This is a genomic window from Paraburkholderia sp. ZP32-5 (genome assembly GCF_021390495.1).
GTDB lineage: Bacteria > Pseudomonadota > Gammaproteobacteria > Burkholderiales > Burkholderiaceae > Paraburkholderia.
In genome coordinates, this window is record NZ_JAJEJP010000002.1 from 55,965 (window position 1) to 171,307 (window position 115,343).

The following is a 115,343-nucleotide window of genomic DNA, read 5'->3' on the forward strand; positions in this document are numbered from 1 at the left end:
GGGCTGGGGCTCGGCGGCGAACTGCCGGTGGCCGCGACCTATATCAACGAGATCAGCCGCGCGCATGGCCGTGGGCGTTTCGTGCTGTTGTACGAAATCGTCTTCCCGATCGGGCTGCTCGCGTCGAGCGCAATGGGTGCGTGGATCGTGCCGCGCTTCGGCTGGGAAGCGATGTACTTCATCGGCGGCGCGCCGTTGATCCTGTTCTTCACGCTGCGCAAGCTCGTGCCTGAATCGCCGCGCTGGCTCGCCGTGCGCGACCGGATGGCCGAAGCCGATTCCGCGGTGCTGGCGTTCGAACGCGCGGCGAAGGTGCCGTTGCCGCCGGTCGCGAACTCGGCTGAATTCGACGAACTGGTCAATCGCCATCCGAAGCGTCGTATTGCGGACCTGTTCGGCCGTGCGTATCTGAAGCGCACGATCGCCGTCGCAATGCTGTGGATTACCTGCGGCTTCATCCAGTACGGTCTGTCGACGTGGCTGCCGACGATCTACCGCACGATCTATCATGCGCCGCTGCAACTCGCGCTGAACCTCGCGGTGGCGGCTTCGGTGCTCGGCGTGGTCGGTTCGCTGGTCTGCGCGCTGCTGGTCGACGTGGTGGGCCGCAAGCCGATCATCAGCATCTCGTTCGTGTTGTGCGCGGCTTCGCTGGCGGCGGCCGGCGTGCTGCACGATTCGTCGGTCTATGTGGTCGCGACGTGCTGTGCGCTGGCGCTCGGCTTCCTCGCCAGCGGCTTCATCACCGCTTACGTGTACACGCCGGAGCTGTACCCGACCAGCATCCGCGCGATGGGTTGCGGGGTCGGCGGCGCGTGGCTGAAGGTGGCGGCGATCTTCGCACCGGCGATCGTGTCGAAGACGATGATCGGCGGCAACCTGGACGTGGCGTTCTATATCCTCGCGTCGGTGCCGTTGCTCGCGGCGGTGGCGGTGTTCCTGCTCGGTATCGAAACCAAGGGCAAGGTGCTGGAGCAACTGGAGGCTTAACGCCGGGTTGATGCTCGCATTGCGAGTGCCGGCGTAGTTAGACGAAAGGCGCACCTTTTACGAGGTGCGCCTTTCGTCATTTGTGGCTTCGGTTGTTGCTAACGCAAGGTACGTCACAACGCCTTGCGATAGACGACGAATCCGGACTTATCCGCGACCTTGTCGTAAAGCTTCATGGCGGTCTGATTGGTTTCGTGCGTTTGCCAGTACACGCGTTCGGCGCCATCGGCTTTCGCGCGTTCGTACACGGCTTCGATCAGCGCGCGCCCGACGCCTTTGCCGCGCTCGCTGTCGAGCGTGTACAGGTCCTGCAGATAGCAGATCGGGCCGGCCATCGTCGTGTGGCGGTGGTAGAGAAAATGCACGATACCGACCAGTTGCCCGCCGCGTTCGGCGACGAATGCGTGCATCGGTTCATAGCCGTCGAAGAAGCGGTTCCACGTGATGCGTGTGATTTCGCGCGGCAACGCGGTTTCTCCGGCGCGGCCGTAGAACGCGTTGTACGCGTCCCATAGCGGCAGCCATGCGTCGAAGTCTTCACGGGTGACGGCGCGAATCTGAAGCGGGGCGGGCATAGATACGGTTCCTTGTCGAATGAGCGGGCAATCGCATACCCGCCGAGAGCGGTCGAACCGTCAGCATAAAAAATTCGCGATGCGATTGTTAGCTCCACGATTCGCACAAAATCTGGAGCCACTGCGGGGATCGCGCGTGGGCGCGCGGTTTCGTCGGAGTAATCGTGCTGGAAGGCAAAGCGCGAGTTGGCGCCGGACCTATTGCATCAATAGGCAACGGCGCGCTCTAACTGTCGCACATGTTGCGCGGTGTGCAACATGTGCGGCGAGGACGGGCACGGTAATGCCGAGCATCCCCGCATGCGTCATCGGTCAATGCTTGCTTTGCGGATGGCGAAGCTGGTCACGTACCTTCTTCGCGGCGAATAGCGGCACGTAGTCGAGCACGCGCGCGCCGTGCCGGTAATCGGCGAGCGTATCGGCGTACATGCGCGATACCGTTTCCGTCGGTGTGTCGGTTTCTTCGGCGATGCTTTTCACTACTTCGTCGATGTTGGTCTCGGGCTGCGACATGGATCTCTCCGGATAGGGCGGCGGCGGGCTGGACGGACGGAACGTGAACGGCAGGAGTTCATTACAGGATGCGATCCGCGACCATGCCAATTGAATTGGTCTATCGCATGATCCGCTCCACAGAGATTTTTTTCTTGCGCTACGTCAAGTGTCCGCGCGACGGGCGCGCGCGGAAGTTCAATGGGTATGGCGGTGGTGAATGTCCGGGAAATGCGCATGCGTATGCGCGATCGGCGCATGGTGATGCGCGTGGGTGTGCGGCTCTTCACCGTCCCATGGAAAATCGTGTTCGTGCTGATGATGCGCGTCGTGCCGATGGCGATGCGTATGGTCGAGCGCTTCGTGCGTGTGCGGATGCTCGTGGCGTTCGCGGATATGCAGCCATACACCGAACGCCATCAGCGCGGCCGCGAGCCAGAATTGCCATGTCGGCGCCTCGGGCCACAGCAGCCACGCGAGCGTCACGCCGAATAGCGGCGCCACGGAGAAATACGCGCCGGTGCGCGCGGTGCCCAGATTACGCAATGCAACGACGAACAGCACGAGGCTGACGCCGTAACCCGCGAAGCCGGTCAGCAGCGCGAGCACGATATTCCCCACATGCGTGCCGTGCGGCCAGCCCGCACCGAAAGCGAGCGCGAGCACCACGTTGACGGAGCCCGCCACGAGCCCCTTCAGACAGGCGATGAGCGTGGCATCGTGCGTCGACACCTTGCGGGTCAGGTTGTTGTCGATGGCCCAGCACGCGCAGGCACCGGCGAGCAGCAGCGCGCCGGCCGGCAGGCCGCCTGCGGCGGCCGCGCCAGGTTGCCAGGACAGCACGGCGCCGCCCGCGACGATCGCGACCATGCCGAGAAATACCTGCGTGTCGACGTTCTCGCGAAACACGATCCACGCGATCAGTGCGGTGAACACGCCTTCGAGATTGAGCAGCAGCGATGCGGTGGCGGCCGGCGTGGTGCCGAGGCCGAGCATCAATAGCACGGGACCGGCGACGCCGCCCGCGGCGATTGCGCCGGCGAGCCACGGCAGGTCGCGCAGCGGCAGGCGCTGTGCTTTTCGTTGTGCCTCGCGCTGTGCTTCGCGCTGCGCTTCACTGTGTCCGGCCGGTCGAGCGGTGCCGCGTTGCCGGATGCGGCGCACCAGCATCACGACGGCGAGACCCGCGCCGCTGCCGAGATAAAACAACCCGGCGAGCAGGAACGGCGGCAGCGAGCCGAGCAAGGCCTTGGCAAGCGGCGTGGTGGCGCCGAACAGCGCGGCGGCGAGCAGGGCGGTGAAGGCGGCGCTATGGCGGGACGGCATGGAAGCGTTATTCGTAAGAGCAGCGAAGATGCGCACACGATAGCGCAGTTGGCACGGTGACGGGCAGGGCTGGCCTCACCTCACCGGAGCGCTGACCGCAGCGTCAGCTATGGTCAGCATGCCGTTACTTCCTGTCGATCCTCTCCGCTACATGCGCGATCCGGTCCCGCACGATCCCGATTGCCTGCTTCAATGCGTAAACATCCTGAAAGTAACGATACGGAATCCGGATCTGGCTCGCGTTCGCGTCGATGCTCTCGATGTCGTCATTCCATTGCGCAATCTGCGCGCGGGTTGGGTGCGGGGTCTTCCATACCTCGTCCTCGAGCGCCTTGATCTCGCGATACCAGACCACCAGCCGCTTCTTGATGCGCGCTTCGAGCGTACGCGGCAGCGCCTGCAGCACACCGATCAGCAGCGCCATGAACGGCAGCAGAATCAGGAACCGGCGTTCGATCAGACTCGCGAGCCAGAACGGCAGATACCGGTACAGGAACGGGCGCCCCGATTTGAAGTAACGGATGCTTTCATCGGAGATCGGGAATTCCTCGGTGCGCAGATTCGGAAACGTGCCGAGCGGCGTGAAGTAATCCTCGCCGCCGTGGACCGTGCGCGCCGCATCGAGCAGCAGATACGCGAGCGCCGGATGCAACGTATCCCGCGATACCAGCAGCGCCGTTGCGGCCAGCAGCGTGACGTCATGCGGCGGCAGATCGTCGGCGACGCTCGTCGATGCGCGCGGCAGCACGATCTTCGATAACGACGGGAATTTCTGCACGAGCGCATCGGCCTGCGCGAAGCTCATCAATTTCAGGTTGCTGGTGAGCAGCGTGCGCTGCATGTCGGCGTCAGGGCGGCCGATAAAGAACGCCGCATCGACGCGGCCGCTTTCGAGCCCCTGATACGCGGCGTTTGCATCCATTTGCAGCAGCGTCGAGTTCTGACTCGTGATGCCGCTATAGCCAAGCAACACCTGCGACACGTTGAGCAAGCCGCTGCCCGGCACCCCCAGCGAAATGCGCTTGCCGCGCAGTTGCGACAGCCGGTCGATCGTCGCGTCGCCGCGATAGAACACCCAGATCGGTTCGTACGACACCGCGGCGATCGTTTGCAGATTGTCGGTCTCTTGCGGATTGGTCGTGCCCGACTGGATGAAGCCGACTTCATATGCGCTGTTCGGATCGGTCAGCCGTTCGTAATTTTCGACCGAGCCCGAAGAGCTGCGAATGTCGAGCTTGATGCCCTCGCGCTTGAGCAGCGGCGCATAGCGATCGGCAAAGCCGCGATAGATGCCGTTGTCCGCGCCGGTCGTGATCACGATCGTGCGCTGGAACGCGGGCTGCAGCACCAGCGCGAGCATCCAGCCGAACGCGACGAGCAGCACGATCGCGGCGGCGATCAGAATACGCCGGCGCTTGCGCGACATGGGCGCGCGCTGGCTGCGATGAAGCGCGGGATTCTGTCTGGGCATCGTGACCCGTGTCGGTTGAGGGCTGGCCCCGGCGGATGGCCGTCGAACGCTACGATAGCAAATTGTTCTGTTTATAAAGAGGCTATAAAGCGGCCCGGCCGTTACACCAGCGCGCCTGCCTCGCTCGTCAGGTCCCGCGCAATAAACTCCACGAACGCGCGAATCCGATTCGACATCTGATGCCGCGGCGAATACACCGCGAAGATATCCGCGTTCGATGTGTCGTGATCGGGCAGCAGCTGAACCAGCGAGCCGTCCGCGAGGTACTGCCTGATGTCCCACTCGGCGCGCATCAGGATGCCGTGACCTTCGAGCGCCCACTTCACGGCGATCTCGCCGTCGTTGGTGGTCAACGTGCCCTTGATGCGCACCGCTTCCGTCTTGCGCGCGGCGCCGCGACCGGAGGTCAGACGCCACACGCCGTACGCTTCGTCGCCCTGACGGATGCCGATGCAGTTGTGGCGCGTCAGATCGTGCGGCGTCAGCGGCATGCCGTGCGCCACGATATACGACGGCGCCGCGCACAGCAGACGCCGGTTCGGCGCGAGCCGGCGCGCGACCACGCGCGTGTCCGGCGGCTCGCCGAAGCGGATGCAGACGTCGTAAGTGTCGTCGGTCAGCGGCGGGGGGGTGACCGACAACTGCAATTGCACCGATACCTGCGGATAGCGCGCGACAAAGCGCGAAATCGCCGGGCCGACATGGCTGCGGCCGAAACCGAGCGTCGCGTTCACGCGCAGCAAGCCCTTCGGCGTCTTCTTCGCCGAGCCGAGCAGTTCGGCCAGTTCGTCGATTTCATCCAGAATCCGCCGCGCGTGCGCGACGTATAGCTCGCCTTCGGGCGTCAGCATCATGCGGCGCGTGGTGCGGTTCACCAGCGCGACACCCGCGCGCTGCTCCATCTGCGTGAGGCGCTTGCTGACCGCCGCGGCCGTCAGCCCCAACTCGCGCGCGGCCGCGCTCAGGCTGCCGCTCGCGGCGAGCGTGGAGAAAAAGCCCAGATCCGCTGGCTGGACGGTCTCGCTCATCGCTTCGTCAGGGCCTCGTGATTTGTGAATTCAAGTTAAAGATGCTTTGAGTTTAGCACCGGTTTCTACCGCCGCGATCAGACTAAAGTTCACTCACACATTTCACAGAGGACGGAGACATGAAGACCTATCGCATCGCAACCATCCCCGGCGACGGCATCGGCAAGGAGGTCGTGCCCGCCGGCGCGCAGGTGCTCGAAGCGCTCGCGAAGACCACCCGCGCGTTCGCCTTCGAGTTCGAAAACTTCGACTGGGGCGGCGACTACTATCGCGCGCATGGCGTGATGATGCCGGCCGACGGCCTCGACGCGATCCGCAACAAGGACGCGATCCTGTTCGGCTCGGCCGGCGACAAGGACATTCCCGATCACATCACCTTGTGGGGCTTGCGGCTGAAGATCTGCCAGGGCTTCGATCAATACGCGAACGTGCGGCCGACGCGCATCCTGCCCGGCATCGACGCGCCGCTGAAATACTGCAAGCCCGAGGACCTGAACTGGGTCATCGTCCGCGAAAACTCGGAGGGCGAATATTCGGGCGTGGGCGGCCGCGTGCATCAGGGTCATCCGATCGAAGCGGCGACCGACGTGTCGATCCTGACGCGCGCCGGCGTCGAGCGCATCATGCGCTTCGCGTTCCGTCTCGCGCAGTCGCGTCCGCGCAAGCTGCTGACCGTCATCACGAAGAGCAACGCGCAGCGTCACGCGATGGTGATGTGGGATGAGATTGCGCTGCAAATCTCGAAGGAGTTTCCGGACGTCACGTGGGACAAGGAACTCGTCGATGCGGCGACCGCGCGCATGGTCAACCGTCCGGCGACGCTCGACACGATCGTCGCCACCAATCTGCACGCCGACATTCTTAGCGATCTCGCCGCCGCGCTCGCGGGCAGCCTCGGCATCGCGCCGACCGGCAACGTCGATCCGGAGCGCCGCTATCCGTCGATGTTCGAGCCGATCCACGGCTCCGCGTTCGACATCATGGGCAAGGGGCTCGCGAATCCGGTCGGCACGTTCTGGTCGGTCGTGATGTTGCTCGAACACCTTGGCGAATCCGACGCCGCGCGCCTCGTGATGCAGGCGATCGAAGCCGTGACCGCGAACCGGTCGCTGCATACGCGTGATCTCGGCGGCACTGCGACGACCGCGCAGGTGACGGCGGCCGTTTGCGCGTTCATCGGCGCGTTCATCGAGCAGGCGGCGGCGCCTGCAGCGAACGCGGCGTGAAACTTTGCCTGAATGTCGGCGGGAGTCCTGGCTGGCATTTAGCTGGAATTGACGTCACTCGGTATGAACCGAGCGTTATCCACGCATGTGGTTGCGCGGTTGGCCCAGGCATAGCCGGCGCGCGCAATCACCATTCGGCGAACGCGGCCCAACGTCGGCCGCGCGCCGCAGGAGGAGACAATGACTTCCGAACTCGAAAGCCGGGTGTCCCGCAAGCTGATGCTGCGAATCATCCCGTTCGTCATGCTGCTGTATTTCGTGAGCTTTCTCGACCGCGTGAATGTGGGTTTCGCGGCGTTGTCGATGAACAAGGCGATCGGTCTTTCGCCGACCGCATTCGGACTCGGCGGCGGACTGTTTTTCATCGGCTATTTTCTGTTCGAAGTGCCGTCGAACCTGATTCTCCACAAGGTCGGCGCGCGCCGCTGGATTGCGCGCGTGATGGTGTCGTGGGGGATCGTGTCGCTCGCATCCGCGTTCGTCGTCGGACCGAATAGCTTCTACGCGCTGCGCTTTATTCTCGGCGTCGCGGAAGCGGGCTTCTTTCCGGGGATCATCCTTTATCTGAGCCTGTGGTTTCCGTCGCGTCAGCGCGCGGTTGCCGCTGCGTGGTTCATGGCTGCGGCGCCGATTTCCACCGCGATCGGCTCGCCGATTTCCGGCGCGATCATGCAACTGCCGCCGATCGCCGGGCTCGCAGACTGGCAACTGCTCTACATACTCGAAGCATTGCCCGCGATCGTGCTCGGCTTTTGCGTACTGAAGTACCTGACCGATGCGCCCGCGCAAGCGCAATGGCTGCAGCCGGAAGAACGCGACTGGCTGATCGCGAAGCTGAAGCTCGAAGCGGACGCGCGCCATGCGCATGCGGGCCACACGGCCGGTGCGCTCAGTGCATTGCGCGATCCGCGTGTGCTGGCGCTTGCGTTGATTTACTTCGGCACGTCGGTGGGCTTGTACACGCTCGGTTTGTGGGCGCCGCTGATCATTCGCCAGTACGGCTTCGGCTCGTTCGAAACGGGGCTGCTGGCGGGCGTGCCGAGCGTGCTTGCGGTCATCGCGATGGTGCTGTGGGCGAAGCATTCGGATCGCACCGGCGAGCGTACGTGGCACGTCGTGATTCCTTGCGCGCTGGCATGCGTCGGCTTCCTGTTCGCGGGCAATGCGGCCACCGCGGTGATGATCGTGCTTGCGCTCGTCGTCGTGAACGTCGGGATCAGCGCGGCGAAGGCACCGTTGTGGGCAATGCCGAGCATGTTCCTGTCCGGTGCCGGCGCGGCCGCGGGGATTGCGATGATCAACTCGGTGGGTAACCTGGGCGGATTCGTTGGACCTTTTGCGATTGGGTGGCTCAAGAATGTGACCGGTGGATATGCCGCGGGCTTGTATGTGGTCGGTGCGACGTTGGCGGTGTCGGCGGTCGTGACGTTGATGTTGAGCCGGCAGACGAAGCGGGTGCCGGTGGCGGTGGGTGAGCGGCATGGGCATTGAACGAGACTGGTGAGTGCGACGCGAGGCGGCTCGGCTCGGCTGAAAAGTTGGTCGTAGTGGTTCTGCGAGAAATTCAATGAAGGCGGCTTGATGCCGCCTTTTTCAATTGCAGCGCGACAAGCCGTGTTCTATCGGAAAAATCCGATTTTGATGAAGCTGTTGTTATTCGATCTTGCTTGACACTTGTTGACCAATCCCGACCGTCATTCGAGATATTTTCCGGAGATTGAATAAACAGTACTCGCTACGCGAAATGAATAAGAAGATGTTCCGGCTGGTTTTCAGCCGGGTCCGGGGTATGCTCGTCGCCGTCGCGGAAACGGCTATCGCGCACGTTAGCGCAGGTCAGCGCGAAAAGCGCTCATCGACCGTGTTGCAATCGTTCACGATGTTTGCAATGCGTCACATGGCTTTTGCCGTGCTGGTGCTATGTGGATTTGCGCCAGTGCTTTCCAGCGCGCAGATTGCGCCATCGGGCGCGCACGCGCCGAGCGTACTCAATACCGCCAATGGTATTCCGCAGGTCAATATCAACAAACCGTCGAATGCGGGTGTTTCGCTCAATACCTATTCGCAATTCGACGTGCGGAAGAACGGCGCGATCCTGAATAACTCGCCCGTTATCACGAGTACTCAGCTCGCTGGGCAGATCAACGGTAATCCGAATTTCGCGGCGAGCGATGCCGCGAAGATTATCGTCAATCAGGTCAACAGCAATAACCCGTCGTTGCTGCGCGGCTACGTCGAGGTTGCGGGGCAGAAAGCGGCCGTGGTGATCGCGAATCCGTCGGGACTCGTGGTGGACGGCGGCGGCTTTATCAATACGTCACGCGGCATTCTGACGACCGGCAATCCGTTGATCGACGGTAGCGGCAATCTGACGGGCTTCAATGTGACCGGCGGGTTGATCACGATTCAGGGCGCGGGGCTGAATGCGTCGAATATCGATCAGGTGGATCTGATCGCGCGCGCGGTGCAGGCGAATGCGGCGATTTACGCCAATACGCTGAATGTGGTCACCGGCGCGAATCATGTCGATTACGCGAGCCTCGGTGCAACGGCTATTGCCGGTAGCGGCGCGGCTCCGGGCGTGTCGATCGATGTGGCGCAGCTCGGCGGTATGTACGCGAACCGGATCACGCTCGTTGGGACCGAGAATGGCGTGGGTGTGGCGAATGCTGGGACTATCGCGGCGCAGGCGGGTGATTTGACGCTGACCACGTCGGGGCAGCTTGTGCAGTCGGGGAAGATGAGCGCGAGCGGCAATGTGGGTATCGATGCGGCTAGTGTTAATAACAGCGGTACTGTCTATGCGCAGCAGAACATCACTATAGGCACGGGCGGTGCGTTGACGAACAGCGGTGCGATTGCGGCACAGCAGAATACGAACGTCACCGCGGGCAGCGTCGCCTCGACGGGCCTGCTCGGCGCGGGCGTCAATAGCGACGATAGCCTTGTGGGCAGTGGCAATCTGTCGGTGGCATCGGGCGGGCTGCTGTCCGCGACCGGTCAGAACATCGGGCCTGGCAGCGTAACGTTTAAAGGCGCGTCACTCGACCTGTCGAATTCGCAGACCTGGGCGGGCACCGGACTCGCGCTGACTGCCACCGGCGGTGACCTCAGCCTCGCGAATGCCAACACGGGCGCGGGCGCATCTGTCACGGCCAGCGCCGCGGGCACGCTGGACAACAGCGGCGGCACGCTCAACGCGCCACAGCTTGCGATCGAGGCCGGGAATCTGATCAATCGCAACGGCACCGTTACGCAGACGGGCACCGGAGCGATCAGCGTTGCGGTCAGCGGCACGCTGGACAACACCCGCGGTTCATTGCAGACGAACAGTGCCGATCTGACGCTGACGCCTGCCACGATCCTCAACGACAACGGCACGATCACCAACTCGGGCACCGGCGCGCTGTCCGTGCGAACGGGTTCGCTGTCGAACAACGGTGGCACGCTGGCCACTAACGGCGCGCTCGATGTGCAGGCCGGATCGGTATCGAACCGGGGCGGCACGCTGGCGGCGCAGTCCTCGGCGGCATTCGCGGTTGGCTCGCTGGACAACGATGCAGGCGGCCAAATCAGCGCCCGGAACGTATCGGTTGTAGATACAGGGATCTTCAGCAACGCGGGCGGCACCGTACAGGCCGACGATACGCTGGATATTGGCGCGCAGACGGTAGCGAACGACGCAGGCAGCATCTCCAACGCGGGTACGGGTACAACAACCGTTACCGCGTCCGGTGCGCTGACGAACACAGCGGGCGGCCTGATCGGCGGCAACGGCGATGTGTCGGTATCTGGCGGCAGCGTTGACAACGGCGGTGGGTCGCTCGTTGCCGGCGGCGCACTGACCGCGCAGTCAGCCGGCACGCTGAATAATGCCGCGGGCCTTATACAGTCCGATGGCAACGCCTCAGTGTCCGCACAGGACGCCCTGACGAACGTGGGTGGCCAGATCGGCACCAACGGCAGCACGGCCACGTTGAAGATTTCCGGCGCATCGCTCGACAATACTTCGGGCCGGATCGCCAATACCGGCACTGGCGTGACGACGGTGAGCGCCGGGTCAATCACGAATAGCAATGCGAGTGGTGTAGCGGGCGCGGGTGTCATCGGCGGGAATGGTGATGTCACGCTCGCGGGCGGGGCGCTGTCGAATACGCAAGGCGGTCAGGTCGTGGCGGGCCACGATCTGACGCTCGATGAATCGCAGTCCGTGGACAACTCGGGCGGTACATTATCGGGCGCGAGCAATCTGACGCTCAACGGCGCCGGCGCGGCGGTCAGCAACGTGAACGGCTCGATCCGCGGCAACGGCGCGGTCAGCCTCGATAGCGCATCACTAGACAACACCTCGGGCAAGATCGGTAACGACCAGGGCAGCGGCGGCAGTGTCGCCATCACAACCGGTTCCCTCGCGAATCAGAACGGCGCGATCGGCAGCGACCAGAACCTGACGCTGACGACGAACCAGCTCGCGGGCGACGGCACGATCGTCGCGGGTCTCGACGGCGCGGTGACAGTCAATGGCGACTACACGAACGATGCGGCTAACCAGATTCAGGCGAACCGCAATCTGAGCTTTACCGTCGCGGGTAACCTCATCAATCAGGGCACGCTGGGCGCCGTCAATGCGCTGACGGTCAGCGCCGCGAACGTCGACAACCGGGCAGGCGCAGACCTCAATTCGTCCAGCACGACGATCAACGCGGCGAACGCGATCAGCAACGAAGGCCGAATCGAGGGCGATACCGTTGCGACGAACAGCGCGACGTTGACCAATACCGCGACGATCATCGGCAACACGGTCACGCTCAATGGCAGCCAGTCGATCGTCAACACCGGTGCAGCAGCGATCATCGCGGCGGCATCGGAAGCGAACCTGTATTCGCCGGGCGATATTTCGAACACCGCCGGCGCGAATATCTTCAGCCTCGGCGACGTGAACCTTGCAGCGGATGGCACACGCGACACAAATGGCTTGCTCGCCAACCGCTCGAACTCGGTGACGAACGACCAGTCGGCGATCCAGGCACAGGGCAACCTCGAAATCGCCACGCAGACGCTGACCAATTCGCGGCCCGCGCCAACTGTTCAGACTGTGACGACCGATGTCGACACACTGCACCAGACCAAGCGCGACAAGTACGTGGCCTGCGCGACCGGCAACTCCGACAAGGGTTACTGCACGCAGGCGATGTGGGACAACGGCTATAGCGCACCGATCGACGCGACCTATTTGGTCTCGCAGATCGTTTCGCAAACCTCGGGCCCCAACGCGACTGACAAAGTTCTTGTCGTCAATGTGAACGGTACGCAGCAAACGATCTGGTACAACACGTTGACGACGAACGGCGACGGTTCGGTCACGGTCAACTACTGGGACGACTACAACCCCAACGTCAACTACCTGCCGTCCACCGAGTACGCGACGCGCAGCGACGGACACAACGGCTATCAGCGCGTCGAGATTGCGCGTGATACGACCACCACCACGCAGCAGGATCAGATAGCCGGTTCACAGGCGCAGCAGGGCCAACTGCTCGCGGGCGGCAACATGACGCTCGCGAATGTCGGCACGCTGAATAACCTGTCCAGCGCGATCGCGGCGGGAGGTGCGATCCAGATCGGCAGCGCCGCGCAGACTGGTACGCTCGACGCGGCAGGCAGCGGTAGCTATGGCGGGACGCGGGTCAACAACGTTGGCCAGACGCTGTACCAGTACCAGCGTGAGGACATCGTATCGACGTACGCATGGAACGAGAACATCACGCAGGACGTGGGCCAGGTGGTGGAACCTTCCGTTGTGCTCGCACCGGTGGCGATCGGCGGAACGGGCGGCACGATCATCGCGAACAAGGCGGTGGTCATCAGTGGCGCGGATATCAACAACACCAACGTCGCGGCGGCGAACTCGGCGACCGGTGCGACAGGCGGCACGCTCGGCGCCAACCAGGCGCTGTCGGGCCAGAAAGCGAACGCACCGCTGACGGTTGCGGATAGTTCGGGCTCGCTGCATATCACGCTGCCGACGAGCGGCCTGTATTCACTCCATGCTGCACCGAGCGCGTCCTACCTCGTCGAGACCGATCCGCGCTTTACCAGCTACACGAAGTTCATCAGCAGCGACTACATGCTTGGGGCATTGGGCCTGAATCCGCAGAGCGTGCAAAAGCGCCTCGGCGACGGGCTCTATGAGCAGCAACTGGTCCAAAACCAGATTACGCAGATCACAGGTCGCATCTACCTGCAAGGCTATAGCAGCAACCTGGACGAATACACGGCGCTGATGACGGCCGGCGTGAACGTTGCGCAGCAGTTCGGCCTCGAGGTGGGCGTCGCACTGACTGCGGCGCAAATGGACGCACTCACCAGCGATATCGTGTGGCTGGTCAACCAGACGGTCACGCTGCCAGATGGCACGACGCAATCGGTGCTGGTCCCGCAAGTCTATCTGGCGCAGACGCACGCTAATGATTTGCAGCCTGGCGGCGCGCTCATTGCCGCCGATGATGTCGAATTGCACGCAACGGGCAGCGTGAACAACAGCGGCACGCTTAAAGGCGGCACGCAGATGGTCGTCACCGGTACCAATATCGTGAACCGCGCGGGCACGATCGCGAGCAGCGACACGGACGGCACCACGGTCGTGTCGGCGACGAATGACGTAGTCAACGCATCGGGCCTGATCGCGGGCAATCGCGTGGCGGTGCTCGCGGGCAACAACATCAGCAACACGACACTGGTGGATGCCAATGGCGTCGGTTCGTCGGCGGCCGGCAGCAAGGCGAACACGACGCTACTCGGCGCGCAAGGGACGATTGCGTCGACCGGCGACATGGTGATTGCCGCAGGCAACGATCTGACGGTGCACGGCGCGAACATTAGCGCCGGAGGCGGTGCGCAGATCACCGCGGGCCACGACATCACGGTGGATGCGGTGCAGTCCGCCACGAGCCAGTCGCTTGCGCAGAACGATCAGCATCACTGGGAAGAAAGCAGCGTCACGAATCAGGGCAGCGCGATTTCCGCGGGTGGCGATCTCGGCATCCAGAGCGGCAACGACATGACGTTCGCCGGAGCGAAGGTGACGGCCGGCGGCGACCTCGCAGCGGTCGCGGGCGGCAACTTGGCAGCCGCGACTGTGACCAACACGTCGAAATACGACAACGTTGCCACCGACAGCAAAACGCGTCAGGAAGTCGATCACACCTACGACGAGCAGGCCATCGGCACCAGCTTCACCGCGGGCGGTAATGCGACGCTCGGAGCGGTCGGTAGCGATACGACGAAAGGCAACGTGACGCTGACCGGTTCGAGCCTGACCGCAGGCATGACGAACGGCGTAGATAACGGTAGCGGCACAGCGACGATCGCGGCAACCGGCAACGTGACACTCAACGAAGCACGCGAGGAACACGACAACTACCAGGCAGTCGAGTCGAAGCGCGGCAGTTTCGTGAGCGGTACCACGACCGACACGATGCAGAACACGCGGGCGAATGTCGGTGTCGGGAGCCTGGTGTCGGGCGACGCGGTAAACGTGCAGGCTGGCAGGGACCTGACGGTGAAGGGCAGCACCGTGGTCGGCACGAATGATGTGAGTCTTGCGGCGAAAGGCAACGTCGACATCACGACATCGCAGGATACGGTCGCGCAGGATAGCTCCTACCAGCAGACCCGTTCAGGCCTGATGACGAGCGGCCTGAGCGTGACCATCGGCAGCCAGTCGATGTCGGACCAGCAACAGGCCAGCCAGGTGACGAACAATGGCAGCACGGTGGGCTCCGTCAATGGCAACCTGAATGTCTCCGCGGGCAACGACCTTCACGTGACGGGCAGCGTTCTGCGCGCCGGACAGGACGTGAGTATGGCGGGCAAGACGGTCACGATTGACTCCGCTTACGACACGTCCTCGCAGGCCGGGCAGCAGGAATCGCATTCGGCGGGGTTGACGGTGGGCATCACCAATCCGGTGGTTTCCGCTGTTCAGACCGCGACGCAGGTGGCGAAGGCCGCGCAGCATGTCGATGGCGATCCTCGTTTGCTTGCGCTCGCGGGTGTGACGACCGGACTTGCGGCGAAAAATGCTTACGATGCGGTGGGCGGCGATCCCGTGAAAGCGGCGACCACCGTGGGCATCAACATCTCCGTCGGAGCGAGCAGCAGTCACAGCAGCAGCGACGCGCAGTCGAGTACGGTTGTTGGCAGTACCGTGGCGGCGGGCCATAACGTCACGATTGCAGCGGCGGGCGCGGGTGCCGACAGCAACATCGATGTGATCGGCAGCACGATTTCGGCGGGCAGTGATGCATTGCTGACGGCGCAGGGCAACGTGAACCTTCAGGCCGCACAGAACAGCAGCGGCCAGAGCAGTAGCAGCAGTGGCGCGAGTGTTGGCGTCGGCGTATCGGTTTCGGCGGGCTCGACAAGTGGCATTTCGTTCACGGCGAGCGCATCGGGTAGTCGTGGCAATGCCGATGGCGATTCGACGACCTGGACGAATACGCATGCGGTGGCCGGTGACACGCTGACGATCCGCTCGGGTGGTGATGCGAATCTGGTGGGTGCGGTAGCGTCGGGCAACCAGGTTGTGGCCGATGTGGGTGGCAATCTGAACATCCAGAGTCTTCAGGACACGGACAACTACCACTCGAAGGATCAGAACGCGGGCATCGGCGTCAACGTGTGTGTGCCGCCGCTATGCGCGGGTAGGTCGAGCGTGTCGGGCAGCATCGGCCAGACGAAGATGGATAGCGACTACGCAAGCGTGACGGAGCAGTCGGGTATCCGCGCGGGCGATGGTGGTTTCCAGATCAGCGTCGACGGAAACACGGGGCTGAAAGGCGGTGTGATTTCGAGCAGCGATGCGGCGGTTCAAGGCGGTGCGAATCGTTTGACGACCGGCACGTTGACGTATGGAGATATCGAGAATCACGCGTCGTATGACGCGTCGCAGGTTGCGGTGAGCGGTGGGTATGCGTTCGGCGGCGGCAGTGCATCGGCGGGTGCAGGCAAGGACGGTAGCGGTCAGGGAAGCAGTATCGGTAAGGACCAGCAGGGCAAGGCGGACAACGTGAACCCGGTGCCGGGGACAGCGTTGCCGCAGAGTAGCGGTGGTTTGTCGATGGCGCCGCCGATCGTTATGGGTGCGTCGGGCGATGCTGATTCGACCACGCGCAGTGCGATCAGCGGCGGGGCCGTGACGATTACCGACGGCGCGAAACAGCAGCAACTGACAGGGCAGACGGCGGAGGAAGCCGTCGCGAGCATCAGCCGCGATACGTCGGATACGCAGGGTTCGATTGCGCCGATTTTTGATAAGGACAAGATCGAAGCGGGCTTTGAGATTACGAGCCAGCTTATCAATCAGGTGGGCACGTTCGTGAACAACCGTGCCATGGAAGCGGACGCGGCGAAAGCGGCGGCCAATGATCCGAACCTGACGCCGGAGCAGCGGGCGGCGGCGCAGCAGCAGGCGGATCAGTTGAATGCCGAGTGGGGGCCTGGTGGGTCGTATCGTCAGGTGCTGACTGCGCTGACGGTTGCCGCAGGCGGCAACGTGACCGGAAGCGCCGGCCAGTTCGCGCAGAGCGCAACGGTTGCATATATCCAGCAACTCGGCGCGGCCGAAGTCAAGCAGATCGCGGACAGCGTGGACAGTGAGACGGCACGCGCGGCGCTGCATGCGATCGTCGGTTGCGCGGGGGCGGCGGCCAGCAGCCAGAGTTGCGGTGCGGGGGCCATGGGCGCGTCCGCGAGTTCGGTGATTGGTAGTCTGCTGGCTCCGACAGATGGGATGTCAGCGGAGGATCGTCAGGCACGCGAGAACCTTGTGACGAGCCTGGTTGCCGGGATCGCAACGATCTCGGGAACGAATGCGGCGACTGCGACTGGCGCTGGACAGATCGAGGGGGAGAACAATCAGGTGGCGATGCCAAGCTCGGCGCCACCGCCGCCGTGGTTGGCAGGGTTACTCAAGCTGCCAGGGTTCAAGGGCGCAAACGCCAGTAAGGACGATAGCGTGATTGCGGACCCGGCCACGGAGCTTGATCCGTCGATCAAGGCGGGGCCGCTCGTGACGCCGCTGCCCGGGCCAGGGTTCGTTAGCCAACTGATTACCGATGCGACGCCGGACTGGCTCCGAGATTTGGTAACCGACGCGGTTACTATGGCCGGATACACGCCGAATCAGGGCGCGGTTGGTAACATGAAGCAGTACTTCAATAGCCCCGGATTTGGCTCGGATTTGGGAGCCGCGACGCAAAAGACAAACTATCGAATTGATGGACAGAGTGTTTATAAGGTGACTTCGGTCGTTAGCGATGATATTAAAAAGGGTGATTATATCTACCTCGATGGTCAACATATGGACCATCTCGAAGTTTTTGATGGAAAAGGAAATTTTAAGGCGGTCGTGAATCTAGATGGGACTCTCAATGACAGCAAGACAAATGCTGCTTCGGGTCGTCGGATTAATCTTAAGTGAGAATCATGGAACTAGATCGAATCAAACTATTGTTGTGTGAATTGGCTCTGTCGCATGGACTAACAGATGCCGACCTGCGCAAGTACAACCAGGTGGATGACGACTTTGAGTGGCATATTGATTGGAGCCGCAATTTAACCGAAGAGTTCAGGCGAAGTATGCAGCTCCTTGAAGCAGCGCTCGATCTTTATGACTCAGCAATGTCACGTGGAGACAAACTCACTGCGAAAGCTGGATTAATTCGTGCAGGAATTCGTCTTCAGACTCTAGAGAATTTTTTTGCCAGTCTGACGCATGATGTCAAGAAAGCCTATAGTGAAACGAACTTCAATTGGCCCGATTTTCCCAGCGACTCATGGAAAATACCTGGCGAATACAATTTCAAAGACAGTTGATTCAATTGTGGATCCCTGATCTAGTTTAATTAGTCGTTGAGGATATTGGATCTGCGATAGATCATCGATAAGAATTACATCGTCGGTAGAGTGCGACTAGGACGAGATTGAGGCGGGTTTTGATATCACTAGCCAGCCCATCAATCAGATGGGTACGGTCGTGAACAACCGTGCCATAGAAGCGGGCGGCAGCGCGGGAGCAGGCGCCAACGTGACCGGAAGCGCCGGCCAGTTCGCGCAGAGCGCAACGGTTGCATATATCCAGCAACTCGGCGCGGCCGAAGTCAAGCAGATCGCGGACGGCCTGGGCAGTGAGACGGCACGCGCGGCGCTGCATGCGATCGTCGGTTGCGCTGGGGCGGCGGCTAGCAGCCAGAGCTGCGGTGCGGGGGCCATGGGCGCGTCCGCGAGCTCGGTGATTGGTAGTCTGCTGGCTCCGACAGATGGGATGTCGGCGGAGGATCGTCAGGCACGCGAGAACCTTGTGACGAGCCTGGTTGCCGGGATCGCAACGATCTCGGAAACGAATGCGGCGACTGCAGCCAGTGCTGGACAGATCGAGGGGGAGAATAATCAGCTCGGCATCCTTGCGCCGAAGAAAAATCCGCTGACGACTGATCTGGTGAAGACGTTCTGCGCGACAGGGACGTGTACGGATGAGCAGGTGAAGCAACTGGTTCAGGCGCAGAACCAGATCAATGAGGCAGGCGGGAAGAATGCGGAGCTTGTGGCCGGAGCGGCAGCGGTCATAGTGGCGGTGCCTGCGCTTGCAATGCTTGGGCCCGAGGCGTTGGCTCTGGCGTTGTCGAATCCTGCTGCAGCAGTGAACGCAGGCATCATCACGTTGGAAACTGCAGCAGCGATTGCGACGAATTCGATCACGCCGGGGTTGGCTATTGAAGGCGCAGGAGCAAAGGCAGGTACGGTGTGGGACTCTATTGTTGCGACTCAGCCCGCTTACCCAGGCTCGGTTCTTCCAAAATCGTTTGAGCTGACATTGGAGGGCGGTCAAAGTGTGTGGGTACATGGGAATGCGACTGAACATATTGCGGAATACGCCCAGATGATTGCCAAGAACAATCCACCGGAAGTTGTGCGACTCGCGACACAACAACAACTTGCGAGCTTGGAAGGTGCCGTGAACGCCGTTACCAAAGATGGTGTGCCTTACAATCAGCTAATCAATTCGAATGGTTGGGAGTTAAAGTTTGCTCCTCCACGGCAACCAGGGCAGCTTCCAGTGCTCATTCACGCGTTGCCTACAGGTAAGTGAGATTCGCATATGGAAATCAGAATTGAGAAGCCGTTTCAGTTGAGTCTCGATATGATCGAGACAGATGAGTATGTCCCGTCTATGCGAATGCAAGCATCCGCTGAGATGCAGCAGTTTGGGCAAGAAGTTAGCTACCACGGAAGTCTATGGTTTGCATGCTCGAGTTGGGATGATTTTATTTCGAGACTGAATGATCTCGATGCTGGAGAGGCAAATCTTGCCGACATGAATAACTGTTTCGTTTTGCGATTTCGCAAATCGGCTGAGACGCTGGAAATGTCTTGGGAAATCAAACGAAGGGCCTTGGATGGAGCGATCATGGCGTTGGCCTTTAGCTCACGAATCGATGAAGACACGATGGCGCATATAAAGAGTCAATTCACACAATTTCCGATGTGGTGGTAGGTGTTATATGTGGAAATAAAGCTGTCAAGATGGGTTTGGTTTACGCAACTAATGTGGCCGCAATAGAAATTTCCGCTGAAACAAAATTCTATGAGGGTGCTGTGCGCTGCCAAGGAGGACTTGTTGGTGGCGGCGGAGGGCGAAACGGCGCGAGCCGCGTTGCAGGCGATAGTAGGCTGCGCGGGAGCGGTGGCAAGCAATCAGGCGTGCGGTGCGGGAGCGATGGGGGCGGCGTCGAGCGCGGTGATTGGTTCGCTGCTGGATTCGGCTGAGGGGCTGTCCGCGGAAGAGCGGCAGGCGCGTGAAAATCTGTTTAGCAGTCTGGTCGGAGCGATTGCGACGGCGACCAGTGGCGGATCGGGTGCGGCGACTGCAGCCGGTGCTGGACAGATCGAGGTTGAGAACAACCAGGTGGCGATGCCAAGCTCGGCGCCACCGCCGTCGTGGTTGGCAGGGTTACTCAAGCTGCCAGGGTTCAAGGGCGCAAACGCCAGCAAGGACGATAGCGTAATTGTTGATCCTTCTACAGAACTTGATTCGACGATCAAGGCGGGTACGCCGATGGCGACGCCATCGGGATCGGACGTGATCGACGGCATCTTTAAAACGCCACCGGTTGTGGATGTGGCCAAGGGGTTGATTGACTATGTGATAACGTCGATGGGCGGGTCGGACTCGGGGTATGAGGCGGGTAATACGACACTCAATAGTGGGAACGAGGACGAAACCGTAGATAGCCCTATCTATAATCAGAAAGGTGCGGATCGGGCTACTGCAGATAGCTCGAACTGGTCAGATGCTTCGTTGGATCAAGCGGTTAACGAAATTGCAGGGCCGAATCCTCAGGTTAAATACACGCAATCCGGAAAGACTGTGTACACGAATCCGGTGATCGGCGAATCAGTGATCTATGATAACGCTGGGAATTACTTCAGAGTTGAGGGCGCGAATGGTCAGTATCTTGACAAGAGTGGCAATCAGATTCCGAACAACGTTCCGTTGATAAAGCCAAATAAGACGACTCAGACGGGTATGTCATCTGATATAAGAAATAGCTTGACCCATTTAAATAACGTCGATCCGGTGAAAAAGTGAGGATAATCGTGAAGCTGAAGGAATCGTCTGTGTCTATCGCCGGTGACGAGGATAATTCAAAAACGCTTCGATTATCGGGCGCGTTGTCTGAATGGTTATTTGCGACTGGCTTCTGGTCTGAGGTGAATGCAGTTTGCGGAACAATGTTCGATCAATATGAGGAGGACATGGCGGACTCTGGCGTTCTGAATGTTATTCAGCAAAAAATAGACCAAAGGGTGAGTGAACTCCGAAGCGCTGCTACATCGACAGTCGAGTTCGTGCACGGTTGGTCTGCTGATCGGACACCGCTAACTGCTACCGCCAAGACGCAAGATTTTGCGGATGAATTGATCAAACTTCAGCACTTTCTGCGGGAGGCTGTCTCGGAGGATTCGAGTGCTTACTTCTCTCTTTGACTCGATTCATTGGGGCATGGGGCGGGTAATACAACGCTGAACGGCGGTGACAATCAACAGTCGAGTGGTGGTTCTGATTCCACTCCTGGGCGCGTTCAGTCGCGTATTAACGTTACTAACGACGACATGGATCACATTGGCGACCGTCACCTCGATCCAACAGTGAACGCAAGCCAATTTACAATCAGTGAAAGTGATCTGCGAAATTTACTGCAAGATCCGAATACTGTCTCAACGCCGATTAGCAAGACTGTTCAAAGTGGTACTGATGTGAGCTATGTTCGCGAAGTGAATACGGGGCAAGTGATCGGAACAGGTAAGTTCAACAACAATCAACCGACTACCGTAATGACGGTACTGACTGACCGATACGGGAATCTTGTGAGAGCCTTTCCTGGGAAATTGAAATGAGTACAGGTAAAAAGGGGACATTGGAAGCTATTCGACACGACTTGCTTCAAAGCTCCGCCAGCTTGCTTGCCGGTAATGAAACAGATGCTCTAGGGATCGCTCTGCGCCACTTATTTCCAGGAATAGCATATGCGTTCGTGTTGCATTGGATACCGGAGCAAGCGGAGGATATTTACTGGGTACTTGTGAGCCCGACAGAGGTTGCGGAAATTGAAGTGCCACGAGATGGATACGTGGAAGGTAATACTCCGTTGCTAAAGGTACTAGACGCTGCCGCCTATCAGAAGCAGCGACATTCGCGCGATGTTCGACAAAGATTGGAGATTGGACTCGAACTGATTAAGAGCCGTTAAAGCTTCGCAAACGACAACCCCGGCCGCGGCCGGGGTTGTCGTTTGTGGCGCCGTTCAGTCCGGCGTGATGACGAGCCTGCCGTACTGGACCTCGATCTTCACGCGCTGGCCTGGCGGGGAAGCCGGCCTGCTCGAGCCACATGCCGGCGATGCGAAGCCAGGGGAAGAACGTAGGTGTACGCCAGTCCCTGCCGGGTTTGGGCGAGGGCCGCCAGCGCATGAGCTGCTGGACGGTAGCGCGGCGCTCGGGATGAGCGGGCAGTGCATTAAGATCGGCGTCAACGGCGCGTGCGTCGGATGCTGATGTTGGGGAGAACAACCAGTTCTCCATTTAGATGCCCGCGCAGAACTCGGCATTGCCGGGGTGGCTGGTGGCGCTTGGCAAGCTGCCGGGATTCAAGGGGGAAACGGCTGGTAAGGGTGATGGGGTGACCGCCGATCCGGCCACGGAACTTGATCCGACGATCAAGGCTGGTACGTCGATGACGACGCCTTCGGAATCGAGTGTGATCGACGACATCTTCAGGATGCCGCCGGTTGTGGATGTGGCCAAGGGGCTGGTTGACTATATCCGACGGCGGTTAAAGGCAGCGATGGGACGACGTGTGGAGCGGGTAACGCGACGCTGAACAGTGGGAACGGCGACGACGCAAACAGCGGCGACGGCGATAAGAGTACGTTCTGGTCTTCAACAAAGGACAGGACGTCAGTTGAAAATGCCTACGGCCATTCGACGAAACAAGGTGACGAGTTCCCTGAGTATCAAAACTCGGTGCAATACGTTCAGGCAGCGCAGGACTTCCTGAACAATTCACCCGATCGGACGCATACCAAGACACGACCCAACGGCGATACCTTGTATTACGATCAAGCGACGAACACGTTCGCATCAAAATCCAAAGACGGTGCGTCAAAGGCGATGTTCGAACCAGCGGCTGGAATGGGCTACTGGAATAAACAATGATGCAAGAGAAAGGAAGTCGCTTACCGTGCCCATGCTGTGAGAGCCTGACAATTGGTGTACGAGACGATTATGAAATCTGCTCTGTGTGCGGCTGGGAGGACGATCCAGTGCAATCAAGTGATCCCGCATTCGCAGGCGGTGCCAATCGAAGCAGCCTGAATGAGGCCCGTAAACATTGGCAGACGACGAAAACCAAGGTGCATTAAAAGCAAACCAAGCCTTCGAACCGGGTTTGTTGGGATGAAGGAGGCGACAACCGATCACTGTTGCACGTGGTGGATGGTGCACTCATCGGTGGTCTTTGTGGTGGCAGCACCTTTACTGCGTTGGGCAATGGTGACCTGCAAGCGTGACAGTTCTTAACAAAATCACAGCGCATTGCTGTCAGACTTACACCTTGACGCCAGAACCCTCGTCGAAGCAAAAGAGTGATGGCGTAAACGCGTGTCAGGCTCAAACCATTTGCGGGTGCCCGAACCGTCAAAGAAAATCCGCTTTTCCACTGCGGCTCGCAAGTCGACAGCATGCTTCTGGGCCAAAAACGAGAAGCATCGGGTTGCGTCGCATGTTGCACGCAATACGCTGATCGGTGTGCCTCATCGGTACCAATACCTTTATGGCCGCATTTCCCTTGCTCTCCAATTTTTTGCAATTTCGCTGATTGATCGTACGGCAAACCGCAGCAAAAAATTGCTGCGTATCAGGCCATTAAAAAAGCGACAAAAAAACCCGCAAGAGCTACAAAAAGCACAATGAAGAAAGCAGCAAACAAAGATGATTAAAAAGAAAAAGCTCTCACCCATACCCCTCGCGGTCCTCATCCCTCTCGCTGCCCACGCGCAGACCCCACCCGACATAGCAGCCCGCACCAACGCCGAACAACAACAGCAAGTCGAGCAACGGCGCGACGCGCAGCAGCGTGCGACAACGGTCGCGGCACCTGTCGTACGTTCAGCAGCTCCCACGCTCGGCGAATGGCCCGTACTGCCCACCGAGACGCCATGCTTTCCTATCGACTCATTCGATGTCGAAGTGCCGGACACACTGCCCAACGCGGCCCATGTAAAAGGCGCATCCGCGCTGCCAATGGACCCGTTCTCGTTCCTGCATGACTGGCTGCGCCATTACGAAGGCCAATGCATCGGCAAACAGGGCATCGACATACTGACGAAGGGTCTGCAAGCCGTCATCCTGAGCCGCGGCTACATCACGACGCGCGTTCTATTGCCTGCACAGGACCTATCGAAGGGCACGCTGAAATTTGCCCTCATACCGGGCGTTATCCGCGATCTCAAGTTTGCCGACGAGTCCACACGCGGCACATGGAGAACCGCCTTTCCCACACGTGATGGCAACACGCTCCAGCTACGAGATCTCGAACAGGGACTGGAGCAAATGAAGCGCGTCCCCAACCAGGACGCGACGATGCAGATCATTCCCGGCGATGCTCCCGGCGAAAGCGACGTGGTGATTTCCGTCAAGCGCTCGCAGCCATGGTCACTCGCCGTCTCTGCCGACAACTCAGGCACGAACGAAACCGGCCGCTACATCGGCAACGTGAAGCTAGGCCTCTACAACCCGCTCGGCCTGAACGACATTCTCTCCGCCGGCTTCAACCAGGATTTGCAGTTCGGCAATCACGACCTCGGCACACACGGCTGGAATGCCTCGTATTCGGTGCCGTGGGGTTACTGGACCGGCACGCTGTACGGCTACACAAATACGTACTACCAGCAGATTGCCGGGGTCAACACGGTGTTCAACGCGAGCGGCAATGCCCAGACGGCGGGTCTGAAACTCGAGCGCGTATTTCACCGCGGCCAGAACGACGTTAGCGGTATCGAATTCCAGCTTATCAAGCGCTTCGGTGCGAGCTTTATCGAAGATACCGAAATCAAACAGCAGCAGCGCGACAACACGTTCATCGAAGCAGGCCTGACTAATCGCCATTACTTCGGCGCGGCGCAGTTCGACGGAACATTGGCCTACCGTCAAGGTATCGGCGGGCTCGGCGCGCAGCCCGACACCCCGGGTGGCCCGACCTATCGCTTCCATATGGCGACGCTCGATGCGAACCTGTCGGTGCCATTCAAGGTTGCCGGGCAATCGTTGCGTTATGTCGCGACCGTACACGGCCAGTTCACCAACGACGAGCTGAACTACATCGACGACCTGACTATCGGCAGCCGCTACACGGTACGCGGCTTCAGCGGTCAGACGATGCTTGCGGCAGAGAAAGGCTTTTACTGGCGCAACGAGTTGCAGATGGCGCTCGGCGCAACGGGCCAGTCTATCTACGCAGGCGTAGACTATGGACGCCTGTGGGGACCGTCCACCGCAAATCTTGCGGGCACGCAACTCGCGGGTGCGGTACTCGGTTTGCGCGGAGGCGTGCCCGGCCGCTTCGGCGCATACAGCTACGACGTGTTCATCGGTACGCCGATTTACGCGCCATCGGCTTTTCCCGCGCCAAGTGTGACGCTGGGTTTTCAGGTAACCGCTCAGTTCTAGGTCTCAAAGAGATGTGCCGTGCGCGCTCGCGTATTGCCGCTTCCTGTTCGCGACCAATGCAATGACGCCACTGCGTCGATGATTGTGTTCGCACCCGTCGTCATCAGCGAACGAAACGATCAGCGCGGCGAAGACTTCAAGCATGAAGCCATCCGCCGCGCCAGCACTCCACTACCGGAACCCATAAATCAGAATCTTCTTCCCTTCAAAGCTCTCCTGCACTCCCTGTACGCAATTCGATGGACAGCTATAGCCGTCCGGAGTCGATGCGGCCGACGGGATACTCGCGCGATAGACAACGGATTTGACCAGCGTCCCGTCGTCGGTGACGACGATGTTCAGGTCGGTCTCGACGCCGGCCGGCACCGGACCTCCGGCGGTATAGACGATCGACATGGTGCCGGTGCAATCCGAGTTCACCGTATAGCTACCGCTCTGATACGGATTGAAGGTCGTTTGGCCGCCTTTCGGCACGCCGTTGATGCTGCCGAAATCGGTGCGCGTAAATTTGCCCCTGCCGTCGAACGTTACGAGCGCAACGTCATCGAGAATCGACTGGTTGGCGAACGGATGCAGCACGTTGTTCGAGTCCAGCAAGCCGAGAATCTCTCCGTGACCGATAAACCCATACGGGCCTCTTAGCGTTGCGTTCGAGCAAAGCCCGCCACCGCCGCCACCGCGACCACCACCATTGCCATCAGCCTGCGCGGCACCACTCAGCAACAGAAGCGCAACTGCGGTTGCGGACAAAACGCTTGAATGCGAGATCTTCATCGTCATCTCCTGGTTAGCAAACCAGGCGCCAGACATTGCGGCGTGCGGCGGCCGATCGGCCACCGGGATCGGGCGCCCGATTCAAACGAACGGAATGAATTGGAAATGGCCGCGGTGATACCTGGCTACTGCCGCGTCGAAGGACATGCGATGGGAGAACGAGGGGCCGCTGGCGCGGCCGGCTGTTCCCGGGTGCGAGGCGAGAAAGCCCAGGCGTGGGCCAAAGTTGTGAATGACGAAACGCTGTCACCGGGCAGCCGTTTTTCGCCCGGTGTTGGCGGACACATGCGGAGGGGGCACGAAATCCGCGCAATGGTGACTTCGTGAGTCAGCCATGCTTTAAGGTCGCATGGCTAGAACGAGTGTAGTTCACGCTCTTAGCCGTGACCTGATGAATATCGGACAAAAGCGAGGCACATTCAGATCGCGCGATGCGAATTGTCGCGCGCTATTACCGGGTTGCAGAGTGATTCGCGTGGCGGCCAATCACTACGTCAGATTCAAGCCGCCGTCCGAAAGCAGAATCTCGCCCGTCAGATAGTCCGACGCGACCAGCATGGCGACTGCTTGAGCGATATCTTCCGGACTCGCGGCCCGTCGCATCGGCGAGGGTTCCTTCCAGACTCGCTGCGCGTCGGTCCAGTCCGCCGTGAGCGGCGTGTCCACGAGGCCCGGCGCAACGGCATTCACGCGGATCTCCGGCGCGAGCGAAAGCGCGAGTAAACGCGTGACGTGATTCAGCGCCGCCTTGCTTGCTGCGTACGGAATCGATGCGCCCTTGGGCCGCACGCCTGCGTGCGAACTCACATTGACGACGCAGCCGGGTCTGCCGCGCGCGGCGGCTTCACGCAGTGCAGCCTGTGCTTCCGTTACCAAACGGAATGGCGCAATGACGTTGACCTCGTGGAGTTCCTGCCAGATCGCGGGCGTGGCTGCCTGCAGATCCGCGTGCGGGATCACGCGGCTGATACCCGCGTTGTTCACGAGCACGTCGAGCCGCCCCCATATCGCGATGGTCTCACGGATGAGCCTGACCCGATCGGCGTCGATCGCCAGATCCGCCTGCACGTATGCAGCGGAATCAAACTGCTTCGCTAGCGCGAGCCCCTGTTCTACCGAACTGCGCGAGTGCAGGACGATCGAAAATCCCTCTTTGGCGAGGCGCTGGGCAATCGCGTAGCCGATGCCGGAAGTCGAGCCCGTCACGAGCGCAACGGGTGCAGTGGTCGATGATGCGGTCATGAATTGAGCAAACGAATGGAGCCTGCGGAAAAAGACCTACAACCGCCCGGCGTTTCACTCCGCAGGCAAACGATAAGCGAACTCATACGAGTGCGTGCCATCGACTATTTGAATGCTGAACTCACCTTCGATACCGGTCAGCTCTCCCGTACCCGAGTCCGGCACCACAGTGACGGAAAGCGACGAAGCCCCGCGATTCATCACGCCGACGTGATGGAGCACGAACGTGCCCGCTTTGCCCGCGAGCGTGCCGCTGACCTGCTCGATTGCCACATAGGCCGCCGAGCCCTTGACGTTCGTCATCGCGCTCAGCATTTGCCCTTTCGTGGTCGCGGCGAGATCGCCGAATATCTGCTTGTCGATTGTCATGCGGCCGAGTTTCGCGTCGGCGTCCGCGTTTTCGAACGGCATCGGTTGAAGCGAAACGACGAAGGTGCCCTTGGCGGTGTGTGTCATCGGAATCTCTCCTTGAACGGGGCGGCGGCAAATCCACGGGATCGGCAACGCCGGTAGTCGAGCCGATATGGCTGCGCGTGTGAAACCTAGCACACGTTGCTGTCAGGAAGCAGCACGCGCGTTGCCGCTCGCGCCAAACGCATCGACAAAATCGCGACGCTGCGGCCATGCGGCCGCTATAACGCGATGCCCATCCCGATGACACCCCACACGCTTACGCAGCCTCGCCGCCAGCACGCGCCACTGCAGCCGGCTGCGACTGCGCAAGATGGCGCAACAGCTTCGTCACCATCACGACCACGACGAACGCGAGAATCACGAAGAACACCGCGAGCGGCGTCAGAATCTGCACCGACACGAAGCCGGCAAGGCCCATCATCGCCGACGACACCAGCAGCAGCGCGCAGCCGAGAATCGCGCTCGTCAGACCCGCGATGTGCGGGAACAGCGAATTGCCCTTGGCCATCAGCGTCGGATACATTGCGCCCGCGCAGAAGCCCATCACGAGCACCGGCGTGGCGAGCGTCCACACGCGCAGGCCGACGGTCAACGCGAGCACGAGCATCACGACCGATGTGGCCGCCATCACGCGCGCGCCGATGCGCAGGCGTTGCTCGGCGCCCGGCAAACGCCGCCCATGCCAGCGATTGGACAGGCCGCCGAGGAAGTACATCATGCCGATGCCGAGCGCGAGGTAGCCGAAGAAGGTCGGCGGCTTATGCAGTGTGGTCTGCACCATGAACGGCCCGATGATGTTGAACACCAGCAGGATGCTGTAGCACAGGCCCTGCGCGAGAAAGCAGCTCTGGAACACCGGGCTCGACAGCACCTTGCGTGCGTTCGCGATCAGCGTGCGCGGCTCCAGATGCACCCGCTGCCGCAACGTCTCGCGATAGCGCCACACGATGATCCACATCACCACCGAGTAAATCAGCAGGAATACGAGGCACGAGCGCCAGCCGAACAGTGTCTGCAGATGCGCGCCGATGACAGGCGCGACGATCGGCGCGATTCCCCACGCGATCGACATGTACGTGAACGCGTGCAACAGCGCGTGGCCGGCGAAGGTGTCGGTGATGATTGCCTTCGCAAGCAGGTTGGTGGTCGCGATGCCGAGGCCTTGCAGCGCGCGAGCGAAGAGGAATGTTTCGAGATTCGGCGCGGCCAGCGACAGCAGGCAGCCGATCGTAAAGACGACTAGGCCGAACGCGAGTACCGGCTTGCGGCCGTAGGCATCGGCGATCGGGCCGAAGATCAGCTGGCCGAACGCATAGGCGGCCATATAGCCGGTGACGCTCGTCTGGATCGCCTGCGGCGAGGTGGCGAAGTAACGCGCCATCGCCGGCAGCGCGGGCACGTAGATGTCGATGGCGAGTTGTCCGGCGGAAGCGAACAGGCAGATCATGAACAGCAGGAAGCGCGGCGAGTTCGGAGTGGCGGCGGACGGTGCGGCTTGATCGGCGGTGGCGTGGGTCATGACTGCATGTAAAGGGGATTCTGGCGGCGCCGCTTCGGCGTGTTCGGGTAGCGAACGGAAAAACGCGCGGGCGCCCGGCATTATCGCCGGGTTTCGTGTTCGGGGTATTGCGGGAGGCGGCATTTCCCTGCTGCGGGAATGGATTGCGGATATCCCGGTAGCGCGGCCGCCAGACCGCGGCCGGGCGTTTGATAGTCGCATTGAAAAACCAGCGCCGCCATCTTCCATCCGCGCGTAAGATTGGAAAAGTTGAGTTGACTGACCTGAAGATTCAGTTTTTCTGACCGACGATATCCGATGAGAGAAATCAGCCTCGATCGCCTGCGTACCCTCGTTGTCATCGCCGAACTGGGCTCGTTCGCCGAGGCCGCGCGTGTCCTGCACCTCGCTCCGCCAACGGTGAGTCTGCATATTGCCGATCTCGAGAGCCGTATCGGTGCTCCGCTGTTGTCGCGCAAGCGCGGGCAGGTGCGGCCATCGGCGATCGGCGAAACGCTGGTGGCTTATGCCCGTCAGTTGCTGACCAATGCCGAACAGGCGCTCGAAGACGTGCGGCGGCAGGCGGAGGGCCTGGGCGGACGCGTTCGGCTTGGGGCGTCCACCGCGGCGATCGCGAATCTGTTGCCGCAAGCGTTGGAGAAGCTGGCCGCGGAGCATCCCGGCATCGACGTGCAAATCGCCGTACTGACCTCGCAGGAAACGCTCGGCAAACTCGCGGACGAATCGCTCGACGTCGGCATCGTGGCGCTGCCTCAGGCGCCGATCAGCGGACTGTCGATCGAGCGCTGGCGGCGCGACCCGGTCGTCGCATTCCTGCCGGCGAACTGGCAGTGCCCGGCTCGTATCACGCCGCAATGGCTCGCGGCCAGGCCGCTGATCCTCAACGATTCGAGCACCCGGCTCGCGCGCTTGACGACCGAATGGTTCGTCGCCGCGGGCCAGCATCCGACGCCGCGTATCCAGCTCAACTATGCGGATGCGATCAGGAGTCTCGTGGCAGCGGGATACGGCGCCGCGCTGCTGCCGCAGGAGGGCGGCAGCGCGGTTCCCGACGCGCGCGTGCAGACGCGCCCGCTGCGTCCCGCGTTATGGCGGCAACTGGGGCTCGCATATCGCGCGGGGACGACGGAGCGTCCGACGCGGCATGTTCTCGACGTGCTGCGAAGCCTGCGGTTGAGCTAGCCGTCTTTCATTCAGTTTTCGACGCACCTTTCGCAATCGCATCAGCCGCAGCACGTTGCCCGCGAAACTGCGTCAAAGTTGTCGACGCGCAGATAATGAGCGCTCGAACTCCACGCGTGACTCCCTCTTCGCCCTCATCGCCATCCGACGGAACCGCCATGACCGCTCCAGTCTCTCCGATCCCCAACCGCTTCAAGGACACCGCCGCCCACTATCTGACGGGCCGCTCCGCCTACTCTCCGCAACTGATCCGGCGCGTCGCGCAGTCGTGTGAGCTGAGCGGCTCGCATCGGCTGCTCGATCTCGGTTGTGGGCCGGGGCAGTTGTCGCTGGCGTTTTCGTCGTGGGTCGGTGCCGGTCTCGCGCTCGATCCCGAAGAGGAAATGCTGCGCACCGCGGCCAGCCTGGGCGCGGGTCTTGCGCCGAATATCGAATATCGCCGCGGCGCTTCGTACGATCTGTCGCCCGCGCTCGGACAGTTCCGGCTCGTGGTGATCGGCCGCGCGTTTCACTGGATGGACCGGCTCGACACGCTCGCGCGTCTGGATGCGCTGATCGAGCCGCACGGCGCGCTGGCGTTGTTCTCAACGTCGCTCGTCGTCAATGCACCGATCGCGTGGCTCGCGCCTTATCGCGCGCTGCTGGAGGAATACGCGAGCGATGATGTCTCGCGAACGCAGCGCAAGGCCGAAGGCTGGGAGAGCCACGACGTGGTGCTCGCGAAGTCGGCGTTTTCAGCGCTCGAACGGATTTCGGTCATCGAGACGCGGCGGGTGTCGGCCGAAACGCTGCGCGCGCGGGCGTTGTCGATGTCGAGTCTGTCGCGTGAACGGCTCGGTGCGCGGCTCGATGAACTGCTCTCGCGTATCGATCAACTGGTCGAAGCTCACGTAAGCGCTGATGGCTGGCTCGACGAGCGCGTCGAATCGATCGCGTTGATCGCGCGGCGGCCGCTGGGAGCGTTGCCGGGCCATGCCGCACACGCGGTAGCCGAAATCAACTGAAACACGCGTTACATGCCGGAAGGAATAAACCCGCACACATGGGCGTTAGGCTGGTACAGGACGCGCAGTGATTCGCGCAGCGGGCTCGTTTAGGGGCTATGCCGCGCGGTCCACTTCACGCAAACGGATTTTCAAACACCTTTCGCGGCACTTATTGCCTTCGCAAACGGAACAACCATGAACACTCGTGCGGACACCCTTACCGATTCGACCGCTGCCGCGTCACCGCAGCGTTACACGCGCACCGCGATGGTGCTGCACTGGCTGATCGCGCTGCTGATCATCGTCAACGTCGCGCTGGCGCTCAGTGCGGATTCGCTGTCTGATGACTGGGCACGCCGCGTGATCGACACGCACAAGTCGATCGGCATCACGGTGCTCGGGCTCGCGCTGCTGCGCATTCTGTGGCGCGTGTCGCACAAGCCGCCGCCGTTGCCGCGCGAGTTTCCGTCGTGGGAGAAGATCGCCGCGCATATCGCGCATTTCGCGTTGTATCTGCTGATGATCGGGCTGCCGCTGTCCGGCTGGCTGCACGACTCCGCGTGGAAGGATGCGGCCACGCACCCGATGCACTGGTTCGGGCTGTTCCAGTGGCCGCGCATCGGCTACGTGATGAATCTCGATCCGACGTTGAAGGAAAGCCTGCACGACCGCTTCGGCGCGCTGCATACGTGGCTCGGCTATGCGCTGTATGCGTTGCTGGCGATGCATATCGGCGGCGCGCTCAAGCATGAATGGATCGACCGCAAGTCGGTGTTGAAGCGCATGAAGCCGTGAGCCGCGGCGCGGTTCCATTCATGTACTCACGCATCGAACGTCCTTGCTTTCCAACCGTAATTTCGACGAATCCGGCAATCGTTGTGAACAACACTCTTGAACAGGCATTGGCTCTCGCCTCGCCACGCATCCTGCCGCGTCGCTCGACATTGGCGAGCACGCTGATCCACTCCAGTGTCGTCGTGCTATGGCTGCTGCTCTTTGCACGCGCTTTCTTTCTGCGCGGTGCGCTCGCGTGGTCGACCGGCATTGCGTATGTCGTGTACGACACGCTGCTGCTGATCTTCGTCACGTGGAAGTCGTTGCCGCTGATGCGCCGCACGCAGCCGCTCGAAGCCGACTACGAGCAACGCGAATTGCCCAGCATGGGCGTGATCGTCGCGTCGCATAACGAGGCGGCGGTGCTGCCGGTGACGCTCGCGGCGCTGCTGCGGCAAACGCATGGCCCGGCGCAGATCGTCGTCGCCGATGACGGCTCCACTGACGCCACCGCTGAATTGCTCACTGCGCGCTTCGGTCTCACGCCAGCCGCCGACGGCGTGTTGAGCGCGCCTAGTTCGCTTTATCCGAATCTGTTCTGGCTGCGCGTGCCGCACGGCGGTAAGGCACGCGCGCTGAACGCCGCGATTGCCGTGATGACGACGGACACGGTGATGACCGTCGACGCCGACACGCTGCTCGACGACGACGCGACCTACGCGATGCGCGCGGCGTTCGCAGGTGAGCCGAAGCTGGTCGCGGCGGCCGGCATCCTCACGCCGGTCTGCGGCAAGTCGGTGTCGGGCCGGGTGTTCCAGTGGTTCCAGACCTACGAGTACATGCGCAATTTCATCGCGCGTTTCGCGTGGATGCGCGCGGACAGCCTGCTGCTGATCTCCGGCGCGTTCGCGTCGTTTCGGCGCGATGCGCTCGTCGTCGTCGGCGGCTTCGATCCGCAATGCCTCGTCGAAGACTACGAGCTGATTCACCGGCTGCGTCGCTACTCGGTCGATCACGGCCTCGGCTGGGATGTGCGTGTGGTCGGTGAAGCGCATGCGCGTACCGATGCGCCCGATAACCTTGCGAGTTTTCTGCGGCAGCGCCGCCGCTGGTTCGCGGGCTTCTTGCAGACGCAGTACTGGAATCGCGACATGACCGGCAATCCGCGCTACGGCACGCTCGGCAAGCTGATGCTGCCGATCAAGGCGTTCGACACGATGCAACCGATCTACGGCCTGACCGCGTTCGCGTTGCTGCTCGGCTTCCTGTTCGGCAGGCACGGCGCGATCGTCGTGTCGATCTTCAGCGTGATCGGCCTGAAAACGGCGCTCGACCTCGCGTTCTATCTGTGGAGTATTCATCTGTACCGGCGCTGGACGGGCGAGCGCAGCGGCAATAGCCTCGGCATGGCGATGCTCGCGGCCGTCGCCGAGCCGTTCTCGTTCCAGCTCGCGCGCCACCTCGGCGCCGCGCTCGGGTGGCTGCAGTTCTTGCGCGGCGGCAGCGTGTGGGGTGTGCAGCGTCGCACCGGTCTCGTCGCAAGCGATGAACAGTGAGCGCTGAGCGTCGGGCGCAGGTCATTTTTTCCGCGGCAACGTAAAGCGAAGGTAGCGCCTTCACGCGGGCACGCGCGTGAAGGCGCTACGGGCTGCAAGCAGACCCGGGCGGGGGCCGCTTCGAGTAGACTGGCGGGACGCTGCCGGCCTCGACATGCAGGGCGGCAACCTTCCATTCGCTGGTGCCCGGAGGTTTGACCTATGCATGCTGTTCCCCCGCTTGAACAAGACCTCGCCGACGCAGCCGACAACGCGGCGACGGCTGCTCAGGCGGCCTCACTGAATGCCTTTTCCTCTTCTTCCTCCTCCGCATCGCAAACCGGCGCGCCGGTGCGCGATCTGCGCCGCGTCGGCATTCATCCGGACTACTGGTATCCGCTCGCCTGGTCGCATGAGGTGAAGCGCGGCAAGACGCACGGCGTGACTTTCGCCGGCGAGCCGATCGTGCTTGCGCGCACTGAAAGCGGCAAGGTGTTCGCGCTCGAAGACCGCTGCGCGCATCGGCAGGTGCCGTTGCATCAGGGTGTCGTCGATGGCGAATCGATTCGCTGCGGTTATCACGGCTGGACCTACGACTGCTCGGGCAAATGCATCGATGTGCCGTATCTGGGCCGCGAGCGTTTGCCGAACGGCGTGCGTTCATATCCGTGTCAGGAAATCGAAGGGTTGATTTTCGTGTTTCCGGGCGATGCGGCGCTCGCCGAACAGCGGCCGTTGCCGAGTTTCGGTTCGGTGTCGGATCCGAAGTACAAGACGCGCCGCTTTGGCCGCCCGGTCGATTGCCACTATTCATTCATGCACGAGAACCTGATGGACATGAACCATCAGTTTCTGCATCGCCGGCAGATGGGCAAGATGCGCGCGCGTTCGGTCGGACGGCGGCGCGGCGAGGGCTGGGTCGAGGTCGACTACACGTTTGCGCGCATGGAGGGGCAGCAGCCGATCGGCGAGGCGATCGTGTTCGGCCAGAATCGCAAGACCGGCGGCAATAACGACAAGGACGTGATGACGATCCGCACCGAGTATCCGTACCAGACGCTGCGGATCCGCAATGCGGAGCAGACGCTCGTGATGGACCTGTGGATCGTCTACGTGCCGCTCGATCGCGAGCAGCGCAGCAACCGCACGTTTGGCCTGCTGTCGATCCGCAAGCCCGGCATCCCGGGCGTGATGAACCTGCTGTGGCCGCTGCTGGTGTGGTTCACCGAACGCATCTTCAAGGAGGATCGCGAGATCGTCGAGGCGGAGCAGCGCGCGCATGACTCGCAGGGCGCGGACTGGAATCACGAGGTGTTCCCGGTGATCAACGAACTGCGCGCGCTGCTGCGCGAATGCGGCGAGCAGGATCAGGTGGTCGGCAAGGGGATGGGCGATACGGCGGTGATCCGCTTCTGGGATTCGCGCCAGGGCAGTCCTTTGGCGAAGACCTGAGCGTTTGGCGCTGTCGAGGCCGGCGTTGCGCGCCGGCCGTACTTTCCCGTTCTGCCGGAATTAATCCATCTCCCCACCGTAGACAATTCGCCGCGCGCGAGCGGCGATAATGTCGCGACGCACCGGATTGCGCGCGAGTTTGCGCCAATCGACAGGCGTGTCACACGCACCCGTGTACCATTGCGCTTTTTCTCAACTTCAACAAACTTCCGTGACTACGCAACAAACCCCCGCCAACTCGCGTAAATCCCTCACTTTGCTGCAACTGCTTGGCCTGATCGGTGTCACCGCGCTGATCGCGTCGATTGCGCTGAATCTGCTGCTCCAGGCCCGCTAAGGCGTCGGTCTCGTCGATATTCCGATTGCCATGTACAAGAAGGGCGTAGCCGTAGAAATCCAGTTTTCCCCCGAGCGACTCAACGACGGCGCGGGCGATCCGTACTGGATCGATCTGACGCACGATGAGGCGCGGCGCCTGCTCGAAAGCCTGCAGGCGCGGCTCGCCGGGACCGGCAGCGGCACGGTCGCGCCGCTCGTCGTCAGTCTCGACGCGACGCCGCGGACTGCCGCGCCGCACGCGGAAGAAGCCGAACATGCGGAAGCAGCGCTGGCGGCATCCGCCAGCAACGCCGCCTCCGACGATTTCAAGCAATGGGTCTGCGTGATCTGCGGCTGGATCTACGACGAAGCCGCTGGTTTGCCCGAGGAAGGGATCGCGGCGGGCACGCGCTGGGCCGATGTGCCGGCCGACTGGCGCTGCCCGTTGTGCGACGTGGGCAAGGACGAATTCGCGTTGGTGGAGTTCTGACGCGAGCTGGCGGAGTTCGAAGCGCCGGCCTTCACATTGCTACGGCGACCGGCCGGCTTGCGGTTACGATCGCGGGCGAAAGGCTCCACGCTGCCGCGAAGCCTAACGCCTAAGCCCCTGCCTTAGAAGCTGTCCTTACGCTCCGCCTTGCGGAAAATCCGCGCCCTCGGTGGTCGACTTCCACGTGTCGAAGTCTTTGCGCATGAAATCGAGCTTCTTATAGGCGAGGTCCAGCGCGGCCTTGCCGAGCAGCAGACGCAGCGGCGGCTGGTCCGACAGCGCGGCATCGATGATCGCCTGCGCGGCGCGCACCGGATCGCCCGCCTGATTGCCGCTGCGCGCTTCGGTCTGCTTGCGGCGCTCGCCGGCCGTCGACGCATAGGCGTCGATCACCGTGGCCGACTGCTTGATCGACGGACCGGCCCAGTTGGTGCGGAACGGTCCCGGCTCGACGATCAGCACGTCGATGCCGGGCGGCTTCACCTCGATCGCGAGCGATTCCGACAGTCCTTCGACCGCGTATTTCGTGCCGTGGTAGTAGCCGGTCGCCGCGAAACTCGTAATGCCGCCGATCGACGACACATTGACGATCAGGCCGCTGCGCTGCTCGCGCATGACCGGCAGCACCGCCTTGGTGATATCGATCAGACCGAATACGTTGGTCTCGAACATCGCGCGGACTTCGCTGTCCTCGCCTTCCTCGATCGCCGCCAGATAGCCGTAGCCCGCGTTGTTGACCAGCACGTCGACGCGGCCGAAGTGGCGCTTCGCCTGCTCGACCACCGTGTCGATCTGCGCGCGGTTCGTCACGTCGAGCGGCAGCACCAGCGCGCGCTCGCCGTGTCCTTCGGCGATGTCTTTCACTTTCGATGCATCGCGCGCGGTGACGACCGCGCGCCAGCCGCGTTCGAGCACGAGCTTCGCAAGCTCGCGGCCGAAGCCGGTCGAACAACCTGTAATCAGCCAGACGGGATTGTCTCGATTCATCATTTGGGAGGCTCCTGTTGATGGTCTACGACGTTTGACGACGCCGATACGGCGCGAACGCGCAGCGTGCGCAAAGCGCGTCGGTGATCGGTGTACGGGTGGTGATGCAGCGTGAAGCGTGCCCGGGCTGCGTGACGGACGGCATCGGCATTGGCGGCGGCTGGCGTGCACGCATTGCGTGCATGCGATGCATTGGCCGCTATGACTGCAGAAACCGCTAGGTTCGTCGCGTTCCGGAATGGCGTTTCAATTGTAGTCGCAGCGCCGCGGCTTCGCTCTGGAGCGCGCCGACGAACGCGGCGGCGAGCGGATGCGCGGGCCGATGCTCGGGATGAATCACGCTGACGCGAAACGGCAACGACAGCGCGAGCGGCCGGATATGCAGATTGCGGCCCGCGAGATCGACGGCCGTCAGCGGATTGACGATCGCGATGCCGAGACCCTGGCGCACGCAACTGCACACGGAGGCTGCGCTCGGCGTTTCGATCAGCAGGCGGCGCGCGATGCCGGCTCGCGCGAACGCCGCGTCGATCTGAAGCCGGTAGGGATCGTTGGCGGAGAGGCTGATAAACGGCTGGTCCGCGAAATCCTTCAAGGCGATTACGCGTTTGGCGAGCAGTGGATGGCCGTCGGGCAGCACGCACACTTCATCGACTGCGAGCAGCGGCGTCAAACGCGTCGCAGGAGGCGGCGCGCCGTGTTCGCTCACGCCGAGGTCGTAACGCTGCGCGGTCAACCATTCTTCGAGAAACGGCGACTCCTGCGTCGCGATCGACACACTGGCGCCCGGCTGCGTCGCGTGAAAGCGCTTGATCGCAGCCGGCAGGATCGATTGCGAAAACACCGGCAATGCGATCACCGAAAGCTGGCCGCCCTTGAACTCGCGCAGCGCGGCTGCCGTCGATGCGACCCGTTCGAGCCCGACGTACGCGCGCTCGATTTCGTCGAATAGCGTCAGTGCCGATTGCGTCGGGCGCAGCCGTCCTTGCACGCGTTCGAACAGCGCGAAGCCGATGCTTTGCTCCATGCGCGCGAGTTCACGGCTGACGGTGGGCTGCGACGTGAACAGCATGCCGGCCGCCTTGGTTACGCTGCCGGCGGTCATCAGTGCGCGAAAGACTTCGATATGCCGGTGCGTAAGCGCCATGAGCGGGCCTATATCAGTAATGAATAGATAAGAGAGAAATTGGTATTTTACTGAATGGAGTCTGCACCGCATCATGTCGGCATATCGCAATGCAATGCCTGGTCACCAGGCTTCGACAGGGAACTCGCCGTGACGCCGTTCAACCCTCATCAACTTGCCGATCTCGCGCGCCAGCATGGCACACCGCTATGGGTCTATGACGCCGACACGATCCGTCGACGCATCGCGGAACTGCGCGGCTTCGACACAATCCGCTATGCGCAGAAGGCGTGTTCGAACGTGCATATCCTGAAGCTGATGCGCGACGAGGGCGTGGTGGTCGATGCGGTTTCTCTCGGCGAAATCGAGCGCAGTTTCGCCGCGGGCTTCAAGGCTGGCTTTACTGCTGACGCCGAGGTACATACCGCGGAAGGCGTCGTGTTCACCGCCGACGTGATCGATCGCGCGACGCTCGCCACCGTGCTCGAACAGCGAATTACCGTCAACGCCGGCTCGCTTGACATGCTCGAACGGCTCGGCCGGCATGCGAGCGAAGGTCACCGCGTGTGGCTGCGCATCAACCCCGGCTTCGGCCACGGCCACAGCAACAAGACCAATACCGGCGGCGAGCACAGCAAGCACGGCATCTGGCGCGACGACGTAGCGCGTGCGCTCGATCTGATCCGCCGCTATCGGCTGAAGCTCGTCGGTCTGCACATGCATATCGGCTCGGGCGTCGACTACACGCATCTCGCGAGCGTGTGCGATGCGATGGTCGATGCGGTGACCGGTCTCGATCATGATATCGACGCGATTTCAGCGGGTGGTGGGCTATCGGTGCCGTATCGCGATGGCGAACCGAGCGTCGACACCGCGCATTACTTCAGGCTGTGGGACGACGCGCGCCGGCGTATCGAAGCGCATGTCGGGCATCGCGTGCGGCTCGAAATCGAACCGGGGCGTTTTCTGGTCGCGCAGGCGGGCGTGCTGGTCGCCGAAGTGCAGGCGCTGAGCTCGCGGCCGTCGCGGCAATTCGCGCTGGTCGACGCGGGCTTCAACGATCTGGTGCGGCCGTCGTTTTACGGCAGCCATCACGAGATCAGCGTGCTGAAGCCCGACGGCACGCCGAGCGACGCGCTCACCGGCTCGTTCAGCGTGGCCGGTCCGCTGTGCGAGGCCGGCGATGTGTTCACGCAGCGCGAAGGCGGCGTGGTGACGAGCCGCGCGATGCCCGCGCCGGAAGTGGGCGACCTGATCGTGTTTCATCACGCGGGCGCGTACGGCGCGTCGATGTCATCGAACTACAACAGCCGGCCGCTCGTGCCGGAAGTCTTGATCGAGAATGGCAGCGCGCGGTTGATCCGGCGCCGGCAGCGCATCGACGAATTGATTGCGCTCGAAACATCAGCCTGATTGCGGCATCGGCATCGGCATCGGCACTCAACGCGCGCGCACCGTGCGCGTGTACGACACGATCATCGTCGCGAACTCCTGCGCGGCCGGCGTCAGCGGAATCGCCGCGCGTTGCAGCAGGCAGACGTTCTGTTCGATGCCGCGCTCGCGCACCGGGATCGTCGTCAGCACGTCCGCGAATGGCCCGCGCCTCGTCAGCACCGACGATTCGAACGACAGGCAATCGGTCGCGCTGACCAGATGCAGCGTTTCATACAGGCCCTCGACGGTCGCGACGATCTTCGGCGCCGGCAGCCCGTGTGTTTCGAACAGCTGGCTCAACCGGTTGACGTGCGGCTCGTCGGTCCGATTCGGCGAGCGTGTCGTCACCCAGGTGCAATCGGTAAGTTCGGCGAGCGACTTCGCGCGCGCCTTCGGGTGCCCTTTGCGGCACACGATTACCGGATCGGACGGATACAGCGGCGTGACCGACAGATCGGCGGTATCGGTCTGCTTCGACACCAGCGCGGCCGCGAAATCGAGCGTGCCTTCGCGGATCCACGAAATCATCATGCGCGACGTGCCGGTGCGCAGATGCACGGCGACGCGCTCGAAGCGCGCGCGAAACTCCATCAGCACCGGCGCGAATGCGTCGACGAGCGGCTCGGTCGTCATGCCGAACGTGACCTCGCCCGCATAGTCGCCGCGCAATTGGCGCACGTCCTGCTCGGCGCGCTCGCATTCGCCGAGGATCGCACCGGCTCGTTGCAACAGCCGCTGGCCGAGCGCGGTCAGCGCGATGCCGCGATTCGTGCGCGTGAACAGCGTCGCGCCGAGCATCGATTCGAGGTTCTGCAACTGCTGCGTGATGCCGCTTTGCGCAATGCCGAGCGCGCGCGACGCCGCGCGGATGCTGCCGTGCTCGGCGACCGCCGTGAACACGCGCAACTGGGAAATCGTCAACGCCATGACGTGAGCGCCCGTGATCAGTAAAAGTGATCATGATATTCCGAACGGGGCTTCTTCGAGGCACTGCGACGGCATAGGATTGCGCTGTCCCAATCCGCGTCCGTCCCCGGCTTACATGAAAATTTCGCTGACGATTCTCTGCGCCGCGCTGGCCTTCAGCAGCGCCGCGTTTGCCGCCGAGTCCGGCACCTTGCGGCTCGGCATCGACCCGACCTATCCGCCGATGGACTCGAAGGCGCCCGACGGCAGCCTCAAAGGCTTCGACGTCGATCTCGGCAACGAGATCTGCCGGCGTATCCACGCGCATTGCCAGTGGGTCGAACTCGAGTTTTCGGGGATGATTCCGGCGCTGCAGGCGCGCAAGATCGACGCGGTGCTGTCGTCGATGGCGATCACCGATAAGCGCGAACAGCAGATCCTGTTCTCGTCGAAGCTGTTTCAGTTCAAATCGCGGCTGATCGCGCGGCAAGGCTCGTCGCTCGCGCCCACTGCCGCCGGACTCGCCGGCAAGCAGATCGGCGTGCAGTCGGGCACGCAGTTCGAGGGCTACGCGCTGAAGAACTGGACGCCGCTCGGCGCGAACGTGGTCGCTTACAAGAGCCAGGACGAAGTGTTCACCGACTTGCAGAATGGTCGTCTCGACGGCGCGTTGCTCGGCACCGTCGAGGCGGACTACGGCTTTCTGCGCACGCCGGCGGGCAAGGGCTTCGCGTTCGTCGGCGAGCCGCTATCGATGGGCGATCGCGGAGTCGGCATTGGCCTGCGCAAGGACGAGACGGCGGTGCAGGCGTCGATCAACGCGGCGATTGCATCGATGCTGAAAGACGGCACCTATGCGCAGATCGCGAAGAAGTACTTCGACTTCGACCCGTACGGCAATTGACCCCAACGCTCCATTTCCCTATTGCGACTTTCCTTTCATGAACAGGCAATCGATTCCGCTTCTGTCGCCGGCCATCGGCACGCACCGCGAACTGGTGTCGTTTCATTTCGGCCCGACAGCCGGCACCCATAGCGGGCAAAAGATCTATATCCAGGCGTCGCTGCATGCGGACGAAACGCCGGCGATGCTGACGACCGTGCTGCTCAAGCGCCGTCTGCTCGAACTGGAAAAAGCCGGTGCACTGAACGCGGAAATCGTGCTCGTGCCGGTCTCGAATCCGGTCGGGCTCAGTCAGTACGTGCTCGGTCAGTTTGTCGGCCGCTTCGATCTGGCGAGCGGCAAGAACTTCAATCGCCATTTCGTGCAGTTCACGAAACTGGTTGCGAATGCAAAGGAGGCGCTCGGTTCCGACGCCACGGAAAACGTGCGCATCGTGCGCGAACTGCTCGCGGCCGAACTCGCACAACAGAAAGCGCTGACCGAATTCGACTCGCTGCAACTGGCGCTTCTGAAGCTGTCGCACGACGCGGACGTGATCATCGATCTGCATTGCTCGCTCGAAGCGGCGATGCATCTGTACACGAGCGAGGCGGCGTGGTCGCAGTTCGAACCGTTGTCGCGCTACCTCGGCGCGCAGGCATCGCTGCTCGCGACGGACTCGGGCGGCGGCGCGTTCGATGAAACACATAGCCTGCTGTGGTGGACGTTGCAGCAGCAGATGCCGGCCAGCAAGCCGGTGCCGACCGGATCGATCGCGGTGACGGTGGAATGCCGCGGCCAGCGCGACGTGTCGTACGAAGTCGCGCAGCAGGACGCGGATGCGATCGTCGATTACCTGCTGTGGCGCGGCGCAATTCGCGGCGAAGCGAAACCGTTGCCGCCGCTGCTATCGGAGGCGACGCCGCTCGCTGGCAGCGAGCAGTTCTATGCGCCGGTAAGCGGGATTCTGGTGCATCGCGCGAAGATCGGCGACACGATCCGCGTCGGCCAGCCGCTGTTCGATATCGTCGATCCGCTGACCGACGAGACGACCACGATCGCGAGCCAGACCGAAGGGGTGCTGTATATGCGGCGAGCGATCCGCTTCGTGACGGCCGGCGCGCCGCTCGGCCGCGTGACGGGTACGCGGCCGATCAGAACCGGCGTGCTGCTCGGCGCCTGATCGCTTCAAATGGGGCGCGCCGGCTTGCACGGTGCGCCTGTCTTTCACACGTCCGTTTTTCTGCCGACCAGATAGCTGACGCCGTTCGGCCCGTAACGCTCCGCATGTGCCTTGTTCGCCGGCAGATGAAACACGTCGCCGACGCGATACAGGCGTTCTTCTTCGCCGACGCGGATGTGCAATTCCCCATCGACGATCAATGCCTTCGCCTCGAACGGATGGGTGTGCACGTCCATCGCGATGTTCGGCTCGCGTGTCACCAGCACGGCATCGGGAAAGCCTTCTTTCAATAGCATTTCAGTAAAAGCCGCGCGATCCATCGCATTTCCCTCGTCACGAAACAGTGCCATCGACTCTAGCGCGATCGGCTGATTTTTGCAGCGCGGACGGTGCGCCGCTTGGGCGGATTTCGCGGCGAGCCGACACGCGCGAAGCACCGGATATTGGCTGCGCGTTGTGCCGGACTCGGCATCGCAGCTTGCTGTAACCACGGCGACGCCGCGTGGCTACAAGCCGGTTCCGCCGCGATTCGCACCCGGATGCAGCCGCTATTGGCCAGTTTTTCGGCCTGGCAGTTGTGCAGATTTAATCTCTTTCGATTACGAAAAAGCCCAAGCGTGCAAAAACAGAAAGATCGATACTGGCTGCCGCATATCAACGAGTGTCGGCGCGGCCGGCTTTTTGAAGGAGATGGACACAATGAGCAAGGCTATCCAATGGAGCGGTGTGTTCCCCGCCGTCAGCACCCAGTTCAAACCTGACTTTTCGCTCGATATCGACGCGACGCATCGCGTGGTCAGCAATCTCGTCAGGGATGGCGTGTCGGGCCTCGTGGTTTGCGGCACGGTTGGCGAAAACACCTCGCTGAGCACCTCGGAAAAGCTGCAGGTGATCGAAGCCGCGCGCGATGCCGCCGGCGGCAAGATCCCGGTGATCGCGGGCGTGGCCGAGTTCACGACCGAGTTCGCGCGCCAGACCGTGCGTGAAGCCGCGCGCGTCGGCGTGGATGGCGTGATGGTGATGCCGGCGCTCGTCTATTCCGCGAAGCCGCACGAAACCGCCGCGCATTTCCGTTCGGTCGCGACCAGCACCGATCTGCCGGTGATGATCTACAACAACCCCCCGATCTACAAGAACGACGTGACGCCGGACGTGCTGATCGCGTTGCAGGATTGCGAGAACATCGTCTGCTTCAAGGATTCGTCGGGCGATACGCGCCGTTTCATCGATCTGCGCAATGCAGTGGGCGATCGTTTCGTGCTGTTCGCGGGCCTTGACGACGTGGTGGTCGAAAGCATCGCGGTTGGCGCGCAAGGCTGGGTGTCGGGCATGTCGAACGCGTTTCCGAAGGAAGGCGAGACGCTGTTCCGCCTCGCCAAACAGAAGCGTTACGACGAAGCGCTGTCGCTGTATAGCTGGTTCATGCCGTTGCTGCACCTCGACGCGCGTCCGGACCTCGTGCAGTGCATCAAGCTGTGCGAGGAACTGCTCGGCCGCGGTAGCGCGGTTACGCGTCCGCCGCGTCTCGCGTTGCAGGGCGACACGCTCGCCGAAGTGAAGGAGATCGTCGCCAAGGCGGTCGCCACGCGTCCGACGCTGCCGGACGTCGGCCTCTGAAGCACGAAGGAGCCTGTATGACCGCTGATTCGACGGATGTCGTGCTCACGCTCGACGAAGTCCACGATCTGTCGTTTCGCGTGCTGACGCGGCATGGCATGTCGGATGCGCATGCCGACGCGATCGCGCGTGTGATTACGCAGGGCCAGCGCGACGAATGCCATTCGCACGGTATCTATCGGCTGCTCGTGTGCACGCGCTCGCTGCGTATCGGCAAGGTGAATCCGCGTGCCGAGCCGACGTTGCGCGAGGTGTCGGCGAGTATCGTCGCGGTCGATGCGCACTACGGCTATTCGCTGCTTGCCTTCGAGACCGGCTTGCCGGTGCTGGTCGAGAAGGCTCGGCGCCAGGGCATCGCGGCAATGGCGATCAACCACTGCTTTCACTTCTCGGCGCTGTGGCCCGAAGTGGAAGCGATCGCGCGCGAAGGGCTCGTCGGTATCGCGATGAATCCGAGCCATAGCTGGGTCGCGCCGGCCGGCGGCACGCAGCCGGTGTTCGGCACGAATCCGCTGGCATTCGCATGGCCGCGTCCAGGGCGTGAGCCGTTCGCGTTCGACTTCGCGACGAGCGCGATCGCGCGTGGCGATATCGAACTGCACGCGCGCCAGGGCAAGGCGATTCCGTCGCATTGGGCGATCGACAGCGAAGGCCAGCCGACCACCGATGCAAAGGCCGCGCTGCAAGGCGCGATGCAAACGTTCGGCGGTCACAAGGGCTCGGCGCTGGCGGCGATGATCGAATTGCTCGCCGGCGCGTTGATCGGCGATCTGACGAGTATGGAGTCGCAGGTGTTCGACGAAGGCGTCGGCGCGACGCCGTGTCATGGCGAGTTGCTGATCGCGCTGGATCCGAAGGTATTTCTCGGCGATGGCTACGAAGCTGGCCTTGCGCGCGCCGAAAAGCTGTTCGACGCGGTGACGGAGCAGGGGGCGCGGTTGCCTTCGCAACGACGTTTCGATGCGCGCGAACGCAGCATTCGCGACGGCGTGAAGATTCCGCGTGCGCTTTACGACGACGTGCTTGCTCTGCTCGACTAAAGCGAAGCCAATAGCAGCATTAGTGTGAATTGGCGTGAAATGAAATCGGCATCCAGTTCGCCTTGTGGGCGAAACAGGATGCCGAATCATTTTTGCCAAGGCGAAGAGCCGGAGACGGTAGCGCCTACTTCACACCCCATCCCCGCGCTTTCAAACGAATCAACCGCTAGCGCGAACCTCAGCTCACGAGCAGCACCGGCGCGACCGCCGCCGGATCGCTGATGCTCGGACGGCCGTTTTCGACGTGACCGGCAATGCGACGCGAGAAGCTTGCATCGTCGCTGCTGGTCACCGTCAGGTCGTACCAGTGATGGCTCGACGCGAGCACCCAGGCTTCCTCGATCGGCAAGCCAGCCGGCACGAGCACCGGGCGCGCGTGCGCGCCGTACGCGTTGTCGATCACGTTCAGACGCGCAATGCCGCCGCCGCTGTTGGTGAACTTCAGGAACACGTTGCCGTTCGCGACGTCGTATTGCACCGTCACTTCGGGCTGCGCCGGCTTATTGAGGATGCCACCGAGGATGCCGCCGAGCAGACCGCCGCCGTGCGGGTTCTGCGCATGCACCTGAGCGTTGCCCGCGAACTTGCGCACGAAGCCGTTCGGGCCGAACACTTCGAACGAGTACACGCCGTTGGTCGACGTCAGATCGAACGTTTCGCTGAGCGATTTGCCCGCTTCGACCGTATAGCGCCACGGACCGTCGGTGCGATTCGATGCGTACACATAGAAGTGCGCGCCCTGCTCGCCGGTGTTGCCGAACGTGATCTCGAACGTGTTCTTGCTCGCGTTCGCCGAGCCGTTCACGTGCAGTTCGTACGGCAACGCACGCGCGAAACGGATGCCCGGTTCCTGCGCATCGACCGCGCCCAGCGTCGTCGGCACGGTCGGCTTCGGCTGCGTCGCGCACTGGTTGTCGGCCATGCTCATGTAGTTGCTCGTGTCCGGCAGCGACGGCATCTTCGAATCCGGCGTGCGGAAATCGAATGCGGTGGTCAGGTCGCCGCACACCGCGCGACGCCATGCGGTGATGTTCGGCTCCTGTACGCCGAAACGCGCTTCGATGAAGCGGATCACCGACGTGTGATCGAACACCTGCGAGCAGACGAAGCCGCCCTTGGTCCACGGCGACACGATCGTCATCGGCACGCGCGGTCCGAGGCCGTACGGCAGACCGTCGGCGGTGTAGCTGCCGCCGCGCAGCGGATTGACGACGTTGTGGATTTCGCCGTCGACGCTCACCGTCGACGCGCCTTGCGCGGCCGTCGTCGCCGGTTGCGGCGGCACGAGGTGATCGAAGAAGCCGTCGTTCTCGTCGTACATGATGAAGAGCACGGTCTTGCTCCACACCTCGGGATTCGACGTCAGCGCATCGAGAATCTGCGACGTGTATTCGGCACCATAGGCCGGCGTGTAGCTCGGGTGCTCCGAGTACGCGGCCGGCGGGCACAGCCACGACACCTGCGGCAACTGGTTCGCGAGCACGTCGGCCTTCAGGTCGTCGATCGTACGCACGGTTTGCGCGCGCTGATAGAGCGCCGAGCCCGGCTCCGCGTTGATGAAGTTCGTGAAGTTCTGCAGGATGTTGGTGCCGTAGTTGCCGTTCAACGGATCGTTGCCCGTCAGGCCCTGCTGATAGATCTGCCACGAAATGCCGGCGGCTTGCAGGCGTTCCGGATAGGTCGTCCACGACAGCAACTGGTACTTCGGCGGCTTGTCGCCGTCGACGAAATCGTTGTTGTCGAGCAGCGGTCCGCCCATCGTGCCGGTCGGATCGACCATGCCCGTCATCAGATACGCGCGGTTCGGGTGGGTCGGGCCGGGCATCGAGCAGAAGTATGCGTCGCACACGGTGAACGCATCGGCCAGCGCGTAGTGGAACGGGATGTCGCTACGCAGGTGGTAGCCCATCGTCATGTCCGTCTTGTACTGCGGCCACTGGTTGTACGCGCCGTTGTTGATCGCGTAATGCGTCGGGTACCAGTTGTGATCGAGATCGCCGAGGCACTGCGCGCTCGTCGTCTGCGTGTTCAGATGGAACGGCAGCACCGGCTTGGTCGGATCTTCCTTCGACGGCTGATACCAGACCGGCTGCTGGCCGCCCGGCAGCGGAATCGGGAAGCGGTCGTTATAGCCGCGCACGCCGCGCAGATGACCGAAGTAGTGATCGAACGAACGGTTCTCCTGCATGAACACGACGATGTGCTCGACATCGCGGATCGTGCCCGTGCGCGAGGACGCGGGGATCGCGAGTGCGTTGCGGATCGACTCGGGCAGTGCGGTCAACGCGGCGGCGGCGCCCGCGGATGAAGCCACGGTCTGCAGGAAACGGCGACGGCTATTTGAAGTCATCGAATATCACCTTCTGCGTAAGGGAAGAATAGCGCGCCACGCGCGCGCCGGGGGAGTCGGACTCGTTGTCGAGTCCTGTATCGTTACTGGTTAATTGCTCACGCTGTCGCCGGGTGCGTAACGCATCACCGGTGCGATCTGCTGGTTGTCGGCCGCGAGATTGGCCTGCATGTTTTCCGCGATCGGATCGGACGCGGCGGTCGCGCTGTTTGCTGCGCTGTTAGCCGCGTCGGTGGTCGCGTTGTTCGCGTTGTTGATCGTGTTGTTCGTGGAGCCGCTGACCGCCGGTGCCGGAGCACCGGGCATCGCGGTGGTGGCTATCGAAGGCACCAGTGCCGGTGAGGTCGACGTCGCCGCGGGTTGCGCGCTGTCGTTGGCGGCGGCATCCGTTGCCGGGTTCGTCGTTGCAGCCGTGTTCGCGGAAGATCCGTCGTCCGCGCCACAACCGTTCAACGCTAACGTTGCAACTGCAAGCAGTGCTGCACTCGCCATGAGTCTCGTTTTTCTCATGTCCGCATCCGGTTCGGTGAAGGCGGATGCAGTCTCTAATTCTTTCAAGAAATTTATGTGAAACGTTTGCGAGCGGCATAACTTTCGCCAATTCGTCGGTTTATCGAAAGAAAACGGAAAGTGGCGAGAAGGACAATAGACACGGTATCGCCATCTATGACATCTGCGTTATGGTCTTGTGCATGACGTATTGGCATGGACATGAATCACATGACACGCATCGATTCACCGTTCGAGCTTGCACGGCTCGAAGACGAATGGCTGGAACCGGACGGCTTCGGTGGCTTTGCGTCGGGCACGGTCGGCATCGCGCGCACGCGCCGTTATCACGCGTTGCTGCTTGCCGCCACGCGCGCGCCGGGTGGGCGAATGGTGCTCGTCAACGGCATCGAGGCGTGGCTCGAAGCAGGTGGGCAGCACTATCCATTGACGATGCAACGCTATGGGCCGGATGTGATCTATCCGGATCTGCGCGACAGTTTCGTCGGCTTCGATACCTCGCCATGGCCGACGTGGCGCGTGCGGGTCGATGCACGGACGGTGGTCGTCGCCGAGGTGTTCGTCAGCAAGCCGACAGGCGAAACGGTGTTGCGCTGGCGGCTCGAAGGCGGCGATCTCGATGCGCCGGTGCTGAAGGTCAGGCCGCTGCTATCGGGACGCGATTACCACGCGCTGCATCACGAGAATCCCGCCTTCAACTTCAACGCGCGGACAAGTGACGATCAGTCGTGCGTGAACTGGCAACCGTATGGCGGCCTGCCGGTCATTCATGCGGCGACCAATGGCACATATACGCACGCACCTGACTGGTATCGCAACTTCTACTACACGCGCGAGCAGGAGCGTGGTCTCGACTGCAATGAAGATCTCGCGACGCCTGGGGTGTTCAGCTTCGATCTCGCTCGCGGCGATGCGGTGATGATCCTGAGCGCTTCGCCAGCGGACGCAACGACAACGGCAACAGCAAACCAGAACGCCCCAACCGATGCCGCCACACACGCAGCGAACCTCGCGCGCACCGAGCGGCAGCGCCGCGCCGCGCTCGGCTCGCGCCTGCAACGCTCGGCCGATGCCTATGTGGTCACGCGCAACGAAGGCCGCACGATACTCGCGGGTTTCCCATGGTTCACCGATTGGGGCCGCGACACCTTCATCGCGATGCGCGGTCTGCTGATCGCGGCGAACCGTCGCGACGACGCCGAAGCGATCCTGCTCGAATGGTCGGGCACGCTATCCGACGGCATGCTGCCGAATCGCTTCCCTGATTACGGCGATGCGCCCGAATACAACTCCGTCGATGCATCGTTATGGTTCATCGTCGCGTTGCACGACTATCTGGCGACACCGCACGCAAGCGCAGCCACGCGCGCGCACTTGCAGCAGGCCGCCGAAGCGATTCTCACCGGCTATACCAACGGCACGCGTTTCAACATCGGCGCTTGCGCCGAAGACGGCCTGCTGCGCGCCGGCATCCCCGGTGTGCAACTTACATGGATGGACGCGAAAGTCGGCGACTGGGTGGTCACGCCGCGCATCGGCAAGCCGGTCGAAGTGCAGGCGCTGTGGATCAACGCACTGCGGATCGCGTCGGCATGGAATCCGCAGTGGCGTCAGCAGGCGGAGCGCGCGACGCTCGCGTTTCGTCAGCGCTTCATCGATCCGCTCACGCAGACGCTGTTCGATAACGTCGACGTCGACCATGCGCCGGGCACCGTCGATCGCACGATCCGGCCGAACCAGATCTTCGCTGTCGGCGGCCTGCCGTTTCCGCTGCTCGAAGGCGATGCGGCGCGCGCGGTACTCGGCCAGGTCGAAGCGCAATTGCTGACGCCGCTGGGCTTGCGTTCGCTCGCGCCGTCCGATCCCGCTTATCGCGGCCATTACGGCGGCTCGCCGTCCGCACGCGATGGCGCCTATCATCAAGGCACGGTGTGGTTGTGGCTGATCGGTCCGTTCATCGAAGCGTGGCTGCGCACGTATGGCGCGACTACTGAAAACCGCGTGCAGGCGAGAGCGCGTTTTCTTGATCCGCTGTATGCGCATCTCGATCGCACGGGGCTCGACCACCTGTCTGAAATCGCCGATGGCGATGCGCCGCATGCGCCCGCGGGCACGCCGTTTCAGGCATGGTCGCTCGGCGAGCTGCTGCGCATCGAAAGCCTGCTAGCCCAATTCGAGCGCGACAGCACGTAAACCGCGCTACGATGTGGGTCCCACCGCAAGCCTGTTGCAAGGACTCAGTCATGCCACCGCTGCGCGCTGCCAATCTGCTTGCCACCGTCGAAGGCTCCCGGCTGCATTCGGGCGATTGTGCCCACTGGCAGCGCTGGGGTCCGTATCTGAGCGAGCGCCAGTGGGGCACGGTGCGCGAGGACTACAGCCCGAACGGCACCGCGTGGGATTCCTTTCCACACGACCATGCGCGCAGCCGCGCGTACCGCTGGGGCGAAGACGGCATCGCCGGTTTCGGCGACGACCGGCTTAGCTGGTGCGTATCGCTCGCGCTGTGGAATCGCAAGGACCCGATCCTCAAGGAGCGCCTGTTCGGCCTCACCAACTCGCAGGGCAATCACGGCGAGGATGTGAAGGAGCTGTACTTCTATCTCGACGGCACGCCGACGCATTCGTACATGCGCATGCTGTACAAGTACCCGCACGCGGCGTATCCATACGAAGATTTGATCGACGAGAACGCGCGCCGTGGCGGCGAGATGCCGGAGTACGAGATTCTCGATACCGGCGTGTTCGACGATCTGCGCTATTTCGATGTGCAGGTCGAATACGCGAAGCACACGCCCAATGACATCGTGATGCGCGTGACGATCGAAAATCGCGCGGACGAAGCCGCGTCGCTCGATGTGCTGCCGCAAATCTGGGCGCGCAATTCGTGGTCGTGGAGAGAGAACAAGGACAAGCCGAAGCTGACGCTCGGCACCGATCATGATGGTGCGGTTCATCTGGTCGGCCATCATCATGTACACGAGCCGATTATCGTGACCGCGTGGTCGCACGATGCGCCGCTCACGTGGCTGTTCTGCGAAAACGACACCAACGTGAAGCGGCTATTCAATACGGACAGCGCGGGTCCGTTCAAGGACGGCTTCAACGACTATCTGATTCACGGCGACGAGAACGCGATTCGCCGCGACACGGGCACCAAGGCCGGCGCGCACGCGGCACTCGAATTTGGCCCGCATGGCCGCGCGGTCTTGTATCTGCGCTGGCGCTCGCAAGCCGATACCGACGACGCATCGTTCGACGCCGACGCCGTGATCGCGCGCCGCCTCGCCGAGGCCGACGAATTCTATGGCGCGTTGCAACACGAGATCGTCGATCCGGACGCGCGCCTCGTGCAGCGTCAGGCGCTGGCCGGCATGCTGTGGTCGAAGCAGTACTACCAGTACGACGTGCAGCGCTGGCTCGACGGCGATCCATTGCAGCCGCCTCCGCCGCCGGAGCGCAAGCGCGGCCGCAACGTCGACTGGCGGCATCTGTGCAATGCGGACATCGTGTCGATGCCGGACAAGTGGGAGTACCCGTGGTACGCGTCGTGGGACCTCGCGTTTCATGCGGCGGCGTTCGCGCTGATCGATCCCGCGTTCGCGAAGAAGCAGTTGCTGTTGCTGGTGAAGGATCGCTATCAGCATCCGAACGGTCAATTGCCCGCGTACGAATGGGCGCTCGGCGACGCGAATCCGCCCGTGCATGCGTGGGCCGCGTGGCGCGTGTACGAGATCGATCGCGCGCTGACCGGCAAGGCGGATCGCGATTTTCTCGAACTCGTTTTTCACAAGCTGCTGCTGAATTTCTCGTGGTGGGTCAATCGCAAGGACGCGGACGGCCACAATATTTTCCAGGGCGGCTTTCTCGGGCTCGACAACGTCGGCATCTTCGATCGCTCGTCGCCGCTGCCGACCGGCGGCCATATCGACCAGGCCGACGGCACCGCGTGGATGGCCGCCTATGCGCTGGACCTGATGCGCATCGCGCTCGAACTCGCGTATGCAAACCATGTGTTCGTCGATATCGGCGTGAAGTTCTTTGAGCACTTCCTGTATATCGCGGAAGCCGTCAGTTGCGACGATGGCTGCGATACCGGCTTGTGGGACAGCGAGGACGAGTTCTTCTATGACAAGCTGCGCTTGCCCGACGGCAGCAATTTCCCGATGCGCGTGCGTTCGATCGTTGGACTGATTCCGCTGTTCGCGGTACATGTGCTCGAAGAACGTCTGCATGGCGGCTTGCCGGGTCTGCGCGAGCGGCTCGTATGGTTCCTCGAACATCGGCCCGATCTCGCTAAGCTCGTATCGCGCTGGAACGAACCGGGCAAGGGCAATGCGTTGCTGCTGTCGCTGCTGCGCGGGCATCGGATGAAAGCGTTGCTGCGGCGCACGCTCGACGAAAGCGAGTTTCTCTCCGATCATGGCGTGCGTGCGCTGTCGCGCTACCATCGCGATCACCCGTTCGTGTTCAATCACAACGGCAACAGCTTCTGCGTTAAATACCTGCCGGCCGAATCGGACACGCGCGTGTTCGGCGGCAATTCGAACTGGCGCGGCCCGGTGTGGATGCCGGTCAACTATCTGCTGATCGAATCGCTGTATGAATTTCACCGCTACTACGGCGAGGATTTTCGCGTCGAGTATCCGACCGGTTCCGGGCAGAAGTTCTCGCTGTGCGAAATCGCCGACGAACTCGCGCGCCGGGCAACTACGCTGTTCCTGAAGAACAGCGACGGCGAGCGGCCGGTCATGGGCGCGTATCCGCTATTGCAGGCGGACCCGTGTTCGCAGGATCTGATTCTGTTTCACGAGTATTTCCACGGCGACAACGGCCGGGGCGTAGGGGCTTCGCATCAGACCGGCTGGACCGGGCTGGTTGCGTTGCTGTTGCAGCCGCGTGCGATGGCGGCATCGGGTAACGTGCCGCTGGCGGGCGAGCCGGCCGCGCGCGCGCCGATTCCAGCCGGGCCGGTGGTGACGCCTGCTGTGGCGCCTACGCCGGAGTGCGAACCCGCGCAGTCAATCGCGGTTGCGACTGCAACGACGAAGTAAGCGAAATTACTGAAGCAAGCGAAGTAAGCGCACCATGGCCGCGGCTGTGTACTCACAGGCGGCGCGCTGAGCGGATGCGCGAGATTACATACGGCATACAAGTCGCGTGATCGCGCAGCTTGCATGATCGTGATTGAACTGTGCGGGGCTGTACGCGGTCTTTCAGGTATCGCTTTTGCGTATCGCCACGTTCATTCCATTGGTTCGTTCAAGCCCAAGTGAATCTCATGTCGACACCCTCCAATTCCTCCGCTTCTTCTTCTCAATCCGATACGACTGCCGCGCGCAGCTGCAAGATCAGCGCGAGTCCGCACGATGCATTGCCGTCGGCGGCCGGCAAGAAACCGGCGCCGCCTTGCACGCTCGTGATCTTCGGCGCCGGCGGCGACCTGACCCGGCGCCTGCTGATGCCCGCGCTTTACAACCTCGCGGTCGATGGCCTGCTCGACGACGGCATGAAGATCATCGGCGTCAACCATGGCGAACGCGCAACCAGCGAGTGGGTCGAGGATCTGCACACGTCGCTGCAGCAGTTCGCCGCCGACAAGGCCAGCACGTTCCACGCCGGCAAACTCGACGACAACGCATGGAACTGGGTCGCGCAACGGCTCGAATACATGGCGGGCGAATTCGAATCCGACGATACGTTCGCGCAACTCAAGCAGAAGCTCGCGCAGCAGCACAGCGGCAACGTGATTTTTTACCTCGCGGTCGGTGCGCGTTTTTTCAAGCCGATTGTCGAACGTCTCGGCAAGACCGGTTTGCTGAAAGAGGGCGACGAAGCGAACGGCGGCTTCCGTCATCTCGTGATCGAAAAGCCGTTCGGTACCGATGTAACGTCGGCGCGCGATCTGAACGCGCACATCCTGACGTACGCGAGCGAGGCGCAGGTCTATCGGATCGATCACTTTCTCGGCAAGGACACCGTGCAGAGCATTCTCGCGGTGCGCTTCGCGAATGCGTTGTTCGAGCCGATCTGGCGGCGCGAATATATCGACTGCGTGCAGATCACGGCGGCTGAAACGATCGGCGTCGAAGGGCGAGGCAGTTTCTATGAACAGACCGGCGCGTTTCGCGACATGGTGCCGAACCATCTGTTCCAGTTGCTCGGCATGGTCGCCATGGAGCCACCCAATTCGTTCGATGCCGAAGCGGTGCGCGACAAGAAAGCCGAACTGTCCGACGCGATCCAGCCGCTGACGCGCCACGATGTCGTGTTCGGCCAGTATGAAAAGGGACCGGCGGGCCCCGGCTATCGCGAGGAACCCGACGTCGCGCCCGACAGCACGACCGAAACCTATGCGGCGGCGCGCGTATTCGTCGAGAATTGGCGCTGGGCCGGCGTGCCGTTCTATCTGCGCACCGGCAAACGGCTCGCGGCGCGCCGCACCGAGATCTCGGTGCAGCTGAAGCCGGTGCCGTTCCGGCTGTTCCGCGATACGCCGGTCGATGCGCTCACACCGAACGTGCTGACGCTGCGCATCGATCCCGCGCACGGCACGAGCTTCGACTTCAACGTGAAAATGCCGGGGCCGGTGATGCAGGTCGGCGCGGTGCAGTCGTCGTTCGACTACAACGACTTCTTTGCCGAGCAGGCGAATGTCGGCTACGAAACGCTGCTGTACGACTGCATGCTCGGCGACGAGACGCTGTTCCAGCGCGCTGACAGCATCGAGACGAGCTGGTGCTCGGTCGATGAGGTGCTGCATCCGAAGACCGGCGGTCCGATCGAGGTGCATGGGTATGCGGCCGGCAGCGAGGGGCCGACCCAGGCCGATGCGCTGCTCGCGCGCGACGGCCATGCATGGCGGCCGCTGCAACGCGACGCGGTGGGAAAGAAGTAATGCCGGAGCGGTTCAACACGTGTTTACACTCGCACTTAACGCAACGGGGGATATCGTGACGACAGGCAAGAAGAACGTGGCAGCGAAGAAGAACGTGGCAGCGAAGAAGGGCGTGGCGGCGAAGAAGGGCGTAGCGGCGAAGAAAGGTGCCGTGAAAAGCAGAAGCGCGCCGAAGACCAGCGGCGAGAACATTCTCGCGATCGACGTTGGGGGCACCGGTTTGAAGGCCGCGATCATCGACGCCGACGGCAAGATGAAGACCGAGCGCGTGCGCGTCGCGACGCCGCATCCGTGCACGCCCGAGCAGCTCGTCGATGCGCTCGTGCAACTGGTCGCGCCGCTCGTCGAACAGGCGCCGCCTTCATTGATCTCGATCGGTTTTCCGGGTGTCGTGCGCGACAATCGCATTCTGACCGCACCGCATTTCGGCATCGAAGGCTGGCATGACATCCCGCTCGCGGATTCGCTCGCGCAGCGCCTCGGTGGTCTGCCGGCGCGCATGATCAACGATGCCGAGATGCAAGGCTTCGCCGCGATCGAAGGACATGGCCTCGAATTCGTGCTGACGCTCGGCACCGGCGCGGGCACCGCGATGTTCCGCGACGGCGAGCTGATGCCGCATCTGGAGCTGGCCCATCATCCGGTCAGCAAGAAGGGCGTTGCTTACGACGAATACATCGGCGAGGCCGCGCGCGAGCAGGTCGGCAGCAAGCGCTGGAACCGGCGTGTCGAGAAGGTGATCGGCATTCTCGATTCGCTGGTCAACTACGACAAGCTGTGGATCGGCGGCGGCAACGCGGCGCGGATCAAGTTCGAGTTGCCGCCTCATGTGGCGACGGTGTCGAACGATGCGGGTATCGAGGGCGGCGCGCGTTTGTGGCATCCGCTGTCGGTGCGCGAGACGCGGCAGTTGCCCGAGGCGACGCAGAAAACCGGGCGGTTCAGCCTCAAGCGATGAGGGGCAGGCAAGCTCGCCCTCACGGAGACTCACGATGACGATTCGAAGCAATCTGCACCTGGCGCGGCGCCTGGTCTCCGTCGGCATCTGCGCGGTGTTCGCCTATGCGAGCGCACAGGCGTATGCGGGCGAGGCGTTCGCGGTGGCGTCGCCGGGAACCGCCGACGGCGGCACGCTCGACGCCAGCCATGCGGCGAGCGCTAACAATTGCGGCGGCGGTAACGTGTCGCCCGCGCTGCAATGGCAGAACGCACCGGCCGGCACGAAGAGTTTCGCGGTGACGATTTTCGACCCCGACGGCGGCAAGGGCCTGGGCATCGTGCATTGGATCGTGTATGGCATCGCGCCGAGCACGATGGGACTCGCGGCGGGCGAGGCCGTGCCGCATGGCGGCGTGTCGGGCACCAACCGTACCGGCGGCCCGGGGTACTACGGGCCGTGTCCGCCGGTCGGCGAGGTGCCGCATCACTACATCGCGCAGGTCTATGCGCTCGATCTGCCGGCCGATGCATTGCCGGCCGGCCTGAAGCGCGATGCGTTTCTCGCGGCGATCAAGGACCATGTGCTCGCCGCGACGAGCACCGTGCTGCGTTATGGGCGGTGACGGCGCGCTGGCCTGTGCCGCAATGCTAGTGCTAGTAGTGCGCGTAGCGTAGCGCGCGCCGCCCAGCTGGTTTATCGAACCGAGTCGCCCCGCCGATACTGCACGCTCGCTTCATCGAGCTGCTTTTTGAGCCCACCATCGAGCACGAAATCGACGGCAGCGAGCGAGTCGGTCAGCTGCTCCGCCCGGCTCGCGCCAATGATCGCCGACGTGATCTGCGGATTCGCCAGCACCCACGCGAGTGAAATCTTCGTCAGCGATTCGCCGCTCGGCGCAACGATCGACTTCAACTGCTCGATCGTTTCGAACTCACGCTCGTGCCAGTAGCGCTGCTGATATCTCGCGCCGGCCTCGCCGACCGCTTCGGTGAAGCGCCCTTCCGCGGGCTTCGCGTCATGCTTGTGCTTGCCGGTCAGCAGGCCGCCGGCGAGCGGGTTATACGGCATCACCGCCAGTTGTTCCTCGGCGGCCAGCGGCAGCAACTCGCGTTCGATCTCGCGAAACAGCAGGTTGTAGCGCGGCTGCACCGACACGAAGCGCGCGACGCGCAGCACGTCCGCGCGTCCCAATGCACGCGCGAGCCGGTACGCGAAGAAGTTCGACACGCCGATATAACGTGCCTTGCCCGAGCGCACGATCACGTCGAGTGCTTCGAGCGTTTCATCGAGCGGCGTCTTCGGGTCGTCGGAATGGAGCTGGTACAGATCGACGTAGTCGGTGCCGAGGCGGTGCAGCGACGCGTCGATCGCATCGAGCAGATGTTTGCGCGACGCGCCCTGATCCCATGCCGCCGGCCCCATCTTGCCGACCGCCTTGGTCGCGACGATGAAGCGATCGCGCTTGCCCTTCAGCCAGCTGCCGATGATCTGCTCGGTGTGCCCGACCCGGCTCTCGCCGCCGCCGAGCGGATAGACGTTGGCGGTGTCGATGAAATTGACTCCGGCGTCCGCGGCCGTGTCGAGGATACGGTGCGATGCGGCTTCGTCGGCTTGCAAGCCGAAAGTCATGGTGCCGAGACACAGGCGCGAAACGGTCAGGCCGGTACGGCCGAACTGGCGATATTGCATAGGTCGACTCCAGAAGAAACGGGGACAGTCAGGAACGACGACGCCCGGCGACGCGTCGCGCGACAGGGGTGTTGTAAAAAGGATAAACGCTGTTGTGATCCGACGTGCGCTGGGTGGCTTTCTCTTTGTTATTTATTTGAAAGAAATAACGTAAGGTTCAGCCAAATTGCAGCCGTTGCCAGAAGCACGTCTTATGCAAACACTGCATTACGATATGTAAGAATTAACAGTGAATTCGAGCCTTAAAATTACAAAATACTTACTCTCGTAAAATTCCGAAACAAATTCCTTACGCAAAGTAATGCACGGCGCGATTGATCGTGTTTTATGCGTGTGGAATGATAGCGATTCTCATTTAAACCTAGCCAGCCATCCCGTCATTTCCCGCGCGCACAAGAAAGGGAAGCGGTAGCCAGCCATTTGCGGCTTTGTCATGAATTCCTGCCAGGCATGCGAATTCGGCAAACGCATACCTGACGGGACTTCCATGCTCAACCACACGCCGCTCGTGACAGCGTTAGCGCTAGCTTTCACCGTTCCTTTTGCGACCCCGGCGGTCGCGCAGACCGCTCCTCAAAGCGCGTTGCAACCCGCTTCGGGCGCATCCGCGAACACTTCGAACAGCACCGCGACCACCGCGCAGACCAACGCACCGGCCGCCGACGCGCAGACTCTGCCGACCATCGGCGTGCAGGCTCAGGCCACGCAACCCGACTTCCAGACCGAACGCTCGACAGTCGGCGCGAAGACGCCGACCGCGCTGCGCGATATTCCGCAGACCGTCACCGTGATCAACCGCGATCTGCTGGCTTCGCAAGGCGCGACGTCGTTCACCGACGCGCTGCGTAACGCGCCGGGCGTGACGATCGGCGCGGCCGAAGGCGGCCAGATCGGCAACAACATCAACCTGCGCGGCTTTACCGCTCAGAACGACATCTATCTGGACGGCTTCCGCGACCGCAACCAGTACTACCGCGACACGTTCGATCTCGAATCGCTCGAAGTGCTGTACGGCCCGTCGTCGATGCTGTTCGGCCGCGGCTCGACCGGCGGCGTGATCAACCAGGTCACGAAGAAAGCGAACCTGACGGATTCGGCGGAAGTCACCGGCATGATCGGCACCGACGACAAATACCGTTCGACCGTCGACGTGAACCACAAGCTGACCGACACCTCGGCGATCCGTTTGAACGCGTTCGGCCAGAGCCTCGGCTCGACGCGCGACGTGATGAAGAACCAGGACTTCGGCGTTGCGCCGGAAGTGCGCTTCGGTATCGGCACGCCGACCGAAATTACGTTGTCGGCGCTGATCCAGCGTAACAACGACATGCCCGACTACGGTATTCAGGCGCTGAACGGCCGTCCGTCGCCGGTGCCGAAGAACACGTTCTACGGCCTGACCAGCGACCGCACGATCCAGGACGTGCAGATCTTTACCGCTGCGGTCAAGCATCGGTTTTCGGACGCCCTGACGCTGACGAACCAGACGCAGATCTCGCACTCGACCACCGACGCGCGCGAAACCGCGCCGCAATCGGTGCTGACCGGACCGCTCGCGACGAGCCCGGCGCTGTCGAATGGCAACTTCACGACGCTGTCGCCGTCGCAACTGTTCATCAAGCTGCAGAGTCATGACCGCGTGATCGAGAACCACGCGATCTACAACGACACGATGCTCGAGTACAAATTCAACACTGGCCCGATCAAGCACGACCTGATCGCCGGTGTCGAAATCGGTCGCGACACCTATTCGAACCAGGCGTACACGCGTAACAACCTGCCGATCGTGCCGATGCTGAATCCGCCGATCATGGGCACGCCGTCGAACGTGACGACGACGGTCGGCAACTATGCCGATTCGAGCGCGAACGAATTGTCCGCGTACCTGAACGACACCATCACGCTGACGCCGCAGTGGAAGTTGATCGGCGGCGTACGCTGGGATCGTTTCTCGGCCGAGATCACCAATTCGATCAGCGCGCCGGGGTTCGCGAGCCAGACCAACTACTTCACCAGCGTGCGCACGGGTGTGATTTATCAGCCGACCGACTGGCAGTCGTACTACGTGTCGTACGGCACGTCGTTCAACCCGTCGCTCGAATCGCTGACGGTCACGAACCTCACGCAGAACCTCGCGCCGGAATCGACGAAGTCGTATGAAGTGGGCGGCAAGTGGGATCTGTTCGGCGGCAACATCTCGGTGAACTCGGCGTTCTTCCGCGAGGAAATGGACAACGCCCGCACGCAGGTTTCGCCGACCGAATACGAGCTTTCCGGCGACATCCGCGTGGACGGTTTCCAGGCAGGCGTGACCGGCCACATCACCGACAAGTGGCAGGTGTTCGGCGGCTACACGTACATGGACGCGATCATCCTGAAGGCGTCCGACGGCACGCAGGGCCACACGCCGGCGAATACGCCGCGCAACACGTTGACGTTCTGGACGACCTACGCGATCACCCCGCACTGGGAAATCGGCGGCGGCCCGATCTACATGTCGCCGCGCTATGCGTCGAACACGAACTACGTGAAAGCGCCGGGCTACACGCGTTGGGATATGACCGCCGCGTATCACGCGAAGAAGTACGACGTGCGTCTGAACCTGTTGAACCTGACCAACAAGTACTACTACGACGCGCTGATTCCGTCGGACGGTGGACGTTCGGTGCCGGGCATCGGTCGTACGCTGCTCGCGACTTTCGACTACCGCTTCTGATGCACGGGTAGCGGATGCGATAGGCTTGCAGGTTTGAATCCGGCAAGCCTACGCAAAGGAAACCTTATGTTGCTGCACATTCCGAAGGTACTGGACGCCGCGCAATTGCGCTTCATGCGCGAGCGGCTCGATCAGGCGGGCGAAGCGTGGGTCGACGGCCGCGCGACCGCCGGCTATCAGGGCGCGCCGGTCAAGCGCAACCAGCAGATCGCCGAGCGCACGCCGATCGCGCGCGAACTCGGCGACGTGATCGTCGCGGCGATCGAGCGCAATCCGCTGTTCATCAGCGCGGTGCTGCCGAACCAGGTGTACCCGCCGCTGTTCAACCGTTACGAGGGCGGCATGCAGTTCGGCAGCCACGTCGACGGTGCGGTGCGGGTGCTGCCGAACGGCGTGAAGCTGCGTACCGACGTATCGGTCACGCTGTTTCTCAGCGAGCCCGACGAATACGACGGCGGCGAACTGGTGATCGAAGACACCTACGGCGTGCAGCAGGTGAAGCTGCCGGCGGGCGACATGATCGTCTATCCGGCAACGAGCCTGCATCAGGTGACGCCGGTCACGCGCGGCGCGCGCGTGGCCAGCTTCTTCTGGGTGCAAAGCCTCGTGCGTAGTGACACGCATCGCGCGGTGCTGTTCGACATGGACACCGCGATTCAACGACTCAATGCCACCAACGCCGACGAGACCGCGCGCCGCAGTCTCGTTGGTTGCTATCACAATCTGTTGCGTACCTGGAGTGAAACGTGAGCGTATCGGACACTATCGACATTCAATCGCCCGCGGCTGGTGAGAACGACGAACACGAACCGCGGCGGTTCGATAGCGATGAGCTCAAGTCGCGCCAGCAACGCTCGCGGCGCGCGACCTTCATCAAATGGCTGCGCAAGGTGCATGGCTGGGTCGGGTTGTGGGGCGCCGCGCTGGGTCTGATGTTCGGCACCACCGGTTTCTTCCTGAACCATCGGGGCGGGCCGCTCAAGGTGTCGACCGGCGAGCCGCAGGTGTCGGTCATGCAGGTGCCGATGCCGCAACCCGCGCCCGAGTCGCCGAAAGAACTCGCCAAGTGGTTGAAGAGCGAACTGAAGATCGACGGCAAACCGGCGCGCGCGCAGAAGGAGCCCGAGCGGCGCGTTGCATGGGGCGATCGCAGCGTGATGCAGCCCGAGCACTGGCAGTTGAATTTCGCGTCGCCGCGCGAGAACACGTCGGCCGAATACTGGGTCGGCAATAACTATGTGACGGTCAAGCACAGCGAGAACACCTTCCTCGCGATGCTGACGAACATGCACAAGGGCGTTGGTCTCAGCGTCGGCTGGGTGCTGCTGATCGATACGCTCGCGGGCAGCCTCATTCTGTTGTCGCTGACCGGCGTGCTGTTGTGGACCGAGTTGAACAAGCGCAAGACCGTGGGCGCCGTGCTCGTGCTGGGCTCGATCACCGCGATCGTGTGCCTCGGGTTGCTGTAAGCGCGGGTTCAGGCCACGCGTCGTTACACGCGTCGGTAACTACACATCGCTTCTCGCATCGCGCGGATCGTCGCGTCGAAGTTAAAGCCTGCGCGCTTGCACGCAGGCTTTGATCGGCACGCGCTAGAATCGTCGCAGACCCACTTCGCTGGCTCTGCCGCCATCCGCCGATGTCCTCTTTCCCTTCCCCCGCCGATCCGGCAAGTCCCGCCAATGCTGTCGATGCCGCGCTGATCACGCGGCGTTCGGTACGCGCTTTTCTGCCGACGCCGGTGCCGCGCGCCGATATCGAAGCGATTCTCGACGCCGCCAGCCGCGCGCCATCGGGCACCAACACGCAGCCGTGGAAGGTGTACGTGCTGACGGGCGACTCGCTCGCGCGTTTGTCGCGCGAACTGGTCGCCGCTTATGACGACCCGCAACGCGACGTGCTCTATCAGGAGGAGTACGCGTACTATCCGCGCCAGTGGCTATCGCCGTTCATCGATCGGCGCCGCAAGATCGGCTGGGATCTGTATGGGCTGCTCGGCATCGGCAAGGGCGACAAGGCGCGCATGCACGCGCAGCATTCCCGCAATTTCCGCTTCTTCGACGCACCGGTCGGGTTGCTGTTCACGATCGACCGCAGTCTCGAACGCGGCAGCTGGCTCGACTACGGCATGTTTTTGCAGGGGATCATGACGGCCGCGCGCGGACGCGGACTCGATACCTGTCCGCAGGCCGCGTTCATCCAGTTTCATCGACTGATTACCGGCTATCTGGGCTTGCCGGATAACGAGCAGGTCGTGTGCGGCATGTCACTCGGCTTCGCGGACGAAAGCGCACCCGTCAACGCGTTGCGTACCGAGCGCGAACCGGTCGAGCGCTTCGCGCGGTTTTTCGACTGAGTGCGCCTGCACGTTTTCTGTGTTGCCGGTTTCTTCTTGTTCTCGATGTTCTCTACGTTGTTCACGTTATTCGTGTATTGATGCGTATTCGTCAGTCCCCACCCGGAGCCCAATCAAAATGAAAACATCGCGTCGCCAATTTCTGCTGTTAAGCGCGGGCGTCGGCTCGTCGCTCGCATTGTCACGCGTCGCGTTTTCCGCCACTCCCGCCAATGCCGTCAAAGAGAGCGATCCGCAGGCGCAGGCGGTCGGCTATGTCGCGGATGCGTCGAAGGTCGACAAGGCCAAATTCCCGAACTTCGCGTCGGATCAATCGTGCGCGAGCTGCTCGCTGTTCCAGGGCAAGGCGTCGGATGCGTACGGAGGTTGTACGTTGTTTGGCGACAAGCAGGTCGCGTCGCATGGATGGTGTAGCGCGTATTCGAATATCTAGGTCGAGCGGTTCAAGGCGCGGGCGATGCGATCCGGCGTTGCCCGCGCCGCTGCGACCGGTGGTTGCGGCATCACCTATCCCAACGCCTTCAGCACAAGCTCATACGAACGCCCGATCCACACCGCCGCATCGCGATGATCGCGCAGCGCGTCGCCGGTATTCGGATGAAGAAACACATCGAGCGCGCCGTGATTGAGCGTGAGCCAGCCGACCACGTCGCCGAACTGCGCCTGCGTGAACGCCAGCTGATACGACCACATCGGATGCGGACCCACCGGCCGTTCATGAAAGCGTCCGATCTGCAATGCGTCGCCCCAGTGCGCGGCGATCTGTTCGCGAAATGCCCACGCGGCATCGCGGCTCGCCGCATCGAAATAGATATGTGCATGCCAGCTTCCAATAGCTGACGGATCACGAAAAGTATTCTCAGTGTTCATCGCGTTTCAGTCTTTATCCGACATTCGTTCTGCTTCGTGCTCCGCCGGCGTGCGCGGTGCGAAGCGCATGTGAAACTGTATCTCATCCTCGCCGACGATTTCGAAGCCGAGCCGATCGTAGAGCCGCTTCGCGCGGTTGCCCTTGAGCACGTGCAGCGCGACCGGCAGCGCGTCGGCCGCGGCGGCGCGCAGGATCGTGCGCAGCGCCTGCTCGCCGATACCGCGCCCTTGCAGCGCCGGCATGATCTGCAATTGCTGCACGAACCATTCGGTGTCGCTGCGATGCGCCTTCAGCAGGCCCGCAGGCACGCCGTCGATACAGATCACCTGCGCCGCGTCGTAGCGGTGCAGAAGACGCGCGCGATGGGTGTCGTCGTCAGTCGGTTCGCCGGCGCGCGTGAGGTGTTCGGTCATTGTCGCCTTGCGCAGTTCGAACAGGAACGCTTCATCGTCCGGTTGCGCGGGGCGCAGGCTTAGCGTGGGTTGTCGGGCGGGCGCTTGGGTCGGCATGTCGGCGGGATTCAAGCCTGATGCGTTAGTGGAAAGGGCGGCCGATGGGTAGCGCTCCCGCATGATTCAAACAAAGTCTGATATGCCGTTCACAGCGTCGAGCCTGCCGTACGGATCGCGCGGTCGCGGCGGTGTAAACCCGCGAAAGTAAAACAACGCGTGTAAAAACGGTGAGGCAACAACGTTTGTAGTAACTGCGGCCCTGTAAATCATACGGTTTTGCGGCGACGTTCGAGCGGTGCGGCGAGCGTTGCAATCAATAATCAATGTTACGAGGTGGGTTATGACGACGATCGAGGCGGCAGCCAGCGTCTCGGCAGACGGACGCGCGGTGATCTTTCAGCTTTCGTCGCGTGGGCGCGACTTTGAATGCACGGTCACGCGCGAGGCGCTCGAGCAGCACTTCTGGCTGCAACGCGACGCGGACGACGTACGCGTTCTGCAAACCTTCGAGGATGGACGCAAGCGCATTACCGCCATCGCCGAGCGGAAAATGCTCGCGCGTCCGGGCGAGAAAGTGCTGCTGACGATCGACGATTTCACCAAGCGCGGTTGAGCCTCGCAGTGCGCCGCGCGCATCGCTTCATCCGTCGCTTTGCTCGTCACTTCGTGCGTGATTTCGCGGCCGATGCCGGCTCGGCTCGCGCACATCCAGACCCGAATTGCGCTGTTACATTCATTCGCCAAATTAACCCGCCAATGCCCCTCGCTTCGCGCAATTGCATTCGTACTTGCGCGCCTACACTGTTTTCCATGGAGCGACAAATCACCGAACTCCATCGGCGCGATTCCCCCGCGTCGTGTTTGAACCGTACCGTTGATGGCAACAAGTAACTCGCAGTGGCAGTGGTATCACGCAGTTCGTAGCATGCATTACGAAGTGAGCAGTCGGTAATCGGTAATTTGCAATAAAGGCAAGGCGCAGTCGCAGCAACGTAAAAGAACGCGCAATCCCGCCGGGACAAGCGCGAATCGGTTGGGGGTGCGGCGCGGTGCAGTTGGGCACGAGGGACCATGCCGCATGCAGTGGCGTCACGCTGTAACGCTGTAGATATCGCAGTAGCAGTAGCGGTTTGAAATCGATGATTTGAAGTCAGCTTTGATGCAGTAAAAATTGCAGTAGCAGTTCAGGTAGCAACAGCTTTGTAGGTTGGTGGTTAAAGGTCGGCAGGCATCCACGCGCATGACCGACTGTTCCATCCTGTCAGCCCTGTTCCTCGCGGAACAGGGCTTTTTTTCGTTGGAACGGATCGTGCACCTTGTATCTGCCGGGTTCGAACCGATATGCGCTCGACTGCATCCTGCGATACGGTCTGAATTATCCGCGCCGCGTTTCGTGAACTGTCGGGCGCGAAACGCGTCGGACGGTTTTGAGCGCGGCAGTTGCCGACGCGATGCTTGCCGTCGTCGCATGCCGAAGTCCGGCCAGCAGTGACAAGGAGTTGAATCGATGTCGAATAAATCGCGAGTTCGCAAGCCTGGCCAGTCGGGCCTGTCCCCGTTATTGCGCGCGTTGACGCAAAGCCGCACCGCGCACGCGCCGGTCACGCAGACGATGCTGCTGCAGGCCTACGCGGCACTCGATGCATTCCACCGCGGCCACGGCGCGCGCAATTTGCATACGATGCTGAGCCGCCATTTGCTGGTCGCACAAGAACTGGCGCGTGTCGGTCTCGGTGACGACGCACTCGCCGATATCGAAAGCGCGCATGCGGCGATGGTGCGGCTCGACGTGCGCGAACGCGACACCGGCCGCTGGTTGCTCGAAGACGATGAACACGCGCGCCTGTGCACGGCGCTGGCGATTTTCGACGGGCAGTTGTCGGCGGCGTCGCTCAGCGAGTTGGCAAGCGCGGAAGCGCGCATGATCGAAGGGCTGGTGAGATCCGCGCGAGTGCGGGCGTTGGCGGAGACAACGGTTTAAGCCGCAAGCGCAAAAGCATCGCCGAACCAACCGTAGCACCGGGCAAAAAAACGCCCCACGTCGAACAGACTCCCGTAGCTGGACATCGAGCCAGGCGCGGAGCAGTTCGACGTGGGGCGTTTGTGTTGCGGCGGGTGTTCGTGTGCACGAAGGTGCTTGCAAAAAGCGCGTGCAAAAAGCGCCTGCACGAAGGCCCGCCCGCCAACGCCGCCCGCGTCAGTCGTTATACCTCGTGATGTCGTAATACGCGGTGCCGTTCTGGCCGCCACCCAGTTGAATCAGCCGCGAGCCCCCCGTGGTCAGCGCGGGGAACGGACAGGTCGTGCAGACTTGCACGCCCGTCGAGTCGACGCCCGCGCTGACGGTCGTCTGATATTGGCCGACCGTCGTGTTGTTCATCGGGCCGATCGAGAATCCGTTGGCTTCCACCAGACCCGCATTCGACTGCGCGGTCGCCTGAATCTCCACCGAATTGACCGGAAGCGCGAGATCGAGTCCGTTCACGAGACTCGACCACGTCACGCTCAGCGCGTACTGCTCGCCCGCGAGCTGCGTGCCCGGCGTGAGGAACTGCGTCGTCGCGTCGTTCATCACCAGCGCCGGCCACGCGACCGAGCCGCCGGCCGCCGCGCCGAGCGGGCTGCCCGGATTGATCACTGACGACTGGCCGAGCTGCGCGCCGTTCCTGTCGTAGAACGTCACCGTGTAGGTCGAATAAAGCGGCACGCCGGTCGCGTCGACGGGCTGCGCGGCGTAGAAACCGGTCGATGCCGGCGGCGTAAAGTTCGCGGTCGACGACAGCGATAGCCACGACCAGCGATACAGCGACGTATTGCTGCTGGTCGTCGCGGGCGCGACAGGCGGCGCGCTCAACGCGCTATCCGCGAAACCGAGCGTGCTGCTGCCCGATGCGGCGCGCGGCATCAGCCACACCGGCCCGCCGAGACCCGGCCCGCTGACCGACGCCGAATACACGTTCGAATTCGATGTCGCCGGAATCGTGATCTGGAGCCCGGACTCGTAGCGGTTCACGTCGTTGAGCCGCGTATCGAGGAAGGTCTGACGCGTGATCTGCGACTTGATCGTCACCGCGAACGACGACTGATCGCCGATCAGATCCCAGCCGAGCTGCGTGCCGTTCGCGAGCGTCACCGGCGTCGCGAGCTGTTGCGCGATGCTGTAGAACACGCCGGGCTTGCCGCTCGCGAGCGTGAACGGCAGTTGCACGAGCGCCAGCTGCTTGCCGGCGCGCGTGAAGAACGCGAGCGTCTTCGGCGGGCCGAACGCCGCGCCGGTCAGCGCTGCTTCGGTCAGGCCGTGCGCGACCGCGAGATCGGTCGAGCCGCTTTCCTTGTACGCAGCATCGATGGCGGGCGAGCAAGACGTGTTGTTGAGCGCGCCGTTCGCCGCGCAGGCGGTCAGCAGCGACGCGAGCGGCTCCAGATAATTCGCGGCGACCGACGGCGCCGCGAGCGCCACACCCTGCGCGGTCTTGTTGTTCAGCGCGACGGTCGTGGCCGGCGCCGCGTTCGATACCAGCGACAGCCCGCCGTTGGCCGCCGTGACCAGCGATACCGTATCGATCACCGCATCGGCGCCCGTGTGATTCGGCGTGAACGCGGCGCTGACCGGATCGAAGCCGGCCATCTGGATGCCGTTCTGCTTGAGGAGGTTCGCGAGGATCGTGTCGAGGGTGATCGTCGCGATTTCGACGGACGGCAACGTGACTTTCGCGAGCGCGGTGCTCGACGCGAGATCGAGCGGATTGCCCGACGTGGTCAGCATCGCGGCGAGCGCGGTGGTCAGCGTCGTGACGTTGGCGACGGCCGGCGCGGTGCTGGTCGGCAGCTTCGCGACCACGGCGACGAGCGGCGCCGACAGACCCGCCGCATCTTTCGCGACGATAAAGAACGGCAGCGTCATGCCTTTCACGGCGAGGCTGTACGCGCCCTGCGTGTTGGTGGTCGCGGTGGCCTGCGCGCCGGTCGCATCGGTCAGCGTGACGTTCGCGCCGACGAGCGCGGTGCCCGATGCAACCGTGCCGCTCACCGAGTTCGGGCTCGGCGGCGGCGCGGGGGTCGACTCGGTGCCGGAACCGCCACCGCTGCCGCATCCGCCGAGTTGAAAGAAGACGAAGGTGATGGCGGTTGCGATACCGGTGCGCACGATCGATCGATGCATGAAATTCCCCGCTGCTCGGACTATTTGAGTTGTTGCCGGTGCGACCGATGAGGCCGCCGTGGTCCCGCGCTGAAACGGCTGTTCAAGCGCGGGCTCGAATGGATTTCGGAGAATACTTCAAAGCGGCGCTGGTGTGTCGCGTGCCGGCGTGAAGATGCGTGGCACGTCGCTTTTACGAGTGTCCGTAGCGGAAATGTCCGCGGATGCCGGCCGGAATGCGCCGGGCCGTCTCGCGAACGCACTACGAAGCGCGGGCCTGCGTTGCGGGCCTACCAGCCTGGCGGTTTGCCGCTGTCATGCCCTGTTGCTAGACTGGTTGCGCCTCTTTCCAACGATGCTCATTAGCAGCCGGGTTGGCCAGCGAATGCCGGCGCGCGCGGCGACGATCCCGCCCAATCACCCGGAAGCGAACCACAAGCGAACCACAAACGCATCGCAAACCAACCCGACCCAATCGGAGACGCCATGTCCTACATGCTGCTCATCGTCGAACCCCCGAATCAACGCGCCGAGCGTGGCGAAGCCGCGGGCCGCGAAGTCTATGGCCAGATGCTGGAATTCGCCGCCGGCCTGAAGGAGCGCGGCAAACTGCTCGCGGCCGAATCGCTGACCGCGCAAAAGGATGCGGTACGCGTCGAAGTCCGCAATGGTCAGCCGAAGCTCGTCGACGGTCCGTTCGCCGAGGCGAAAGAGATGATCGGCGGCTTCTTTCTGTTGAACTGTGACACGCGTGAAGAGGCGCTGGAGATCGCGCAGGCCTGCCCGGCGGCGGCGTGGTGCACGGTCGAGGTGCGCAAGCTCGGGCCGTGTTTCATGTAGTCGCATTTAAAGGCCCGGGAGGCTTTTGCTCAGTACTTTCCCTGGGCGTTGCCGCGCGTGTCGATCGGACCGCGCATCGCTCGTCGTGTGAATGAGGAGCGCGCCGGCACCGCGCGTTCCGCGATCGATTCACCTGCATCCACCGGCAACAACCCACATACAACGACGGAGCAACGACCATGCGATTCATGATCATCGTCAAGGCCACGGCCACGAGCGAAGCCGGCGAGATGCCGGAAACATCGCTGATCGCCGCGATGAGCGCGTACCACGAAGAACTCGCCAAAGCCGGCGTGCTGCTCGACGCCAACGGCTTGCAGCCGACCTCGAAAGGCTGGCGCGTGCGCTACAGCGGCGGCAAGCGGACCATCGTCGACGGCCCGTTCGCGGAAACCAAGGAACTGATCGCCGGCTATACGCTGATCCAGGTGCGCTCGCGCGACGAAGCGATGGAATGGGCGCGGCGTTTCCCCGCGCCGTTCGGCGAGAACGCCGACGGCGAGATCGAGGTCCGCCAGTTGTTCGAACTCGACGACTTCGAGCCGAGCCCTGAAATCGAACGTTTCCGCCAGGTCCAGCAAGGTCGTCACTGAACCGCGCCAGCAACCCACGTCAATTACCGGACGCCATCATGCACAAACAGATCTACGTCAATCTCGCGGTCGACAACGTCGAACGCTCGAAGGCCTTTTTTACCGCGCTCGGCTTTAGCGTCGAACCGCGCTTCAGCAACGACCAGGCGGTGTCGCTGATCCTCGGCGAAAACATCTACGCGATGCTGCTCGTCAAGGACATGTTCAAGGGCTTCACGCCGAAGCCGCTCGCCAACGCGAAGGAGAGCACCGAAGTGCTGGTGTGCCTGTCGTGCGACAGCCGCGCGGAAGTGGACGCGCTGGTCGCGAAGGCCCTCGCCGCCGGTGGCAGCGCGCCGCGCCCGCCGCAGGATCACGGCTTCATGTACGGGCACGCATTCGAGGACCTCGACGGCCATATCTGGGAACTCGCGTACATGGAACCGGGCGCGGACCCGAGCGCGCAGTCGGCAGCCAATTAAGGTCAGCTCGTGACAACGCAGGCCACCCATCGTGCGATCGAGGCTGTCTGGCGGATCGAGTCCGCGAAGGTCATCGCTCACGTCGCGCGGATCGTGCGCGATGTCGGGCTCGCGGAAGAGCTCGCGCAGGACGCGCTGGTGGCCGCGCTCGAACATTGGCCCGACGCCGGCGTGCCCGATAACCCCGGAGCATGGCTGATGACGACCGCGAAAAACCGCGCGCTCGACCGGCTGCGCCAGGAAGCGCTGCATGCGCGCAAGCGCGAGGAACTCGGCCACGATCTCGACGCGATCGAAGCGCACGTAGTGCCGGATTTCGTCGATACGCTCGATGCCGCGCGTGCCGACGATATCGGCGACGATCTGCTGCGGTTGATCTTTACCGCGTGCCATCCGGTGCTGTCGACCGATGCGCGCGTCGCGCTGACGCTGCGTCTGCTGGGCGGCCTCACGACCGATGAAATCGCCCGCGCGTTTCTGGTGCCGGAGCCGACCATCGCGCAGCGGATCGTGCGCGCAAAACGCACGCTGTCGGCGGCGCGCGTGCCGTTCGAGGTGCCGCAAGCGGACGCGCGCGCGCCGCGCCTCGCGTCGGTGCTGCAGGTGATTTACTTGATTTTCAACGAAGGTTATTCGGCGACGGCCGGCGACGACTGGATGCGCCCCACGCTGTGCGAGGAAGCGCTGCGGCTCGGGCGCGTGCTCGGCGGACTCGTGCCCGGCGAGAGCGAAGTGCTCGGCCTCGTCGCGCTGATGGAGATTCAGGCGTCGCGCACGCACGCGCGCATCGACGCGCAGGGGCGCCCCGTGCTGTTGCTCGATCAGGATCGCAGCCGTTGGGATCCGCTGCTGATTCGCCGTGGGCTGGCTGCGTTGCAGAGCGCGCATGCGCTCGGCGGCGCGAGCGGGCCGTACGCGTTGCAGGCCGCGCTCGCCGCCTGTCATGCGCGTGCCCATCGCGCCGAGGATACCGACTGGGCGCAGATCGTCGCGCTATACGATGCGCTCGCGCAGGTCGCGCCGTCGCCGGTGGTCGAGTTGAACCGCGCGGTCGCGGTCGGCATGGCGTTCGGGCCGGCGGCCGCTCTCGAAATCGTCGATGAACTTGCCGCGGATGCGGCGCTCGCGAATTATCACTGGCTGCCGAGTGTGCGCGGCGATCTGCTGGTCAAGCTCGGGCGCATCGATGAAGCGCGCGCCGAGTTCGAGCGTGCCGCGGCGATGACGCGCAATACGCGCGAGCGGGTGTTGCTGCTGGAGCGTGCGCGCGGGCTTGCGCATTGAGCGCCTTAGCGAATCAACTGCCGCACGCCCAACGCGACGATCAATCCGCCGCATACCCGATCGACCCACGTCTTACCGCTCCGGTATGCCGCCGCGATCCGCGCATGCGACAACGCCAGCGCAACGAAGCCATACCAGCTGCTGGCGACGACGAACACCATGCCGAGCATCGCCGCAAACGTGCCGGTGCTCACATGCGCGGGCGCCGCCGACGAGAACACCGCGGCAAAAAACGCCATCGATTTCGGATTCGCGATGTTGGTCGCGAAGCCCTGCGTGAACGCCTGACGAAAGCCGCCCGACGGCGCTTTGGCGAGCACCATCTGCCGCGCCGCCGACGCGTTGAAGATCAAGCGTCCGCCAAACCACAGCAGATAGCACGCCCCCACGATCCTGACCACGAGCGCGAGCCAGGGAAACGCGGCGAACACGATGCCGACGCCGAGAATCGCGCAGCTTGCCCAGAACAGATTGACGAGCACGATGCCGGCGACCATCGCCAGCGCTTCGATGCGCGTCGCCGACGCGGCCTTGTGCGCGACCGCCACGAAGTTCGGGCCGGGGCTCACGACGCCCGCGATATAGACGGAGAAAACGCCGAGAACGGCGGAGCCATCGATCACAACACACTCCTTGGCTGGAAACGGCAAATACGGGGAAAACAGCGGAAGTGCGGAAAGCGGAGCAAGCGCGAGGCGAACAGCGCCGCGCTCATAGCCCGAAAAACGCCGCGCCCGCGGTCAGCACGCCACCCGTCGCGACCACGTAGGCCAGATTGCGCAGCCAGTTCTTGCGCGTGAGCAGCGTGATCGCACACAGCGCAATCGCCACCTGAATCAGCAGCGTCGCCTGGGCCCAGCGATGGTGACCGTGCAGCAGTGCTTCGCTGCGCGTGTCTGCGACGACGACCTGCTTCTCGATCGCTTCGGCGTTGGCGCGGATCGGCTCTTTTTCGTGCGTGTATTTTTCGACGTCGGCGGCGAATTTGGCCTGCGCGGCACTGTTCGGCGGCGCCAGCGCCGCGCCGAGTTCGGCGAGGTTCTGCTTTTCGCCCTTCGCCTGGTAGTAGGCCCACTGGTTCGCCGCTTCGGTCTTCTTGATCGCGGCTTCGTTCTTGTAGAACAGCGCGAGGTTTTCGCTGTTGCCGCTCTGGTATGCGCACAGCGCGCCGATCGTCGCGAGGATCGCCGTCATGACCGCCATGCGGCTCGCGAACGGGTCGGCGTCGTGATGCGCGGCGTGACCGGCGTGTTCGACCGCATGATCGTGCGGACCATGCACTTCATATTCTTCAGACATCAGATTCTCCGAGGCGATGCTTTCTTGTCGTCACCGGGCGCGGCGGGAGCCCGGCGGGCCTCAATCTTAACGTGTCGCGCGCGGCGGCAGGCCGCGTGAGTCGTGATTCGGCGGGCGCTTCAATGCACGCCCGACGCGAGCCATGCGCGCAGGAGCGGAATCAGTTGCTCGCCGCCGACCATGCCGAGCAGCCCGACGAGCGCGACCGTCGGCGGCGCGGGCGATTTCACGTTCATCACGCTATACAGCAGCCCGACCAGCGCACCGGCGGCGAGCGAGAGCACATACGCTTTCATGTTCGTTGTACCTGTGGGAAGGGGGCGGTGACGGTTAATCCATGCGAATCACGACGCGTCCGCGCGTGCCCGCGGCCACCGCGTCGTAGGCTTCGCGCGCGCGGGCCAGCGGAAATTCCTGCGCGATCGCCGGTGCGCTCAGCTTGCCGCTCTCGAAGCCATCGACGAGCGCCGTCATCAGCGGCGCCGATTCAGCCACGCCGAGCTTCGCGCTGTCGACGCCGAGCAATTGGGTCTCGTTGTGATAGAAGTCGATCAGATCGAATTCGACACGGCGTTTGCCGGTGCCGCTGATTTCGAGCACGCGGCCGCGCCGTTTCGCGACGCTCAACGCGGTCTCGAACGCGACGCCGCCGACCGTGTCGTAGACGACTTCCGCGCCCGCGCCATCGGTCAGCTCGCGCAGCCGTTCGCTCGCGTGTTCGTCGAACGGCACGTAGTCGTCGATCAGGCGGCCTGCGGGCGTGGCCGGATCGAGCGGGCGGCGGTCCAATGCGATCACGCGCGCGCCGCGCGCCTTCGCGATCTGCACGATCGCGCCGCCCACGCCGCCCCCCGCGCCGAGCACCGCGATCGTTTCGCCCGCGCGCAACTGTGCGTATTCGACGGTGCCGAGCCATGCGACCACGAAGTTCACGCCGATCGCCGATGCCGCCGCGTGACTCAATGCGGCGGGTTTGCGCGACAGCGCCGCGAGCGGGAGCTGGATGTATTCGGCGTGCGTGCCGTCGCGCGTGAAGCCGATGTCGCCGCCGGTGCCCCACACCTCGGCGTCGAGCCATTCGCGCGGGCCGTCCGTGACGACGCCGCTGAAGTCGCGGCCCGGCGTGCGCGGCAGTACCGTGTGCGCGAAATGGCCAGCGACGTTTTTCACGTCGCTCGGGTTGACCGAGGCCGCCATCACGCGCACCACTGCGTGGCCGGCATCGGCTTGCGGGGTCGGCAGGTCGACGTATTCGAGCACGTCGGGTGCGCCGAAGGATTTGAACTGGATCGCTTTCATCGTGGGTCGCTCCTAGGGTAGGTAGGCCGCGTCGTATGCGGATGGAGCTAAGTCTAGGTGACGGACGAGAGCGAGTCAGGACAAGGACTTTCGAATTTCGGACAACGGGGAGCGGGACTGGGGTACGGCGGTGCCGACGCTTTGGCGAAGCGGGAACGCGGAGGGTCCTGGCGAGGTGATCAGGCTTTGGGCCGGTCTTGGTCGACATCCGCATGCGCCGCGGTGTGGGCGTTTCGTTCATCCACCAGCGTCCGGCGCGGATCGAATGCGCTCGGCGGCGCGCCCAGTTCGCGCCGGAACATGTCGCTGAAGCTGCTCGGCTGGAAGCCGAGCGCGCGGGCGATGCTGCTCACCGGCCGCCCTTCGGCGAGGCCCGATACCGCGACTGCGAGTTGCACCTGACGCCGCCACTCCGCAAAACCGACACCGAGTTCGCGCATGAAGAGCCGCGCGAGCGTGCGTACGCTCGCGCCGACCGATGCCGCGTGCTGCTCGAAGCCGATTGCGTTGGTCGGGTTGTCGATCACCGCGCGGCACAGCGCTTCGAGCCGCCGGTCCGATGCGCCGGGCAGCGCGATGCGTAACGACGAGCGCGGCGCACGCGCGAGTTCCAGCATCGCCAGACGATAGGCGGCGTCGAGATAGGTCGGGTCGCGCGCGTCGGCGCGCTCGTGTTCGGCAATCGACGCGATCAGCTCGCGCAGCAGCCGGTTCACCTCGAACACGTCGCTGCGAGGGCTCAGATGGCCGACGTTGCGCGCGTGCAGATAGAGGTTGCGCATCTCGACGTCGCTCATCATGTGGATCGAATGCGGCGTGCCGGCTGGCAGCCAGACGGCGCGCTGCGGCGGTACGACCAGTGCCTCGCGGCCGACCTCGACCCACATCACGCCGGAGACCGCGTACAGCACCTGCGCCCACGCATGCGAGTGCGGATCGATGCGCAGCCCGCGCGGATAGTGCCGCGCGAGGGAGCGGGCGTTCGCGTCATCGTCGAGTTTGGGTGGGCGGGCTTGGGGCACGGCGGTCGTTGCGCGGCGCGCATCAGGAGATCGCGGACCTTCGCGGCCCGTGTGCGAAGGATAACGCGCGCTCGCGGCTAGGTGCGATGTCCCATCACCATCAGCAGCAACGATAACGTGAGCACCGAACCGACCGTCGACAGCAAAATCGTCCGCGACGTAATGTGCGCCTCGCGATCGTAGAACTCGGCGAGCATGAACGGGCCGGTGCCGGTCGGCAGCGCGGCGAGCACGACCGCCATTTCGACCAGTGCCGGCGCGAGGCCGAACACGCGCGCGGCGAGCCACCAGGTCAGCGCCGGCTGCCCGATCAGCTTGACGCCGGTCAACAACAGTGAAATGCCGCCCGCGCCGCTCTCGCTATTTGTAGCGCCCGCGCCCGAGCTCGCTTCGCTGGAGCGCTTTTCCGCGAGGAACAGGCCGAGACTAACGAGCGCGCACGGACTCGCCGCGCCGGCCAGCAGCTTCAGGAAGGTCTCCGCGCTGGCGGGCAACGTGACGTGCAGGCTCGCGACCGCTACGCCCGCGAGCGGCGACACGATCAACGGATTGCGCGCGAGCGAGCGCAGCACCTTGAAGCCGAGCTTGTGCGGCGTGCGCTCGGTTTGCAGGCCGATTTCGATCAGCACGATCGCGAGCGCGAACAGCACGCACGCGACGAGGATCGTCGCGATCGTCGTCGGCGTCAGGCTCGCCTGCCCAAACGCGATCACGCCGAGCGGAAAGCCGATGTAGCCGGTGTTCGGATACGACGCGGCGATCGCGTCGACGCTCGCATCGGCGAGGTGCCGGCCGTTGAACAGGCGCAGCGCGAGGATCAGCGTGAACACGGCCGCGCAGGCGATCGAAAACGTCGCGACGAACGCCGGTTGGTAGAGCTGATGCCAGGTTGCGTGCGCCATCGTATCGAACAGCAGCGCGGGCAGCGCGAGCCACACCACGAAGCGATTGAGTTCGGAGGCGGCGTTCGGTCCGAGCACGCCGCGCCGGCGGCACGCGAAGCCCGCGAAAATAAGGCCGAAAACGGGAAGCAGGATTTCGAGGGTGGCTAACATCGATGCAAGCGGTGCGAAAGCGGGGGGCGAAAAAAGTTGCGTGTAACGGGGCGAGCGAAAGCGGCTTATGAAAACACCGAAGAAGGCGCCGAAATGCGGCGAAACTGCCGAGCCGCCAGCGTAGTGAATTGCGTTGATACAATCCAATACTGTTTAAAGGCTTCAACAATACCTTTTTTGCATCGTTGTTCCACGGAGGCTTCGTGATCGATGTCAAACCGCTACGCTACTTCGTTACGCTGGCCGAGACGCGTCATTTTGGCCGGGCGGCGGCGCGGCTGAATCTGTCGCAGCCGCCGTTGAGCCGGCAGCTCGCGGCGCTGGAGGCGAGCCTTGGCGTGACGCTGATCGAGCGCAGTCCGCGCAGCGTCACGCTGACCTCGGCCGGCGAACGCTTTTACGCGGATGCGAAGGCAATCCTCGCGGCGGTCGAGCAGGCGGTGAGCAACGCGCGGGCCGCCGCGCACGGCGAGGCGGGCAAGCTCGCGATCGGCTTCACGATGTGCTCGGCGTATAGCGTCGTGCCCGGCTACGCGCGAACTTTCGGCGTCGCGTATCCGGAGGTCGAATTGAAACTGCGCGAGGTCGTATCGAACGATTTGACCGAACAACTGCTCGCCGGGCACATCGACGCGGCGATCATGTTTCCGGCCGTGACCGACAAGGCACTCGCGACGCGCACGGTGCTGAGCGAGCCGCTGTGTGTCGCGCTGTCGCGCAGCCATCCGCGCGCGCGGGCGCGGCGGCTGAAAATCGCACAACTGGCCGGCGAGCCGTTCGTGCTCGCGTCGGAGGATGTTGCGCCGAGCCTGCGCGCAACGATCCTCGAGCATTGCCGCGGGGGCGGCTTCGAGCCCGATATCCGTTTCGAGGTGCAATTGCAGCAGACGGTGCTGAGTCTCGTCGACGAGGGCGTGGGTGTCGCGCTGGTGCCGTCGTCGATGCGCAAGGCGCAGCTTGCGGGCGTGGTGTTCCGGCCGTTGGTGGATGCACCGCTGATCGAGCAGGTGCTGGCGTGGTCGCCGGCGAACCGGAACCCTTGTTTGAAGAGGTTTTTGGAGTTGGCGTGAGGGGCGCCGAGGAATTGCGCGGCGGAACCATCAGAGGCTGACGGTCGAACTCGCGACCACCGCATCGTCATCCGGATAACGCCGCGCGTCCCGCTTGATGCGTCGGCGGATCCAGAACGTCCATAGCGTGAGCGCCGCATACACGCCGTAGCGCAGCAGCGTCGACGCAAGCACCGCACGGCGATCGTCCGGCCAGTACCAGACGATCGCGCAACGCAGGATATTCTCGGCGATCATGCCGACGCCCCATACGAGCGTCATCAGCCGGATATACGCGGCGAGCGTCGGGCGTTCACGCCAATGCCGCTCGAAACTCTCGGCGCTGCGATGATCTTCGCGCGACATCGTCGAGCGTGCCAGATAGAACACCCATGGCTTGCGCAATGCGAGCGACGCGAGGAACGAGATGCCGATCAGGCCCGACACCATCGGATCTTCGAGCGATTGCAAGCGCGTGCTGGCGCCGATGGACCGAGCCCCGAGCGAAAGCACGATACCCGTGAGCACGAGCGCGCTGAGCGCGTCGAAATGGCGATAGTGGAACAGGTCCCAACTCATCCACGCGATCAGCGGCAGCGCCGACGCGGCGAGCGCGCCGGACTGCCCCCAGTGCGGAAACGCGAGCCGGTAGACGAGCCACGGCAGCGCGACGTTGATGAGCAATGCGCTGAGGTAGCGCAGACGGGATTTCATCGGCTGGGCGGTGGCGAACGTGGCAATCGGATTGGCGTCGCGCGGGCCGTTGCCGGTACGTATGCCGGGCCAGGGTGCTCGCGCGACGTCACTGCGCAGTGTAGGGCGAAGCGGTATTCGCATCCCGCGGTTGGCGGCGCATGGCGAGTTGCTGGCGGGATTGCACGCTTCCCGGGCGTGGGCTGTTCCGAGCTGCTTTGACTTCAGGGCAAGCGCGCCGCGTGTGGACGTATCGACGGCGCGCCTTTTGAAGCAAGCGCGAAGAGCGCGCGCTTTTTACGCCGCCGCTCTGCGCCGCGCGATCAGGTCCGCGAGCTTTGCCACCTGCTGCCCTTGCGCATCGAAATTGCCTGCATCGAGCCATTGCGTATAGCACTCACGCAGCGCCGGCCATTCGCCATCGAGGATCGAGAACCACGCGGTATCGCGATTGCGCTCGCGATACACGATCGCCTGGCGGAAGATTCCCTCGAACGTGAAGCCATAACGCGCGGCCGCGTCGCGCGACGGCTCGTTCAGCGAATCGCATTTCCATTCGAAGCGTCGATAGCCGAGTGCGTCGAATACCTCGCTCATCAGCAGAAACATCGCATCGGTCGCGATGCGCGTGCGCTTCAGACGCGGCGAATAGGTGACGTGGCCGACTTCGATCACACCGTTCGCCGGATCGATCCGCATCAGCGCGAGCGTGCCGACCGGCTTGCCGGTCGCGAGGTCGATCACCGCGTAGTGCAGCGGATCCTTCGACGCGGCCATGCGCGTCAAATGCTCGCGATACGCGCTCAGACTGTCGAACGGGCCGACCGCGAGATAGGTCCAGTCGCGGCCGTCGGTGGCCGAGCTATACGCGTCGAACAGGTCCGCCGCGTGGCGCTCGACATCGACCGGCTCGATCCGGCAATAGCGGCCCGTCAGCGGCTCGCGGCCCGGTGTCCTGGCGCCATGCCAGCCGGGCACGGCGATGCCGATCGGCTGGCCATACGTGTTACGTCTTTGTTCCATGTCTGTTCCCCAGTCTGGTACGCGCGAGCGCGGGCGGTTGATACAGGTCGATGCCGAAACGATACGGCAAACGTGGTATGTTCAAAAGATCCACGACACGGCTGATCGATAGGTCCAGCAAACATGATCGAGATCATCGGGGCGCTTATCCATGCGGACGACGCCACCGCCGCGAACGGTGCCACCAACGGCGCCGCGCGGCCCGCGCCGCTGCAAAAGCAGCTGATCGAACGTCTGCAGCAGGCGATTCTCGCGGGCCGCTTGCCGGCGGGGTCGCTGCTGCCGTCGTCGCGGTTGCTCGGGGCGGAGATGGGCGTATCGCGCAACACGGTCGTGATCGCCTACGAGCATCTGGCCGCGGTCGGCTATGTGATCGCCGATCGTCAGGGCACGCGCGTGAGTCCGCTATCGAGCCCCGCCGCGCGCGGCGAGCCGATGGCGCTGGGCGCCGCGGCGGAAGTCGCGTATGCGGCGCGCGTCGGCCAGTTCGCGGCGCCACAGAACCCCGTCGACAACGGCTATGCGCTGACGCCCGGCACGCCCGCGCTCGACCGCTTTCCGCTCGCCGCATGGCGGCGCGCGCTCGAACGGGCGATGGAGCGTGCGTGGCCGCAGGCACTCGGCTACGGTACGCCGGCCGGCGAGCCGGCGCTGCGCGACGCGATCGCCGCGCATCTGCGGATGGCGCGCGGCGTGCGCTGCGACGGCTCGCAGGTGGTGATCACCGAGGGCGCGCAGGAGGCGCTGAACCTGTGCGTGCGTCTGTTCACGAATCCCGGCGATATCGCGTGGGTCGAGGACCCCGGCTATCGCGGCGCGAAGGCCGCGTTCAATGCGGGCGATCTGCATACGCTGGCGATGCCGGTCGACGCCGAGGGCATCGCCGCGCCGGACGATGCGTGGCGCACCCATCCGCCGAGGCTGATTTACACGTCGCCCGCGCATCAGTATCCGACCGGCGCGGTCTTGTCGGTCGCGCGGCGGCTCGCGCTGATTGCGCAGGCCCGGCGCGGCGGCGCGTGGCTGATCGAAGACGATTACGACGGCGAGGTTCGTCATACCGGCGAGCCGATTGCGAGCATGCAGGGTCTCGTCGACGACGCGCCGGTGCTGTACGTCGGCTCGTTCAGCAAGACGATGTTTCCGGCGCTGCGCATCGGCTTCGTGGTGCTGCCGCGCCCGATCGCCGCGCGTGCCGCTGTTGCACTGCAAGAAATGCTGCGCGGCGGGCATCGACTGGAGCAACTGGCGCTTGCGCATTTCATCGACAGCGGCGAGTTCGGGCGGCATCTCGGGCGCATGCGGCGGCTGTACCGCGAGCGCCAGCAGGCGCTGCGCGATGCGCTGGCGCGGCATTTTCCGGCGGCGCGGATTCTCGGCGGCGATTGCGGCATGCATTTGACGCTGCTGTTGCCGTCGACGCTCGATGACCGCACGCTGGCCGAGCGCGCGCAGGCGCGAAGGCTCAACCCGCGGGCGCTGTCGGGGTTCGCGCTGGCCGCGTCGGAAGCGACGAATGGTCTCGTGATCGGCTATGGCAATACGGCTGCGGAGCGGTTGGCGCCGGCGGTCAAGGTGCTGGCGGAGTTGGCGCGTGAGCAAGACCCCACGGCTGCCGCGCCTCGCGTGTAAGTTTTACGTTTGTCCGCGCGGCCCATGTCGCGCTATCGTGTCGTCTATGCGCGGCGATTCGACAGGACCGATTCACGATTTCGCCAGCATGTGCCGCCATTGCACGGCTTGCCGCCCGGCGTGATCGCCCGGCAGACGGTGCGCTCGCCGCGGTTCCGGCAATGGGCACGAACAATGCCTTGAATGTGGTTATCGATGACGATCTATCCGACCGGAGACGACATGAAGGAAATCGAACCGACCCCGTGGTTTGACCTGGCCACGCATACGCCCGTCCGCGAAGGCTGGTACGAAGTGCAATTGACGAGCGGGGACACGGCGTTCGCAAAGTTTGGCGACGGCGTCTGGACCGAAAAGCCGTTGCTCGTATTCACGCACTGGCGCGGACTGTCCGCCGATCCGTCGAAAGCCGGCGAGGGCGCGGTCGAATCGGTCAACGCCGAAGCTACCGCGGCGCAAGGCGTGCGCGCCGCATGGAACGCGTTCTTCCCGGGGCTCGGCGAAGAACAGCACAAGCCGCTCGATGCGTTGCCGAACGGCAAAGCGCCACACTGAGGTCTGTCAGGGCGGCGGCTTGCGGGCCGCCGCCGCATCGTCGCTTCGTTTCAGTTCGCCGTACTTCGCCGCGCCCCTTCGACTGGCGCCGCTACAATCTGCGTCATCTCTTCCGGCGCAAACCCGCAAACAATGAACCCCACTCGCGAACCCGTGGAACTGCCGCGCGCGACGCAGCTGCTCAATCATGGCCCCGTCACGATCGTCACCAGCGCGCATGGCGGCCGCTCGAACGTGATGGCCGCATCGTGGGCGATGCCGCTCGATTTCAATCCGCCGAAGGTGGTGGTCGTCGTCGATAGCCGGACGTTGACGCGTCGCCTGATCGAAGCGAGTGGCGTGTTCGGCCTGCAATTGCCGAGCCGTGGTTTCGCCGCGCAGACACTCGCGGTCGGCACGCATGCAGGCACCGAACTCGACAAGTTCTCCGCGTTCGATCTCGATACGTTCCCCGCGCAAAAAATCGACGTACCGATGCTCGCCGGTTGCATCACGTGGATGGAGTGCAAAGTGATTCCCGATGACAGCCAACGGCACGATCTGATCATCGGCGAAGTGGTTGCCGCGTACGCGGATAGCCGCGTTTATTCGCACAACCGCTGGCATTTCGGTGACGACCCGAATCTGCGCACCTGCCACTATGTGGCGGGCGGAACGTTCTTCGCGACGGGCGACGCGTTCGAGATCGCGCCGGCGAGTGCGTCGTCGGTGGAGTGACGGGCGACGTTGCTTGAGCCGCCGGTCCGCTATTTGGCGCGAAGAAATCTTCCCGCTTTCTGTTCGAGCAGCGCGACGAGTTCGGGCTGCATGAATGCGTAGTTGTCGGGGATGTCGAGGCAGACAACCTTCTTGCCATTCAGATACGCGCGGAATTTCGCCGACAGCCGCGCGCGATGCGCTTTTTCCATCACGAAGACGATATCGGCCCAACGCAACTGCTCGGCCGTGAGCGCTACGTCGGCATCCGCGCCGAGACCGGCCGAATCGGTGGCGACGCCGGGCCAACTGGCGAATACCTGTTCAGCCGTAGGACTGCGCAGGCGATTCTTGCCGCAGATAAACAATGCGCGTATCACGATAGGTGCGTAGTGCGATATCAATAGCGACGCTGCTTGAGCCGCTTATGCACTTCCTTCGCCTTCGGCAAATGATTTGAGCGCATCGCCGGCGAGACGATAGCGCACCCATTCGCTCTGCGGATTCGCGCCGATCGACTTGTAGAAGCCGATGGCCGGTTCGTTCCAGTCGAGCACGCTCCATTCGAAGCGGCCGCAGCCTGTTTCGCAGGCGATTTGCGCGAGATGGCGCAGCATCTGTTTGCCGGCGCCGCTGCCGCGCGAGGCGGGCGACACATACAGATCTTCCAGATAAAGCCCCTGTTTGCCGAGCCACGTCGAATACGAAAAGAAATAGACGCAAAAGCCGACGGGCTCGCCATCGATTTCGCAGATCAGCGCTTTTGCCGGAACACCCGCGGAAAACAGGCTCTTTTCGATATCTGCGACGGTGGCGACGACTTCGTGCTCGGCTTTCTCGTACACCGCGAGTTCGGTGATGAAGCGAAGGATCAGCGCGGCGTCGGAGGAGGTGGCGGGGCGGATGTGGATGGTCAAGGTTGGATGCTCGGTGAGTTGAGTGGCACGGCGGCGGAACACGGCGCCATCATAGCCGCTTTTGTTGCCGGGCTCGCGCGTGCCGGGCGCTTCATCCGATGCTTGCGGAGAAGCGCATTCTCAACGCACTAACGCACTAACCGATTTCAGCCGCTTCGACGTAACGCTCGATATCGATCTCGTCGATCTGCTCGCTGCTCATGAATCGATCCGCGTAGTCGCGGTACACACCGGAAGTCAGAAACAGATCGAACAACTCCGGATCGATATGGCCGCCGCGTTTCATCCGCCACATGATCTCCATCGATTCGGAGAGCGTCTTGGCTTTCTTGTACGGACGATCGGCCGCCGTCAGTGCCTCGAAGATATCCGCGATCGCCATCATCCTGGCGAGCGGGCTCATCTGATCGCGCGTCAGACGCTTCGGATAGCCTTTGCCGTCCATTCGCTCGTGATGGCCACCGGCAATTTCCGGTACCTGCCGCAAGTGTTTCGGAAACGGCAGTTGCGACAGCATGATCAACGTCTGAATGATGTGCTCGTTGATCTTGAAGCGCTCTTCCTCGCACAACGTGCCGCGCTCGACGCACAGGTTGTGAAGTTCGCCGCGGTGATACAGCAACTCGGGGACCGTCATTCTGAATCCCCACGGATTGTCCGCGGCAATTCGCTCGCGTTCGTCGCGCTCGATGCGATGCTCGGGTTTGTCGGCAAGCAATGACTCGCGCACCGGCAGCGGCTCGGCGACGGTGCCATCCTTGCGCAGGCTCTCCTCCGCCGAGATGCCGATGCGATCATCGAGCGTGCGCTCCCACGTGCGCGCGCCGATCTGCTTCAGGCGCTCGATATACGCGGGGTTCATCGATTCGCCACCGATGTTGCAGGTTGCCACGAACGCGAATTCGTCATCGAGTTGCGCAAGTTCGAGATCGCGGCGCGCCTGTGCGGTGGCGGTGTCTTCTCCAGCCGCGATCGCTTTCAGGCAGGCAATTTCCGCATCGCGTTTCAGCACCTCGAAGCGCGTGCGGATTTCGTGGATGCGGTTATAGATCGTCTCGAGCTTGGTTGCCTTGTCGACCACATACTCCGGCGTCGTGACCTTGCCGCAATCATGCAGCCAGGCCGCGACATGCAGCGCTTCCCATTCCTGCTCATTCAGTTTGAACTCGCGATAAGGGCCCGTGGTGGTATCGCAGGCCGCCTTCGCGAGCAGTTTGGTCAGCTCCGGTACGCGGGCGCAATGGCCGCCCGTATAAGGGCTCTTTGCATCGATGGCCCCAGCGGTCAACTGGATAAAGGCCTCAAACAGATCGCGTTGCGCCTTGATCAGTTCGCGGGATTCAAGCACACCCGCGGCGAGGCCGGCGGCGGTCCTGACGAACGACAATTGGGCACTCTCCATCGGCGTTGAGCGCAGGAACAGAAAAACGCCCACTGGGTGGCGTTGCCGATTCAGCAGCGGGACGGCGGCGGCATGGCAGCCGCCGTCGCCGGCAAGCGCGGTCAGCTTCGCGCCGGCCACTTCGTCGCGAGTCAGATAAGCCGTGTGTGGCGCGCCGTTGCGAATCGCTTCGCGGATGACGGACAACGTGCCGTCGAGCGTGGTCTGCTGCAGCTGTACTTCGCCATTCATGCTCCGTGCGTTCCATACCGACGCCGGTTCGAGCGTCGCTTCGTCGACGAGGTATAGCACGCCCGAGTCGGCGTCGGCCGCGCTCATCGTCTCGGTCAGCAGCATCGGCATAAGCCGGTCGATGCGAGGTTCCTTCGCGACGTTCTCGATGATATGCAGGAATCGCCGGATCGTCCGCCTCATGCTGTTCATCGTGGTGCCGAGCTCGTTGACTTCGGTGATTCGCGAGGCAATCTCGAACTCCTGCGTGAATTCGAAATGCCGAATCGCCTCCGCTGCGCGTGTGAGAGATTGCAGCGGACTGGTAATGCGACGAGCGCCGAGCCAGATCACCGGAATCGCCAACAGAACGATCAGCAGAGTAATGCTAAGGCTTATCGAACGCAGCCGATCGGCGCCATGCAGCAGATCGCTTTTACGTATCGCGTACACCAGAAAGAGCGGATCGTGATCGCCCAACGGTAATCTGCCGATCGACGCGTACCACTCGTGACCGTCGAGCGTAATGGTTTCATGTATCTCTCGCGTGGTGTCGGATGCGGGGATGTCCATCGCGAGCCGCGCGAGCAATGGTTCGCCGAACTCGCGCGCGAGCCGCAGGCGCGGCTTCTGATCGGGGCCCATCGTGGTCAGACTGGCGGCGGGCATCGTGCCGTCGGCGATAACTTCACCGCCGCGGTTCATCAGCGCAAGCGTGGCGCCGTGTGGTTTCGGCACGTTTGAAAGCGCCTGCCCCAGTGTGTCCAGCGTGATGTCGCCGCCGATCACGACGCCCGGCACTCCGCTGGCGACGGCCAATGACGTACCCACCTTGTGATTCGAGAAGAACACATAAGGTTGTGTGCGAATCAACTTCCCGGTTCTGTTGGCCGAGCGGTACCAGTCGCGCGTGCGCGGATCGAATTCCGCCGGATATCCGGGACGATCGATGATCTTCAGAACTTTCAGATCTGCATCGACCAATAGAAAACGTCCCACCGAAGAAGACTCGTGGTGTTCGATGCTTTGGACGATATAGCGGGCTTCAGGAGGCGCATTCACTAATGCGCGGTCGGCGTCGTCCTGCAACTGCCTCACATAGAAGAAGTCGCCATTCGGATAGCCGATATAGAGTGCATTCAGCGTCGGCGAAGCGTCGAATGCTTCGCGAACCATACCTATGCGTTCAAGCCGTTGGGGGAGAGAGACAGCTTCCACCAGCACGCTCTGGCCGAGAAGTTTGACCGCCATCTCCGCGGGCGAAAGCAGTTTGCGCACTTCATCGTGCATTTGCAGACCCATGCGCTGCGTCGTGTCCGATGCGGCAGCTTCGAGCATGTTCCTTGCAAGCGAATGGACGATACTGCTGATCAATATGCCGACCGCAAGAATGAGCAACACAAACAGCGCGGAGACATGAACGTGGAGCGGAAAATTTTTGCGCGCTTTCATGCAATGCCCATTCCATGACCTCAGCAACAGTTGGATTACATCGGAGGCAACCAGGCGATGCTTTCTCTCGTGGTCACCAGCAAGATAACTTCGAATCCGGCCTGTCCATAGTACGAAGACGGGCAATTTCAGGCGGTGAGAATTCGCTGATGATAGTTGATCGCCGCGTATCACGCTTGCCTGGAAAGTGCATAACGGGAGGCATTACAGGAAGCTGTCGAGACTATTGTTCTGCGTTTCCGTGACCTTTTCATTTCTGCCGGAATAGATCGTCACTCCGTGCGTTGGGAATAACAACATAGTACGAAGTCATGGCGAGAAACAATAAAACTTGAATAGCAGAATGATGCGGTGATAGCGCGGTTACTTCGCAATCGTTTGCTTCTTGCAGGTGGAGTAACGTGATTGACGTACCGGACCAAATTCGTTTACCTTCGATACATGCGCTTCCACTCGATCTCACTCTTCGCCGTCACCACCACGACGACCACCTTCACAGGCGGGTCGTCTGGAGGTTGCGCGCGCTAGAGCTGGAGAGCAGCACAAGCAGTGGCAAATCCCCAAAGGCCCCGCCGGAAACGGACGGGGCCTTTGGCGTTTCAGGACCTTCCGTTTGCGGCATTCATCGTGGTATCCAAACCAACGGAGCATGACCGTGAACGACATCGATCATCGTGTACTCGGCAATAAGCTGGATCTCTTTCATCAGCAGGAGGAAGGCCCCGGCATGGTCTTCTGGCATCCGCGCGGCTTTACGCTTTACCGCGTGCTCGAAGATTATGTGCGCGCACGCATGCGTCGCGCGGGCTTTCGCGAGATACGCACGCCGCAGTTGCTCGCGCGCTCGCTATGGGAAAAGAGCGGTCATTGGGAGAAGTTCGGCGGCGCGATGTATTCGCTGGCCGATGCCGAAGAGGAAGGCCGCGCGCTTTGTCTGAAGCCGATGAGTTGCCCTTGCCATGTGCAGGTGTTCAACCAGCGCGTGCGCTCGTATCGCGAGTTGCCGGTGCGTTATAGCGAGTTCGGCGCGTGCCATCGGGATGAACCGTCGGGGTCGCTCGAAGGTTTGAAGCGCACGCGCGCGTTCGTGCAGGACGACGCGCATGTGTTTTGCGCGCCCGCGCATATCGAGGCGGAAGTGGGCCGCTTCTGCGCGTTGCTGCGTTCGATGTACGCGGACCTCGGCTTTCCCGACTTCAAGGTTGCGCTGGCGACGCGCCCGCCATTGCGCGCGGGCGACGACGCAACGTGGGATCGCGCGGAACAGGCGCTGGCTGATGCCGCGCATGCGGCCGGTCTTGCATTCGACGTACTCGCCGGAGAAGGCGCTTTTTACGGGCCGAAACTCGAGTTTCATCTGACGGATAGCCGCGCGCGAAGCTGGCAATGCGGCACGATCCAACTCGATTTCGTACTGCCCGAGCGGCTCGATGCGCAGTACGTCAACGAGCGCAACGAGCGCGAGCGGCCGGTGATGATCCATCATGCGGTGCTCGGCAGCATCGAGCGTTTCATCGCGATGCTGCTCGAACATCATCAGGGATGGTTGCCGATGTGGCTCGCGCCTGAGCAGGTGGTGGTCGCGACGATCAGCGGCGCGAATCTCGCTTATGCGGACGAACTCGTTCGGGCTCTCGACGATGCGGGTGTTCGCGCGGTGCTCGATAGCCGGCCGGAGCGGCTGGAGAAGAAGATCGTCGATGCGCGCGACAAGCAGGTGCCGATTCTCGTCGCTGTTGGGCCGCGTGATCAACGTGATCGCACGCTTAGCGTTCGCGCGCGTGATGGACGGCAATCGGTGTTTGCGTTGGCGGAGGGTATCGAGTACTTGACGCGAATTGCGCTGCCGCCGGGACGATTGAAATGAAGAGTGGAAGTTTGCTTCGGCTGGATCGATCTGTTGCGTAAGCGATCGCGAGGAATGGAGAGGGCGGCGATAGCCGCCCTCAATTCCGCAGTCAATCCGACGATTCGTCCCCGCATGTAATGGCCTGTAACTCGCTCCGATCGCTCCGCCGGAATAAACGCGATGCAACCAGCGTTCATCCTCAGCGTCAGCCGTTCGACAGGTATTTCGTGACCCAAGGCTGACCAGAAGGGAGTGCGCCGCCAGGAACATCGCATCTGTTCTCGACGGAAGAACCAGGGGCCCGGCATTAATGACGGGGCAAATTGCACTCCAAAAGTTAAACAAAAATCGTTCTCAGTTGTATTTGTGATTAGCGATTGAACAATCCACGCGCCGATTCAAGGCGTCGCTGGGATGCGCGCCAATCGATCTGCAATTGAGAAGTGAACTGGAGGTTTTTGAAGTGAAGAAGACCCGTATCAAGAAGATCGGAAAAGGGGTTGCGCGGGGATTGACCGCGCCGCTGCTCGCCATGGCACTCGTTCACCCGGCGAGCGCGCAGCAGTCGCCGACGGCTGGCGCGGCAAACGCGGCACCGTCGGATACTTCGACGTTGCCACCTGTCGAGGTGCGCGCAGCCACGCCGACTCAGGCGCCGGTGATCGACAACATCAACGATCCGGAGCAGGTCACGGGTTTGAGCAAGACCGGAACCGCGCTGAAGGATCTACCCGCGAGCGTGCAGGTGATTCCGCGCGCACTGTTGACCGAGCAAGGCGCGACGATGCTGCGGCAGGGCGTGTCCAATGCGAGCGGTGTCAATGTCGGCGGTCAGGACACGAAGGGCTACTACGACCACTTTCTGATTCGCGGCCTCAATGCGCAGATCTATAACGACGGATTCTCCGATGGCGATCTGCTCGGCGGCGTTTCGCATTCGCTAAATGGCGTCGAGCGTATCGAGGTGCTCGAAGGCCCGGGTTCCGCGCTTTTCGGCAGCGGGCCGCCGGGAGGCACGATCAACATCGTCCATTACGCGCCGTCTTCCGAATTTCATTTTGGCGGCAATATCCAGTCGGGCTCGTTCGGCACGATTGGCGGCAGCGGCTACGTTACCGGGCCAACTGGCATCGCAGGACTGAACTATCGCGTCGATGCGACCGTGTCGCGCTCGGATGGATTCCGCGATCTCGCGAGCCGCGACGAAGAGATTCGGCCCGCGTTCGAATGGAAGCTCGACAATCACAAGATCGATTTCTCTCTGGATGCGCGTGACATTCACGAGACGCCCGACTCGTATGGTCTGATCTACTTCCATGGTTCGCCTATTACAGGCGTGCCGATCGATGCAAAGTACTCGACGCCGTTTGCTTATGCGCGTGGTAACTACGTGCGCCCGACTCTGACCGATGAGTGGAAGATCAGCGACATCCTGACGATCAACAATCGCTTTTCGTACCTGCATCACAGCCTCGATGTAGTCGGTAACGGCGACAGCACGAGTACCAAGGTCAGCGATGGCGAGGTGGTCGGCCGGCAACTGCGGCAGCAGGACGATTCGGACAACAGTATCGATTATCAACTGGAGCCGGTATGGCGGTTCGGCACGGGCAGCGTCAAGCACACGCTGCTGACCGGCTTCGAATACCAGCATCAGACGATCGACACCGAGCGCACCACGGCGGACTTGCCGAACATTCCCGATGCGTTCGCACCGGTTCCACCGGAAACTTCGCTGGCCGGTCTCACATTCCTGTGCGATGCCAAGCACTCGTGCGACAACGATCATCTCGTCGCCAATTACTACAGCCTGTACGCGACCGATCAGATCGACGTGACCGACAGGCTCAAGGTGAGAGCAGGCGTTCGCAAGGATTGGTGGGACACGTCGCTCACGCCGAACATCACCGTGCCGGGGCGCTTCGATACGCAGGGTCAGCCGCTTGTTGCCGGTGTAACGGATTCGCGTAACGACGCGCCGGTCAGTTGGAACATCGGCGTGCTCTACAAAGTACTGCCGTGGATGTCGCCTTATGTCGGCGTATCGAAGAGTCATCTGACGAACTTCAACTCCGAGAGTACGCAAAACGGCATTGGCGCACCGGAATCCGCGTTGCAATACGAAGTGGGCGTGAAGTTCTCGTTTCTCGACGACCGGTATGTGTTGAATACTGCGCTCTTCGACGTTTCGCGCGATAACGTGGCGACGCTGACCACGATCAATGGCGTGGAAAGCGTGGTGTTCGACGGCCAGAAAACGAAGGGCGCGGAAGCGTCGCTCGATGCGAGCATCACGCCGCAATGGCATCTGACCGCCAACTTCACCGCGCAGGATCCGAAGATCACCGACAACCCGCAGGCGTTGGCATCGGTCGGCAATCGTCCGCAAGGTGCACCGGCGTTTATCGGCAACCTGTGGACCACCTACGACTTTTCGATCGCCGGCGTGCCGGGTTTCCATGTCGGCGCGGGCGTCAACTATGCCGCCAAGTCGTACAGCGATGCGACGAACGTCAATTCGATTCCGTCGTACGTGATTGCCAATGCAGCATTCGGCTATGAAACGTCACGCTGGGGCGTGGATCTGAACGTCCACAATCTGACGGATCGCCGTTACTTCATTGCCGCCAACGCAGCCGGTGCGTATGTCGGCGAATCGCTGAGTGCGTTCGTCAATCTGCACGCACACTTCTAAGTAAAGACGAAAGTAGGACGGGGTACCGAATCGGGGCGAAATGCGAGCCCTGATTCGACGACCTCGATCACCTCCGTTGGACCTGACCCCGGCTCTCCGGGGCCACGCAGGCTGCCCGGCAGCCGTCTTCCACACCTTTCCGGTCTTCACCGGCGCTGTCTGATCTCTTCCCAGGGTAAACCCAATTCGCAAGCAAATTTGCGCTCGTCCCTATTGCGCAAATAAATTTGCGAGAGAATACTTGGCGCAAATCGGCTTGCTGCCGATCGTGAACCCAACCCGGAAGAGGTCGTCATGAAACTCGTTGCAAAGCTCGTCGCGGCGGCACTCGTCGCTGCCTCCGTCCTCGGTCATGCCGCACGGGCCGAGACCTTGCTGGTCGCCTGCGACACGGCGTTCGTGCCGTTCGAATTCAAGCAGGGCGACAAATACGTCGGCTTCGACATCGATCTGTGGGAAGCGATCGCGAAGGATCTGAAGCTCGATTACAAGCTGCAGCCGATGGACTTCAGCGGCATTCTGCCGGCTTTGCAAACGCATAACGTCGATGTCGCGCTCGCGGGCATCACGATTAAGGACGAGCGCAAGAAGGTCATCGACTTCTCGGATGGCTACTACGACAGCGGCTTCCTGTTGATGGTGCCCGCCACGAGCACGATCAAGGGTCCGGAAGACCTCAAGGGCAAGTCGCTCGCGCTGAAGACCGGCACCTCGGCGGCAGACTACGCGAAGGCGCATTTCGCCGGCACCGATCTGCGGCAGTTCCCGAACATCGACAACGCGTATCTCGAACTGCAGACCGGTCGCGTCGATGCCGCGATGCACGATACGCCGAACGTCCTCTACTACATCAAGACGGCAGGCAACGGACATGTGAAGGCAGTCGGTCCACAGATGATGGCGCAACAATACGGCATCGGTTTCCCGAAGGGCAGCCCGCTCGTGCCGAAGGTCAATGAGGCGATTGCGAAGATCAAGGCCGACGGACGTTATGCGGCGATCTACAAGAAGTGGTTCGGTGTCGAACCGCCGGCAAAGTCCTGATCTACACCGCTGCGGAGAGCACTCATGCAGTTCGATCTGTCTGTCGTCATCAATGCGATACCGGCGCTGCTGCAGGGCGCGAAACTGACGGTGCTGATTACCATCGCCGGCCTCGCGGGCGGCCTCGTCGTCGGTTTTCTGTTCGGCCTGATGCGCGCATATGGCAACGCCGTTCTGCAGAAGATCGCGTTCGCGTACGTCGAATTCGTGCGCGGTACGCCAATCGTCGTTCAGGTGATGTTCATCTACTTCGCGTTGCCGGTACTGCTCAACGTGCGCGTCGACGCGATGACGGCCGCGGTTGTGTCGATCATCGTCAACTCGGGCGCGTATATCGCCGAGATCGTGCGCGGCGCGTTTCTATCGGTGCCGCGCGGTCTGAAGGAAGCGGGGCTCGCGCTCGGCATGCCGATGTGGCGCGTGCTCGCGTTCGTCGTCGGGCCGGTTGCCGTGCGGCGCATGACGCCGTCGCTGGGCAACCAGTTCATCGTGAGCCTGAAGGACACATCGCTGTTCATCGTGATCGGCGTCGGCGAATTGACGCGCCAGGGCCAGGAGATCATGGCGGCGAATTTCCGCGCCGTCGAAATCTGGACCGCGGTCGCGCTGATCTACCTCTGCATGATCGGCGTGCTGACCTTCGGCCTGCGCACGATGGAAAAGAGGATGCGGATACTATGAATACGCTCGATATGGTGCAGTTCAAGCAGGTCACGAAGCGCTTCGGCAAGACCACCGTGCTCGACGGCGTCGATCTGAACATCCGCGCGGGCGAAGTCGTGGTGCTGATCGGTCCATCGGGTTCGGGCAAGTCGACGCTGCTGCGGTGTATCAACGCGCTGGAGCAGATCGACGGTGGCGATCTGGTCGTCGACGGCATCAGCGTGCTGGGCGGCTCAAAGCAGGTACGCGAGATCCGCCGCGAAGCGGGCATGGTGTTTCAACAGTTCAACCTGTTCCCGCAATTGACGGCGCTCGAGAACGTCGCGTTCGGTCCGCGTCAGGTGCGCGGCATGGGCAAGCGTGAAGCCGAAGTGCTCGCGCGCGAACTGCTCGCGAAAGTGGGCCTCGCAGAACGCGTGAATCACTATGCGAGCGAGTTGTCGGGCGGTCAGCAGCAACGCGTGGCGATTGCGCGCGCGCTGGCGGTCAAGCCTAAACTGATGCTGTTCGACGAGCCAACTTCCGCTCTCGATCCGGAATTGCGTCAGGAAGTATTGCGCGTGATGCAGTCGCTGGCGGAAGACGGTATGACGATGGTCGTGGTGACGCACGAGATGGCGTTTGCGCGCCGCGTCGGCACGCGGCTCATTTTCATGGAGCACGGCCATATCGCCGTCGATGGCGCGCCCGCCGAACTGATCGACAATCCGCCGAATCAGCGGTTGCGTGATTTCCTTCAACACGTCGAGTGAATTCATTCAGATGCCCGTACTAGGTTACATCGAGATTTCCGGCATGCCGTTCGAGGCAGGCCGCGCGTTGGGGCGTTTCGGCGCGCCGGCCGTGCATCGTCATCTGGTGCGTTCGAGCGCCTGGCGCGACGTGATGCAATGGCGCGGCACGCCGCTCGCCGGCGCGCTGGCCGCGCACACGCAGCAGCGTTTTCCTCGTGTGTGGGCGGAATTGCAGGGCCTCGCCGATGGCCTCGGTCTGCCATTCGAAGAGGTGTTCCTGTGGAACTGCCGCGGCGACGTGTGGGCCGCATCGCCGGATGGATGCACGACAGTGCAGTTGCCGGCGGCCGGCCACAATCGCATCGCGCACAACGAAGACGGCGACCCGGGCTTCGCCGGCGATTGCGCGATCGCCGAATGCCGTATCGACGGCAGCCCGCGCTTTGCCGCTTTCGTCTATCCGGGTTCGCTGCCGGGTCATACGTTCGCGGTGACGGACGCGGGTCTTGCCATTGCAGTAAACAACCTGCGGCAGCGCGGCGTGCAGGCTGGCGTGCCGCGCATGGTGCTGATGCGCGCATTGCTGGATGTCCGCAATTCCGCGAACGCGTTATCGCTGTTGCGCGACAATCCGCGCGCGGGCGGCTTTCACGTTACGCTCGGGCACCGCGCGAGCGACGTTTTGACCAGTGTCGAGTTCAGCGGGCACGGCTACTCGGCGCAAACGATCACGCAGCCATCGTTGCATGCGAATCACGCGATCCATCCGGCGATGAGCGGCTTTGCGCAGATCGTGACCGATTCTTCACGGCATCGGCAGGCGCGCGGTGACACGTTGCTGCACGAGGCGAGGCAAGCGCGGCATTCGCCGGAGCCGCTGTCGATTCTCGCCGACACGCACGACGCGTCGCTACCGATCTATCGCAACGACCCGAATGACCCGGACGACGAGAACACCCTCGCCACCGCCGATATCCTGATCAAGGCGTCTCACATAGAATGGAGCGTTTATGAACAGCCGGGGACGCCGCCCCGATATCGAATGATCGATGGACACAGACAAACGCACGACACGCCGCAAGGCGGCGAACAACGAAGCGAAGGCGCCTGACCCGATCGGTCTGGTGCCGCGCACTGTCGACGGATTGCGCGAGCTGGTGGTGCGCATCGGCCGCGACGAGGCAGGGCTTTCGCTTGGCGGCAAGGCGCATGCGGTGCTCGCGTGGTTGATCGAGCGGCCGGAGGAAGTGGCCGTGCGTACGATCACCGATCTTGCGGCCGCGCTGGATGTCAATGCATCGACGCTGACGCGTCTCAGCACGAAACTCGGCTACACCGGCTTCGCCGATTTTCAGAGCGTATTCCGCGATTCGTTGGCGCAGCGGCATCGGCATTTCTACACGCATCAGGCGGAACGTCTGGTGGCCGGCAAGAAAGCGCATGGGCATGCTGGCGCCGACGCGGAAGATTCATCCGAAGTCGATGTGGTCGCGCAACTCGCGCGTGAATCGATCGGCAATGTCGAGACGTTCCTCGCGCGGCTATCGCCCGCGGATCTGCGTGGCGCGGCGACTTTGCTCGCCGATGCGCCGCGTGTGCGCGTACATGGTCTGCGGCAGTTCAGCGCGCTTGCCAGTTTCCTGTGCTACGGCCTCGGCATGATCCGCACCGATGTCGGCCTGCTCGATGCGCAAGGGCTCGGCGTCGCGGAAGGCCTCGCGCAGTTGCAGCCGGGTGACGTGGTCGTCGTGACGAGCGTGGCGCCATATACGCGCAGCGTTGCCGAAGCAGCTGTAGCAGCCTCCGACGCCGGCATGACCGTGATCGCGATCACCGACACGCTCGCATCACCGCTCGTGCCGCCCGCGCGTCACGCGTTTCTGATTCCGCACGACAGCAGCTTCTTCAGCAACAGCATGGGCGCGTATCTGATCTTTTGCGAAGGCCTGCTCAATCTCGTCGCGACGCATCTTGGCAAGCGTTCTCTTCAGGCGCTGTCGCGACGTGAGCGGCTCATTACGGCATTGGGTATCGAGCGCGATTGACAGCGAACGGTCTACGAAAAGACCATCGCAATGCGGGACATAAGAAGCTTTGCAAGAAACCGCGGAGGAAACGTCCGGTAGGTCGGTATATCGCTCGGTGCGCTGGCCGACTCCGGCTTGAAGCGCGCCTGAATGCACATTTGTATTGGTGGCGCGTCTTGCCGAAAGCGTTCCCGGTACGCCGCCACCCAGTGTCCCTTTTCGAAGTCGAGATGCATCGCGGTATTGCAGCATCCGGCGACGACACGTTTGGTCGGCGACGTGTCCTTCAGGCGCAGGTCTCGCAGCAACTCACGGCCTTTCGTGCACTCGAAACGATCTCTGCGATAGAGCACATACGCGGTTCCGCCATCCGCGCCGAGAACCGGCGCGGCATTCGCTAACGCGTCGATCTGCGCGGAGCCTCGTTGGCAATCGTCGCAGTAGCAAACGGCCGTCAGTATCGGTGTACCGGCAAGCTTGTACTCCACTTTGCCGCATGAGCATGAAACGGATGTCGCTGTCATCGGGACTCTCTCTTCGCACGGCTTCGGGACGAATGGGACTATATCGTCTCGTACGACCGTGTCAATTGAGCGAGCCGATTCCCGACTGCTGATAGTTTTCGATGCCGATCTTGTCGATCAGTCCAAGCTGGGTTTCGAGCCAGTCGATGTGATCTTCGGTGGCGTCGAGAATTTCAACGAAGATCTCTCTCGATACGAAGTCGCGAACGGATTCGCAATACACGATCGCTTCCTTGCATTGCGCTTGCGCGATCCGTTCGAGCTTCAGATCGCATTCGAGGATCTCGCGCGTGTCTTCGCCAATGAGCAGCTTGCTCAAGTCCTGCAGGTTGGGCAGTCCGTCGAGCATCAGAATCCGCTCGATCAGCTTGTCCGCATGCTTCATTTCCTCGATCGATTCGTCGTATTCATGCTTGCCGAGTGCATCGAGGCCCCAATGTTTATAAAGCCTCGCATGCAGGAAATACTGGTTGATCGCTGTCAGCTCGTTTTTCAGTTCGGCGTTCAGATAGTCGATAACCTTCGGATCGGCTTGCATGGCTTCCTCCTGGAATCGATTCCGTTATAGCGACTGGGCAATTACGAAAGCATAGACCCTTGATTCAGACATCGCGCGAACGAGAGCATCAATGAGAGGAATTCCGTCTTTCATCAAGCCTACGCTTCACTCGAAATCTCACGCGTGTATCGGTATCAATTGCATTGAAACGACGATTTACCAGATGCGAATTCGGCAAGAAATGCGGCGTCGAAACGCACTTTCCTGGAGAACTCTACTCTCTGCGAATAGCAATCCGAGTGCGATTTTTATTGCACCCGGCTGGCAGCCATTAGGGAAGCCGTTAAGCCGCCTTAGTCGCCCTCTGCGCTCTGCCTCACCGGAACCACCCAATGTATTACATGTCGATAAAAACATCACCCGGGGCTTTTGGGGGAGACATCAAATGGCTGCCACGCAATCAGGGGCAATGCCCCTCTCCAATGAGGAGGCTCGGCGCCAGTTGCGCCGCGCTGTCATCGCCAGCACGATTGGCACGACAATCGAATGGTACGACTTCTTTCTATACAGCACGGTCACCGGTCTGGTGTTCGCCAAGCTGTTCTTCCCCGAATCGGACCCGCTCGTCGGGACACTGCAGGCTTTTCTGATCTATGCCGTGGGCTTTATCGCGCGGCCTGTCGGCGCGGCGATTTTCGGCCACTACGGCGACCGGATCGGACGTAAAGCAACCTTGATCGTCACACTATTGCTGATGGGGTTTGCGACGTTCGCCGTGGGTTTTGTGCCGACCTATGAGAGCATCGGCATCTGGGGTGCCATCCTGCTCACGGTGCTGCGCTTTATTCAGGGTGTTGGCGTCGGCGGCGAGTGGGGCGGCTCGGTACTGATGTCGATGGAATGGGCGCGTACCAACAAGCATCGCGGCTTCGTCGCATCGTGGCCACAGTTCGGCGTACCCGCCGGGTTATTCGTCGCAAACCTGGTGGTGCTGGCCACCAGCGAGCTTTCCGGCAGTGCGTTTCTGACGTGGGGTTGGCGAGTGCCGTTCTTCTTCAGTATCGTGCTGGTCGCGATCGGTCTTTATATCCGCTTGAATATTCTCGAAACACCGATTTTCGCGAAGCTCCTCGCCGAGAACAGGATCGAAAAGGCACCGATGCTCGAAGTACTGCGCCGTCAGCCGAAAGACATTCTTCTGTCGGCGTTTGCGCGCATGGCCGAACAGGCGCCTTTCTACATTTTCACGGCCTTTATCTTTGCCTACGGCGTGAAGACATTGGGCGCCTCGCGCGACCTGTTGCTCACGGCGGTACTCGCGGCAGCCGTATTGGAATTCATCACGATTCCGCTATTCGGCCACATTTCCGATCTTATCGGCCGGCGACGCATGTACATGATCGGCGCCGCTGCCGTGGGCATTTTCGGCTTCATCTTCTTCTACATGGTCGACACGCGAAACCCGATGTGGATTTTCGCTGCCATCGTGCTTTCGCTGGTGCCTCACGCGATGATGTATGGTCCGCAAGCCGCGCTGATCGCGGAGTCGTTTACGGGCCGGTTGCGCTATAGCGGTGCGTCGATGGGCTACCAGTTGGCGTCCATCATTGCGGGCGGACCCGCGCCGCTGATCGCGACCGCGCTATTCGCGTACTTCCATTCGGGCCTTGCCGTGGCGGGTTATATCTTCGTGTGCGCGGTGATCAGTCTGGCCGCGGCGTCGCGTCTCGGCGATTACACGAACAAGGATATTTCGCGCGAATACGACGACGTACCGGGGAGACGGCATCGGTTCCACCTGAATTAAAAATGCCCGGCATCGAATCGACGCGAACCAGACTCGACGCGGCACTTCTTTGAAAAGATGTGCCGCGTATCGGTGAGATGTATTTCAACAGCCTGCTAGTGCAGAATTTTGGCGAGAAAATCCCGCGCGCGCTCCGAGCGCGGCGTATGGAAAAATGAGTCGCTTTTCGCGTCTTCAACGATCACACCTGCATCCATGAAGAGCACGCGATTTGCGACTTTGCGCGCAAATCCCATCTCGTGCGTCACGCACACCATCGTCATTCCTTCACGCGCGAGTTCGACCATCACATCGAGCACCTCGTTGATCATTTCCGGGTCGAGTGCGGACGTTGGCTCGTCGAACAGCATCGCAATCGGGTTCATCGACAGTGCACGGGCGATCGCCACCCGCTGCTGCTGTCCGCCCGACAACTGGCCGGGAAACTTCTGCGCATGTGCTTTCAACCCAACCCGATCGAGAAGGCGCAGTCCTATCTCGTGAGCCTCATCCTTCGGCCGTCGCAGCACCTTCATCTGCGCAAGAGCGAGATTGTCGCGAACGGACAGGTGTGGAAACAACTCGAAATGCTGGAACACCATGCCGACGCGCGCACGCAGCTGCGAGAGCTTGACCGAAGGATCGTCAAGCCGATTGCCGTCGACAGTGATGCTGCCCTTCTGGAACGGCTCCAGACCATTGATCGTCTTGATCAGCGTCGACTTGCCCGATCCAGACGGCCCGCAGACGACAACCACTTCGCCTTTCGTGACCGACGCGCTGCAATCCGAGAGGACCTGATGCTTGCCGAACCACTTCGATACGCTATCGAGTGTAATCATGTTGGGAATGTTTATCAGTAGCAGAACACTCGGCCGTACACGTTGTGAACAGCCTGTAGATAGTCAGTGCGACGGCATCGCGCATCGCTTTTCGATGCGAAACTGGATTCGCGCTAGCAGAGTACTCAGTACCCAATAGATCGCCGCGGCAGCGAGATACAACGGAAGTGGCTGGAACGTCGACGCGATTGCTTCCTGCGCCGAACGCAGCAGTTCGGTCACGGTAATGACGGAAACGAGCGATGTATCCTTGATCAGGCTGATCAGGGTGTTCCCAAGACTCGGCACCGCAAGCCGCAGCGCCTGCGGGCACACGACGTAGCGCAGCGTCTGCATATACGTCAGGCCGAGACTGTGCGAGGCGGCCCACTGGCCGCCGCTGATCCCGAGGATTGCGCCACGCATGCTCTCCGAAAGGTACGCGCCAGCATTGAGCGTCAGCGTGAGGATGCCGGCCGCCGTCGGGTCAAGCGAGATGCCGATGTCGGGCAGCCCGTAGTAGACCACGAAGATCTGCACGAGCAGCGGCGTGCCACGCATCAGGCTGACGTACCCTTGTGCGGTTGCGGACAGGATCCGGCTGTTGCTGATACGCACGATCGCGACAATGAGGCCGACGACCAATCCGAGCACCATCGATGCGACCGCGAACTTAATGGTAAGCAGGGCTCCCCTCAGCAGAAAGGGCAAGCTATGCACGACCAGATCAAACGCTTCCATGAACTTGACTCCTTGTTACCGCGGGGCGCGTCGACGACAGAACGCGCGAGGACGCCCGCGCGTGGGATCGGTTAATGTATGGCGGGAACCGTGATGTCGGTGTCGAACCAATGCATCGAAATCTGTTTCAAGGTGCCGTCCTGCTTCATCGAAGTAATCGCATCATCGAGCGCTTTCTCGAACTTCGGATTCCCCTTTCGGAACGGAATGCCCATTTGCGTGTCGCCACCCTTGACCAATGCCCCCGCCTTAAGCGGCAGATGTGCGTTCTTGATCAGGTAGGGCAGCATTACCCGATCATCCATACTGACATTGACGCGCCCCGACGCGACGTCGGCCAGTTTCTCGGGCGCCCCCGGGTAGGTCTTCACGTCTACGCCCGGCAGGTTCTTCGCGAGTTCGGCGAAGTTCGTGCCGAGAGTGACACCGATGCGCTTACCCTGCAAAGCATCGTGCGCGCCGTAGTCGACCGGGTCGTTCACGCGCTGGATCAACTGCGCGGACGAGTACGTGTAGGGTTGCGAAAAGTCGAGCGCCGCCTTGCGCTGGTCGGTAATTCCAACCTGGTTGACGATCACGTCGAACTTACCCGCCTCCAGGCCGGCGAGGATTCCGCTCCATTCGGTTGTGATGAATTGTGGCTTTACGCCGAGCCGTGCTGCAACCGCCTTCGCGACATCGACATCGAAGCCCACGAGCTGGCCATCTGCTCCGCGCGAGTCGAACGGCGGGTAAGTTCCTTCGCAGGCAATCTTCAATACTCCAGCCTGCTTGACGGTATCGAGCAAGTCTTCGGCGTGCGCGGACGCAGCCGCGACGCCAAGTAGTGCGGCGATGAGTCCAGACACGAACATCGGCTTAAATCCCTTCATCTTTATCTCCAGTCGTTGGAATAGTGTTAAGAGCTTAGGCGGCCTCGAGCTGCAATTGAGGCTGCATCGCATATGCGCTTCCGAAGCGGTTCGCAAGGAACGTATCAAGCGAAATATCTTCCTGGCGAATGAAACCCGTACCCGACAGTTTTCCGTCAGCGAGCATATCGAGCACCGCGCAGATGCCTGAAGCCGTGGTAATTTGAATAGCGCTACGGACCTCCCCACCAATCGACTTGCTATAGATCTTGTTGGCGTAGGTATCCTGAAGCAGCCTGCCGGAGCGCCTACCGACGACAGTCACAAAAATCACGACGACGTCTTGAATCGTCGTGGGCACGACTGCCTCGAGCAGGTTCTTGAAAACGTCGCGTCGATCGCGCAAACCCAGATCATTGAGCAACGTCTTCATAATCTGCGCGTGGCCCGGATAACGAATCGTCCGGTAGTTCAACGTCCGGACTTTGCCATCGAGCGTTTCACAAAGTGTACCGAGGCCTCCCGACGTGTTGAACGCTTCGTAAAGAACGCCGTCTAGCGAAAACTCTTCACGCTCTTCGAGCGACGGCACCTTCACCAACTGGCCGTTCATGATCGCTTCACAGGGCTCGATGTATTCGTTGATGACTCCATCCGTGCTCCACGTGAGGTTGTAGTTCAGCGAGTTCGACGGATATTGGGGCAGTGCGCCAACGCGCATGCGAACGCTTTCCAACGTGTCAAAGCGCTTTGCCATGTCATACGCGACGATTGAGATGAAGCCGGGTGCCAGCCCGCATTGGGGAATGAAAGCGGTGTGTGCGCCCTTCGCCAACTGCTTGACTGCATGTGTGCTCGCTACGTCTTCGGTCAGATCCAGGTAGTGGACGTTCTCCGCGCGAGCGGCCTGTGCAATTCGGGTGGTCAGATGAAAAGGTGCGGCGCTCAAGACTGCGAACTTGCCTTTCAGCTCGCCTTCCAGTACTCCAGGTGCGGAGATATCAAGCGCTTTTTTATCCAGAGTGTCGGAGCGCTCTAACGTACTCAACGCTGTCTCGGATTGATCGATCAACGTCACATGATAATCTTTAGTACCGGCCAGCATGCTGGCAATGGTTGCTCCGATCTTGCCGGCGCCCACAACAGCGATTTGTTTCATCTGCTCTCTCTCCGTTAGCGTTACTCGCACCAAACTTTGAGAGCATGTTAGGGCCACGCTACGCCGGTTTGTAGCCAACCAATATTCGTATTGCGCGTTTGTTTCGACAGATCGACGATCTGAATTCGCAAAACGACGAAAACTAATCGATTACCCTCGGGCCATGGTTGCACATCCAACCATCGCTTAACAGGTGTGCTCCCGGCTGATCTGGCGCACGCAATCGAACCTTGGACTCGCTGTGCAATTCACCGATTCGATTGACGACAAGCTGCGTGGCTTGTTGCGCGCGGATGCCCGCGCGCCAATCGTAGAACTTGCCCGGCAGTTGGAGATTTCGCTAACCGTCGTTCAAAGCAGAATTGACAGACTCGAACGGAGAGGAGTGGTCGCTGGATACAGCGTAAGGTTCTCGGAAGAGTACGAGCAAGGCCTCGTGAAGGCGCATGTCCCTATTACTGCGCTTCTCAAATATTCTTGACACGAGCCCGGGCGACCAACGTATCTGGGCTTCCCGAATGCCGCTCAGTAGTTCTCCGTTGCCGCGCGCGAGTCGCGCGAAGCTTGCGTCGGTGGCGCCGACGTATCGTCAGCCCCTTGCGGATGCGCTCCACCGGCAAGCCCTGGCCGCAACAGCAAGCCGCCGAGAATGCCCGCCATTGCAGCGAAAATCGCGCCGAACAGAAACGCGACATGGTAGCCGCTATTAAGCGCCGCGCCCGCGCTCATCGACGCCTGCATCGCATCGCTGCGCGCGGCCGCCAGGCTCGCGAGCACCGCGAGACCGAGCGCGCCACCCATCATGAACGACGTATTGACGATGCCTGACGCGAGGCCCGAATCGGCCGCATCGACGTCGCTCATCGCGGCGAGCAGCAACGGGTTGAATGCGATGCCGGCGCCGAAGCCGAGCAGGATCATGCCGGGCAACACGTCGGGCACGAAGCTGCCGTCGACGGGAGCACGCGCGAACAGCGCAAGTCCGCAGGCAGCGATCAGCAGACCCGCCGCGAGCGGCCGGCGCAGTCCGAAGCGCATCACCACGCGCGCTGACAGGCCGAGCGAAAAGAAGGCCATGATCAGGTTCGCCGGCAGGAACGCGAGCCCGACCTGCAACGGCCGATAGCCGAGCACGCGTTGCAGGTACAGCGCCGAAATAAAGAACCACGCGAACATCGCGGCCGCCCACAGCACGCCGACCACATTGGCGGTCGCGACATTGCGCAGACGCAAGAGACCCAGCGGCATCAACGGATGCTCGACCTTCGCTTCGATCAGCAGGAACAGCGCGAGCAACACGAGCGCCGCGCCGAGCAGCCCGAGCGTTTGCAGCGAGGTCCAGCCCGCCTCGTTGCCGTTGACGACCGCGTATACCGCGAGCATCAGCGATGCGGTCACGCTGATCGCGCCGGCCACGTCGAGCCGCTCGCCGTGAGCGTGTCCGCGCGCGGAAGGCAGCAGCGCGATACAGAGCGCGTACACGGCGATGCCGATCGGCAGATTGACGAGAAAGATCCAGTGCCAGCTCAGCAGGTTCGTCAGCAGTCCGCCGAGCAGCACGCCGATGCTGCCGCCGCCCGCGCACACGAAGCCATATACGCCCATCGCTTTCGCGCGTTCGCCGGCTTCGGTGAACAGATTCATGATCAACGACAGCGACACCGCGGAGACGATTGCGCCGCCGAGGCCCTGCACGGCACGCGCGGCGATCAGCAGGATCTGCGAGTTCGCAAGTCCACAGGCGAGCGATGCAAGCGTGAACAGCGTGATACCGCCCAGAAACAGGCGCCGATGGCCATACAGATCGCCGAGCCGGCCACCGAGCAGCAGGCAGCCGCCGAACGTCAGCATGTAGGCATTGACGACCCACACGAGCGAGGTTTCGCTAAAGCCGAGGTCGGCCGCGATGGACGGCAGCGCGACGTTCACGATCGTCGTGTCGAGCACGATCATCAGCACGCCGAGACACAGTACGATCAGCGCGAGCCAGCGTTGCTTGCCGTGGATGGAGTGGGTCATGCGGGCGCTCCTGTGCCGCGAGAGAGGGTAGGGCGGCGAGAATCGCGCGGGGCGCGGTTGCATGGACAGGAATGCGCGTCGATGCGCATCGATGCATGCTCGCGGCTTCACGCGGATTCAGACCGAGACCGATGCCGGGAATCGACTTTCGAGTCTAGCACCCGCCTATTTCGCGTCACAACTACGAAATCCTGGGCGTCGCGGCTCGGCGGAGCGAAACGGCGGCCGCGTGCGCGGCCAGCCGTCCTTCATACTCAGACCTTCGATTTCGCGCCCATCAACTGATTCGACGGCAACGTCTCGTCGAGCAACTTGCGCGCACTTTCGATGCCCGCCACCGGCAGCCCTTCAGGATTGAGCAGCCCGACCTGCACGAGCACCGAAGCCTGATCCCAATAGATGTGCTCGTTGTAAAGCTTGTCGCCGCGGAAGCACACCACCGCCAGCATCGGTACCTCGAAATACTTGCCGGTCGGCGCGACGCCCGGCAGCAGCCAGTCGATTTCGCAACTATGCGTGCAGCTGAAAATGAACTCATCGACGATACGATCCGAGCCGATCGTGCGCGAGATCGGAATCAGCTTCGTGTCGGGCGGATTCGAGTTGACGAAGTGATGCGTATAAAAACGCTTGAGCTTGTCGTGACCGACACCACCCGTCATCGTCGGCACGTGATTGACGTAGGGCTCGGCGACCATCGTCGGCATCACCGCGTCGACGTCGCGCGTCGCGAACTCGTGATAGCAGTGCGCTTCCCACAGTGCATTCAGATCGTAGACCGGTCCCAGCACCTTGCGCAGCAGCGCGAGCGTGCGCGAATACGCCATCATCGCGGCGGGTTTGTCGTATTGCGTGCGCTGCGGCGCGGCGAACGCGTGATCGCAGCCGGGGTACACGTATTGCTCGATCTGCGGCCGCATACGCAACGCGGCGCTGATTCGCTCGCGTGTGACGGGCGGGCAATGCGCGTCGTTTTCGGGGAAGTGAAACACCATCGGGCAGTGGATCGCCGGCACTTCGTCGAGCAGCGCATCGAGGCCGACGCCGTAATAGCTGACCGCGCAATCGATATCGGTGCGCGCCGCGCTCAGAAACGCGAGTTTGCCGCCGAGGCAATAGCCGACGGCGCCGACTTTGCCGGCCTGTTCGGGCATCGCGCGCAACGCGGCGATGGTGGCGGCGATGTCGTTGACCGCGAGATCGGTGTCGAACTGGCCCAGATAGCCGAGCGCCTGTTGCATGTCGGCGTCGCCGTAGCCGAGTTCGATACCGGGCTTGATGCGCCAGAACAGGTCCGGCACCAGCACGACGTAGCCTTCTTCGGCGTAGCGATCGGCGGTCGCCTTCATCGTGTCGTTGACGCCGAAGATTTCCTGCAGCAGCACGAGCCCGGGGCCTGAGCCCTGCGCGGGGCGCGCGACGTAAGCGTTGAAACGGCCGCCATCCTGGGCGACGACTTCGATGAAAGAGCCGGCCATGCAGTGTGCCTCCGCGCAGCTGATGCGCTGCAAAGGAAATGGGTTACGCCATCATGCGCAGCTCGAAACGTTTGAGCTTGCCGGTTTCGGTGCGCGGCAGCGCGCCGACGAAGGTGATGACGCGGGGATATTTATAAGGCGCCACACTATTTTTAACGAAATCCTGCAGTTGCGCGACGAGTTTGTCGTCGGCGGTATAACCGGGATTGACCACGACGAAGGCCCTGACGATCTGTCCGCGCGTTTCGTCCGGTACGCCGATCACGCCGCATTCCGCGACCGCCTCGTGTTGCAGCAGCACGCTTTCTACTTCGGGGCCGGAGATGTTGTAGCCGGCCGACACGATCATGTCATCGGCGCGGGCCTGGTAGAACACGTAGCCGTCCGCGTCCAGATAAACCGAATCGCCCGGCAGATTCCAGCCGTCGCGCACGAAGCGCAACTGCCGGTCGTCGGCGAGATAGCGGCAGCCGGTCGGGCCGCGCACGGCGAGCTTGCCGATCGTGCCGGGCGGCACCGGCTGCATGTCGTCGTCGACGGCTTCAATCACATAGCCGGGCACCGCGCGGCCGATTGCATTCGGCCGGATCTCCGCGCCCTGCGACGAAATGAAAATGTGGATCAGCTCGGTGCCACCGATGCCGTCGATCATGTCGATACCGGTCGCGTCGCGCCATAGACGCCGCGTCGAATCGGGCAGCGCCTCGCCCGCTGATACGGTTTTCTTCAACGACGACACGTTGCGCGTGGTGACGAGCGGCGCCATCTGCCGATAGAACGTCGGCGCCGTGAACATGACGGTCGCGTGAAAACGTTCGACGACTTCCAGCAGCGTGGGCGGCGTGAGCTTTTCGATCAGTACCGTCGATGCACCGACGCGCAACGGAAAGCACAGCATCCCGCCGAGACCGAACGTAAACGCGAGCGGCGGCGTGCCGCAAAAGATATCGCTCGAAGTCGGTTTCAGCACGTGGCGCGGAAACAGATCGCACATCGCGATCACGTCGCGATGGAAATGCATGCAGCCCTTCGGCGCGCCGGTCGTGCCGCTCGTGAACGCGATCAGGCAGACATCGTCGGTGGCGGTGTCGCATGCGGTGAAGTGCTCCGGCTTGTTGCGCGCGAGCGTATCGAGCGAATCGGCGGAATCGTCGTGAAAGCGCAGCGTTTGCGTGAGCGTCGCGCAGTAGAAGTCGTCCTGCGGATTCGTGCAGCGTTCGAGTTCGCCGGTCAAGCGCGAGTCGCATAGCGCGGCGGTGACGCGCGCTTTCTCGATGATCTGCTTCAGTTCCTTCGCGCGCAGCAGCGGCATCGTCGGCACGACGACGAGACCGGCCTTCAGTGCCGCGAGCATCGCGACGGCCATCTGCAACGTATTCGGGCCGCGCAGTAACACGCGGTTGCCGGGCCGCAATCCCATCTCGTCGACCAGCACGTGCGCACTGCGATTTACCAGCGCCAGCAGTTCACCGTAAGTGGTCGCGTGCGGTTTGCCGTCGACGTCGGACCAGATGGCCGGCCGGTCGCGATGCCCCGCTTCGATGGTCCGGTCGAGCAATTCGGTCGCGCAGTTCATCCGCGGCGGATAGGCGACGTCCGGATTGTCGAGCAGAAAGACGGGCCATTGATCCTGCGGCGGAAGGTTGTCGCGCGCGAAGGTATCGACGTGTGCTGACGGTTCCATCATGGTCTCCCGGGGCGTTGAGCCGGACAATGCGCTTCGTTAGGTGTGAAGGGGTGCGTCGATGCTCGCTACGGACAACGTTCAGTGCGGAATCACCGCGGTCGCTTCGATCTCGACCTTCGCGCGGTCTTCCATCAGCGCGACCACCTGTACCGCGCTCATCGCGATGTCGTAGTCGCCGATCAGTTCGCGAAACGCACGCCCGATATCCTTCAGCGACGCGAGGTATTCGCGCTTGTCGGTCACGTACCACGTGAGCCGCACCAGATGCTCGGGCTTGCCGCCCGCTTCGCTCAGTACGGCCAGCAGATTCTTCAGCGCCTGCGCGGACTGCGCGGCGAAGTCGTCGGTATGGAATTGCGCCTGTTCGTCCCAGCCGATCTGGCCGGCGATAAACACCTGTGTGCCGGTTGCCGCGACGCCGTTCGCGTAGCCGCGCGGTTTGATCCAGCCGGCGGGAAGGAGAGCTTTTTTCATGGGCGATGCGCCTCGGTGGAGGGGGACGGTGGGGCGAACGCCGCGAGCGCGCTCGCGATGTCGCCAGGAATATCGATGGATTTGCCGGTGTCGAACGACATGAACACGAGCTTCTGTTGCGAGCGAAAGCGCGTTTCGCCATTGCAGTGGCCATGAAACTCGATGCCGAGCGAACTGCGGCCGATCGTGTCGACGCCGAGCGCAAGCAGCATCGTTTCGCCCATTTGGCTCGGCCGCACGAATTCGCAGTCGAGCTTGACGATCGGCAGACCGATCCGGCGTTGCCCGATCATCCGCGCGTAGTCGATGCGCAGTCCCTCGTTGAACCAGTCTTCGACGAGCACGTTGGTCATCACGAGGTACTGCGGAAAGTACACGATGCCCGCCGGATCGCAGTGCGAGAAGCGGATGCGCACGGGCCGCTCGAACGACGGGTTCATGATGCGTTGGCGTTGGTATTGACGTTGGCGTTCGCGGCCGCATGCGCCTTCAACAGATCGCGGCCGACGATCAACTGTTGCACTTCAGTTGCGCCTTCATAGATGCGCAGCGCGCGGATTTCGCGGTACAGCATCTCGACCGCCGTACCGCTTTGCACACCCATGCCGCCATAGAGTTGCACGGCCGCGTCGATCACCTGCTGCGCGCCTTCGCTCGCATGCCACTTCGCCATCGCGGCTTCGCGCGTGACGCTCTCGCCTTGATCGCGCAGCCATGCGGCGCGATAGACGAGCAACGCGCTGCTGTCGATCGTCAGCGCCATTTGCGCGAGCTTCGCTTGCGTCAACTGGAAGTCGCCGAGCGTCTGGCCGAACATCGTGCGCGAAGAAGCACGCTCGAGTCCTTCGGCCATCGCATGACGCGCAAAGCCCAGCGATGCCGCCGCGACCGACGTGCGGAAAATATCGAGCGTACGCATCGCGATCTTGAAGCCTTCGCCAGGTGCGCCGAGCATCTGGCTGCGCGGCACGCGCGCGCCGGCGAAGCGCAGACGCGCCAGCGGATGCGGCGCGATCACGTCGATGCGCTCGGCGATTTCAAAACCCGGCGTATCGGCATCGACGACGAACGCGCTGATGCCGCGCGCTCCCGGCGCCTCGCCGGTGCGCGCGAACACCACGTAGAAGTCGGCGATACCGCCGTTCGAAATCCACGTCTTTTCGCCGTCGAGCACGTAATGGTCGCCGTCTTCGCGCGCGGCGAGCGCCATCGCCGCGACGTCGGAACCCGCTTGCGGTTCCGATAGCGCGAACGCCGCGATCGCGGTGCCGCTCGCGACGCGCGGCAGATAGCGCGACTTCTGCTCATGCGTGCCGGCGAGCGAGATCGCGCCCGAACCGAGGCCCTGCATCGCCAGCGCGAAATCGGCGAGGCCGGAATAGCGCGCGAGCGTTTCGCGCAGCAGGCAGACCGCGCGCGTGTCGATCGTGTCGCCGTGGCCGCCGTATGCGACGCCGCCGACGCCATATTTCAGCCAGCCCGCCGCGCCGAGTTCGCGCACGAGCCGCCGGCAGGTTGCATCGGTATCGCCGTGGTCTTCATGCTCCTCGTGCGTCAGATGCGCGCGGCACCATGCATCGATACCGGCCGCGAGTTCGCGATGGCGCGGCTCGAAGAACGGCCACGCAAGCGGGCTGTGCAGATCCACTTCAGTGTTGCGAGGTTCGGCGCTCAACTCAGTCTCCTTCGAACACGGGCCGCGTTTTTGCGGCGAACGCGTTGTACGCGCGTTCGAAATCGCGCGTGTTCATGCAGATCGCCTGCGCTTGCGCTTCCGATTCGATGGCTTCGTCGATGCTCATGCTCCATTCCTGGTGCAGCATCTTCTTCGTGATGCCGTGCGCGAAGGTCGGGCCGGCAGCGAGATCGGCGGCCAGCTTGTGGGCCTCTTCGAGCAGCGCGGCGGGTTCGCACAGGCGGTTGTAGAAGCCCCATGCGTGGCCTTCGTCGCCGCTTGCCGAGCGGCCGGTGAACAGCAGGTCGGCGGCGCGCCCCTGGCCGATGATGCGCGGCAGGATCGCGCACGCGCCCATGTCGCAACCGGCGAGGCCGACGCGCGTGAACAGGAACGCGAGCTTGCTGCGCGAAGTGGCGAAGCGCATATCGGAGGCCATCGCGAGAATTGCCCCGGCGCCGGCGCACACGCCGTCGACGGCGGCGATGATCGGCTGCGGGCAATGGCGCATCGCCTTCACGAGATCGCCAGTCATGCGCGTGAACAGCAGCAGTTCGGGCATCGGCAGATTGATCAGCGGCGCGATGATGTCGTGCACGTCGCCGCCGGAGCAGAAGTTTTCACCGGCGCCGTGCAGCACGACCGCCTTGACGTCGGTTGCGTAGGCGAGGTCGCGGAACAGGTTGCGCAGCTCCGCATACGATTCGAAGGTCAGCGGATTCTTGCGCTCGGGGCGGTTCAGCGTGATCGTCGCGACCTTGCCGGTCACCGACCAGCCGAAGCGCTGCGCTTCATATCCGGCGAGCGCCAGGCGATTGCCGGCCAGCAGCGCGTCGGCGTTGGATCGAGTCATGGATGTCTCCTATGCGAAATCAGCCTTTCAGGCTGTCGAGCAGATGTTGTTTGAGCTTGCCGAGGTCCTGATGCGTCTGCATCTTTTCATCGACGCTCAGACCGCCGAACATTTCGACGACCCACTGTTCGTGCGCGACCGCCATCTTGTCGAACGCCTTGCGGCCGGCCGGCGTCAGGCACACGCTGATCGAACGGCGATCGTTCGGATCGGTATCGCGTACCACGAGCCCTTCTTTTTCGAGCTGATCCGTGATGCCGGTGACGTTGCCGCCGGTCACCATCAAACGGCGCGATAGCTCGGTCATCTTCAGCCCTTCGGGATGACGTTCGAGCTGCGCCATCAGATCGAAACGCGGCAACGTGATGTCGAATTCGTTGCGCAGACGCTTGCGCAATTCGGCCTGCACGAGGTTGGTGGTGGTCAGCATGCGCAGCCATAGCCGCAGGCCCATGTGACTGTCGGCGCCAGTACTCATTTCGAGGTCCACGACATTCTCCGCGGGTTGGGCGATGCCTTTGCGCGGCGTCTTTGCATTGCCGCTTGCCGTTGATTTCCGGATTGAGGTCGATTTGCTCACATTACTTCTCCGCCCGAGATGGAAATGGATTGCCCCGTGATCGCATCCGAGCCGGGGCGGCATAGCCAGAGCACTGCGTTCGCGACCTGCTCCGGGCTCACGAAGCGGCGCTGCGGGTTCGAACGCAGCAAAGTTTCGCGCGCCTGTTCCTCGGTGCGCGACGTCTTGCTGGTGATCTGTTCGAGCGATGCGTGCAGCAGCTCGGTTTCGGTGTAGCCGGGGCACACCGCGTTGACGGTGATGCCTTTGGTCGCCGTTTCGAGCGCGAGCGAACGGGTGAGCCCGATCACGCCGTGCTTCGCCGCGCAGTACGCAGCGACGTACGCATAGCCGATCTGCCCCGCCGTGCTCGCGACGTTGACGATGCGCCCATGGCCGCGTTCGAGCATGCCGGGCAGCACCGCGCGCGTGCCGAGAAACACGCCAGTGAGGTTCACATCGAGCATGCGCTGCCATAGCGCCATGTCGGTATGAGAAAACGGCGCGGCTTGAGCTTGGCCCGCATTATTGACGAGGATATCGACCGCGCCTGCTTCGCTGAATGCGCGCGCAACTGAATCTTCCTGTGTGACGTCCACGCTGATGCATGTAACGTCGCCGAGCGCCGCGCATTGTTCGCGCTGCGCTTCGAGGCGCTGCGCGTTGCGGCCCATCAGCGTGACGCGCGCGCCCGCGCGCAGCAGTGCTTGCGCGATCGCCGCCCCGATGCCGCTGCCGCCGCCGGTAACGACTGCGTGCTGCCCGGCGAGAGTGGTGTCTGACGTATTCACACGGTTCCTTCGGCGCGTTGCGCGCGTTGTTGCGCGGTGAGACCGGCATTCGCGATGGCCTGGGCGCGCTCGCGTTCCAGGTTACGTTCGAGCTGCATTTTGGCGGCGGTGTAGGGCTTCGGCCACGCAACATCGAGATAACCGATCTTCGCCGCTTCGTTCAATGTCCACGAAGGATTCGCCAGATGCGGACGCGCGATCGCGCAGAGATCCGCGCGGCCCGCCGCGATGATGCTGTTCACGTGGTCCGCTTCCGAAATCGCGCCGACCGCGATCGTCGCGATACCGGCTTCGTTGCGCACGCGATCGGCGAACGGCGTCTGGAACATGCGGCCGTACACCGGCTTTTCTTCCTTGCTGACCTGACCCGACGACACGTCGATCATGTCCGCGCCGGCCGCTTTGAAGGCTTGCGCGATCTTCACGGCGTCGTCGGGCGTGTTGCCGCCTTCGACCCAGTCGTGCGCGGAAATCCGCACCGAAATCGGCTTGTCTTGCGGCCACACCGCGCGAATCGCGTTGAACACCTGCAGCGGATAACGCAAGCGGTTTTCGAGCGAGCCGCCGTATTCGTCGGTGCGTTGATTCGTTAGCGGCGACAGGAAGCTCGACAGGAAATAGCCGTGCGCGCAGTGCAGTTCGAGCCAGTCGAAGCCCGCTTCGATCGACATATGCGTTGCATTGACGAACTGCGCTTCGATCTCGCGCAGCTCTTCATGCGTGGCCTCGCGCGAATGCTGGCTGATACCGCGCAGATACTGTTGCGGCGACGCGGAAATAAGCGGCCAGTTGCCTTCGGTCAACGGCTGGTCGATGCCTTCCCACGCGACGCGCGTCGACCCCTTCGCGCCGGAGTGACCGAGCTGAATGCCGATCTTCGCATCCGACTGTTGATGGACCAGATCGACGATGCGCTTCCATGCGGCCAGATGTTCGGGCGTGTACATGCCGGGGCATCCGGGCGTGATGCGCGCTTCGGGCGACACGCAGGTCATCTCGGTCATCACGAGCGCGGCGCCACCCATCGCGCGGGCGCCGAGGTGCATCAGATGGTAGTCGCCGGGGATTCCATCCACCGCCGAGTATTGCGCCATCGGCGACACCATCACGCGGTTTTTCAGCGTGACGCCGCGCACTTTGAACGGCGTGAACATCGGCGGAATCGAATGCTTCTGCGGTGCGCGTTCGACGCCCGCGCGCCGCGCGAGCCAGTCCTCGAAGCCGGACAGATACTGCGAATCGCGCTCGCGCAGGTTCTCGTGCGAGATGCGCTGCGAACGCGTGAGCAGCGAATACGCGAACTGTTCCGGCTCGAACGACGTATAGCGGTCGACGTGCTCGAACCATTCGGTGGAATTACGCGCGGCGTTCTGGATGCGCAGCACGTCGACGCTACGCACTTCGGTGTAGTGCTGCAGCGCAGCGGTGAGGCTGTTGGTATCCGTGCCCGGATGCGCGCTGATGCTGTTCGCGAGTTCGATCGCGTCTTCAAGCGCGAGCTTGGTGCCCGAGCCGATCGAGAAGTGCGCGGTATGCGCGGCATCGCCCATCAGCACGATCGGCGTTTGTGTGCCGTTCGCGTTGGTGCGCCAATGCACCCACTCCGTGTTGACGACACGCGGGAAGCGAATCCATTGCGACGAGCCGCGCAGATGCGACGCGTTCGACATCAGCGCATTGCCGTCGAGGTACTTCGCGAACAGCTTTTCGCAGAACGCGATGCTGTCTTCCTTGCTCATTTCGTCGAGACCGGCGGCGCGCCATACGCGCTCCGGCGTTTCGACGATGAACGTCGAGGTTTGATCGTCGAAACGATAGGCGTGGGCCTGAAACCAGCCGAATTCGGTTTCCTCGAACGCGAACGTGAAGGCGTCGAACAGTTTCTTCGTGCCGAGCCACACGAAGCGGCAGTCGCGCACGTCGATGTCCGGTTGATAGGTGTCGGCGTACTTTTGCCGGATTGCGCTGTTCAGACCGTCGCTGGCGATGATCAGGTCGGCTTCGTATGCGCTGTCGTCCACGACCTGGGTTTCGAATACGAGCTTGACGCCGAGTTCTTCGCAGCGCGCCTGCTGGATATTCAGCAGACGCTTGCGGCCGATGCCGCAAAAGCCGTGGCCCGACGAGCGCACGCTGCGGCCGCGGAAATGGATTTCGATGTCGTCCCAGTGATTGAACGCGTCGAGAATCGCGTCGGCGCTGGGGGCATCGGCGGCGCGCAGATTGCCGAGCGTCTGGTCGGAGAACACGACGCCCCAGCCGAACGTGTCGTAGGGGCGATTGCGCTCGACTACCGTGACTTCGTAGCTCGGGTTGCGTTTTTTCATCAACAGACCGAAGTACAAGCCGGCCGGACCGCCACCGATACAGACTATGCGCATGCTGGTTCCCCAAAAATGACTCTGCTATGAGATTAATTTAGATTTTGATAATTTAGATGTCAAGTAAATTTTGAAAGGGAGGGTGAAGTATGTGGTTCACCCTTGGCGATATAAATGAAGTCAGCCCGTTTTTACACAACCTCGGCCAAAAAATGTCAGTCGAGCCGAACGTGCAGAGTGTTGAAAATCTTTGGTTTCGTGACCTGGATCGGCAAATCCGTTGTTCGATCCGTTGAAACGCGTTTAGCCTGCTGACTGTCGAACGTCCAACTTTACGGGCAGCCTGAACGTAGCTCGCACGGACGACACAAGAGCAGTGCGGCCAGGCGGCCTTCACGTTGGGGCCGAACACACCTGCAAACCACGTACCGATGCTGCTGATCGGCATCGGGCTGTTTGGCACGTCGTTGACTGGCGCACTGGCGCCGACCGTCTTCATGCTGTCGAACAGCACGGTCGCTGCTGCTCACGCGCACTAGCCGCGCGCACGCGATCGACAACACCGCGGAGACGATCTGAACGATGCGGGATTCGAATCGACGGGAATTCCGATGTGATCGCTGGATGGATCGAGCCGACCGAATCGCGATACATGGCGTTCGTGACGAATCCCGCGGAAACTGTACTGCTTGGAGTGGCTTGCCTAGATCGTTGATCAGCGTGCAGCGCTTCTTTCAACAAGAAACTGGTGAATCCGGAGGCACGCCCCGATGTCGACGCCGCCTGTCATCTCATGCAGTACCAGGAGTTCCGGCTCGGTGGCCATGCGCGAGCTCCAGCTTGCCCTTACTCTCGTGCGTTGCAGCGGCCTTGTCTTTTCGTACATGGAGTCCACGAAGCAAACGAGCACCATTCAACCTAAAGCCAACTCGCCCGCCGTCTCCTGCAACAGCTTGCGAAAGCGCTTCAACACGGGTTCTTCGCGCGCCGTTAACCGCGAGCCCAGCATGATCGGGCTCGATGGCAACGCGCTCTCTATCTCCAGAATGCTCAACATCCCGAATCGCATGTAACGCCGGGCGATCGACTCCGGCGCGATCGACAGCAACCGCGTGTGCGCCACCACTTCGATATTCGATTCGAACGAGCGTGTTTCGAGCACCGGCTCGATCGGCGGCAGACGACGTCGCGTCCAGAACAGATCGAAGGCGATACGCGAGGTCGTGTCGGCATGCGGCAGCGTCCAGTCGAGCGCCGCCAGATCGGCTAGCCGCAGTTGCCGTGCAGACAGCGCGGGGTGGTCGTTTGAACAGACAATTACGGTGCGCTCCGCATACAGGCGCTCGATCTTCACCTCGTCGTTTTTCACCGTGCTGGCGCTGCGCAAGATCGCGAAATCGAGTTCGCCTGCCTCCAGCAGTTCAAACAACCGGGTCGAACTACCTTCGATCACCTTACAACGGAACGCCGTGCCATCGGCGCGCGGCGGATTGTCCGCATGCGTGCCCGCGTACATCCGCGCATAAAGTGGCGGAATCAGCGTATGCATCGCGCGGGGTATGCAACCGAGCCGGATCGGCAAACGCGCGCACGACGCGCTCGCGCTCAGCCGGTCCATCGCGCGCATCACGGAGCGCGCCTGCGCGAGCACGGTTTCGCCGCGCAATGTGGGCTGGGTGCCCCGACTCGACCGTTCGAAGAGCCGTGTTCCCAGCCGGCTTTCCGCATCGGCGAGCAACCGTGACAGCACCGGTTGCGCGACGCCAAGACTGCGCGCCGCGCGATGCACCGAGCCGCCCTCGCCGATGGCGATGAGCGCTTCGATATGACTTCGTTGCAGTGCCGCAGGCGAGCGCTTCATGACGTCAACCTCCGAGGGTTGATGGGGAGATACGTAAAAGGTATCACGCGATGCCTTGAATATCTCATTTACGCTATCACGGGCACTGACTATATTGGTCTGCATTCGAAAAGGAACCGCGGAATAAGGAGTGCAAAAACCATGACTCAGTTCACCGTGACCCCGCTCGGCGACGCGCTCGGGGCCGAAATCTCCGGCATCGATCTGACGGCGCCGCTGTCGGCAGACGTAATCGACGGAATCAAACAAGCGTGGGCCGATCACCTGGTGCTGCGGTTTCGCGGTCAGGTCCTGACCGATCCGCAACTGCTCGCCTTTACGCGTCATTTCGGCGAACTCGATCCACCAGGGCCGAATCCCTACGGCAAGCCGTTTCTATCCGAATTTCCCGAGATCAACGTTATCTCCAACATCAAGAAGGACGGCATGCCGATGGGCAACCTCGGCGATGGCGAAGCGGTCTGGCACTGCGACATGACGTACATCGAATCGCCGCCCCGTGCTGCGCTGCTCCATGCGCTGCAAATTCCATCCGAAGGTGGCGACACGTTCTGGTCGAACATGTATCT

At 62.4% G+C, this 115,343-nt stretch carries 104 protein-coding genes (2 of these 104 cut by a window edge); 58 read left to right on the plus strand and 46 right to left on the minus strand.

The genetic code is table 11. The features are described from left to right. Window positions 1-990 carry the 3' portion of an MFS transporter gene (locus L0U82_RS19140; RefSeq protein WP_233833508.1) on the plus strand. Its footprint begins 414 nt before the window's first position, so 990 of the gene's 1,404 nt are visible here — the last part of the coding sequence; its start codon lies off the left edge, out of view; it ends in the stop codon at window positions 988-990. 113 nt (window positions 991-1,103) lie between these two features. Here L0U82_RS19140 and L0U82_RS19145 read toward each other — a convergent pair whose 3' ends face one another. The 5 genes from L0U82_RS19145 to L0U82_RS19165 form a co-directional block, all read right to left on the minus strand. After that, on the minus strand, window positions 1,104-1,565 hold the full coding sequence (locus L0U82_RS19145) for a GNAT family N-acetyltransferase (RefSeq protein ID WP_233833510.1): 462 nt from the start codon (window positions 1,563-1,565) through the stop codon (window positions 1,104-1,106). Between the two features lie 312 nt (window positions 1,566-1,877). Then, window positions 1,878-2,078: a DUF3562 domain-containing protein gene (locus L0U82_RS19150; protein ID WP_233833512.1), complete on the minus strand. Its 201-nt coding sequence runs from the start codon at window positions 2,076-2,078 to the stop codon at window positions 1,878-1,880. A gap of 177 nt (window positions 2,079-2,255) precedes the next feature. Next, entirely contained in the window at window positions 2,256-3,383 is a 1,128-nt protein-coding gene (locus tag L0U82_RS19155) for a DMT family transporter (RefSeq protein ID WP_233833514.1), read from the minus strand. Window positions 3,384-3,507: 124 nt separating this feature from the next. Next, window positions 3,508-4,809, minus strand: coding sequence for a TAXI family TRAP transporter solute-binding subunit (locus L0U82_RS19160; RefSeq protein WP_233837413.1), 1,302 nt, complete (start codon window positions 4,807-4,809; stop codon window positions 3,508-3,510). A 146-nt stretch (window positions 4,810-4,955) separates the two neighbouring features. Continuing rightward, window positions 4,956-5,882 (minus strand): LysR substrate-binding domain-containing protein, encoded by a 927-nt coding sequence (locus L0U82_RS19165; protein ID WP_233833516.1) that lies wholly within the window; start codon window positions 5,880-5,882, stop codon window positions 4,956-4,958. A 119-nt stretch (window positions 5,883-6,001) separates the two neighbouring features. On the opposite strand from L0U82_RS19165, the gene L0U82_RS19170 reads away from it, so the two are divergent. The 14 genes from L0U82_RS19170 (at window position 6,002) to L0U82_RS19235 (ending at window position 25,396) form a co-directional block, all read left to right on the plus strand. Beyond that, a complete protein-coding gene (locus tag L0U82_RS19170) occupies window positions 6,002-7,108 on the plus strand; it encodes a tartrate dehydrogenase (protein WP_233833518.1) in 1,107 nt (368 codons plus the stop codon). Between the two features lie 180 nt (window positions 7,109-7,288). Then, window positions 7,289-8,599 (plus strand): MFS transporter, encoded by a 1,311-nt coding sequence (locus tag L0U82_RS19175; protein ID WP_233833521.1) that lies wholly within the window; start codon window positions 7,289-7,291, stop codon window positions 8,597-8,599. 253 nt (window positions 8,600-8,852) lie between these two features. Then, entirely contained in the window at window positions 8,853-17,591 is an 8,739-nt protein-coding gene (locus L0U82_RS19180) for a hemagglutinin repeat-containing protein (protein WP_233833523.1), read from the plus strand. 5 nt (window positions 17,592-17,596) lie between these two features. After that, on the plus strand, window positions 17,597-17,986 hold the full coding sequence (locus tag L0U82_RS19185; RefSeq protein ID WP_233833525.1) for a hypothetical protein: 390 nt from the start codon (window positions 17,597-17,599) through the stop codon (window positions 17,984-17,986). A gap of 160 nt (window positions 17,987-18,146) precedes the next feature. Beyond that, on the plus strand, window positions 18,147-19,259 hold the full coding sequence (locus tag L0U82_RS19190; protein ID WP_233833527.1) for a hypothetical protein: 1,113 nt from the start codon (window positions 18,147-18,149) through the stop codon (window positions 19,257-19,259). Window positions 19,260-19,268: 9 nt separating this feature from the next. Then, on the plus strand, window positions 19,269-19,664 hold the full coding sequence (locus L0U82_RS19195) for a hypothetical protein (protein WP_233833529.1): 396 nt from the start codon (window positions 19,269-19,271) through the stop codon (window positions 19,662-19,664). Between the two features lie 123 nt (window positions 19,665-19,787). After that, window positions 19,788-20,759 carry a hypothetical protein gene (locus tag L0U82_RS19200; protein WP_233833531.1) on the plus strand — a complete coding sequence of 324 codons (972 nt, stop codon included), beginning with the start codon at window positions 19,788-19,790 and terminating at the stop codon, window positions 20,757-20,759. An 8-nt stretch (window positions 20,760-20,767) separates the two neighbouring features. Beyond that, window positions 20,768-21,157, plus strand: a complete 390-nt coding sequence (locus L0U82_RS19205; protein WP_233833533.1) for a hypothetical protein — start codon at window positions 20,768-20,770, stop codon at window positions 21,155-21,157. Window positions 21,158-21,283: 126 nt separating this feature from the next. Continuing rightward, entirely contained in the window at window positions 21,284-21,568 is a 285-nt protein-coding gene (locus tag L0U82_RS19210; protein ID WP_233833535.1) for an adhesin, read from the plus strand. Continuing rightward, a complete protein-coding gene (locus L0U82_RS19215) occupies window positions 21,565-21,921 on the plus strand; it encodes a hypothetical protein (protein ID WP_233833537.1) in 357 nt (118 codons plus the stop codon). The genes L0U82_RS19210 and L0U82_RS19215 overlap by 4 nt, the downstream gene beginning before the upstream one ends. Before the next feature lie 335 nt (window positions 21,922-22,256). Then, the gene (locus tag L0U82_RS19220) at window positions 22,257-22,550 is read left to right on the plus strand and encodes a hypothetical protein (RefSeq protein WP_233833539.1); all 294 of its coding nucleotides are present in this window, start codon (window positions 22,257-22,259) and stop codon (window positions 22,548-22,550) included. Window positions 22,551-22,884: 334 nt separating this feature from the next. Then, window positions 22,885-23,091 (plus strand): CPCC family cysteine-rich protein, encoded by a 207-nt coding sequence (locus L0U82_RS19225; RefSeq protein ID WP_233837414.1) that lies wholly within the window; start codon window positions 22,885-22,887, stop codon window positions 23,089-23,091. Window positions 23,092-23,329: 238 nt separating this feature from the next. Continuing rightward, window positions 23,330-23,641, plus strand: coding sequence for a hypothetical protein (locus tag L0U82_RS19230; protein WP_233833541.1), 312 nt, complete (start codon window positions 23,330-23,332; stop codon window positions 23,639-23,641). 18 nt (window positions 23,642-23,659) lie between these two features. Further along, window positions 23,660-25,396, plus strand: a complete 1,737-nt coding sequence (locus L0U82_RS19235) for a ShlB/FhaC/HecB family hemolysin secretion/activation protein (protein ID WP_233833542.1) — start codon at window positions 23,660-23,662, stop codon at window positions 25,394-25,396. Window positions 25,397-25,567: 171 nt separating this feature from the next. Here L0U82_RS19235 and L0U82_RS19240 read toward each other — a convergent pair whose 3' ends face one another. The 4 genes from L0U82_RS19240 to L0U82_RS19255 form a co-directional block, all read right to left on the minus strand. Continuing rightward, window positions 25,568-26,170, minus strand: a complete 603-nt coding sequence (locus L0U82_RS19240) for a hypothetical protein (protein ID WP_233833544.1) — start codon at window positions 26,168-26,170, stop codon at window positions 25,568-25,570. A 489-nt stretch (window positions 26,171-26,659) separates the two neighbouring features. Continuing rightward, window positions 26,660-27,412 (minus strand): SDR family NAD(P)-dependent oxidoreductase, encoded by a 753-nt coding sequence (locus L0U82_RS19245; protein ID WP_233833546.1) that lies wholly within the window; start codon window positions 27,410-27,412, stop codon window positions 26,660-26,662. Window positions 27,413-27,466: 54 nt separating this feature from the next. Beyond that, a complete protein-coding gene (locus L0U82_RS19250; protein WP_233833548.1) occupies window positions 27,467-27,868 on the minus strand; it encodes a DUF3224 domain-containing protein in 402 nt (133 codons plus the stop codon). A 214-nt stretch (window positions 27,869-28,082) separates the two neighbouring features. Next, on the minus strand, window positions 28,083-29,345 hold the full coding sequence (locus L0U82_RS19255) for a multidrug effflux MFS transporter (protein ID WP_233833550.1): 1,263 nt from the start codon (window positions 29,343-29,345) through the stop codon (window positions 28,083-28,085). A gap of 297 nt (window positions 29,346-29,642) precedes the next feature. On the opposite strand from L0U82_RS19255, the gene L0U82_RS19260 reads away from it, so the two are divergent. The 7 genes from L0U82_RS19260 (at window position 29,643) to L0U82_RS39890 (ending at window position 36,082) form a co-directional block, all read left to right on the plus strand. After that, window positions 29,643-30,527, plus strand: a complete 885-nt coding sequence (locus tag L0U82_RS19260) for a LysR family transcriptional regulator (protein WP_233833552.1) — start codon at window positions 29,643-29,645, stop codon at window positions 30,525-30,527. Between the two features lie 158 nt (window positions 30,528-30,685). Continuing rightward, entirely contained in the window at window positions 30,686-31,531 is an 846-nt protein-coding gene (locus L0U82_RS19265; protein WP_233833554.1) for a class I SAM-dependent methyltransferase, read from the plus strand. A 177-nt stretch (window positions 31,532-31,708) separates the two neighbouring features. Continuing rightward, window positions 31,709-32,308: a cytochrome b gene (locus L0U82_RS19270; RefSeq protein ID WP_233833556.1), complete on the plus strand. Its 600-nt coding sequence runs from the start codon at window positions 31,709-31,711 to the stop codon at window positions 32,306-32,308. A gap of 83 nt (window positions 32,309-32,391) precedes the next feature. After that, window positions 32,392-33,843, plus strand: a complete 1,452-nt coding sequence (locus tag L0U82_RS19275) for a glycosyltransferase family 2 protein (protein WP_233833558.1) — start codon at window positions 32,392-32,394, stop codon at window positions 33,841-33,843. A gap of 201 nt (window positions 33,844-34,044) precedes the next feature. Beyond that, window positions 34,045-35,274 (plus strand): aromatic ring-hydroxylating oxygenase subunit alpha, encoded by a 1,230-nt coding sequence (locus L0U82_RS19280; RefSeq protein ID WP_233833560.1) that lies wholly within the window; start codon window positions 34,045-34,047, stop codon window positions 35,272-35,274. A 211-nt stretch (window positions 35,275-35,485) separates the two neighbouring features. Then, window positions 35,486-35,611 (plus strand): hypothetical protein, encoded by a 126-nt coding sequence (locus L0U82_RS39725; RefSeq protein ID WP_267929655.1) that lies wholly within the window; start codon window positions 35,486-35,488, stop codon window positions 35,609-35,611. Window positions 35,612-35,641: 30 nt separating this feature from the next. Next, window positions 35,642-36,082: a rubredoxin gene (locus L0U82_RS39890; protein ID WP_233833562.1), complete on the plus strand. Its 441-nt coding sequence runs from the start codon at window positions 35,642-35,644 to the stop codon at window positions 36,080-36,082. A gap of 135 nt (window positions 36,083-36,217) precedes the next feature. Here the strand turns inward: L0U82_RS39890 and L0U82_RS19290 are convergent, their stop codons facing one another. After that, a complete protein-coding gene (locus L0U82_RS19290) occupies window positions 36,218-37,072 on the minus strand; it encodes an oxidoreductase (RefSeq protein WP_233833564.1) in 855 nt (284 codons plus the stop codon). Window positions 37,073-37,286: 214 nt separating this feature from the next. Continuing rightward, on the minus strand, window positions 37,287-38,216 hold the full coding sequence (locus L0U82_RS19295) for a LysR family transcriptional regulator (protein WP_233833566.1): 930 nt from the start codon (window positions 38,214-38,216) through the stop codon (window positions 37,287-37,289). Between the two features lie 129 nt (window positions 38,217-38,345). Here L0U82_RS19295 and lysA point away from each other — a divergent pair, with 129 nt between their 5' ends. Next, window positions 38,346-39,608 carry a diaminopimelate decarboxylase gene (gene lysA, locus L0U82_RS19300; RefSeq protein ID WP_233833568.1) on the plus strand — a complete coding sequence of 421 codons (1,263 nt, stop codon included), beginning with the start codon at window positions 38,346-38,348 and terminating at the stop codon, window positions 39,606-39,608. Window positions 39,609-39,635: 27 nt separating this feature from the next. Here the strand turns inward: lysA and L0U82_RS19305 are convergent, their stop codons facing one another. Next, the gene (locus tag L0U82_RS19305; protein ID WP_233833570.1) at window positions 39,636-40,556 is read right to left on the minus strand and encodes a LysR family transcriptional regulator; all 921 of its coding nucleotides are present in this window, start codon (window positions 40,554-40,556) and stop codon (window positions 39,636-39,638) included. A 115-nt stretch (window positions 40,557-40,671) separates the two neighbouring features. Between L0U82_RS19305 and L0U82_RS19310 the strand changes: the two genes are divergently transcribed. Next, window positions 40,672-41,439 (plus strand): transporter substrate-binding domain-containing protein, encoded by a 768-nt coding sequence (locus L0U82_RS19310; protein WP_233833572.1) that lies wholly within the window; start codon window positions 40,672-40,674, stop codon window positions 41,437-41,439. A 37-nt stretch (window positions 41,440-41,476) separates the two neighbouring features. Beyond that, on the plus strand, window positions 41,477-42,601 hold the full coding sequence (locus L0U82_RS19315; protein ID WP_233833573.1) for a succinylglutamate desuccinylase/aspartoacylase family protein: 1,125 nt from the start codon (window positions 41,477-41,479) through the stop codon (window positions 42,599-42,601). Between the two features lie 44 nt (window positions 42,602-42,645). On the opposite strand, the gene L0U82_RS19320 is transcribed toward L0U82_RS19315, so the two are convergent. Further along, the gene (locus L0U82_RS19320) at window positions 42,646-42,921 is read right to left on the minus strand and encodes a cupin domain-containing protein (RefSeq protein WP_233837415.1); all 276 of its coding nucleotides are present in this window, start codon (window positions 42,919-42,921) and stop codon (window positions 42,646-42,648) included. 379 nt (window positions 42,922-43,300) lie between these two features. Here L0U82_RS19320 and L0U82_RS19325 point away from each other — a divergent pair, with 379 nt between their 5' ends. Both L0U82_RS19325 and L0U82_RS19330 read left to right on the plus strand, forming a co-directional pair. Continuing rightward, window positions 43,301-44,218 (plus strand): dihydrodipicolinate synthase family protein, encoded by a 918-nt coding sequence (locus tag L0U82_RS19325; RefSeq protein WP_233833574.1) that lies wholly within the window; start codon window positions 43,301-43,303, stop codon window positions 44,216-44,218. A 17-nt stretch (window positions 44,219-44,235) separates the two neighbouring features. Next, window positions 44,236-45,258 carry an Ldh family oxidoreductase gene (locus L0U82_RS19330; RefSeq protein ID WP_233833576.1) on the plus strand — a complete coding sequence of 341 codons (1,023 nt, stop codon included), beginning with the start codon at window positions 44,236-44,238 and terminating at the stop codon, window positions 45,256-45,258. 178 nt (window positions 45,259-45,436) lie between these two features. On the opposite strand, the gene L0U82_RS19335 is transcribed toward L0U82_RS19330, so the two are convergent. Beyond that, a complete protein-coding gene (locus L0U82_RS19335; RefSeq protein ID WP_233833577.1) occupies window positions 45,437-47,608 on the minus strand; it encodes a phosphocholine-specific phospholipase C in 2,172 nt (723 codons plus the stop codon). Window positions 47,609-47,777: 169 nt separating this feature from the next. On the opposite strand from L0U82_RS19335, the gene L0U82_RS19340 reads away from it, so the two are divergent. The 6 genes from L0U82_RS19340 (at window position 47,778) to L0U82_RS19365 (ending at window position 56,578) form a co-directional block, all read left to right on the plus strand. Beyond that, entirely contained in the window at window positions 47,778-48,179 is a 402-nt protein-coding gene (locus tag L0U82_RS19340; protein WP_233833579.1) for a hypothetical protein, read from the plus strand. A gap of 149 nt (window positions 48,180-48,328) precedes the next feature. Further along, on the plus strand, window positions 48,329-50,311 hold the full coding sequence (locus L0U82_RS19345; RefSeq protein WP_233833580.1) for an amylo-alpha-1,6-glucosidase: 1,983 nt from the start codon (window positions 48,329-48,331) through the stop codon (window positions 50,309-50,311). Between the two features lie 50 nt (window positions 50,312-50,361). After that, window positions 50,362-53,172: an MGH1-like glycoside hydrolase domain-containing protein gene (locus L0U82_RS19350; protein ID WP_233833581.1), complete on the plus strand. Its 2,811-nt coding sequence runs from the start codon at window positions 50,362-50,364 to the stop codon at window positions 53,170-53,172. Between the two features lie 227 nt (window positions 53,173-53,399). Then, window positions 53,400-55,016: a glucose-6-phosphate dehydrogenase gene (gene zwf, locus L0U82_RS19355; RefSeq protein ID WP_233833583.1), complete on the plus strand. Its 1,617-nt coding sequence runs from the start codon at window positions 53,400-53,402 to the stop codon at window positions 55,014-55,016. Window positions 55,017-55,167: 151 nt separating this feature from the next. Further along, a complete protein-coding gene (locus tag L0U82_RS19360; RefSeq protein ID WP_233837416.1) occupies window positions 55,168-55,974 on the plus strand; it encodes an ROK family protein in 807 nt (268 codons plus the stop codon). A 34-nt stretch (window positions 55,975-56,008) separates the two neighbouring features. After that, the gene (locus L0U82_RS19365) at window positions 56,009-56,578 is read left to right on the plus strand and encodes a YbhB/YbcL family Raf kinase inhibitor-like protein (RefSeq protein ID WP_233833585.1); all 570 of its coding nucleotides are present in this window, start codon (window positions 56,009-56,011) and stop codon (window positions 56,576-56,578) included. A 71-nt stretch (window positions 56,579-56,649) separates the two neighbouring features. On the opposite strand, the gene L0U82_RS19370 is transcribed toward L0U82_RS19365, so the two are convergent. Beyond that, entirely contained in the window at window positions 56,650-57,645 is a 996-nt protein-coding gene (locus tag L0U82_RS19370) for an aldo/keto reductase (RefSeq protein WP_233833586.1), read from the minus strand. Between the two features lie 487 nt (window positions 57,646-58,132). On the opposite strand from L0U82_RS19370, the gene L0U82_RS19375 reads away from it, so the two are divergent. From L0U82_RS19375 to L0U82_RS19395, 5 genes are all read left to right on the plus strand, one after another. Then, window positions 58,133-60,361, plus strand: a complete 2,229-nt coding sequence (locus tag L0U82_RS19375; protein ID WP_233833588.1) for a TonB-dependent siderophore receptor — start codon at window positions 58,133-58,135, stop codon at window positions 60,359-60,361. A 66-nt stretch (window positions 60,362-60,427) separates the two neighbouring features. Further along, the gene (locus tag L0U82_RS19380) at window positions 60,428-61,111 is read left to right on the plus strand and encodes a Fe2+-dependent dioxygenase (RefSeq protein WP_233833589.1); all 684 of its coding nucleotides are present in this window, start codon (window positions 60,428-60,430) and stop codon (window positions 61,109-61,111) included. Beyond that, a complete protein-coding gene (locus L0U82_RS19385; RefSeq protein ID WP_233833590.1) occupies window positions 61,108-61,830 on the plus strand; it encodes a PepSY-associated TM helix domain-containing protein in 723 nt (240 codons plus the stop codon). Before L0U82_RS19380 ends, L0U82_RS19385 begins: the two co-directional genes overlap by 4 nt. Window positions 61,831-62,000: 170 nt before the next feature. Further along, window positions 62,001-62,717, plus strand: a complete 717-nt coding sequence (locus L0U82_RS19390) for a nitroreductase (RefSeq protein WP_233833592.1) — start codon at window positions 62,001-62,003, stop codon at window positions 62,715-62,717. Between the two features lie 118 nt (window positions 62,718-62,835). Beyond that, window positions 62,836-63,150, plus strand: coding sequence for a high-potential iron-sulfur protein (locus L0U82_RS19395; RefSeq protein WP_233833593.1), 315 nt, complete (start codon window positions 62,836-62,838; stop codon window positions 63,148-63,150). Between the two features lie 74 nt (window positions 63,151-63,224). On the opposite strand, the gene L0U82_RS19400 is transcribed toward L0U82_RS19395, so the two are convergent. Beyond that, complete coding sequence (locus L0U82_RS19400) at window positions 63,225-63,587, minus strand: DOPA 4,5-dioxygenase family protein (RefSeq protein WP_233833595.1); 363 nt, start codon at window positions 63,585-63,587, stop codon at window positions 63,225-63,227. A 6-nt stretch (window positions 63,588-63,593) separates the two neighbouring features. Beyond that, window positions 63,594-64,097: a GNAT family N-acetyltransferase gene (locus L0U82_RS19405; RefSeq protein ID WP_233833596.1), complete on the minus strand. Its 504-nt coding sequence runs from the start codon at window positions 64,095-64,097 to the stop codon at window positions 63,594-63,596. Between the two features lie 283 nt (window positions 64,098-64,380). On the opposite strand from L0U82_RS19405, the gene L0U82_RS19410 reads away from it, so the two are divergent. Both L0U82_RS19410 and L0U82_RS19415 read left to right on the plus strand, forming a co-directional pair. Beyond that, window positions 64,381-64,653 (plus strand): DUF1488 domain-containing protein, encoded by a 273-nt coding sequence (locus tag L0U82_RS19410; RefSeq protein ID WP_233833598.1) that lies wholly within the window; start codon window positions 64,381-64,383, stop codon window positions 64,651-64,653. 894 nt (window positions 64,654-65,547) lie between these two features. After that, a complete protein-coding gene (locus L0U82_RS19415; RefSeq protein WP_233833600.1) occupies window positions 65,548-66,021 on the plus strand; it encodes a hypothetical protein in 474 nt (157 codons plus the stop codon). A 216-nt stretch (window positions 66,022-66,237) separates the two neighbouring features. Here L0U82_RS19415 and L0U82_RS19420 read toward each other — a convergent pair whose 3' ends face one another. Next, window positions 66,238-68,202, minus strand: a complete 1,965-nt coding sequence (locus tag L0U82_RS19420; protein WP_233833601.1) for a hypothetical protein — start codon at window positions 68,200-68,202, stop codon at window positions 66,238-66,240. Window positions 68,203-68,667: 465 nt separating this feature from the next. Here L0U82_RS19420 and L0U82_RS19425 point away from each other — a divergent pair, with 465 nt between their 5' ends. The 4 genes from L0U82_RS19425 to L0U82_RS19440 all read left to right on the plus strand — a co-directional run bounded on the left by L0U82_RS19425 (window position 68,668) and on the right by L0U82_RS19440 (window position 71,359). Continuing rightward, window positions 68,668-69,021, plus strand: coding sequence for a YciI family protein (locus tag L0U82_RS19425; protein WP_233833603.1), 354 nt, complete (start codon window positions 68,668-68,670; stop codon window positions 69,019-69,021). Between the two features lie 179 nt (window positions 69,022-69,200). After that, a complete protein-coding gene (locus tag L0U82_RS19430) occupies window positions 69,201-69,614 on the plus strand; it encodes a YciI family protein (RefSeq protein ID WP_233833605.1) in 414 nt (137 codons plus the stop codon). A 38-nt stretch (window positions 69,615-69,652) separates the two neighbouring features. Further along, window positions 69,653-70,075, plus strand: a complete 423-nt coding sequence (locus L0U82_RS19435) for a VOC family protein (RefSeq protein ID WP_233833606.1) — start codon at window positions 69,653-69,655, stop codon at window positions 70,073-70,075. 9 nt (window positions 70,076-70,084) lie between these two features. After that, complete coding sequence (locus L0U82_RS19440) at window positions 70,085-71,359, plus strand: RNA polymerase sigma factor (protein WP_233833608.1); 1,275 nt, start codon at window positions 70,085-70,087, stop codon at window positions 71,357-71,359. Between the two features lie 5 nt (window positions 71,360-71,364). On the opposite strand, the gene L0U82_RS19445 is transcribed toward L0U82_RS19440, so the two are convergent. The 6 genes from L0U82_RS19445 to L0U82_RS19470 all read right to left on the minus strand — a co-directional run bounded on the left by L0U82_RS19445 (window position 71,365) and on the right by L0U82_RS19470 (window position 76,034). Next, the gene (locus tag L0U82_RS19445; protein ID WP_233833610.1) at window positions 71,365-71,982 is read right to left on the minus strand and encodes a LysE family translocator; all 618 of its coding nucleotides are present in this window, start codon (window positions 71,980-71,982) and stop codon (window positions 71,365-71,367) included. 88 nt (window positions 71,983-72,070) lie between these two features. After that, a complete protein-coding gene (locus L0U82_RS19450) occupies window positions 72,071-72,658 on the minus strand; it encodes a DUF4337 domain-containing protein (RefSeq protein ID WP_233833612.1) in 588 nt (195 codons plus the stop codon). A gap of 119 nt (window positions 72,659-72,777) precedes the next feature. Beyond that, on the minus strand, window positions 72,778-72,954 hold the full coding sequence (locus tag L0U82_RS19455; RefSeq protein ID WP_233833613.1) for a DUF1427 family protein: 177 nt from the start codon (window positions 72,952-72,954) through the stop codon (window positions 72,778-72,780). A 34-nt stretch (window positions 72,955-72,988) separates the two neighbouring features. Then, entirely contained in the window at window positions 72,989-73,957 is a 969-nt protein-coding gene (locus tag L0U82_RS19460) for a quinone oxidoreductase family protein (protein WP_233833615.1), read from the minus strand. Between the two features lie 179 nt (window positions 73,958-74,136). Beyond that, a complete protein-coding gene (locus tag L0U82_RS19465; protein ID WP_233833617.1) occupies window positions 74,137-74,979 on the minus strand; it encodes an AraC family transcriptional regulator in 843 nt (280 codons plus the stop codon). A gap of 77 nt (window positions 74,980-75,056) precedes the next feature. Beyond that, window positions 75,057-76,034, minus strand: coding sequence for an AEC family transporter (locus L0U82_RS19470; RefSeq protein WP_233833619.1), 978 nt, complete (start codon window positions 76,032-76,034; stop codon window positions 75,057-75,059). Between the two features lie 203 nt (window positions 76,035-76,237). Here L0U82_RS19470 and L0U82_RS19475 point away from each other — a divergent pair, with 203 nt between their 5' ends. Beyond that, complete coding sequence (locus L0U82_RS19475; RefSeq protein ID WP_233833621.1) at window positions 76,238-77,104, plus strand: LysR family transcriptional regulator; 867 nt, start codon at window positions 76,238-76,240, stop codon at window positions 77,102-77,104. Window positions 77,105-77,134: 30 nt separating this feature from the next. On the opposite strand, the gene L0U82_RS19480 is transcribed toward L0U82_RS19475, so the two are convergent. Both L0U82_RS19480 and L0U82_RS19485 read right to left on the minus strand, forming a co-directional pair. Then, window positions 77,135-77,797 (minus strand): VC0807 family protein, encoded by a 663-nt coding sequence (locus L0U82_RS19480; protein WP_233833623.1) that lies wholly within the window; start codon window positions 77,795-77,797, stop codon window positions 77,135-77,137. Between the two features lie 276 nt (window positions 77,798-78,073). After that, window positions 78,074-78,799 carry a GNAT family N-acetyltransferase gene (locus tag L0U82_RS19485; protein WP_233833625.1) on the minus strand — a complete coding sequence of 242 codons (726 nt, stop codon included), beginning with the start codon at window positions 78,797-78,799 and terminating at the stop codon, window positions 78,074-78,076. A 123-nt stretch (window positions 78,800-78,922) separates the two neighbouring features. Here L0U82_RS19485 and pdxR point away from each other — a divergent pair, with 123 nt between their 5' ends. The 3 genes from pdxR (at window position 78,923) to L0U82_RS19500 (ending at window position 81,703) form a co-directional block, all read left to right on the plus strand. Then, window positions 78,923-80,431, plus strand: coding sequence for a MocR-like pyridoxine biosynthesis transcription factor PdxR (gene pdxR / locus L0U82_RS19490; RefSeq protein ID WP_233833627.1), 1,509 nt, complete (start codon window positions 78,923-78,925; stop codon window positions 80,429-80,431). Between the two features lie 222 nt (window positions 80,432-80,653). Beyond that, entirely contained in the window at window positions 80,654-80,986 is a 333-nt protein-coding gene (locus L0U82_RS19495) for a hypothetical protein (RefSeq protein WP_233833629.1), read from the plus strand. Between the two features lie 132 nt (window positions 80,987-81,118). Next, a complete protein-coding gene (locus L0U82_RS19500; protein ID WP_233833631.1) occupies window positions 81,119-81,703 on the plus strand; it encodes a flavin reductase family protein in 585 nt (194 codons plus the stop codon). A gap of 29 nt (window positions 81,704-81,732) precedes the next feature. On the opposite strand, the gene L0U82_RS19505 is transcribed toward L0U82_RS19500, so the two are convergent. The 3 genes from L0U82_RS19505 to L0U82_RS19515 all read right to left on the minus strand — a co-directional run bounded on the left by L0U82_RS19505 (window position 81,733) and on the right by L0U82_RS19515 (window position 85,663). Beyond that, a complete protein-coding gene (locus tag L0U82_RS19505) occupies window positions 81,733-82,062 on the minus strand; it encodes a low molecular weight protein tyrosine phosphatase family protein (RefSeq protein WP_233833632.1) in 330 nt (109 codons plus the stop codon). 45 nt (window positions 82,063-82,107) lie between these two features. Then, window positions 82,108-82,599, minus strand: coding sequence for a GNAT family N-acetyltransferase (locus tag L0U82_RS19510; RefSeq protein ID WP_233833634.1), 492 nt, complete (start codon window positions 82,597-82,599; stop codon window positions 82,108-82,110). 136 nt (window positions 82,600-82,735) lie between these two features. Continuing rightward, on the minus strand, window positions 82,736-85,663 hold the full coding sequence (locus tag L0U82_RS19515; RefSeq protein WP_233833636.1) for an HD domain-containing phosphohydrolase: 2,928 nt from the start codon (window positions 85,661-85,663) through the stop codon (window positions 82,736-82,738). Between the two features lie 655 nt (window positions 85,664-86,318). Here L0U82_RS19515 and thrS point away from each other — a divergent pair. From thrS to L0U82_RS19550, 7 genes are all read left to right on the plus strand, one after another. Continuing rightward, a complete protein-coding gene (gene thrS, locus L0U82_RS19520) occupies window positions 86,319-87,530 on the plus strand; it encodes a threonine--tRNA ligase (RefSeq protein ID WP_233833638.1) in 1,212 nt (403 codons plus the stop codon). A gap of 445 nt (window positions 87,531-87,975) precedes the next feature. Next, window positions 87,976-90,207, plus strand: coding sequence for a TonB-dependent receptor (locus L0U82_RS19525; protein ID WP_233833639.1), 2,232 nt, complete (start codon window positions 87,976-87,978; stop codon window positions 90,205-90,207). A gap of 294 nt (window positions 90,208-90,501) precedes the next feature. Further along, window positions 90,502-91,251 (plus strand): glutamine ABC transporter substrate-binding protein GlnH, encoded by a 750-nt coding sequence (glnH, locus tag L0U82_RS19530; RefSeq protein ID WP_233833640.1) that lies wholly within the window; start codon window positions 90,502-90,504, stop codon window positions 91,249-91,251. A gap of 24 nt (window positions 91,252-91,275) precedes the next feature. Then, the gene (glnP, locus tag L0U82_RS19535; RefSeq protein WP_233833641.1) at window positions 91,276-91,932 is read left to right on the plus strand and encodes a glutamine ABC transporter permease GlnP; all 657 of its coding nucleotides are present in this window, start codon (window positions 91,276-91,278) and stop codon (window positions 91,930-91,932) included. Then, window positions 91,929-92,666 (plus strand): glutamine ABC transporter ATP-binding protein GlnQ, encoded by a 738-nt coding sequence (gene glnQ, locus L0U82_RS19540; protein ID WP_326489749.1) that lies wholly within the window; start codon window positions 91,929-91,931, stop codon window positions 92,664-92,666. The genes glnP and glnQ overlap by 4 nt, the downstream gene beginning before the upstream one ends. A 10-nt stretch (window positions 92,667-92,676) precedes the next feature. Next, window positions 92,677-93,759 carry a C45 family autoproteolytic acyltransferase/hydolase gene (locus L0U82_RS19545; RefSeq protein ID WP_233833643.1) on the plus strand — a complete coding sequence of 361 codons (1,083 nt, stop codon included), beginning with the start codon at window positions 92,677-92,679 and terminating at the stop codon, window positions 93,757-93,759. After that, the gene (locus tag L0U82_RS19550) at window positions 93,698-94,693 is read left to right on the plus strand and encodes a MurR/RpiR family transcriptional regulator (protein ID WP_233833645.1); all 996 of its coding nucleotides are present in this window, start codon (window positions 93,698-93,700) and stop codon (window positions 94,691-94,693) included. The genes L0U82_RS19545 and L0U82_RS19550 overlap by 62 nt, the downstream gene beginning before the upstream one ends. 11 nt (window positions 94,694-94,704) lie before the next feature. On the opposite strand, the gene L0U82_RS19555 is transcribed toward L0U82_RS19550, so the two are convergent. Continuing rightward, on the minus strand, window positions 94,705-95,199 hold the full coding sequence (locus L0U82_RS19555; protein ID WP_233833647.1) for a GFA family protein: 495 nt from the start codon (window positions 95,197-95,199) through the stop codon (window positions 94,705-94,707). Window positions 95,200-95,260: 61 nt separating this feature from the next. Continuing rightward, entirely contained in the window at window positions 95,261-95,737 is a 477-nt protein-coding gene (bfr, locus tag L0U82_RS19560; RefSeq protein ID WP_233833649.1) for a bacterioferritin, read from the minus strand. A 406-nt stretch (window positions 95,738-96,143) separates the two neighbouring features. On the opposite strand from bfr, the gene L0U82_RS19565 reads away from it, so the two are divergent. After that, the gene (locus L0U82_RS19565) at window positions 96,144-97,505 is read left to right on the plus strand and encodes an MFS transporter (RefSeq protein WP_233837418.1); all 1,362 of its coding nucleotides are present in this window, start codon (window positions 96,144-96,146) and stop codon (window positions 97,503-97,505) included. A gap of 95 nt (window positions 97,506-97,600) precedes the next feature. On the opposite strand, the gene L0U82_RS19570 is transcribed toward L0U82_RS19565, so the two are convergent. The 4 genes from L0U82_RS19570 to L0U82_RS19585 form a co-directional block, all read right to left on the minus strand. Continuing rightward, a complete protein-coding gene (locus L0U82_RS19570; protein ID WP_233833651.1) occupies window positions 97,601-98,326 on the minus strand; it encodes an amino acid ABC transporter ATP-binding protein in 726 nt (241 codons plus the stop codon). 63 nt (window positions 98,327-98,389) lie between these two features. Continuing rightward, the gene (locus L0U82_RS19575; RefSeq protein ID WP_233833653.1) at window positions 98,390-99,046 is read right to left on the minus strand and encodes an amino acid ABC transporter permease; all 657 of its coding nucleotides are present in this window, start codon (window positions 99,044-99,046) and stop codon (window positions 98,390-98,392) included. 71 nt (window positions 99,047-99,117) lie between these two features. After that, window positions 99,118-99,918, minus strand: coding sequence for a transporter substrate-binding domain-containing protein (locus L0U82_RS19580; RefSeq protein ID WP_326489770.1), 801 nt, complete (start codon window positions 99,916-99,918; stop codon window positions 99,118-99,120). 34 nt (window positions 99,919-99,952) lie between these two features. Continuing rightward, the gene (locus tag L0U82_RS19585) at window positions 99,953-101,056 is read right to left on the minus strand and encodes a saccharopine dehydrogenase family protein (RefSeq protein ID WP_233833657.1); all 1,104 of its coding nucleotides are present in this window, start codon (window positions 101,054-101,056) and stop codon (window positions 99,953-99,955) included. 241 nt (window positions 101,057-101,297) lie between these two features. On the opposite strand from L0U82_RS19585, the gene L0U82_RS19590 reads away from it, so the two are divergent. After that, window positions 101,298-101,537 carry an Lrp/AsnC family transcriptional regulator gene (locus tag L0U82_RS19590; protein WP_233833659.1) on the plus strand — a complete coding sequence of 80 codons (240 nt, stop codon included), beginning with the start codon at window positions 101,298-101,300 and terminating at the stop codon, window positions 101,535-101,537. 44 nt (window positions 101,538-101,581) lie between these two features. Here L0U82_RS19590 and L0U82_RS19595 read toward each other — a convergent pair whose 3' ends face one another. The 11 genes from L0U82_RS19595 to L0U82_RS19645 all read right to left on the minus strand — a co-directional run bounded on the left by L0U82_RS19595 (window position 101,582) and on the right by L0U82_RS19645 (window position 114,774). Then, window positions 101,582-103,075: an MFS transporter gene (locus L0U82_RS19595; protein WP_233833662.1), complete on the minus strand. Its 1,494-nt coding sequence runs from the start codon at window positions 103,073-103,075 to the stop codon at window positions 101,582-101,584. Window positions 103,076-103,329: 254 nt separating this feature from the next. Beyond that, on the minus strand, window positions 103,330-104,553 hold the full coding sequence (locus tag L0U82_RS19600; RefSeq protein ID WP_233833664.1) for a dienelactone hydrolase family protein: 1,224 nt from the start codon (window positions 104,551-104,553) through the stop codon (window positions 103,330-103,332). A 43-nt stretch (window positions 104,554-104,596) separates the two neighbouring features. Continuing rightward, a complete protein-coding gene (locus L0U82_RS19605) occupies window positions 104,597-106,237 on the minus strand; it encodes an AMP-binding protein (RefSeq protein ID WP_233833666.1) in 1,641 nt (546 codons plus the stop codon). A gap of 81 nt (window positions 106,238-106,318) precedes the next feature. Then, entirely contained in the window at window positions 106,319-106,714 is a 396-nt protein-coding gene (locus L0U82_RS19610; protein WP_233833667.1) for a RidA family protein, read from the minus strand. Further along, on the minus strand, window positions 106,711-107,154 hold the full coding sequence (locus L0U82_RS19615) for an acyl-CoA thioesterase (RefSeq protein ID WP_233833669.1): 444 nt from the start codon (window positions 107,152-107,154) through the stop codon (window positions 106,711-106,713). Before L0U82_RS19615 ends, L0U82_RS19610 begins: the two co-directional genes overlap by 4 nt. Continuing rightward, window positions 107,151-108,389 (minus strand): acyl-CoA dehydrogenase family protein, encoded by a 1,239-nt coding sequence (locus L0U82_RS19620; protein WP_233833671.1) that lies wholly within the window; start codon window positions 108,387-108,389, stop codon window positions 107,151-107,153. The genes L0U82_RS19615 and L0U82_RS19620 overlap by 4 nt, the downstream gene beginning before the upstream one ends. A gap of 1 nt (window position 108,390) precedes the next feature. After that, window positions 108,391-109,242: an enoyl-CoA hydratase family protein gene (locus L0U82_RS19625; protein ID WP_233833673.1), complete on the minus strand. Its 852-nt coding sequence runs from the start codon at window positions 109,240-109,242 to the stop codon at window positions 108,391-108,393. 19 nt (window positions 109,243-109,261) lie between these two features. Beyond that, complete coding sequence (locus L0U82_RS19630; protein ID WP_233833675.1) at window positions 109,262-109,822, minus strand: MarR family winged helix-turn-helix transcriptional regulator; 561 nt, start codon at window positions 109,820-109,822, stop codon at window positions 109,262-109,264. Further along, window positions 109,819-110,592 (minus strand): SDR family NAD(P)-dependent oxidoreductase, encoded by a 774-nt coding sequence (locus tag L0U82_RS19635; RefSeq protein ID WP_233833677.1) that lies wholly within the window; start codon window positions 110,590-110,592, stop codon window positions 109,819-109,821. The genes L0U82_RS19630 and L0U82_RS19635 overlap by 4 nt, the downstream gene beginning before the upstream one ends. Continuing rightward, window positions 110,589-112,973 carry a bifunctional salicylyl-CoA 5-hydroxylase/oxidoreductase gene (locus L0U82_RS19640; RefSeq protein ID WP_233833679.1) on the minus strand — a complete coding sequence of 795 codons (2,385 nt, stop codon included), beginning with the start codon at window positions 112,971-112,973 and terminating at the stop codon, window positions 110,589-110,591. Before L0U82_RS19640 ends, L0U82_RS19635 begins: the two co-directional genes overlap by 4 nt. Before the next feature lie 853 nt (window positions 112,974-113,826). Further along, entirely contained in the window at window positions 113,827-114,774 is a 948-nt protein-coding gene (locus tag L0U82_RS19645) for a LysR family transcriptional regulator (protein WP_233833681.1), read from the minus strand. A 141-nt stretch (window positions 114,775-114,915) separates the two neighbouring features. Between L0U82_RS19645 and L0U82_RS19650 the strand changes: the two genes are divergently transcribed. Continuing rightward, window positions 114,916-115,343: the beginning of a TauD/TfdA dioxygenase family protein gene (locus L0U82_RS19650; RefSeq protein WP_233833682.1), read on the plus strand. It continues 460 nt past the right edge of the window; only the first 428 of its 888 coding nucleotides appear in the window; its start codon is at window positions 114,916-114,918; its stop codon lies off the right edge, out of view.

Excerpts from the sequence above, each read along its gene's own strand:
- L0U82_RS19485 (WP_233833625.1), bottom strand. The coding sequence starts at position 78,799 with ATGGAACAAAGACGTAACACGTATGGCCAGCCGATCGGCATCGCCGTG.
- L0U82_RS19240 (WP_233833544.1), bottom strand. The coding sequence starts at position 26,170 with ATGAAGATCTCGCATTCAAGCGTTTTGTCCGCAACCGCAGTTGCGCTT.
- L0U82_RS19580 (WP_326489770.1), bottom strand. The coding sequence starts at position 99,918 with ATGAAGGGATTTAAGCCGATGTTCGTGTCTGGACTCATCGCCGCACTA.
- L0U82_RS19410 (WP_233833598.1), top strand. The coding sequence starts at position 64,381 with ATGACGACGATCGAGGCGGCAGCCAGCGTCTCGGCAGACGGACGCGCG.
- L0U82_RS19330 (WP_233833576.1), top strand. The coding sequence starts at position 44,236 with ATGACCGCTGATTCGACGGATGTCGTGCTCACGCTCGACGAAGTCCAC.
- L0U82_RS19345 (WP_233833580.1), top strand. The coding sequence starts at position 48,329 with ATGACACGCATCGATTCACCGTTCGAGCTTGCACGGCTCGAAGACGAA.
- L0U82_RS19435 (WP_233833606.1), top strand. The coding sequence starts at position 69,653 with ATGCACAAACAGATCTACGTCAATCTCGCGGTCGACAACGTCGAACGC.
- L0U82_RS19340 (WP_233833579.1), top strand. The coding sequence starts at position 47,778 with ATGTTTTCCGCGATCGGATCGGACGCGGCGGTCGCGCTGTTTGCTGCG.
- L0U82_RS19605 (WP_233833666.1), bottom strand. The coding sequence starts at position 106,237 with ATGGAACCGTCAGCACACGTCGATACCTTCGCGCGCGACAACCTTCCG.
- L0U82_RS19565 (WP_233837418.1), top strand. The coding sequence starts at position 96,144 with ATGGCTGCCACGCAATCAGGGGCAATGCCCCTCTCCAATGAGGAGGCT.
- L0U82_RS19210 (WP_233833535.1), top strand. The coding sequence starts at position 21,284 with ATGGATCACATTGGCGACCGTCACCTCGATCCAACAGTGAACGCAAGC.
- L0U82_RS19280 (WP_233833560.1), top strand. The coding sequence starts at position 34,045 with ATGCATGCTGTTCCCCCGCTTGAACAAGACCTCGCCGACGCAGCCGAC.
- L0U82_RS19500 (WP_233833631.1), top strand. The coding sequence starts at position 81,119 with ATGAACCCCACTCGCGAACCCGTGGAACTGCCGCGCGCGACGCAGCTG.
- L0U82_RS19420 (WP_233833601.1), bottom strand. The coding sequence starts at position 68,202 with ATGCATCGATCGATCGTGCGCACCGGTATCGCAACCGCCATCACCTTC.
- L0U82_RS19220 (WP_233833539.1), top strand. The coding sequence starts at position 22,257 with ATGCCCGCGCAGAACTCGGCATTGCCGGGGTGGCTGGTGGCGCTTGGC.
- bfr (WP_233833649.1), bottom strand. The coding sequence starts at position 95,737 with ATGCAAGCCGATCCGAAGGTTATCGACTATCTGAACGCCGAACTGAAA.
- glnH (WP_233833640.1), top strand. The coding sequence starts at position 90,502 with ATGAAACTCGTTGCAAAGCTCGTCGCGGCGGCACTCGTCGCTGCCTCC.
- L0U82_RS19405 (WP_233833596.1), bottom strand. The coding sequence starts at position 64,097 with ATGCCGACCCAAGCGCCCGCCCGACAACCCACGCTAAGCCTGCGCCCC.
- L0U82_RS19640 (WP_233833679.1), bottom strand. The coding sequence starts at position 112,973 with ATGCGCATAGTCTGTATCGGTGGCGGTCCGGCCGGCTTGTACTTCGGT.
- L0U82_RS19295 (WP_233833566.1), bottom strand. The coding sequence starts at position 38,216 with ATGGCGCTTACGCACCGGCATATCGAAGTCTTTCGCGCACTGATGACC.
- L0U82_RS19450 (WP_233833612.1), bottom strand. The coding sequence starts at position 72,658 with ATGTCTGAAGAATATGAAGTGCATGGTCCGCACGATCATGCGGTCGAA.
- L0U82_RS19430 (WP_233833605.1), top strand. The coding sequence starts at position 69,201 with ATGCGATTCATGATCATCGTCAAGGCCACGGCCACGAGCGAAGCCGGC.
- L0U82_RS19625 (WP_233833673.1), bottom strand. The coding sequence starts at position 109,242 with ATGACTCGATCCAACGCCGACGCGCTGCTGGCCGGCAATCGCCTGGCG.
- L0U82_RS19305 (WP_233833570.1), bottom strand. The coding sequence starts at position 40,556 with ATGGCGTTGACGATTTCCCAGTTGCGCGTGTTCACGGCGGTCGCCGAG.
- pdxR (WP_233833627.1), top strand. The coding sequence starts at position 78,923 with ATGATCGAGATCATCGGGGCGCTTATCCATGCGGACGACGCCACCGCC.
- L0U82_RS19615 (WP_233833669.1), bottom strand. The coding sequence starts at position 107,154 with ATGAACCCGTCGTTCGAGCGGCCCGTGCGCATCCGCTTCTCGCACTGC.
- L0U82_RS19145 (WP_233833510.1), bottom strand. The coding sequence starts at position 1,565 with ATGCCCGCCCCGCTTCAGATTCGCGCCGTCACCCGTGAAGACTTCGAC.
- L0U82_RS19260 (WP_233833552.1), top strand. The coding sequence starts at position 29,643 with ATGAGAGAAATCAGCCTCGATCGCCTGCGTACCCTCGTTGTCATCGCC.
- L0U82_RS19395 (WP_233833593.1), top strand. The coding sequence starts at position 62,836 with ATGAAAACATCGCGTCGCCAATTTCTGCTGTTAAGCGCGGGCGTCGGC.
- L0U82_RS19245 (WP_233833546.1), bottom strand. The coding sequence starts at position 27,412 with ATGACCGCATCATCGACCACTGCACCCGTTGCGCTCGTGACGGGCTCG.
- L0U82_RS19470 (WP_233833619.1), bottom strand. The coding sequence starts at position 76,034 with ATGTTAGCCACCCTCGAAATCCTGCTTCCCGTTTTCGGCCTTATTTTC.
- L0U82_RS19610 (WP_233833667.1), bottom strand. The coding sequence starts at position 106,714 with ATGAAAAAAGCTCTCCTTCCCGCCGGCTGGATCAAACCGCGCGGCTAC.
- L0U82_RS19600 (WP_233833664.1), bottom strand. The coding sequence starts at position 104,553 with ATGGCCGGCTCTTTCATCGAAGTCGTCGCCCAGGATGGCGGCCGTTTC.
- L0U82_RS19160 (WP_233837413.1), bottom strand. The coding sequence starts at position 4,809 with ATGTCGCGCAAGCGCCGGCGTATTCTGATCGCCGCCGCGATCGTGCTG.
- L0U82_RS19455 (WP_233833613.1), bottom strand. The coding sequence starts at position 72,954 with ATGAAAGCGTATGTGCTCTCGCTCGCCGCCGGTGCGCTGGTCGGGCTG.
- L0U82_RS19595 (WP_233833662.1), bottom strand. The coding sequence starts at position 103,075 with ATGACCCACTCCATCCACGGCAAGCAACGCTGGCTCGCGCTGATCGTA.
- L0U82_RS19380 (WP_233833589.1), top strand. The coding sequence starts at position 60,428 with ATGTTGCTGCACATTCCGAAGGTACTGGACGCCGCGCAATTGCGCTTC.
- L0U82_RS39890 (WP_233833562.1), top strand. The coding sequence starts at position 35,642 with ATGTACAAGAAGGGCGTAGCCGTAGAAATCCAGTTTTCCCCCGAGCGA.
- L0U82_RS19350 (WP_233833581.1), top strand. The coding sequence starts at position 50,362 with ATGCCACCGCTGCGCGCTGCCAATCTGCTTGCCACCGTCGAAGGCTCC.
- L0U82_RS19555 (WP_233833647.1), bottom strand. The coding sequence starts at position 95,199 with ATGACAGCGACATCCGTTTCATGCTCATGCGGCAAAGTGGAGTACAAG.
- L0U82_RS19495 (WP_233833629.1), top strand. The coding sequence starts at position 80,654 with ATGAAGGAAATCGAACCGACCCCGTGGTTTGACCTGGCCACGCATACG.
- L0U82_RS19425 (WP_233833603.1), top strand. The coding sequence starts at position 68,668 with ATGTCCTACATGCTGCTCATCGTCGAACCCCCGAATCAACGCGCCGAG.
- L0U82_RS19515 (WP_233833636.1), bottom strand. The coding sequence starts at position 85,663 with ATGAAAGCGCGCAAAAATTTTCCGCTCCACGTTCATGTCTCCGCGCTG.
- L0U82_RS19365 (WP_233833585.1), top strand. The coding sequence starts at position 56,009 with ATGACGATTCGAAGCAATCTGCACCTGGCGCGGCGCCTGGTCTCCGTC.
- L0U82_RS19235 (WP_233833542.1), top strand. The coding sequence starts at position 23,660 with ATGATTAAAAAGAAAAAGCTCTCACCCATACCCCTCGCGGTCCTCATC.
- L0U82_RS19265 (WP_233833554.1), top strand. The coding sequence starts at position 30,686 with ATGACCGCTCCAGTCTCTCCGATCCCCAACCGCTTCAAGGACACCGCC.
- L0U82_RS19185 (WP_233833525.1), top strand. The coding sequence starts at position 17,597 with ATGGAACTAGATCGAATCAAACTATTGTTGTGTGAATTGGCTCTGTCG.
- L0U82_RS19315 (WP_233833573.1), top strand. The coding sequence starts at position 41,477 with ATGAACAGGCAATCGATTCCGCTTCTGTCGCCGGCCATCGGCACGCAC.
- L0U82_RS19375 (WP_233833588.1), top strand. The coding sequence starts at position 58,133 with ATGCTCAACCACACGCCGCTCGTGACAGCGTTAGCGCTAGCTTTCACC.
- L0U82_RS19570 (WP_233833651.1), bottom strand. The coding sequence starts at position 98,326 with ATGATTACACTCGATAGCGTATCGAAGTGGTTCGGCAAGCATCAGGTC.
- L0U82_RS19180 (WP_233833523.1), top strand. The coding sequence starts at position 8,853 with ATGAATAAGAAGATGTTCCGGCTGGTTTTCAGCCGGGTCCGGGGTATG.
- L0U82_RS19550 (WP_233833645.1), top strand. The coding sequence starts at position 93,698 with ATGGACACAGACAAACGCACGACACGCCGCAAGGCGGCGAACAACGAA.
- L0U82_RS19325 (WP_233833574.1), top strand. The coding sequence starts at position 43,301 with ATGAGCAAGGCTATCCAATGGAGCGGTGTGTTCCCCGCCGTCAGCACC.
- L0U82_RS19575 (WP_233833653.1), bottom strand. The coding sequence starts at position 99,046 with ATGGAAGCGTTTGATCTGGTCGTGCATAGCTTGCCCTTTCTGCTGAGG.
- L0U82_RS19155 (WP_233833514.1), bottom strand. The coding sequence starts at position 3,383 with ATGCCGTCCCGCCATAGCGCCGCCTTCACCGCCCTGCTCGCCGCCGCG.
- L0U82_RS19645 (WP_233833681.1), bottom strand. The coding sequence starts at position 114,774 with ATGAAGCGCTCGCCTGCGGCACTGCAACGAAGTCATATCGAAGCGCTC.
- L0U82_RS19415 (WP_233833600.1), top strand. The coding sequence starts at position 65,548 with ATGTCGAATAAATCGCGAGTTCGCAAGCCTGGCCAGTCGGGCCTGTCC.
- L0U82_RS19250 (WP_233833548.1), bottom strand. The coding sequence starts at position 27,868 with ATGACACACACCGCCAAGGGCACCTTCGTCGTTTCGCTTCAACCGATG.
- L0U82_RS19255 (WP_233833550.1), bottom strand. The coding sequence starts at position 29,345 with ATGACCCACGCCACCGCCGATCAAGCCGCACCGTCCGCCGCCACTCCG.
- L0U82_RS19460 (WP_233833615.1), bottom strand. The coding sequence starts at position 73,957 with ATGAAAGCGATCCAGTTCAAATCCTTCGGCGCACCCGACGTGCTCGAA.
- L0U82_RS19390 (WP_233833592.1), top strand. The coding sequence starts at position 62,001 with ATGTCCTCTTTCCCTTCCCCCGCCGATCCGGCAAGTCCCGCCAATGCT.
- L0U82_RS19170 (WP_233833518.1), top strand. The coding sequence starts at position 6,002 with ATGAAGACCTATCGCATCGCAACCATCCCCGGCGACGGCATCGGCAAG.
- L0U82_RS19480 (WP_233833623.1), bottom strand. The coding sequence starts at position 77,797 with ATGAAATCCCGTCTGCGCTACCTCAGCGCATTGCTCATCAACGTCGCG.
- glnQ (WP_326489749.1), top strand. The coding sequence starts at position 91,929 with ATGAATACGCTCGATATGGTGCAGTTCAAGCAGGTCACGAAGCGCTTC.
- L0U82_RS19370 (WP_233833586.1), bottom strand. The coding sequence starts at position 57,645 with ATGCAATATCGCCAGTTCGGCCGTACCGGCCTGACCGTTTCGCGCCTG.
- L0U82_RS19195 (WP_233833529.1), top strand. The coding sequence starts at position 19,269 with ATGGAAATCAGAATTGAGAAGCCGTTTCAGTTGAGTCTCGATATGATC.
- L0U82_RS19225 (WP_233837414.1), top strand. The coding sequence starts at position 22,885 with ATGCAAGAGAAAGGAAGTCGCTTACCGTGCCCATGCTGTGAGAGCCTG.
- glnP (WP_233833641.1), top strand. The coding sequence starts at position 91,276 with ATGCAGTTCGATCTGTCTGTCGTCATCAATGCGATACCGGCGCTGCTG.
- L0U82_RS19215 (WP_233833537.1), top strand. The coding sequence starts at position 21,565 with ATGAGTACAGGTAAAAAGGGGACATTGGAAGCTATTCGACACGACTTG.
- L0U82_RS19400 (WP_233833595.1), bottom strand. The coding sequence starts at position 63,587 with ATGAACACTGAGAATACTTTTCGTGATCCGTCAGCTATTGGAAGCTGG.
- L0U82_RS19335 (WP_233833577.1), bottom strand. The coding sequence starts at position 47,608 with ATGACTTCAAATAGCCGTCGCCGTTTCCTGCAGACCGTGGCTTCATCC.
- L0U82_RS19310 (WP_233833572.1), top strand. The coding sequence starts at position 40,672 with ATGAAAATTTCGCTGACGATTCTCTGCGCCGCGCTGGCCTTCAGCAGC.
- zwf (WP_233833583.1), top strand. The coding sequence starts at position 53,400 with ATGTCGACACCCTCCAATTCCTCCGCTTCTTCTTCTCAATCCGATACG.
- L0U82_RS19320 (WP_233837415.1), bottom strand. The coding sequence starts at position 42,921 with ATGGATCGCGCGGCTTTTACTGAAATGCTATTGAAAGAAGGCTTTCCC.
- L0U82_RS19175 (WP_233833521.1), top strand. The coding sequence starts at position 7,289 with ATGACTTCCGAACTCGAAAGCCGGGTGTCCCGCAAGCTGATGCTGCGA.
- L0U82_RS19585 (WP_233833657.1), bottom strand. The coding sequence starts at position 101,056 with ATGAAACAAATCGCTGTTGTGGGCGCCGGCAAGATCGGAGCAACCATT.
- L0U82_RS19150 (WP_233833512.1), bottom strand. The coding sequence starts at position 2,078 with ATGTCGCAGCCCGAGACCAACATCGACGAAGTAGTGAAAAGCATCGCC.
- L0U82_RS19165 (WP_233833516.1), bottom strand. The coding sequence starts at position 5,882 with ATGAGCGAGACCGTCCAGCCAGCGGATCTGGGCTTTTTCTCCACGCTC.
- L0U82_RS19545 (WP_233833643.1), top strand. The coding sequence starts at position 92,677 with ATGCCCGTACTAGGTTACATCGAGATTTCCGGCATGCCGTTCGAGGCA.
- L0U82_RS19290 (WP_233833564.1), bottom strand. The coding sequence starts at position 37,072 with ATGATGAATCGAGACAATCCCGTCTGGCTGATTACAGGTTGTTCGACC.
- L0U82_RS19270 (WP_233833556.1), top strand. The coding sequence starts at position 31,709 with ATGAACACTCGTGCGGACACCCTTACCGATTCGACCGCTGCCGCGTCA.